Here is a 115,343-nt window from a genome sequence, read left to right as displayed (position 1 = left end):
CCGGCACACGCTGGTAATTGAGTGTCGCTCTTTGCGGGGCGGCAGGATGGTAATCTCTGGGTTGTAGGAAATTCTTTTGTTTATTCGTAACCTTTGTAAAATTGCTCTGTCTATGGCCGTGCTTGCTCTGGCTGGTTGTAAAGGCGGGATTCTTGATCCGAAAGGGCAAGTTGGCGTTGATGAAAAGTATCTGATAATCGTCTCAACGGCGCTGATGCTGGTGGTTGTACTTCCGGTCATCGGAATGACGTTGTACTTTGCCTGGAAATATCGCGCTAGCCGCGACCACGAAATCTATTCGCCTAAGTGGGCGCACTCCGTCAAAATTGAAGCTGCGGTCTGGTCCATACCCATTATTATTATCATTGTATTGGCTGTCATTACCTGGCAATCCACTCAAGCTTTAGATCCTTACAAGCCACTCGAAGGAAAAGGTGAGCATATGACAATTGAGGTTGTCTCGCTTAACTGGAAATGGCTGTTTATCTATCCGGAACAAGGAATCGCCACGGTCAACGAGCTGGTGTTTCCAGCAAATGTACCCGTGGAGTACAAAATTACCTCTGCAAGTACAATGAACTCTTTTTTCATACCGCAATTGGGCAGCCAGATTTACTCAATGGCAGGCATGGAAACCAAGCTTCATCTCATTGCCGATGAACCGGGGACTTTCCACGGTTTTTCTGCTAATTACAGTGGCAGCGGTTTCACCGGCATGCAGTTTAAAGCTACTGCAACAAAAACTGAGGAAGATTTCGAGGCTTGGGTCGAGAAAGTTAAACGCGAAGGCCGTAGCTTGACTCAAGCGCACTATGAAGACCTGGCCCATCCGAGTGAAGATCACCCTGTCGAGTACTTTAGCACCGTTTCAGAAGGTCTGTTTCATTCTATCGTGATGAAGTACATGCAGTCTCACGGAAAGATGAATTCTCACGCGCAGTCCGGACATTCAGCGCAATCCCATCATATGCAGGCTGAGGAGTAACCATGTCATTTTTTGGAAAATTAACCATTGATGCAGTACCGTACCATGAGCCAATTATCATGGTTACGTTATCGATTGTTGCAATTGCTGGCCTCCTGATCGCGGCTTTAGTGATAAGACATAAAAAGTGGAGCACTATCTGGAACGACTGGATAACCTCAGTTGATCATAAACGACTGGGTGTAATGTATATTATTCTGGCGTTAATCATGCTCGTTCGCGGCTTTGCTGACGCTATCATGATGCGTTTGCAATTAGCCCTTGCCACCAGTGGCGATCTTGGCTATTTGCCCCCTGAACATTACGATCAGATCTTCACTGCTCACGGCGTTATCATGATTATTTTCATGGCAATGCCGTTTATGATTGGCTTGATGAATATTGTATTGCCTTTGCAAATTGGTGCCCGTGATGTCGCCTTTCCCTTTTTAAATAATCTTAGCTTTTGGCTTACGGCAGGTGGCGCAATTCTAATTAACCTGTCACTGGCGCTGGGCGAATTTGCTAAAACCGGCTGGGTGGCTTATCCGCCGCTATCGGAGTTAACATTTAGTCCGGGTGTGGGGGTCGATTATTATATCTGGGCCTTGCAGATATCCGGCCTGGGAACGCTGCTGACGGCCGTTAACTTTTTAGTGACGGTATTTAAGATGCGTGCGCCAGGAATGAAATTAATGCAGATGCCAATATTTACCTGGACCTGTACCTGGGCAAACATCCTCATTGCTGCATCTTTCCCTATTCTTACCGCTGTGTTGGCAATGCTGACGCTGGACCGGTATTTAGGCTTCCACTTCTTTACCAATGAAGCTGGCGGCAACGCCATGATGTATATCAACCTGTTTTGGGCGTGGGGACATCCTGAAGTATATATTTTGATCTTACCGGCTTTCGGAATTTTCTCTGAAGTCATTTCTACTTTTACCGCCAAACGTTTGTTCGGATATAAGTCAATGGTCTATGCCAGCGGCGCTATCTCTATACTGGGATTCGTGGTGTGGCTACACCATTTCTTCACCATGGGGTCTAGTGCTAACGTTAACGCTTTCTTTGGTGTGATGACTATGATCATCGCAGTGCCTACCGGGGTGAAGCTGTTTAACTGGCTGTTTACTATCTATCGCGGCCGCTTGCAGATTACGGTGCCGGTATTATGGACACTTGGCTTTATGGTGACGTTCACCATTGGCGGAATGACCGGCGTTTTGCTTGCCATTCCAGGGGCTGATTATGTACTTCACAATAGCTTGTTCCTCATCGCGCACTTCCACAACACCATTATTGGCGGCGCCGTCTTCGGCTATTTAGCCGGTTTCGCCTACTGGTTTCCCAAAGCCATGGGCTTTAAGCTTAACGAGCGTTTGGGGAAAGCTTCGTTCTGGTGTTGGCTGATAGGGTTCTTTGTTGCTTTTATGCCGCTGTATGTCCTTGGCTTTATGGGTATGACCCGTCGTCTGAATCACACCGACAATCCGGACTGGAACCTTTGGCTATATATCGCTTGTGGCGGTGCAGTGATTATTATGTGCGGCGTTGTGTTACAGGTTGTACAACTGGTCGTCAGCTTTAAGCAGCGCGATCAGCTTAATGACACCACGGGCGATCCCTGGAATGGCCATACATTGGAATGGTCTACCGCCTCGCCGCCTCAATACTACAACTTTGCGGAAATACCTACAGTCTCTGACATTGATACCTGGACTGACATAAAAGAAAAAGGCGAAGCCTATCAGCAATTTGAAAGCTACGAGCCGATTCATATGCCTAAAAATACTCCGGCAGGTGTGTTCATGAGTCTGGGAATTACCGCCTTCTGCTTTGCCATGATTTGGCATATCTGGTGGCTGGCAGTAGTGGGGTTAGTGGGAGCAATCGCTATGTTCATTACACGTTGCTACACCAGCGATGTCGATTATTACGTGCAGCCTGAAGAAATAAAAGAGATTGAAGATGCGCATGTGAAAAGCGTAAATATGGAGGTAATGGCATGAGTACCGTACCCGCAAGTTTAGCACCGACTACGTATACCCACGGGGACGGTAGCGGTGATGGCCATGGTCATGAACACCATGATACAGGCGGCAATAATTTATTCGGTTTTTGGCTTTATCTTATGACCGATTGTTTGCTGTTCGCCTCCTTCTTTGCCACCTACGCGGTGCTGTACATGAACAGCGCTGGCGGCGTTACCGGTAAAGATATATTTGAATTAAATTTTGTTGCCGTAGAAACCGGCGCATTGTTGCTAAGCAGCATAACCTTCGGGTTTGCCATGATTGCTGCCCACGGACAGAAGAAAAACCTTACATTGGTCTGGCTGTTGATCACCTTCGCTTTTGGCGCGGTGTTCATTGGCATGGAAGTGTATGAGTTTCATCATCTGATAGCTGAAGGCAACGGGCCGCAACGCAGTGCTTTCTTAACGTCGTTCTTTTCCTTGGTAGGGCTTCACGGCATGCATGTAACCGCAGGTCTTATCTGGATGATAACCATGATGATTGAGGTACTACGCCGCGGTCTGGGCACACAAACTGTTACCCGGTTAAGCTGCCTGAGCCTGTTCTGGCACTTTCTGGATATTGTGTGGATCTGCGTATTTACTGTTGTCTACTTAATGGGAGCCATGTAATGAGCCATAGCGAAAGCCATGCTGTTAATTATGAAAAAACGACAGCCCACGAGGCGTCTCACGGCAATGTAAAATCCTATCTTATCGGGTTTCTGCTGTCTGTTTTGCTAACGGTGGTTCCCTTTTGGGCTGTGATGGAAGGCAGTTTATCCAAAAGTCATACGCTGATGACGATTGTGGTAATGGCGATATTGCAGATATGGGTACATCTGAAGTATTTCCTGCACCTGAGTTTTCTTACCGAAGAGGGCAGAGCCAATACTTTCTCGTTCTTGTTCAGCGCCGTTATCATCATTATGGTTGTGGGGCTGTCGGTTTGGATTATTTATGAATCTAACGCGATGATGATGTACTAGCTGATGCAGTACAGTGGGCAATCTCAATTTCTTGCTAGAGGGCTAACTTGATGTTTCGTCGATATTTACAAGTCACCAAACCTGGCATCATTATGGGCAATCTGATTTCCGTTGCCGGAGGCTTCCTTTTAGCCTCCCGCGGCGATATTGACTGGTGGCTGATGATGGTCACGCTGATTGGCTTGTCTCTCGTAGTGGCATCGGGATGCGCCATTAATAACTGCATCGACAGGGATATCGACGCTAAGATGCAGCGTACGCAATCCCGCGTCACTGTTACTGGCGAAATGTCACTAAAGGCAGCGTTTGCTCACGGAGTGGTGCTGGGCGTGACCGGCTTTACGTTGTTAAGCTATTACACTACCCCGGTTGCAACCTTCTTTGCCGCAATTGGCTACGTGGTTTATGTTGGGCTCTACAGCTTGTACATGAAGCGTCGTTCTGTTTACGGCACGTTGGTAGGGAGTTTATCCGGCGCGGTTCCACCTGTAGTTGGCTATTGTGCGGTGACGGGTCAGTTTGATGGCGGTGCAGCGATATTGCTGGCGATGTTTAGTTTATGGCAAATGCCGCATTCTTATGCCATTGCCATCTTCCGCTTTCGTGATTATGAGGCGGCTAATATTCCGGTACTTCCCGTTGCCGAGGGCATTGCAAAAGCCAAGCTGCATATTGTGCTTTACATTGCTGTTTTTGCTCTTGTTACCTTGCTACTACCCATTAGTGGCTATACGGGCGTTGCCTTTATGGCGGTGGCCTGCACCACCAGCTTTTGGTGGCTAATAATGGCGCTGCGCGGCTACCGACGGGATGTGGATCTCAATGGATGGGCCCGCCAGGTATTTGCGTTTTCCATCGTGAATATTACGGTGCTAAGCATTGCCATGGCAGTGGATTATCATGCAGTGCCACCGCAGCTGTTGGTATTTAATTTTTAAAAAAGCATAAAAAAGGAAGCGTTTGCGCTTCCTTTTTTTGTTAACGAATCAGGCAGTGACGCTGCGGATAAAATCTGTCAGTTCTTTATCCTCACTGTTTTCAAACAAACACTTCTGAAAATGCTTACCTGATACTGCCGTAACTAATAACTCTTTGTCCAAAGACTTCAATGACTCCATAAAGCCCTTAGAAATATCTGCTTTCACCTTATTTAAAATGCCAGCGTTTTCCACCTGCGATGCTTTTCGCTCAGGCGGATAGCCCTGCCCTTTCTCGCCGGTAAACGCTTTCTCAAAGATGTACTTGATGTTGAGCTCTGCTCCCCAGCCAAATCCTTTTGCGAACGGCAGAGAAAGTGCGTTACCCGCGTTTATCTGCGCAAATAAATAGGCATCTGAGGGATCAATACAGTAACCGCACACCACCCCCGGATGGGCGTTAAGCGACATAAGCGAGCCTTGTCCTGTCCCACATCCTGTTACTACAAAATCGACAGCTTTGGAGTTCAGGAGAATACTTGCCATAATCCCCAGATGAATATACGTAAGACGATGATCATGGTCGTCTTTCATGCCCACGTTGTAGACGGTATGCTTATAATTTTTAGCCACCGATTCAAGCTGTTCTGCAATAACGGCATTTTTACCTGCCTGACTGAATTCATTCATTAAAGCGATTTTCATTCGGCTCTCCTTTACATTACCAATCAGCTAGTAGATCGCCCTATCAGCATCAACTATGATTGTGGTTTATCAAACAGTGGTAAGCTGCATCTTTTAAAGTATGCCACCGGTAGCAAGGCATTTAAAGGTGAAGCTGGTATTTAGTTATCATTCTAAGTTCTACAGAAAGCTATGGCAGCACATGCAGCCATAGCTGGTATATAAGATGCAAAGACTTGCTTTTTAATTTGAACAAAGGAGAACAGCATGTCATCTACAGATTCACAAACCCGCCCTACACCTCCGTTTCCGGAACAAGCCACCGGTTCTCTGCCGGGCCAGGAAAATAAGATGGATCCCGCCCCAGAGTTCGAGGGAGAGAATTATCTGCCCGCTGGAAAGCTAAAAGATAAGGTGGCAATCATTACTGGCGGCGATTCAGGTATCGGCCGTTCGGTTGCAGTATTGTTTGCGCGCGAAGGCGCAAAAGTTACATTTTCCTATCTGCCCGAAGAAAAGCAGGATGCTGAAGAAACGCGGCAGGCTATTGAGTCCGTGGGAGGAGAATCTCTAGCGGTGGCGTTGGATGTAACAGATTGTGCCTCCTGCGAGAACCTGGTCAGTGCGTGCATCGAGAAGTTTGGTCAGGTCGATATTCTTATTAACAACGCCGCCTTTCAAAACCATGTTTCAGAGACCGAATCCTTAAGCTTTGAGCAATGGGACAAAACATTTCAAACCAACATCTACGGCTATTTTAGAATGGTGAAAGCCACGTTACCAAAACTGAAAGCCGGCTCCACCATTATCAACACGGGATCAATTACAGGATTGGAAGGCTCATCAGGGTTGCTGGACTATTCCTCAACAAAAGGAGCTATTCATGCGTTTACTAAAACGCTGGCGCAGGAACTGGTGAAGAAGAAAATTCGAGTCAATTGTGTGGCGCCCGGTCCTGTATGGACGCCGCTAAATCCTGCTGAGCGTACTGAAGACGAAGTAAAACATTTTGGCGAAGGCACACCTTATGGTCGTCCAGCACAACCTGATGAAATAGCACCCACCTATGTTTATTTAGCCTCCAATGCCGATTCGGGCTATTTAACCGGCCAGGTTATTGCGCTATTAGGCGGCGCTACGCGTGCAGGGTAAGAGGCTTTAACAATGAAAGTAATGCGTACGAAAGAAACGGCGTCGTACGCGTTGTTCGTTTGCAATACAAGATGATCAGCTTTGCCGGGTAATCAGATGAACAGGTACATCCCAGCTTGCAGTCAACACTTCACCACCCCATTGTTCTATAGTAAGCCAAACCTTATGAGAAGCTTCTATACGCGGCGCTGACAATGCATGAACATGCTGTCCGTGGCGAGTCCCGTGCAATATTCCTAAATCGCCAGTTTGCAATTCTGCTAACGGTAGCGGTTGATCGCCGATATTCAAATAAGCTTGCTTAATCGCTTTAACCTCGCCCTTATTGAACATCAATAAAAAATCTTTCACATACATACCGTCGTGCTGGTAAGGCGGATTTATGTCAAATGGCATAGGCACAATATCGAAATTTCCTACTGTCTTTCCCGGTAACGCATCGGGAAACTCAGGGTTTTGGGACTGATAATAGAACCATGGCGGAAGCATCAGCACCAGCGCACTGAGCAAATATTTACACCGTTGCCATCGTGTGTTTTTAATACGAGCCATGTTATTTTGCCTCCGAATAAGATGTGGCTGCCAGGGTTTCTCTGCGCTTCTTTGTGGCCTGAACCAGACGCATTCGCCACATGATAAAACCGGTTATGGACATTGCGGTTAGCAGCACACCAAAGATAAACCAGATTACTTTCGTCCAGATACCGCCGATGGTGCCGTAATGCAGTGGATCAACGAGGTGAGAAATAGTTTGTAATGGGGTCATGGTAGCGGGACTGAATTTACTCTGCACGACACCATTCCATGGATTCACGGCTACGCGATAACTCAAATCGTCAAAAAAGAGGAAATCCCCATGTCCGGAAATTTTATAGGTATCTCGATTATGTTCAGGCAGTGCAATATAGCTGGGAATAAAATCCGGAAATTGCTGCTGCGTAATAGCCAGCGCATCATCCAAAGACGCAGCCTGATTATTTTGCTCACCTTGCGGAAGAAGATCTGCAGAAAAAGCTGAGGGATAAGGTTCCACTTCCACACCGCCATGCCAGAGCGCCCCTTGAATAAAGTACCAGGCCCCGGTAAGACTCATAATAAGTAAAAACCAGATTGACCACGCTCCCGCAAGACGATGTGAATCGGTCAGTAAGGTTTTAGTGCCTTGTTGTGTGCGTAGCGTTGGTTGGGTAAAAGCCCGCCAAAACTTTTTATAAACCATTAACCCGGTAATCAGTGCACCAAGCATGAAAAAGCCCATCAACCCTACCAGATAATAGCCAATACTGTAGCTATGCTGCCAGGGAAACAACAGCCATCCGTGCAGCGATCGCATAAAATTAATAAACGTATTGCCGTCGTTTACTTCCTGTATGTCGCCGTTATATTGATTTACATAAGCAAGGGCAAATGGCTTCCCGGTATCGGTGAACATTACGGTATAGGTTAGATAGGATTCTCTGACTGCAACACCAGTAACATCAGCGGTAGGATACGCCTGTTCGACAATAGCAACCGCTTTAGCTGGAGATATGGCCGGCTCGCCATTTTCGCTTTGCGCGCGCGAATCAGTATTAGTTAACCAGGTAATTTCGTGGCTAACAACTGCCACTGTCCCAGACAGACAGATAAAACAAATCAGCACCCATACAGGAAGTGAGCACCACCCATGAAGCTGAAACCACAATTTATTATTTACCTTGCTCATCATTAACTACGTTTTTACCAGGAGAACCTCTATAGTATCTCAGGTTCTCTGGCTGTATTGAAGCTCGAATGCAATTGATTTTGCGAATTGTTCGCAATTCGAGGTTTTTCTGCCCTGTATAACTTGCTCCGGACTATGGCAGATAGTCTCTTCGACGCCACTAATGTAATTCATGCAATGCCAATGAAAGATGTGCACTGCGTCGTCAATAGGTAACCTAAAAAAGTTTCACGCTTGGCGAATTGCTCACCAGTTTTTCGGTAAATAATACAGAATTGTTTAATCCCCGGGCAGCTAGTGGTTGGCACGTCCTTTGAAAGAAAAGCTATACGTTTCGGGTTGTCGCTCAAACCCGGATGGTTTTCAAAAAGAGGACATACGATATGAAAAATACCCTTAAAGTTATTGCGAGCCTTACTGCACTCACTTCTTCTGCGGCCTTTGCGCAATCTCTCGACACCCCTATGCAAGACGATCCTGGTTTCTACGTTGGCGGTAACTACGGTTACCTGAAGGTCGACGGTCAGGATGATTTTGATGATGACAATGATGTGCTCCAGGGCCTCGTCGGCTACCGCTTTAATCGTTACTTGGCAATTGAAGGGAGCGTTGTAGATTTCGGCGACTACGGTAACGAATTTGCTAATGCAGACACCGACGGTTACACCGCGGCAGTTAAAGGTACTTTACCCTTATCTGACAGATTTGCTGTCTATGTAAAAGGTGGCCAGCTTTGGTGGGAAACCGATTACAGTGTAGAAGAATTTTCCAGCAGTTACGATGATGAAAGCTTATTTATCGGCGCTGGCTTAAGCTACAACATCAGCAAAAGTTTTGTAATTAACGCAGAATACACGGTTTACGATGCAGACCTTGACGCCAATGAATTTGCTGATGACATTGACGATACCAACTTTGATACCGATCTTAAACAAGCCAGCATTGGTGTGGAATACCGCTTTTAAGTTCGGATATCCCGCTTAGCTGGTAGAACGCCCGGAATTTCCGGGCGTTTTTTTGTTCGTGTCATTCTCTTCTACGTTTGAACCGCCCAGGGTAAAACTCCGAGCGCAATGATGCCGCTCTGGCAGAGCGGCATCATTTTACATGTGCAAGATTATATCCGGTAAGATTTCCTACGGGTAAACTTACCTAATTGGTAGGTTCAAGACCCTTAGCGCGGCCTTCTTCGGCTTCTTGTAGAGTAAAGCCAGCCGTAATCCAATCGTGGGCTTGATCAGGTGTAAATTGACGCGCTTTCCACTCTTGCGCATCTTCGAGCGGTATACTTAGCTGTTGCCATCTCGTTGCCTCTACAGCAGCAAACCCTTCATCCCGCCATTGTGTTGCTTCTTGAGTAGAAAAGCTGCCAGAAGACCAGGCTTCGGCCTCCAGCACTGTAAAGTTTTCTTCCTTCCACTGCTGTGCATCCCTTGCTTCAAAACCCGCCAACTGCCATGCACTAATTTCATTTTCCGACATTCCGTTCCAATCAGACGTTGAACTACATCCGGCGAAGAGTAAAACGCCCATTGCGATAAGCATATATTTGAACATATTAATGACCTTAAGAAAGTGATGAAGGTAGAGTAGTTTACTTTTTGCTCAGCCCATTCGGATCATAGAAATATTACAAAGTAGCCTGGTTAAAGTTTCCCGCACCGTAAAGTTCATTGGCCGGTAGATTTTGTCCACCTATTGATTTCATTAAGGCTAACAATAACTTAATAATAAATATAGGTTTTCTTACTCATGGAATAAATTGTGCAACGGCATTTCAGATTAGATTAAGCGAGCGTGTTGTGCACAGGAGAAATTATGTCGGCAAATAGTTCGATTTTTAAACAAGGAGAGAACTGCTGGGTGACGAGTACGGCGAGTTACGCGACGCCGCTTATTGACTGCGCCAATTACTACAAAGCGCTTCATGCTTCCATCGTAAAAGCCAAACACAGTATTTTTATCGTCGGCTGGGATATCGACAGTCGCATTCGTTTACTGCGCGGTGATGAAGAGGAGCAGTCAGAGGCACCCTCTGTTATCAGCGATTTGCTGGCGTGGAAAGCAGAACAAAATCCTGAATTAAAAATTTATCTTCTGCGGTGGGATTCTTCTCTGGCCTTTTTCGCTCAGCGAGAATTATGGGCAAAGGAGGTGTGGGATGAAAAAACACCTGATAATGTAGAAACCGTACTTGATGATACCATTCCGATGGGAGGTAGCCAGCACCAAAAAATTGTCGTAATCGATGATGAGGTGGTGTTTTCCGGCGGAATGGATGTTTCAACCAATCGTTGGGATACCCGCGACCACCCCGTTGAAAGCGAAGAACGAAATGGACCGGAGGGTGAATATGCTCCCCTACATGATGTGCAAATGGTTGCCGCGGGTCCAGTAGTTAAGGATTTTGCCGAGCTGGTAAGGTGGCGCTGGTTAAGAGTTGCTGAAACGCAGCCTATTGCTATTCGCGAAGATGCTAAAAATGCGCTGGACTCTCCTCTACCTGAAGCTTGGCCGCAGATGTTTGACCCTTGGTTTGAGAAGATTGATTGTGCTCTGGCGCGCACCATTCCGTTCATGGACGAAGTTGAGCCGGTACAGGAAGTTCGTCATATATTACTGGATCTTATCAACGAAGCAGAAAATGTAATCTTCATCGAAAACCAATTTACAAGCCGACAAGAGATTGCTGAGGCGTTAAATCGCCGAATGAAAGCGTGCCCTTCCTTGCACATTATCGTAGTAAGTTCGTATGAACCTAAGGGCAAGTTCGAATGCGAAGCGTTTTGGGCAAGTCGCATCGACTTTAAAAAAATTCTGGAAAAAGATGTCGATCCAAGTCGTATCATCATGACTTATTCTTCTATTGAAGATCAGAAAGGGCGCAAGGCTTACAAGCGCATCCATTCTAAAGTAATGAGTATCGACGACAAGTATTTGGTAATTGGTTCATCTAATCTTAGTAATCGATCAATGACACTGGATACAGAAATCGACACGGTATTCTTCGGCAATACGCCCGAGAACAGCCGCCAGATAGCGCGGGTAAGAGACGATCTACTGGCAGAACACACGGGGCGTGAATTGGACGCAGTGAGTGAGCTGATGAAATCGGAAAATCCTGCCAAAGCGCTTATGGAAGGACAAATTGCCCACGGTTATGTTCTCACTGAGATTCATGATGAAGTGTTCACCGATCAATCGGGGATCAATTTCTTTCGCTCGTTATCTGACCCGGAAGAACCATTAATGCCCGCCATTTCCGCATTTGGGAATGCCACTCCACTTCGTAATCCTCGTCGCCGAACCATCATGATTGGTATTGGCGTCATTGCATTAGCTATTTTTGCCGGACTGCTTATTCTGGCCACTAATTCCATTTCCTGGCTCAGTACAGAAAACATTAACGCCTTTCTCGAAAAAAGCCGCGGAACATATTTTGCGTTACCTACGGTATTACTGGTTTATCTGGTCGGCGGGTTTGTGTTCTTTCCAGTCACCGTCATGTCATTAGCGGTGGCGGCTATATTTGGTCCAGTGTGGGGCCCGATTTACGGAATAATGGGCGCACTATTAAGTTCAGCGTGTATGTTCGGTCTGGGTATATTGGCTGGAAACGCGGGACTTAAAAAGCTCGGCGGGCCAAAAATTGAAGCGGTAGATGAGAAATTCCGTAATAGCGGCATTGTCGGAGTAGCGGCAATACGAATGTTACCTATTGCGCCATTCAGTTTAGTGAATCTGGTGGCTGGCGTGTCCTCAATCGGCTTGCTGCCTTTTTTGGTTGGTACTTTTTTGGGGATGTTTCCACCGATGATCGCGAAAGGATTAGTCGGAGATTCAATTACGCAGATTTTCCGTAATCCATCGCCTGAAACAATTGGCTATCTGGTCGGCGGCATCGTATTGTGGGGACTAATGATTTGGGGTTCGCAGAAGTTTGCAAAATATTATCAGAAACGAAAAGAAAAGCAGAAAGCTGAGGGTGAAGAATGTGCCGTATCGTAACCTATAACATTCACAGTGGTGTAGGTACAGATCACAAACATGATTATCATCGAATAGGACAATATCTCGCTGGTAGAGAAGCAGATGTGGTGTTACTTCAGGAGATGGACACTCGCCCGGGAGACCGTTCCGAAGAATTGGACCGGCAACATATATGTGCTGGTGATGTATTTACGCTTGTTCCCTCCCCCGCTATCACAGAAGACACCGGCTGGTATGGCAACGCGGTACTCAGTCGTTTTCCGGTAATTAGCAACGAAACTGTGGATGTAAGCCAAACCGGTTTTCAGCCACGGAATATTCAGGCGGTGGTATTACAAACACCCGCGGGGCCTCTTACTGTGATAAATACACACAAAGGGTTGAAAAAGAAGGAACGTCGGTCTCAGTTCGCTTTACTCCACCAGTACATTGCAAGAAGAATGGAAGAGCAGCCAACGCCAATTATAGTGGCGGGAGACTTTAATGAATGGCAGTTTTTTACCTCGGCCTTTAAAGGGTTGAATCGCCTATTAAGGCAACACAAGGTGGGCGCTACTTTTCCCAGTCGCTTTCCCATATTTTCCTTAGACAGAGTTTGGACCTCGCCGGACATCACCCTACGGGCAGCCAAAAAGTTAAAAGATGATAAAACGAAGATACTGTCAGATCATCTACCCGTACAGATTGATGTAACCTTGCCGGCGTAGCGTGGCCACAGGCTGCGGCTAACGAGAAATCATGCGCCCCTCTTGAGCGGGAGTCATTAAAGGAGCGGTTGCGGCTGCCCCCTCAGTCATCTCACCGCGCCAATGGTCAAGCGCCTGCTCCTGAGCCGTCACTTTTCTGATAATACGTTTCATGCGAATGGTGGCATCGGATAGGGAATCGCTGTTGTTGGTGGCAATAAGCACATGGCGTTTCATTTCAGGCGCCACAATTTTTATGGCATTGACCAAGCCGCTTTCTTCCAGATGAAAAATAGCTGATGAAGGTAATATCATTAAACCTTCTCCCTGCATCACCTGGCGTAAACCTGTCATCAGCTGTCCAGAATAAGCCTTATTGTGCCGCAACGCCACGCCAGTGCTCTTTTCATATTTCTCAATCAACATTCCTAGCGCTTCCTTGTTCGTCGGACTCAGTAATTCGAATTGGCTCAGTTCCCAAAACTCAATACATTCGCGGTGTTTTAATGCTTGATAAATCTCTGAATGATCGTTGGCTCCCACCACCAAATGCATATATTCTTCAATAAGCGGCTCGCATTTCATGCTACCCATTACGATGTCTTGTTCATAAGTAATAGCGATATCAATTTGACGGGTTTCCAGCCAGCCGCGCACCGAGTAGGAAGGGCCAGTGCTTATTTCTAATTTTAGCTTTGGATGCCATTGGTTAACTTCAGCAATTAGCGGCATTGACAACACGTTTCCGATTGACGGCAGCATTCCTACTCTCACCGTTCCAGCCTGATTCTCTACCAAACGCTGTAAATCCGCTTTGGCCGTATTGATGTCTTCCACCAGCCTTCTTGCGTGGTTGGCAAACACTTCTCCTGCCGTTGTCAGCGCGACGCCTTTAAAGCTGCGAGCGAACAAAGGCGCGCCCATTTCTCTTTCTAAATTTGCTAATTGCTGGCTGATAGCAGGTTGCGCAATATCCAGTTCCCGCGCGGCTGCCGCGATACTGCCTTTTTGAACGGTTATTAAAAAATATTGCAGCTGTTTTGAGTTCATGGCTGATTTTCCTGCTGTGCATAGATAAAAATCGCTACGGGAAATTTTCCTGTCTTGGCTTAGTAATATTTTTATAATGAAAACTGTTAGGTATATTCTTGATTATAATTTTATTTAATTCAGCAAGTTACATGCCACCATCTAAACGGTAAACAGTGGAAGTTTGTTAGCTTTATGTTATGACTCACCACAAATAGCGATTAATTATTCACCGATATTTGTTGTTAAAGCCTTGACGGATATGGGCTCTATGACTTCCTCCATATTTTTCCTATAACCCTCAATATTCTTTTTTCTTCCGCAGCATGCGAGATGTTTTCTAGTCTGTAGTTCACAGCAGCAGCCCCAGGTGCAAAACAAAATTTACTATCGCTGCATTGGGCTGGTGCTGCTGTGAGCCAACTTTGGGCGTCGCAGGAGCCTCTCCAGCTTCTTCGCCTGACAATAACAATGAGCAAAGCGGGCAACTAAGGGAACACAGGATGAAAAGAAAAAAATTAAGTGCTGCGATTTACGCCAGTTTTGCTGGCATTTCACTGTCTATGGCTGCTGTCTCTGATGTTTATTCACAAGAAACTGTTGTGCCAGATGCTGAATCTGATGCGGTGGAACGTATTGCAGTTGTGGGCGCTCGCGGTGCACCACGCTCGGTAACCAGTTCACCCGTACCAGTAGATGTGCTGACAGCTGATGATGTATCTGCAGTCGCATTTTCCGACATGAATGACGTAATGAAAACGTTAGTCCCGTCTTATACGTTAGGCAGGCAGCCGATTGCTGACGGTGCTGCTTTTATCCGCCCTGCAAGTTTACGCGGCTTACCCACAGATAAAACATTGGTACTGGTTAATTCTAAGCGCCGCCATCGTTCGGCGCTGGTAGAAGTCGGTGGCTCGGGTACTCAAGGGCCGGATTTGGCCATGATTCCTACTGCGGCAATTGGTTCGGTAGAAGTACTACGCGACGGTGCCGCAGCCCAATATGGTTCAGATGCCATTGCTGGAGTGATTAATTTCCAGCTAAAGAACAACACCGAGGGCGGAATGTTTACCGCAGAATGGGGGCAATATTATGAAGGTGATGGTGACGGCCTGACTATCAGCGGGAACAAAGGGTTTAGCCTGGGGGAAGACGGCTTTGTTAGTATTTCTGCTGAATACAGCGATAACGACGCAACCAACCGAGCCGTTCAGTATTGCACAGCGGCATTCTGTCTCGATTCTTCACTTCCAAATTATGATGCTGATGCTGCATACAACGACTATTTAACACCGGAATTTTTAGCCGCAGCTGATGAAATGGCAAACTCGACACAAGGCGCTGACGTTGTGCAGCCTTGGGGGGCACCGAATTCAGAAGCCACCCGCGTATTTATTAATGCAGGCTATATGTTTTCCGACGCGGTTGAATTGTATGCCTTCGGAAATTACAGCGAAAAAGACGCAGACAGTACATTTTACTATCGCTACCCCGGCAACGGCACGATTGAAGATATACGGCTAGAGGATGGCTCTGTATGGAACCCTCTTTCTTTCTTCCCAGGGGGCTTTACGCCGCGCTTCTTCGGCTCGATAACTGACTATTCAATGGTGGGTGGCGTTAAAGGCATGATTGATGCCTTCGGGTATGACATCAGCGGCCGGTATGGTTACGATGAAATAGATTACACCATCAGTAACACCATTAACCCGTCCTTAGGCGATGCAAGTCCTACCGCATTTCGACCAGGGTTATTGTCAAACGAAGAAACACATTTTCAAGCCGACTTTACCTATGATTTCGCCAGTTATGTGTTTGCCTTCGGCTTAAGCTATCTGGATGAAGGTTATGATATCGAAGGTGGCGAGGAGTCTTCCTTTGTCGCAGGTAATTATTCAGTCGCCGATCCCTGGGGTTTTTGTAATGCTGACGGCACAAGCTCGGCAGAGGGTTTAAACGTTATCGCTAACGGCTCATCGTTAGACTGCGCGAATCCCGATGATCCGGTTTATCAAATAATGGGCGTAGGCGCGAACGGCTTTCCGGGCTATTCACCGGAATTTGCTGGCACCTATGAACGCGATTCTTACGCGGCTTATATTGATCTAAGTGGAGACATTACCGATGATCTTTTCGGGCAAGCGGCGCTGCGCTATGAAGACTACTCTGACTTTGGTTCAGAACTGGTATACAAAATAGCCGGATTTTACCAGTTAAATGACGAAGTGGGCTTACGCGCTTCCTACGGCACCGGTTTCCGGGCACCCACTCCGGGACAACAAGGCACGACCAACGTCTCAACTCGCTTGCCCAATGGTTTTCCTGTGGCCACCGGCCTCTTCCCCGCCGGAGGTGAGATTGCACAGGCGCTAGGTGCCAGCAATCTTGATCCCGAAAAATCCAGCAATATCACCTTTGGCGTTACCGCTGACTATGGCGCACTAAACATTACGCTTGACTACTATCGCATTGCGTTAGAAGACCGTTTGTACGCCATTTCTACTCTTGACGTGTCAGCTGATGAATCCGCTGGCGATGCTTACCAGAATTATCTGGCCTTAGTAGACGCAGGCGTCGTGGGCGCAGAATCTATCGGCGGTGTGCTCTATTTCCAAAACGCTTTTGATACTGTTACTGAAGGCGTGGATCTAGTCGCCAATTACCTTATGGAAAGCGAGTATGGTAGCACCACTCTCACCGCGTCGGTCAACTACAACAAAAGCGAATTCGATTCAGATCCCAGCGAATACCTAAATGCTGAAGATATGTATGACTTTGAGAACGGCACTCCCGAGACCCGGGGCATCTTCTCAATTAAACATGCTTACGAGGCGTTTCAAGTGCTTGCCCGTCTTAGCTACTACGGTGAATACGAAAACGTTGATGCTGTTACCACACTGGCACAAGGCAACCAAATCGATTGGAACAATACCGATTTACAGAAATTCGGCAGCGAATGGATGTTTGATTTGGAAGGTACTTATCACATCAGTGAAAACCTGTCTTTAAGCGCCGGTGTGCGAAACCTGTTTGATAACTACCCTGACAAAACCAACTTAGCCGACTCCTGCTGTGGCCAGATTTATCGCGCAGACTCTATCGTCGACTGGCAGGGAGGCTATTACTACACCAAGTTAGTTGCCAATTTTTAAATGAACGGTGAGTAGAGAGGTCTGGCAAGCCTGACTTGCCAGACTTCCCAGATTCGAATCATTAACTTCAGGTGAATTTTGTTTATGTATTCATATTTGTTTTATTCAGGAGCACTGCGGTGATGGAATTAGAGCTTGTCTGGTTTGTTCTAATGTTATGTGCTGCAGGGGCAATTGCCGGTATTACTGCAGGATTATTCGGGAATGGCGGCGGCTTTGTGGTGGTGCCGGCGTTACTTATTGTCTTTCCCTTTTTCACTCCGGATTCAGACGAACTGGCTAAAGTCGCTATCGGCACCTCTTTGGCGTCAATCGTTGTTTCCAGCATGCGTTCGGTAAAAGCACACATGCTGCGTGGCGCGGTAGATTTTGATGTGTTGAAGTCATGGTCCGGATGGATAGTACTGGGCGTGGTGGGCGGTTTATTTATCGCTCACTACACCAGCAGTGATGGACTGAAAATTGTTTTTGCGGCTGGCGTGTTGCTGTATTCCATCTATTTTCTGTTTCCTGATCTGGTTGTCCGTCCCGGCGTCCACTTCTCCATGCCGACAGGAATCGGGCGTGCAACGCTGGCATTTGTTCTTGGCGGCTTTTCTGCGCTGCTGGGTATCGGCGGCGGCACACCGACTGTCATTACCATGGTGATGTGCCGTCGCACTATTCAGCAAGCAGTTGCTACCGCTGCAGGAGTGGGATTTCTCATCGGTCTGCCCGGCGCTCTGGGATTTCTCATCATGAAACACTCTGAATCTGCAGCCTTTCCGGCGGGAACCATCGGATACGTCAATATTCCGGCTCTTATTGCTATCAGCATTGGTTCAATTATGACCGCTCCCATCGGCGCCACAATGGCGCATAAATTTAGTGAAAAAACGCTCAAGCGCCTGTTCGGCGTCTATCTGGTGATTGTCTCTGCCAGCATGTTTTATAAAACCCTGTTGTAGGCACATTACCCATAAAAAAAGAGGAAACATACATGACTTACAATCCTTCCCGTCGTTTATTTCTAGGCGGCAGTCTGGCGACTACAGCACTCGGTGCTTCCGGTATTATTGCTCCCATGAGTTTAGCATCGGCGGCTCCTGCATCAGCTAACAAAATTTATTATGGTCCTAAGCCCGGCATAGCCAAGCTAAATGCTAACGAAAACCCCTATGGTCCGAGCCCTGAAGCAATTAAAGCTATTACTGAGGCGGCCTCTTCTGGCGGCGCATATTATGCCTACACAGCGGGTATGTATCTTACCGATATGATTGCTGAGCAAAATAATCTGCAGCGCGAAAATGTTTCGATTACTGCAGGGTCAAGCCTGATTCTGGCGTTTGCTGCCTACGCTGCAACCAGCAAAGGAGTGATTTTGGGGCCGGATTTATTTTGGGATACCACGTCAATGGCGCCCATCAGTCAGGGCGGGCCGAGTATACGCCGTATCCCGAACACCGCAGATCTGGATATCGATTTAGAAGCGTTGTACAACGCCATAGACAGCGATGTGGCAATGGTACACATATGTAATCCAAACAATCCTACTGGTAAAATTCTGGACCCAAAAAAGCTGCGCGAATTCTGTATTAAGGCATCGAAGAAAACCCTGGTGCTGGTAGATGAAGCCTATAATGAATTGATGGAAGATGGCCCCAAACACTCCATGATACCGCTGATAAACGAAGGGCATAACGTTATTGTCGCGCGCACTTTTTCAAAGATTTATGGCCTTGCCGGTATGCGGATCGGCTATATGCTGGGTTCGGAAGACAACATGACCTGGATTAACAAGTATGGTTTAGGCGGGTATTCCATTAATCAGGCCGGTTTGGCGGCGGCTATCACCAGTTATAACGACGAAAGTTTCAAATCTTTTTCTAGGGAGAAAGTAGTAGAAGCAAAAGACATGATTATGACTGCGGTTAAAGAAAATGGCTTAGCCGCTCTGCCTTCCAGCACCAACTTCGTATTCGTTGATTTGGGCGACAGAGGCGATGCCAACGCTTTTCAAAAAGCCATGGCAAATTATGATGTCCATATTCGCGGGCAATATCGCACTTATCAGCTATGGTCCCGCGTCAGTACCGGACGAATTGAGCACGTTCAAATGTATGTCGATGCCATGCCTAAAGCGCTGGATGATATGCATAAAGCTATTAAAGCGTAAATGGCTGAAAAGGAGCCAGATCGGCTCCTTTCTCTATTAAATTCTGTTTCTCTTTCCCGTCACGTTGTTACACCCGTTGTCTTTGACTCAAGCTTTTTCCTTACAATTACAGATAGTTGTTATGCTAATCTGCAGTGATGTGTGCTTGTATTGTTGTAGCAGTGCAAGGCGCGCGTTCTTCCGATTTTATTAGTAGGGGCTCGGCTGCAGCAACAACATCAGTTGACGAAGCAGAACCAGGCTTCAGATAGTTTTACAGCAACGTTCCGACTATGGCTCAGCTAAATTTGATTGCCATGGTCTACTTCAACCTGGGCAATTATGAAAAGGCGCTGGAACAGGTAAGTCGCTCATTAGGCAAACCCAGTATGTCGTCTCGTTTACCTGCATGCTGGACGCACAGTTTCAACAACAATCCACTAAAAATCTGTACAATTAGCTGAATCAGCTTGCTTCGTTACGCCTGTCCAAAGATCTCAGAGCGAATCAGTGGGTACAGGAAACGCTTGTTAATATGGCCTTGAAGAATGGAAAACCACAAGTTGGGCCTGCGCATCTGGAGAAGATAGCGTTGGATACTGTTCCTGCGAGCCTTGTTGCGCTTTGGGCAAGTTGCTATCTGAATGATGCTGTTCTGTCACGATTAGCTATGGCCGAACAACAACAAAATAAATCAAATAAGTGGCAGCACATGATGGCTCAGCGGGTGGCAATGCGAGAATGGCGAAATGATGTAGCGCCAAAGAGAAGGCTATGCCTCTTGCCAAATTAAATTGTCAGCAGGCAAAAACCTTTGCCGATCAGAAGCTATTAGCGCTAGCCAGCATTTCTTTGTAGTAACCAGTGTCTTTAAGGGGAGAGTCGTCTGACATGTACGTCTACCGAAAATTATTGCGATATGTTTTTACAATACTGTGGCTGTTTACAGGTTCAACCGAGTTGCACGCTCATGAGTTGAGCAATGGTTATCTCACGCTGGGCGGGGAAAATACTCGCCAGCTAGACGGAAAACTCTCTCTTACTCCCTACGATCTTGAAATCGAAGTAAAGCTTGATGCTAACTTTGACGGCGATCTTACCTGGCAAGAAGTCACTGACAGTGAGCCTGCTTTGCAGGCATATTACAGTAACATTTTACATTTCACCCAGAATGATGAAAACTGTGCATTAACGTTCAAACCCGTTGCCTTGGACGCTGTTTCCACCCAAACTCTGATTACACTGCCATTCCAGGTTACCTGCAAAAATACCGATCCGGTAGATATTCATTATGAAGGGGTGTTTGAACAGGATGATACTCATAAAACGCTGGTCACAATAATTGTCGGTGATGTGGCAAGTTCGGATGTATTTAGTACCACTCATCGAAATATCACCATTTCGGGCCAAGCGCCGTCTACCCTCGACACCATCAAGACTTTTGTCTATGAAGGCATTATCCATATCTGGATTGGCATTGACCATATTCTTTTTCTCATCGCAACTTTGCTTACGATTAACTTGTGTCGCCGAGACAAAAAGTGGGTAGCGGAAAGCCAGATATCACCTGTGTTAAAAGAAGCGTTGCTGTTGATTACTGCCTTTACGTTGGCACACTCACTTACGCTTACCACTACCGCATTAGGCTGGTACCAGCCATCCAGTCGTTGGGTTGAAATTGGCATTGCCGTTTCAGTGCTTCTAACAGCGCTGAATAATATTTGGCCGGTAGTTCACCGTTTGGGTTGGATAACTTTTGCTTTCGGTCTTCTGCACGGAATGGGCTTTGCCAGCGTATTTGGCGAACTGCAAGCCTCTGCTAATAAACCTTTGCTAACCGTTGCTTCATTTAATATTGGTGTAGAAATTGGTCAGCTTGCCATTGTTATACTGCTGGTGCCGCTGTTACTTAGCCTACGGCATTACCAATGGTACGCACGCCGAGTCATGCCGTTAACTTCTGCTGTTATCGCGCTAGTCGCTCTAAACTGGGCAGTTCAGCGCTGGTGACACCGATGCGAATTATGAGTCACAACGAGGACGCCACTTAGAATACCCTGTAAACCCTTCTCTGGGCGCTCAGCCGCAGCATCCATGCCGTTACACAGCGCCTGTTGCACAGCGCCTGTTGCACAGCGCCTGCAGACGGTTCTGAATGATATCCTCGTTTTGCCTTTTCGTGTGTAGCACACTTTCGCACAGCTAATTATACTAATCAGAACGATTTTATCGTCGCACTCTTCGCCAATGAAGTACCTCTTGAAGTTACAAAATGTAGCGTCAGGCGACTAGTCTTTTCGCTGTCTTAAAGGTATCGTATCAGGCGAAGAAAAAGTGATGTTTTGGTTGTGATACTACGGTGTTAAGCAGTCTGTAAAGACATTTAGGATACAAGATGCGCAGTCTGTTGACTTCAATAAAAGCAAGTAAATCCAGTTTCAGGTGGCACTGTCTGTTCCTTTTTATTATGTCATTTCCTTCCTTTGCTGCTTTTTCAGAGCCTACGCGGACATGGTCTGAAGCAGTTCATCCACTTTTGAACGACTTTCGTGACGACCCGCAGCGGGTAGTAGATAAAGTCTCATCGCTTATTTCCGAATCTCCTTCGACATCAGAATTGGTAGGGCTGCGTTTTGTGCTGAGCCGCGCCTATTCAGCGCTTGTCCTCCACGATCTCGCATTGCAACAAGCTGATGCCGCTCTTAACACTATCGACCCTGAGGCTGAGCCGTGGCTGTATCACCACCTGGCACTTGCCAAAGCGGAAGCACTGGATGGTCTCGGCCGTGCCCAGCGAGCTGAAAAGCTTGCCAGAGATGCACTTGTGTGGGCGCGCCAGAATCAGGAAACTGAAATGCAAGCGCATGCGTTAAGTACGATGGGATACCTAAAACTGACCCTTAGCGCTACTGATGAAGCTCTTTCTTTCTTTCAAAAAGGTTATTCACTGAGCCAAAGAGAAAATTTGCGTCTGAAACCTGAGGACTTTGCCGCCATGATTGGCTTAGTCCACGAATATCGTGAAGAATATGAACTTGCGGTTCCTTACTTTGAGCAGGCTGAAACTTACTATCGCCAAAACAATATTCGCTTAGAGTTAGCTAACACATTGTTTGGCCTTGGTCAGGCTTACGCCAACACAGACGATGTTGAAGAGGGTCTGCGGCTTCTGCTGGAATCGGCTCATCTGGCTATTGATATTAACGATGTGCAAGGCGCAGCTTATAGTTATCAGGCAATTGCCTCCGCTCTTGTGCGGCAGGGAGAGCGTGACGCCGCTAGTTCATATCTTGAAGACGCGCTAACTTTATTCGCGCAGGCAAAAAACCCGTTCATGCAAATAGGCGTGTTATTGGAACAAGCGAATATTGCGTTGATAGAAGGCAATCCAGCCACTGCTATGACATTTATCGATAAGACGGAAGCACTTGCTAAAGGCGATTCATTCCTACCCCACCGCATAAAGATAAATGAAATGCGATCGAGGGTCTTTGCTGCTAAAGGAGAGTTTGAAAAAGCGTATGTACTTATGCTTGAGAATCAGAAAGCAAATCAACGATTGCAAAAAGAGCAAAATGGTCAGCGGTTGCTGGAACTGAAAACCCGTTTTGAAGTTGAACAGCAGCAGGCACAAAATGACCTGCTGAAAGAGCAAAACCTAAGACAGCAGACGCAATTACAAAACGAACAAAAGATGCAGCGATACTCAATTGCGTTGGTCTTTATGCTGATAGTTATCTGTGCTTTGATGTTCTGGCTCTATAACAACGGTAGGCAACATCAACGCCGTCTTGAAAATCTGGCTAATGAAGATGGTCTTACCAGACTGAAGACCCGCCGCAAAACGCTTGAGGACGTAGAACAGCAACTCGGCCTGGCTTACCGCCATAATGATTATTTTTCACTGGCCATACTGGATCTTGATCATTTTAAAGATATCAATGATAAGTATGGACATCAGGTGGGAGATGACGTGCTGCGTGCATTCGGCGAACTTGCAGTAAATGCTTTCAGAAGTACAGATATTATCGGCCGCATTGGCGGTGAAGAATTTCTTTTTGCTTTCCCCCACACCAGTGGTGATGATGCCGAAGATATGCTTAAACAGTTTGCAGAATCCGTAAAGCATATTCCCGAAAACATCAACACACCTCAACTTGCTTTGAGCGTTTCCATAGGATTGGTTTCCGCAGCATCTGCTTCTACTTCAACTCAACTTATCGCTAACGCTGACGCAGCGCTTTACAAAGCAAAAAGCAGTGGCCGGGATAAGCTGGTAGTATTTTCGTAATTAACGTGGCGGTTATTGAAATGCTGCCAGTCTGCTCTAGAATGAAGCAGTTTTGGTAAAGCTGAGCGATTTCAGGCAATTTATACTGGCACCGGATTTATTCTTACCCGCCGTTTGATCAGGCAGGGCAACAACGAATGTATTGAATTGTGGTTAGCGACCAAAGACGGCCCCCGCTGTGTGGTTTCTGAGCCTCAGACCAATGTGTGTTTTGTGCGTCAGGAACAGCTTAACGCAGCACAAACCGCAATTAACTCGCAATCACTCTCGTTTAGTATAGAAAACACCCATCTTAAAACACTGGAGCAACAGCCTGTGACCTTGTTGCGCCCCAAAAACGAACATCAATTATACCAACTCCGGCGGTACCTGAACGGTAGTGAAGTCACTTTATACGAAGCGGACATTAAGCTGGTGGATCGTTTTTTGATGGAACGTTTCGCTTATGGTGCCATTAGTTACTCCGCGCGGGAACAGGATGAACAAGGCGTTTTGCGACATGCAAAGGTAAAAGGCGCTACCTTTCGCCCCCAGCTTTCTTCCCTTAGTGTGGATATTGAGTGTGATGAAAACGAAACGCTGTTTTCCATTGGTATAGCTGGCAACAGCTGTAACCGGGTTATTCTCATCGCTAATGCCATGTCGCTACCTGAGGCGCACTCGAATCATTATCAACTTCAGCTGGTGCGCGATGAACAAGCATTACTTGATGCTTTCGAACAGGCTATTCGTGAAGCAGATCCTGATGTTATTACTGGCTGGAATGTCAAACAATTCGACATGGCCGTGCTGGCCCGTTGCGCAGGAAAATATAATCGCCAGCTGAAAATAGGACGACACGAACAAGCCTTAAGCGTGCGGGAATGGGAGCCCGGTCAAGTTATCGTTGAAGTTCCAGGTCGCAGCATAATTGATGGTATTGAAGCACTCAAAACTATGACGTACCAGTTTGATAGCTTTGCATTAGATAATGTCGCTCAGACATTGACCGGCAGAGGCAAGCTTATTGAGAGCGAAAACAAGCTTGAAGCCATTAAGAGCTTGTATCGGGATAATCCGGCACAACTTGCGGCATACAACTTTCAGGATTGTGAGCTGGTAAATGATATTGCCACTAAAACTGCATTTCTGGATTTTATGATATTGAGAAGCACGCTGACCGGGTTAGATATGAGCCGCGCTGGCGGCTCAGTTGCCGCATTTATAAATGTATACCTGCCCAAGCTCCATCGTGCAGGTTTTATCTGTGGTGTGCGACCTTCGCACGGAGGGCTCACCAGCCCCGGAGGCTATGTGATGAGCTCACGTCCCGGCTTATATGAAAACGTGTTGGTGCTTGATTTTAAAAGCCTCTACCCGTCTATTATCCGCACATTTAAAGTAGACCCGCTTGGACTCGCCGAAGGTCTGGCTAATCCAGCCGATGCAATTGCAGGATTTAATGGGGCGTTGTTCTCTCGTGACAAGCACTTCCTGCCGGACATTATTGCAAACCTTTGGTCACAGCGGGATGAAGCAAAACGCAATAAAGATGCACCTCGATCGCAAGCCATAAAAATTTTAATGAATTCATTCTACGGCGTGTTGGGCAGTGGCGGTTGTCCGTTTTACGATCCACGACTAGCCAGCTCAATTACTTTGCGGGGGCATGAAATTATGCAAACCACCGCCGGGTGGATTAATGCAAAGGGGTACGAAGTGATTTATGGCGATACCGATTCACTCTTCGTACATCTCCCCCATGTGCGCCATGCACAAGAGGCGGCGGATATAGGCAAAAATCTGGAAAAGATGATAAACCAAAGCTGGCGCGCCAATCTAAAAGACAATTCTTCGCTAGACTGCTTTTTAGAAATTGAGTTCGAGACTCATTTTCATCAATTTTTTATGCCTACCATTCGCGGAGCTGAAACCGGCAGTAAGAAACGTTACGCCGGTATGACTATGAAAAACGGCAACGCGCAACTGCTGTTCAAAGGGCTGGAGAACGTTCGCTCTGACTGGACTCCCTTGGCAAAACAATTTCAGGAAGCTCTGTATACCCGCATTTTTACAAAGCAACCGGTGGAACATTATGTTCAAGACGTACTGGAGCAGATTCGAAGCGGCCAAAAAGATAAACAATTGATTTACGCCAGGCGATTGCGAAAGCCGCTTTCCCACTATACTAAGACGATGCCGCCTCATGTGCGAGCGGCACGCGCTGCAGATGAACATAATCGACAAGCGGGAAATGTGCTCAAATACCAGAATAAAACAACGGTTTTTTATGTGGTGACAACTCATGGTCCTCAAACTGTCGAACAACAAAACCAGCCTTTGGATTATGAGCACTATATAGAAAAGCAAATTCGGCCTATTGCCGAAAGTATTTTGCCTTCAATAGGTCTTTCGTTTGATGACTTATTTAATCAGCAGATGGGTTTATTCGGATAAAGCCTCTTTAAAATCTTTGCTCGTGAAAAGATAAGCGCGAGAATTTTTCAACATCTGTCATGCCAATCCCGTAAAGGTATGGCGGTATAAGCAGTCTGCTGAGGTTAGGCAGGTTATCACCAGGTTAATATAACGACTAATTATAGTACGACAATTGGATGTTTCTTAGCCGAAATACGGGTACAGGAATGCTCTAGCAGAGCGGTCATGGATGGTTCTACGGCGTTTAGGAGTAGTTTTCGTTTTTTGTTCGCTGTATTTAAAAATACGCCCAAAATTTTTCTTCTTATATTATTAAATATACACAATAACAAGCTGGTTACTCGTATTCCCCCAGCCCAAGATTGAGAATAGCCATAGAAATATTTTTCAGCCTAACTTCTGGAGCAGAAATAATCCAGGAAAGCCATCAGGAATGATTATAGCTTACAATCAAATTGGTTAATGAACATCACTATCCCCTAATAAATATCTATAAGATTGTAAAATGTTTACACGATGATAAAAAAATTCACTTTAATCTTTTAATTTATTAATTCTGCAGCAGCTGTGGGAACGATACCCACGTGATAACGCTAAATCCGGCATCAAACCCTAACTATCAAATGATTCAGCTATTTAGCTAATCTTATTAAACCAAACTTCCGCCAATTCTGGCATCTATAAATATTTTTTTCCCCTTATGGTCTGCCATTTGCTGCAATCATTGTGTAAGAAAATCTTCGTCAGCATTTTAAGCGAGGTAATTGTAAATTAGAGAAAGGAGCCAAGTAATGAAGATTAATACACAACATAACACTCTTCCGATCCTCAAGCGTCGTTTTACCGCATGTGCCATCGCTATAGCTATGGGAAGTGGAGTGGCATCTGTATCCGCCCAGCAATCTTCTGAAAAGCCCGAAAAAGCAGAGGTTGAAGTTATACGCGGCCAAACTGATGTTCAGGTAAAACAGCCGGCACCATCCGTTGATATTAATCAGAAAGATGCAAAAGTCGACGTAGCTGTAGGCAAAGCAAAGGTGGATGTCGAGTACAAAGAACCAGAAATAAGCATTAAGCAACAAGAACCGGATGTTGAAATAGCTCAGGCAGAACCTGAAGTCATTATCAATTCAGCTGAGCCGAACGTTAAAGTTAATAAAGCCGAACCAGAAGTTAGCATTGAAAAAAGCGAACCTGAAATTAATATAGTTAGAGAAGATCAAAAAGGGAATTTACGTAAAGACAGTGATATTGCCTATGTAAACCAGTTAAAGATTGCAGAATTGGAAGGAAAAGATTTAATTAATTCACAGGGCGAAGACGTTGGTGAAATTTCAGAAGTTGTGCAAAATAATCAAGATAAGCAACTCTCTCTTGTTATCGAATCTGGTGGAATTATGGGTGTAGGTGAGTCTAAATCGGTTCTGCCGCTGGATGAGGTGACACTGGAAAATAATAAAATTGTATGGGACAAAAATAAGGATCCTGAGCAGCTACCCGAATTTAACGAATCTCAATATGTTGCTTTGAATCAAAAAGAAAAAACCGTAGAAGATTATATTGGTGAACACCGATAAACCTGCAATATCCAAATTTAAATGAATTTTTATAGGACCCAGTAACAGGAGACCAATAATGAAACATCTTCGATTAGCTACGTTAATAGTTTCTGCACTTGCAACGAGTATGGCAGGGGCGAATCAGACACTGAAAACAAGTGGAAAGGACGGGAATTCGAACGATCTGCAAAAGGTTTTTGAACAATATGATGTAAACCATAGTGGCGAATTGGACAAAGACGAACTGAACCAATACATCGCAGCAACTCAGTCTAAAGGAAATGCGACCAGCGAGGATTCGCGGCAGGGCGATAAGGTGACGGTAACCCAAAAGCCCGCCCAGATCACCATTGATCAAAAGCCAGCTCAAGTTACGGTTAGACAGCCAAAGCCAGAGGTGACAATTACTACCCGGGACCCTGACATACAGATCGACCAACCTGAGCCGGAGGTAAATGTTGCCCAATCTAAACCTCGAGTTAATGTAAAGGCCGGCAAACCTGCTATTGATGTGGAACAGGAAAACCCAGATGTTAAAATTCAACAGCCTGATCCTGAGGTCCAAGTCGATCAGAAAGAAGTGGAAGTGGCGCTTAAAAACAAAGATAGATAGGCCGGCTTCTCGATACGTAAAATCTTTCGGAACATTTAGGGATTTTACGGCCAAGTGGAATAAATCGGGTACGTCTGAACGTATCCGACTCTTTGCCTAATGTTCACGCCTCAGATAGAATTTACCTTTCGCGAAGCCGATTTCGGGAAGGTTTAGTGGGATAAACCCATCGCGATTGGCGCATCGCGTCTTCCCGAGCAACAGCTACATTATCTGACCAGAGAGAAAGTTTGTAGCCGCTATTGAGCTGCTAAAGGAAATTCGAAAACGCTGTGTTCTCTTTATGGGCAGAACGGTTAAGTTTTATAAAAAACGTCGTTCCCGATTCCAAGCTACTTTCTACCCAAGCGTCTCCTTTGTGAGCCGCTGCCACGACCTTGACCAGAAATAAACCGAGACCCCATCCCTCTTTCTGCTGAGATTGGGCATTGTCTTCACGAGACAAAAAGTTAAAGATTGAGGCCTGCTCTTCCTGCTTGATATAGGAGCCAGTATTATGCACACTTATCGTAACGAAGTTATCGTTACCATCAATGGCTATGTTAACGGCCGTATCTACACCTCCGTACTTGATAGCATTAGAGATAAGATTCTCAAGAACTCGATGAACGGAAGATTTATCGTAAATACCTACCGCTGAATCTATTTTTGATTTGAAATGAACCTGGTTTGCGTAAACTTCTTTGGCTTCATTACAGGCGTAAGTCACTTCCTCTACCATATCACAACGCTCGAACCGGAATGTCATACCGTTTCCGGCTTTTACCTGATTAGCATCAAGTAAGTCACCGATAAGCTTAAGCGCCTTTGCCAAACTTCGTTTTATGGCTGGAAAGACTTTTTCTGCCGTCATTAATCCTTCTTCACCAACTTCAATATAGGAAGAGGCGACGGAAATTGGATTACGAAGATCATGAGCAATTACACTGATTAATTTATCTTGCACTTCTTTAATAGAGTCGACAAAAAGCTGCCCGGCTTCAAGGCTGCTCGACTCGATAAAGCGGTCGATAATTTCTAATGAAGTAAAACAAAGCAAATCGTTCTTTTTTAATTCTTCTCGAATGACTTGCCGCAGTATCGCGTACTCCCGCATGACTTGCCGAAGATCGTAATACTGTACCGCAGCACGCGCTCTTCCATGCACATGGCTATATTGCGGGTCGAAATTAATGTCAGCAAATTGTGTTTCATCGGAGGTAGTCTCATATTTATCAAGAGCCTCCGTTAAACTTTCCATAAAATGAGGAAGATAATCTCGCACTACCAAGTCTGGCGTTTTTGAAGCAGCTAATACTTCATTATTAGCCCGATCTTCCCATAAGTTGAAAATGTGTTCGTGATTATCAAATAAATATTTGGCGCAAGCCTTTGTTTTCATTGTTATATACTAGCCTCATATTTATTCAAAAACGCGTAAGATTATAACGACAAAAAATGTGGAATAAGTTTAATTGCTTTCCGAACGTCTAATACATAAGCCTGGCGGACATTGAGAGTGAAATGTCATTTTCGGCAGGAATGGCAAAGGAACTCACTCACTCGGTTATTGTAACGTTCCTGATAACTTATCTCAAAAGTTAATCTTATACGACCTAAATAAAGGTACGCCGCAACATTTCCCTTTAATGTCTGATTTTTAGCATTGAGTTTCCTATACCTGCCAAAAATTAGTCGGCGATGTTCCCAAAAAGTAAGTCTTATACTAATGCACCTTGATGGGCGCTCACTCAGCGACTCATCGCTTCTTTGTGAAAAATATCGCTGGCATTCATGTCTGCTCCATAGCATGGGATGATCTTATCTGCAATAGCGTTCGCGTGTTTCCGGCGGTACGTGAAAATGACTGGCGTGATCAAGCTAAAATAGTTATCAGAAAGGGAAAAGAACCCGAACAAGCGAGTTCGCTTCTTAGCAGTCTCCTTGTTTATTGAGAGCCAAAATCGTACTCAAGTTGCCAGACAGCTTAAGGGCGCGCGACGCAGCTTAAATTCCTGGGTCACGAGTATCTTTCTAATGAACTATCAGGCCTTGACGACAAACCGCTCAGGTCACCCTCCTTCATTGTTGGTAACAATTGTCTTTCAACCAAAAACAGCGACTCGCACGCTCTATAGATAAAGAAGCTGAATCTGGTAATGGAGGAAGAACAACCGGTCCTCACATCAAGCAATATATTATAAGTTAATTTGGTGTGAACTAACATCTGAACCACGAATATAAGGTCTTGGGGCGGTTGGGATACAGCTGGATAATGTGCCGCTCACGAAACCCTAAGTAAGGCGTGCGGGAGGCCTAAAAAAGCTTCCTATGGGAGTGATCCTTCATCGCCGGGGGGTGTTAGCCTAAATCGGGTCGACGTCTGGTGTCAGAATGAAGCTCGTATAGGCCAGCATAATGCCGCGACGTATTTATGGGCAAGAAGAGGCATACGACCGCGGGGCTTGCGGCAACAGCAATTTGAATACTCCCACTTATTTGGTGCAGGTTGTCCCGCAACTGGTGAAACGAAGCTTTTATCGCTCCCTACATAAGCAAAGATATTATGCGCCAACATCTGGAGCTGATATCAAAAAAATAAAACCAAGCCTACATGCAATCGTTAGGAAGGTTGCGCTATGGCAAACCAATGATATTGCTAACGAATTCAGCATTTGATGGTAATGAAAATTCCTCCCTATTCACCAGAACTCAGCAACTATAGAGCAAGTATGGCGTTGGCTTCGTCAGCATCATTCAACGAACCTTTAAAGAATTCGATGACATTGTTGATGCATGCAGCAAGGCCTGGAATGACTTTATCAGCGACAGCGCTCATGTGATAAAGATGTGTACGAGAAGCTGGGCTCACGTAAGCAGTTGTTGGTTTGGTTGATATAATGAAAATGTGCTCAAGAAGCCGAGAGGTAGTGGGCAAAAATTTAACGCGGATTGGTATTAGTGTGGCTGTTGCGCAAGCAGGACACACAGTACGTCCGGTCATTGGCGATGGCGCGCCTGCCGAGAACTTATCAACATAAAAAAAGGGCTACCCTTGCGGATAGCCCTTTCTTCGAATGGGAGCCTGGCGATGTGCTACTCTCACATGGGGAGACCCCACACTACCATCGCCGCTAACGTGTTTCACTTCTGAGTTCGAAATGGATTCAGGTGGTGCCACGTCGCTATTGTCGCCAGGCAAAAACTCGTTGCAATAAGGCGTTGTCTTATTGCGTAAGGAAGATTTCACTACTCTTTCAAGTATGAGCATCACCCTTACATAAATTCTTAATTGGTCTTAACAATGCTGGAAAGCATAATATTAGTGTCTAAGTCAGAGTCTTCGCTACTCTTTTGACTTGATTAGGTTTGTCATTCACACACAACACCGGTCTTCTCTCGAAGCCATTTAGGCGTTGTATGGTTAAGCCTCTCGGGCAATTAGTACAGGTTAGCTTAATGCCTTACAACACTTCCACATCCTGCCTATCAACGTCATAGTCTATAACAACCCTTCCAGACCTTAAAGGTCAGGGATGACTCATCTTGGGGCTCGCTTCCCGCTTAGATGCTTTCAGCGGTTATCGATTCCGAACGTAGCTACCGGGCAATGCCATTGGCATGACAACCCGAACACCAGCGGTTCGTCCACTCCGGTCCTCTCGTACTAGGAGCAGCTCCCCTCAATCATCCAACGCCCACACCAGATAGGGACCGAACTGTCTCACGACGTTCTAAACCCAGCTCGCGTACCACTTTAAATGGCGAACAGCCATACCCTTGGGACCGACTTCAGCCCCAGGATGTGATGAGCCGACATCGAGGTGCCAAACACCGCCGTCGATATGAACTCTTGGGCGGTATCAGCCTGTTATCCCCGGAGTACCTTTTATCCGTTGAGCGATGGCCCTTCCATACAGAACCACCGGATCACTATGACCTACTTTCGTACCTGCTCGACGTGTCTGTCTCGCAGTTAAGCTAGCTTATGCCATTGCACTAACCTCACGATGTCCGACCGTGATTAGCTAACCTTCGTGCTCCTCCGTTACGATTTGGGAGGAGACCGCCCCAGTCAAACTACCCACCAGACACTGTCCATAATCCCGATTAGGGACCTATGTTAGAACATCAAACATACAAGGGTGGTATTTCAAGGATGGCTCCACATCATCTGGCGACAATGCTTCAAAGCCTCCCACCTATCCTACACATGTAGGTTCAATGTTCAGTGCCAAGCTATAGTAAAGGTTCACGGGGTCTTTCCGTCTAGGTGCGGGTACACAGCATCTTCACTGCGATTTCAATTTCACTGAGTCTCGGGTGGAGACAGCGTGGCCATGGTTACACCATTCGTGCAGGTCGGAACTTACCCGACAAGGAATTTCGCTACCTTAGGACCGTTATAGTTACGGCCGCCGTTTACCGGGGCTTCGATCAAGAGCTTCTCTAAAAGATAACCCCATCAATTAACCTTCCGGCACCGGGCAGGTGTCACACCGTATACGTCATCTTTCGATTTTGCACAGTGCTGTGTTTTTAATAAACAGTCCCAGCCACCTGGTCACTGCGGCCTCCATGCGCTTAAGGAGCAAGTCCTGTCACGCACAGAGGCGTACCTTCTCCCGAAGTTACGGTACAATTTTGCCGAGTTCCTTCACCCGAGTTCTCTCAAGCGCCTTAGTATTCTCTACCTGACCACCTGTGTCGGTTTGGGGTACGGTTCACATAATCATAAGCTTAGAGACTTTTCCTGGAAGCAGGGCATCAACAACTTCACCACCGTAGTGGCTCGTCTCGTGTCTCGGCCTTAAGCGTCCGGATTTACCTAAACACTCAGCCTACGCACTTTCACCTGGACTACCAACGCCAGGCTTGCCTAGCCTTCTCCGTCCTCCCATCACTGATTATACAAGTACGGAAATATTAATCCGTTTCCCATCGACTACGCATTTCTGCCTCGCCTTAGGGGCCGACTTACCCTGCCCTGATTAGCATGGGACAGGAAACCTTGGTCTTCCGGCGTGGGGGTTTTTCACCCCCATTATCGTTACTCATGTCAGCATTCGCACTTGTGATATGTCCACCCAACTTCTCAATTGAGCTTCAACCACTTACACAACGCTCCCCTACCACTTGAACCTAAGTTCAAATCCGCAGCTTCGGTATATTGCTTAGCCCCGTTACATCTTCCGCGCAGGCCGACTCGACTAGTGAGCTATTACGCTTTCTTTAAAGGGTGGCTGCTTCTAAGCCAACCTCCTAGCTGTCTTAGCCTTCCCACATCGTTTCCCACTTAGCAATATTTTGGGACCTTAGCTGGCGGTCTGGGTTGTTTCCCTCTTCACGACGGACGTTAGCACCCGCCGTGTGTCTCCCGGATAGCACTCATCGGTATTCGGAGTTTGCAAAGGGTTGGTAAGTCGGGATGACCCCCTAGCCTTAACAGTGCTCTACCCCCAATGGTGTTCGTCCGAGGCTCTACCTAAATAGATTTCGGGGAGAACCAGCTATCTCCCGGTTTGATTGGCCTTTCACCCCCAGCCACAAGTCATCCCCTAACTTTTCAACGTTAGTGGGTTCGGTCCTCCAGTTGATGTTACTCAACCTTCAACCTGCCCATGGCTAGATCACCGGGTTTCGGGTCTATACCTAGCAACTCAACGCGCAGTTAACACTCGCTTTCGCTACGGCTCCGTTATTCACTTAACCTTGCTACTAAATATAAGTCGCTGACCCATTATACAAAAGGTACGCAGTCACAAGGACAAGTCCTTGCTCCCACTGCTTGTACGTATACGGTTTCAGGTTCTGTTTCACTCCCCTCACAGGGGTTCTTTTCGCCTTTCCCTCACGGTACTGGTTCACTATCGGTCAGTTAGGAGTATTTAGCCTTGGAGGATGGTCCCCCCATATTCAGTCAGGATAACACGTGTCCCGACCTACTCGTTTTCACTATAATGGCATTGTCATGTACGGGACTATCACCCAGTATCGTGGCACTTTCCAGAGCCTTCCACTAACACCAATATAACTTAAGGGCTACTCCCCGTTCGCTCGCCGCTACTAAGGGAATCTCGGTTGATTTCTTTTCCTATAGGTACTTAGATGTTTCAGTTCCCTACGTTCGCCTCATTAACCTATGTATTCAGTTAATGATACACATAAATGTGTGGGTTTCCCCATTCGGACATCTGTGGCTCAAATGCTTTTTGTCAGCTCACCACAGCTTTTCGCAGACTTACACGTCCTTCATCGCCTCTAACTGCCAAGGCATCCACCGTATACGCTTTGTCACTTAACCATACAACCCTAAATGGCCTGCTGCTTTGCTTCCTAACCTGCGCGCCTTTTCCTCACTCAGTTAGTCACATACGTGATGTATGCTCCTGCCTTCGTTCGTCAAGCTCGCTTGTCTGGAAACCAAATCATTGCCCATTTCCTCTTATCAACCAGGTTGATACCAGAAAATGTTCTTTTACTGTTACCACTTTTGAACAGCGAATGTTCGTGAAAGGGTGGCAACAGCGGCCTTGACCCGCCTTTTTATCCGGGCTCAGGTGAGAATTGAATCTCTGTTGTATGCATGACAAGTCTAATCAATTTCGTGCCAAATAAGGATGCAAAGCATCGTTACTTTTGCGCAAGGAGGACCATCATTACACTCAGTTGTGTAAAATGACCCACTTGCTGCACGTTTTCAGTCAGATAGAGTAGCTTGAGTGCAAAATCATCCAGAGGATGACTTTTGCGCAAGGAGGACTCACAGTACGCTCAGTTGCATACTATTTATCTCTCTTAGTTACTCTTTCTTAGATTGATTACTAATATCAGCTTTCCAAATTGTTAAAGAACGTTTCTTGCAATCGAACTTGCCGATTGCAACACAAGGTAGATATTTGCAAAGCAAACACCTTCTTGCCTTAGAGTAAAAAACCCTAATCAATACTCGCTTTACCCGCGGTTATTCATTAGGATTCTGCTTTGCCGACCATATTAGCGTATTTCTTTCGTAGATAAGGAAGAGGAAATCGTGGTGTGCGCGTAGCACATGAGATTTTCTCTGACGCCGTATACGGAAGAAATGGTAGGCTTGGGCAGACTTGAACTGCCGACCTCACCCTTATCAGGGGTGCGCTCTAACCAGCTGAGCTACAAGCCTGTTCTTGCTTCTGTCTGGGCTCGTATTGCTGCTCTTTATTTCCTCGCTCCTCAGTCACATACTATATGTATGCTCCTTCGTCGCTCGTCAAGTCGAACACCACTACAAACCAAGCCATCGCAATAACTTTCTACCCGACCTGCTTTCTTTAGTAAGCAGACATTAGGTCAGCAGGGTTTCCCTGCGATTAAACCGCGTGTCGCGCTCACTTGCGAAGCAAGTGCCTGTAGGCAGATGGTGGAGCTAAGCAGGATCGAACTGCTGACCTCCTGCGTGCAAGGCAGGCGCTCTCCCAGCTGAGCTATAGCCCCATAGGTCTATCTCGTTCTTTATCTTCTATAACAAAACAATCTGTGTAGGCACTGCATCAAAAATGTCGCGTCGACTTTTGGTAAGGAGGTGATCCAACCCCAGGTTCCCCTAGGGTTACCTTGTTACGACTTCACCCCAGTCATGAAACACAAAGTGGTAATCGTCCTCCCTCATCGTGAAACGACGAAGGTTAGACTAACTACTTCTTTTGCATCCCACTCCCATGGTGTGACGGGCGGTGTGTACAAGGCCCGGGAACGTATTCACCGCAACATTCTGATTTGCGATTACTAGCGATTCCGACTTCATGGAGTCGAGTTGCAGACTCCAATCCGGACTACGACAAGCTTTAAGGGGTCCGCTCCACATCACTGTCTCGCTTCCCTCTGTACTTGCCATTGTAGCACGTGTGTAGCCCTACACGTAAGGGCCATGATGACTTGACGTCGTCCCCACCTTCCTCCGGTTTGTCACCGGCAGTCTCCTTAGAGTGCCCAACCAAATGCTGGCAACTAAGGACAAGGGTTGCGCTCGTTGCGGGACTTAACCCAACATCTCACGACACGAGCTGACGACAGCCATGCAGCACCTGTGTCTGAGTTCCCGAAGGCACCAATCCATCTCTGGAAAGTTCTCAGCATGTCAAGTGTAGGTAAGGTTCTTCGCGTTGCATCGAATTAAACCACATGCTCCACCGCTTGTGCGGGCCCCCGTCAATTCATTTGAGTTTTAACCTTGCGGCCGTACTCCCCAGGCGGTCTACTTATCGCGTTAGCTTCGCTACTTACAAATTAAATTCACAAACAGCTAGTAGACAGCGTTTACGGTGTGGACTACCAGGGTATCTAATCCTGTTCGCTACCCACACTTTCGCACATGAGCGTCAGTCTTTGGCCAGGGAGTCGCCTTCGCCACTGATGTTCCTCCAGATATCTACGCATTTCACCGCTACACCTGGAATTCCACTCCCCTCTCCAAGACTCTAGTCTGCCAGTTCTAAATGACCGTCCCAGGTTGAGCCCGGGGCTTTCACATCTAGCTTAACAAACCGCCTGCGTGCGCTTTACGCCCAGTAATTCCGATTAACGCTCGCACCCTCCGTATTACCGCGGCTGCTGGCACGGAGTTAGCCGGTGCTTCTTCTGTTGCTAACGTCAATGCTGATGGGTATTAACCATCAACCCTTCCTCACAACTGAAAGTGCTTTACAACCCGAAGGCCTTCTTCACACACGCGGCATGGCTGCATCAGGGTTGCCCCCATTGTGCAATATTCCCCACTGCTGCCTCCCGTAGGAGTCTGGGCCGTGTCTCAGTCCCAGTGTGGCTGATCTTCCTCTCAGAACAGCTAGAGATCGTCGCCTAGGTGAGCTCTTACCTCACCTACTAGCTAATCTCACTTGGGCCTCTCTTTTGGTAAGAGCGCAAGCGCCCCCTTTGGTCCGTAGACATTATGCGGTATTAGCAGTCGTTTCCAACTGTTATCCCCCTCCAAAAGGCAAGTTCCCAAGCATTACTCACCCGTCCGCCACTCGTCAGCGATGTGCAAGCACATCCTGCTACCGTTCGACTTGCATGTGTTAGGCCTGCCGCCAGCGTTCAATCTGAGCCATGATCAAACTCTTCAATTAAATATATCGAAATATGAATTGTCGTTGTGACACTCTTAACGAGTGCCCACACAGATTGTCTTGTTATAAATTGTTAAAGAACATTTCTACTGCGCCTTTGCTTCGTATTGATGTGCTTGGTTTCTTCGCTTCTCAGTAACATGCGTTAGCATGCTCCTTCGTCGCTTATCAAGTCGCACAACACTACGAATCAAATGCTGTGTAGAAAGCAGTTAATGACTAATCATTTCAACCGCTTGCTTCAGCTTATTCCCTGAAGCGGGAGGCGCATTTTACGCCTTTCGTTTTTTGTGTCAACACTTTTTGAAATTTTTTATTTCCAGGAGCGTGTCACTCAAAACGGCTTCAGTGGTGTGTCTTACAACCCCCTGAAGCGAGGCGCGCATTCTACGCGACTGGTTCCTGCCGTCAACCTTTTTTTTGAAATTTCTTTCATCAGCGGTTGCAGCTGAAACCCGCATCAGCACTGGCTTTACCAGCCATCAGGGCCGTCGTTGTTTTGACTTTCCTGCCGAAGCGGATGCGCATTCTAGAGATTTCTAAATAAAGGTCAACACCTTTTTCATCTTTTTCAGAGTTTTCTCAAAAAGCTCTCGAAAATGGCTATTTTTCCGACAAAAGGATATGATGTGATAGTCTTTAGTCTACATCTGTGACAGATCATTGTTCAATTTGTTACAAATGAGTAAACTATAGCCAGCCTCCAACGATCACATACAATAATATAAGGTAGGTTTATGAAAGTAGGCTTTATTCAATGCGCAGTTATTAGCGCAGTATTTGCATTAGCGGGTTATCTCGTTTTTTCGTCAGCTAGTTTGGACATGAGTTTACCGCTCACGGTTTCGTTGTCGCTACTTATTAGCGGTATCGTGACGCCATGGCTAGCATCTTTGTTTAACCAATCGTCTTCAACTTCGGTTGCCAGAGAAGGGACATCGTCATCTTCTGCTGAAACCACTACTTTATATGTTGGAAATCTTCCATATAAAGCTAACGAAGACGCTGTGAAAGATTACTTTAAAGACTATGTCGATGTGCAATCTGTTCGTTTGATGAAGGATCGTAGAACAGGTAAGCGTAAAGGATATGGTTTTATTGAAGTAATCACCTCTGATATTGATGGGGCTATTAGTAAGCTCAACGATAAGGTCTTTCTGGAGCGAACTTTGAAAGTTCGCCCGGCAAAAGATAAAGGGGAAAGCGACGAATAATAAAAAACCTGGGATTTCCCAGGTTTTTTTTCATCTCTATTCATCGGTTGCTGATGAAGTTTCCTCTGCAGGCTGTGAACTCGGTAATGCATCCAGCAATCGCTGATTAAACGTGTGAAAACGATTTATCGCCGTTAGCAGATCCGGCACCTTTACGTCTTCCATGCGGTTAATAAGGCTATTCAAAAGCTCGCTATAGTCCTCTCCTGATTCTAGTTGCTCACCTGACTGATTCATGACATCCATCATTTTGTCCAGATATTGAGCGATAGGGCTAGCTGCATCACCGTGCTTGTTAGCATCAGGTCTGTCCTCACGATAGTGGCGAATACTTTCATAAGCCTGCACGAATTCAGCTTTTTGAGTACGGTTTAGCTGTAACGCATATCCCGTCAGCTCTTGATCATCAAAACCCAGGGACAGTGCTTGTTCAAAAGCTTTATCCATTTCGCCGGCAAAAAAGGTATCGGCGAGATCATTTGCCGATTCCACTAAATCTGCAATTGCGGTAAGTTCGCCCTCATCTAATTCACCTTTGAGAGAAAAGCTAATGCCGTTGCGCTCAAAATATTGCGCAGTCAATGACTCAGACGCAGATGCTACTTGTTGGCTTGCTGCAGCACCTTCGTTCTGAATTATCTCGGGCGCTAAACCGATAGTTGACTGCTGAGACAACTGAAATTCACGCAAATTTTCGAAGCTGAGCTTCACTTCGTCGCCATCTTTTGTTCGTATCGTTAAGTTACCATCTTTAGCATCGCTGGCATTCACCGAAAGGCCACTGGTTACTTTATCAATCTGTTCTGCGTCACCAGTTCCGAGCAAACGCTTTTCCAAACCGTTAAGACGCTCTTCAATTAATGTGCGACTGCTGTTTATACCTTTGCTGATGTCTTCATTCATAAAGCCGCCGATGTCTTTCTCAGCCATAGCAATGCCTTTGGCTACACCTTCCCTCGCCTGCGCAAATAAATCGATTAGCTTGTTTTGATCAGCGCCACCTTTTGTGGCTCCCTGAATAACGCCACCAACAAACTGCATTACATTACGCGCAACTTTTTCGAAATCGAAAAGTGAAGTTTCTTTACCTTCCTTTTCATCTTTTTTATCTACTTTAGGTTTTTGACCGTCCACAGATACGTTTTGCTCAAGCGCTCCACTGAAAACTTTTAGCCCAATGGTGGTCTGTGAGCTGCTAACACTAACTGTCGCCGCCTGCTGCTGCCGAAATTCAGCAGCCTGACGTAGCCCCTCTTCCTGAAGTTGTTTTTTGATGGCAGTATCAGGGCTTACAGCTTGCTGCTTCTGATCCCCAAGAAATGCCTTAATCTGGCTTACATTCATACACTGATCCTCACTATCCTCGTAGTAGTTATCGGCCGCAACTCAAGATTGTTTAATTTTAATGCAATAGAATTGTTTTGAGTTTGCAGTTAACGCATAAGCCTCTACAATGCGCAGCCTGTTTTAAAGGGCTCGGAAGATAACAATGACAGCATGCACTACTAGTGAAAACTATCAAAAGCAGCTAAATGAAAAAGTAAATCGGTTGCAGGAGCTTTTGGCTCCCTTTGCTGCGCCCGCATTAGAAGTTTTCCCTTCTGCCGAAACGCATTATCGTATGCGGGCGGAATTTCGCGTGTGGCATGATGGTGATGACCTTTACCACATTATGTTCGACCCGCAGACCAAGGAAAAGTACCGCGTCGATACTTTCCCACCCGCAAGTCATACTATTAATGCCATGATGGCTAAGCTACTTCCACTTTTGAAAACCTCAGAGGTAATGAGGAAAAAGCTTTTTCAGATAGATTATCTCACTGGACTGTCTGGTGAAATTGTAGTGAGCTTGCTTTACCACAAACCATTAAATGAAAAGTGGTTAAAAGCAGCTGAAGAATTGGTAGAAGCGCTGCGTGAATCTTTTAACGTTAGTGTAATAGGACGCGCACGCAAGCAAAAATGCGTTATCGGCAATGACTTTATCATTGAGCGTTTGCCGGTAAACGGGAAGGAATATTTATTTAAGCACATCGAAAACAGCTTCACCCAGCCCAACGCCGAGGTTAACTGTAAAATGATTGAATGGGCGCTCTCAGTCTGTCCGCCGAGTAAAAAAGATTTACTTGAGCTCTACTGCGGCGCGGGAAATTTCTCTTTACCTTTAGCCTCTCGCTTTCGCCAAGCTATAGGAACTGAAATTGCCAAACCTTCAGTTAGCGCCGCCCAGTTTAATATTGAAATCAACAAAACTGAAAACTTAAAGATAGTGCGTTTATCTGCGGAGGAATTTACTGAAGCAATGGTAACTGGCCGTAGCTTTACACGTTTACACGACATCGTGCTGGCAGATTACGACTTTTCTACCGTTTTGGTTGATCCCCCACGGGCAGGATTAGACGCTGAATCGCTATCAATGATCCAGGCTTATGAGGAGATTATTTATATTTCCTGCAACCCGGAAACCTTGCGAGATAATTTGAACGTATTGTGTAAAACTCATGATATCCAGGCTACCGCTCTATTCGACCAGTTCCCCTTTACTCACCACATTGAAGCAGGTGTAAAACTGGTGCGGAAAAAAGGCTAACACTGCCAAGCCAATTGGCTGGCCCGGTTTTTTCCCGCCGGGCGTGAATGCTATCTCGGCGGATCGGTACGACGCTTCAGCTTATAAGCCTCTGTTCCCAGTTGCACAAATCGTAGCTGGGTTTTTACCCTATCGCCAATTTCACCGCGCAATTTAACATCGGCTTCCAGTGCTTCAGCTCCGGCACTGAAGACTAGTCGCACCATCGCTTCTGCCTGCAGATTCGCTAAGTAATGCTCTAACGATTGCTGTTCCACTATGTAGTCAGTTAACTCTTCAATGAAATGTTGGATTTCGCGCAGTACCGCCATTCGATAAGCCGCAGATGTTCCCGTATGTTCACGCAAAAGCAGACGGAAAACATTGGTGTTAGCGGTAATAAATTCGATAAATGTATCTACCGACGTATCGATAACACCACCACCAGATGCGATTCGCCGACGTGCTTGTCGCATTAACTGACGTAATGCCAGCCCCGCCTCATCAACCAACGTCAAGCCCAGATCATCCATATCTTTAAAATGGCGATAAAACGACGTAGGCGCAATACCCGCCGCTCTGGATACTTCTCTTAAACTAATGGCCGATAAGCTACGGTTTTCATCAAGCAACGTAAAGGTGGCGTTGATAATATTTTGTCTGGTTTTAAGTTTTTGTTCCTGACGACTCAAGATACTCTCTCCGTTACCTTCAACATTGTAACTCAACTGCTTAAAAATGTTGGATTATATTGCCAATCAGCAGCAATTTCTCAGTCTCGAAGAGCGCGAATGGTGCCTGGAAATAAATACGTTTTAGTGAACGTTACAACAAATTTAATGTTAAATCTGCCGCTTTTCCCTTGCCTATGGGTAGGGAAAAAGATAAATTGGCGTACAGTTGTAAGCTGAGTATTTAATATGAAGAAACCACCCCTCATTCTGACAAATTTTTTAATATTTGTTATTACTGGTGCCATTGCCTTCATTGGTGTGCCGGTTTGGGCGATGACCATTGGATTTGACGCCACTGAAATAGTAACGGCAATTCTTCTGTTCTTTTTTACAGGAATGTCTATTACTGCGGGTTATCATCGTCTCTGGTCTCATAAAACCTATGATGCCAATATTGTCGTGCGTGTAATCCTGGCTATTGGCGGTGCAATGGCGGTACAGAACAGTATTTTGCACTGGGCCTCGGATCATCGGGTGCATCATCGCCATGTTGATGATAATGATCAGGACCCTTACTCTGCTAAGCGCGGAATATGGTTTGCGCATATAGGCTGGATGTTACGGGAGTACCAGGCCAATCGATATTCCGACTATGGTAACTGCCGTGACTTACAAAAAGATAAGGTGGTTATGTGGCAACACAATTATTACCTACCAATTGTACTGATTGCGAATTTCGGAATTACGGCCTTTTTAGGCTGGTTAAACGGCGATGTCTTAGGAATGATTCTGATTGCAGGCGTCTTCCGTCTGGTAATGGTTCACCACGTCACATTTTTTATAAATTCTCTGGCCCATTTCTGGGGCAAACAGCCATACACAGACAGCAATTCCGCCCGTGATAATGGCGTTATCGCGTTGTTCACTTTTGGCGAAGGCTATCATAATTTTCATCATATCTTTGAATATGATTACCGTAACGGCATTCACTGGTGGCAGTATGATCCAACCAAGTGGCTCATCCGTGGTCTGTCTTTTTTAGGTATGACAAACAATCTTCGTCGAGTGCCGGAAGAACGTATTGAAAAAGCACGGGCTGCCATGCAGTTTCAACAGGCGAATGCTAAGCTGTCGCAGCTACCTCATGCTGAGGAAGTGCTGGCAAAAATTCACCATGAGTACGATTTACTACTTCAGAAAATGTCAGCGTACTATGCAGCTAAAAAACGTTTGGTAAATGTACGAAAAAAATGTTTGAAACGAAGCATAGAACGTTTGGAGCTTGATCTTCATTATAAAGAGTTAAAGCAAGCTCTCGCGTTACAGAAGGAAAAGTGGGTAAGGCTACAAGAGCTTTCCTTACAGACCGCCTAATTTAATAAGAAGCTTTATCGACGCCACGAATATTCGTGGCGCTTTTTTTTGACTGCTGTAAGCTCCCCTGCAATCATATCTTTCGTCTACGTGCTATCACGGTTGATTCTTCGCCATAACATTTTTTTCTGATCATAAACTTGCTAGACTTTAATCTCGAAAGGCGTTTATGGCTTGTTGTAAAGTTCTCATCATGTCGTAAACCCGACCATTCATTTAATGTATCCCACGTTAACAGCAGCGAGCAAATTACACGATGACTAAAAAAGCGACAAAAGCTAAACCTCAATACCAGTTCGATGCTATTGTTATCGGGACAGGGCCCGGCGGAGAAGGGGTTGCTATGCAGCTTGCGAAGGCGGGTAAGAATGTTGCCGTTGTCGAACGATATGATTCAGTGGGTGGAGGCTGCACCCACTGGGGTACCATTCCGTCCAAGGCGCTGCGTCATTCTGTAAGCCGTTTGATTGAATACAACAACACGCCGCTATTTTCTGAAAATCATATTAATCGTCGCGTTACCTTCGCGGAAATTATGCGCCATGCCAGCGGCGTAGTGCGAAGCCAGTCGAAACTCCGCTCTTCGTTTTATGACCGCAACCGTGTTACGTTGTTGCACGGCGAGGCAAGCTTTGTTGATCAGCATACATTGCAGGTTGTTCGCGCTGATGGTTCAAGAGAAACGTTAACAGCCAATCAGATCGCTATCGCCACCGGCTCCCGACCCTACTGCCCTGAAGATATCGATTTCAGCCATCCCAGAATTTATAACTCCGATACGATTTTATCTTTAAACAGCGAGCCGCAGACTATCATCATCTACGGTGCAGGTGTCATCGGTTCCGAGTACGCCAGCATATTTCGCGGCATGGGTGTAAAGGTAGATCTGGTGAATATGCGGGATCGATTGCTGTCGTTTCTGGACGCTGAAATTTCTGACGCACTCAGTTATCATTTGTGGAACAACGGTGTAGTTATCCGCCACACCGAAACCTATAAATCTGTAGAGGGTCGCGAAGACGGCGTGGTTTTAAACCTTGAATCCGGCAAGCGTATGCGCGCTGATTGCTTGTTGTTCGCCAACGGTCGAACTGGCAATACCGACATGCTGAAACTGGAAAATGTCGGCCTAAAAGCAGATTCCCGGGGCCAGTTGTCTGTGAACGATAATTATCAAACTGAAGTAGAAAATATCTATGCTGTTGGTGATGTCATTGGCTACCCTAGTTTAGCATCGGCAGCCTACAATCAGGGTCGCTTCGCTGCTGAAGCCATGTTAGCAGGAAAAGCTAATGCGCGTTTGGTGGAAGATATTCCTACAGGCATTTATACCATTCCAGAAATTAGTTCTGTAGGTAAAACTGAGCAGGAACTTACCGTCCAAAAAGTACCCTATGAAGTAGGACGCGCACAATTTAAGCATCTTGCGCGAGCCCAAATTGCTTCTACTCAGGTAGGAAGTCTCAAAATACTTTTCCACCGAGAGACCAAAGAAATCCTCGGCATCCATTGTTTTGGTGAACGTGCCTCTGAAATTGTACACATTGGTCAGGCAATTATGCAGCAAAAAAATGGCGGTAACACCTTAGATTACTTTGTCAACACCACCTTTAATTATCCCACCATGGCCGAAGCCTATCGTGTAGCGGCACTTAATGGTCTTAATCGTATTTTTAAAGATTAGCGCGGCGGAATCCGCAAGTCTTAAATGCAAAAACCGGCCATTAGGCCGGTTTCACTAAATAACATTTGTTGTTAGTTGCTAACTGCTGCCAACGTATTGTTCACCTGCAATGCATCGCGATGAGCCACAATATCAATCTGCATTTTTTCCTGATCGAAAGTCATAGTGGCGATTGCGTAATCCCCCGCATTTGCGCTGGTTGTTTTTACCAATTTATTTTGGGTATCCCGGAAACGCACATTATTGCTTATCTGCGTAGCCATGCAATCATTATTCATTTCAAACGTCTTAGTGTCCATACATTTGAAAAGCTGGTTTTGCTCAGATTCCGCATGCGCAATACCCATTGTGGTTAACAGCGCAAGGCCAATTGTTAATTTACGCACGTCTTTTCTCCTATGGTACACTATTACTTGTATAAATCAGCATACTGTCTAAAGGAAGCGTCGTCAATTAAGATCACATGTATGTGTCAGTTATGTGACAAAATCATTTTACGTTGAGATATGACTGAAAAAAACTTTAGTGAAATAATGCAAGAGGTGCGGCAGTGTACCTTGTGCAAAGAACATCTTCCTCATTCGCCCAACCCTGTACTAGCGGCATCTGAAAGCAGTCCATTGGTTATTATTGGTCAAGCGCCCGGTATAGTTGCCCATGATAGCAGTACGCCGTGGAATGATCGTAGTGGAGACAGATTACGTGACTGGCTAGGTATGAGTAGAGATACGTTTTATGACACCCAATGCGTGTCACTTGTACCAATGGGTTTCTGCTTTCCCGGATATCTTAAAGGCGCTGATGCGCCCCCGCGCAAAGAATGCGCGCCCGCCTGGCATGATTTACTATTTTCGCGGATAAAGCCAGAAATGACATTGCTGGTCGGGCGTTATGCGCAGAAATATTATCTGCCTCAGTACAAAACCTTAACTGAAGCCGTTGCGCAGCAGGCACAAACTCACTCGGGAATGCTGGTACTGCCGCACCCTTCAGGAAGAAATAATCGGTGGTTAACGCGGCATCCTTGGTTCGAGGATCAGGTAGTGCCCTTACTTAAAAAACGAGTAAGAACATTGATTACCGACAGGATCGCTTAAAACAATTTGCCTATTCATTAACCGTTTTTCCTTTCTCTTCCAGAAGCACCATCAATTCATCAAACGGCATAGGTTTCGCGAATAGATAGCCCTGGGCTTCGTCGCAGCCTAACTTAATCATATAGCTGGCTTGCTCGCGCTTTTCCACACCTTCTGCAATTGTGGAAAGCCCCAGCTTATTGCCCAACGTCACAATTGTTTCTACTATCACCGCGCTTTTTCCCGGTTTGATGTCACTGACAAATGAACGGTCTACCTTAAGCCGATCCAGTGGCAGTTTTTGCAGGTAGCTCATCGATGAGAAACCGGTACCGAAATCATCAATAGCAATGGCAACCCCGTGATCTTTTAGTGTGCGCAACGCATCAATAACAATTTGCGGCTCATCCATGACTACACTTTCGGTAATTTCCAGTTCCAGGCGGCTTGGCTGACAATCGAAATTCCTTAATGCATCTTTCACTTTCTGCACGAAACAACGGTCCCGGAATTGGGGAATAGAAATATTCACCGCAACGCGCAGTTCTTCATACCCGTTTTGCTTGATTTGCTGAATGCGGCGGCAGGATTCTTCCAGCACCCATTGTCCTATATCTACGATTAAGCCTGAATATTCTGCTAAGGGAATGAAAACTGCCGGTGAAATATAACCGCCATCGCCATCAGGCCAACGCAATAAACCTTCTACGCCAACCACTTGTTCGGTCACTAAATCTACCTGTGGCTGGAACCAAAGCTGTAATTTACGGTCAGCAAAGTCGTTACGCAAACGGCGTATCATATTTAACTGCCAGGTAGTTTTTTCTTCGATTTCTGGAGCAAAATACTCGAAATTGTCTGAAATATTCTTTTTCGCCCGATTAAGCGCAATGTTAGTGCGCTTAAGTATTTCTAAACCTATTTTTCTTTCTTTGCCCAAGCGGCACAGGCCTATGGTGACATTTACTGGCAGCGTATGATCACCTGCTCGAAAAGAAGACTGAAATACCTGATTAATGCTCTCTGGATTAACTACTGATGCAGGACCAATCAACCCGAACATATCACCACTAATGCGGCTTTTCTTCACACTTTCGCCAAAGCTGGCTTCTAAGCGCTTGGCCACCGCTTTTAGTAATTCATTACCCGCGTCCTGCCCAAGCCCATCGTTAATATCCGAAAAGTGGTTAATATCAACAACGGCTACACAGGCGTCATCTGCACCGTAAAGAAATGGCCTGTCGAGCATGTTGATAAATTCGTTGCGATTGGGTAAGCGAGTGAGCCAATCGCGGAAGGCCGCATTTCGCAGCTCATGAAAAAGATTAACGTTTTCATACCCTACGGAAATGCTGGACAAAAACACTTCGAGTAATTGACGGTCAATAGTACATAATTCGCGACTCATGTTAACGAAAACTGCCGCTTCAAAGCCTGAACTGTTGAGATATAAAATGGAGCAATCGGTTTCAAAGATGTGGCGCTTTAGTCGTAAGCAGCGATTTATATTTTCGACAATTGTATCGTTATGAATATTTTCGATACGTTCATTAATATAACTGGCGAAGTCACCAGCTGCGCCCAATACGTATACGCCGTCATCTTCGCGATCAAGCACCGTCCCTGCTCTGGCGCAAACTAATCCCTCAGCATCTAAACCAATTAGCGAGCTAATTTGCGTCACCACACCTTCGCAAAACCCTTTTACAGAATGCTCTTCTAATAGGTTAGCCGCGGAAGCAATAATTTTTTGTAAGCCTAAGCGGCTTTGATTAATTGTAATGATTTGTTGATAGGAGCGTATAGAGGAAATAACGGTGGTGAGTAACTTACTGCGCGTAAGCTCCGTCTTCGTTTTATAGTCGTTGATGTCGTAGGTTTTGATGATATCTTCTTCGGGAGCATAACCCGGTTGCCCGGTGCGAAGAACAATTCGCGGTTCTGTCAGGTCCAGAACCTCTCGTAAATACTTTACGACCGTAAGACCCGCGTCGTCAGTTTCCATCACAACGTCTAACAGAATCATGGCGATGTCGCGACCATATTCCTGTAACACGGTTTTAGCCTGAGCACCGGAATAAGCATGCAGAAAATTCAGCTTGCGATCATTTACAATGAGATCGGCTAACGCTAGACGCGTGACGGTGTGAATTTCTTCATCGTCATCGACAATAAGAATATTCCAGATTTTGTAAATCTGCGGCTCTAGTTCCGGATGGGAATCCTCATCCAGAAAGACTAACTCGTCGTTTTCATAATCAGCTGGTGACATTGTCGGAAAAACCCTCACTACAGCAGTCTACCAATACTACGGCTTGCAGAGGCAATTGCAAAGTGACACGGCCAATGCAATAGTACTCATACGTCCTTGACATTTAACTGTTGTACCAGCGATAGGCAACGAAGTCTAGATGAAGATCTCTACCGATACCCAAAGTTCTCCGATCCAGCAGATAAAACCTGCCAAAGCTAACAAAAAAGAAGATGCGCAACCGCCTAAAGAACAGCTAGCCGTTATTTCGACCACGGCTAACCACCAGCGGATGAAGTCGCTTTTTGCGCGGGTGGGGATTCGTCAGAATATGCCACTGCACGACGCCAAAAGCCGTCGCAACGCGTTAGACAGGCGCAAAGAAATGTTGGCGTTACAAAAGGTCAACAATTTGCAAGCCGTGTTAGAAGTGGCGCTTAATGTCACGTTGCCGGAAGGAAATCAGGAACAAGTCGATCCAGACTGGTTTTTTGCCTTTAGCCAACTTGCAGAGAACATTCACTCCCCTGCCATGCAAGAGCTTTGGGGAAAGATTTTTGCTGTTGAAGTTAATAAGCCGGGAAGTTTTTCTTTACGAAGCTTAGAAACATTGAAAGTGCTAACCCAACGAGACGCCAAAATATTTAGTCGGGCAGCCGCTCTCGCGAGCCGGCGCAGCGGCGATACCACACCGAGAATAATTGTGGGTTATCATCAACGTAAGGGTCTGATGTCACTGTTTCGGCCTGGTCCGCCAGAACATCTCAATCTTTCTGCTTACGGATTGTCTTATCCCGATCTGCTGGCGCTTACTGATATGAAGCTGATATTTGCCAGCGAAATTGAAAGTGGTGAATTGGCACCGGGGACAAAAGTACAATGGCGTTGCACCAATGAAACGTTTTCTCTTACTGCCAATAAGCCAGGGGTGGCGCTGGTTTATTACAAATTTACCGCTGTAGGAGCCGAACTCTTTAAACTGATTAATCGTCATGATAATCAGCACTATCTTGCCGCCATTAAACATCTGCTAACAGCGGCGTTTACGGTAGATTAAATACCATCTCCAAACTCATGCAAGCCGCACTCACGTTTAAGACCAAAGAAGCGGGTGTCTTGCTCGTTCATACCTTCCTGTAACGATTGCGTAGTATGCCAATCGCCAATAGACACATAACCTTCTTCCCACAGTGGGTGGTATGGCAGGCCATTATCTTTCAGATAATAATGTAAATCCTTATTACTCATGTCGATAATGGGGTAAAACTTAAACTGCTTCTTTACCTTTTGCAGTACGGGCAACTTCTCGCGCGAATCAGACTGGCTACGTCGTAATCCTGCAAACCATGTTCCGGTTTCCAACTCATTGAGAGCACGCTGCATAGGCTCAACCTTGTTCATTCGGTTGTACTTTTCCAGGCCATCCAGCCCTTGTTCCCATAAGCGGCCAAACCTCGCTTCCTGCCATGCGGCCGTCATAGGCGCCTGGTAAACATGTAAATTTAAATTAAGCTTTTCCGTCAATTCATCCACGAACCGATACGTTTCAGGAAAAAGATAGCCGGTGTCTGTCAGCACCACCGGAATATCTGCTTTAACCTGAGTGAGCAAATGCAACATTACCGCCGACTGCGCTCCAAAACTGGAAGAGACTATGTGATTGCCGGGGAGATTTTCCATCGCCCAAGCCACTCGTGCCTGAGCATCAAGCTTCTCAAGCTGGGCATTGATTGCGCCCAAGTCGGCCGAGTTAATGTCTAGCGACAAAGGTGCATTAAGGTCTAACGCTGTGTTAGTCATAGAAATCTCTTGCTGAATTGACGACTGGCTTAATAATTCCAGCACGGATAACGAAATCTCCAAATGCTTCATTGAGTTCTCGTTCTGTCGCCCAGCGCCCAATCAATGCATCCAGTTCGTTCAAAATTTCTTGTTCACCGATATTTTCACGATACATACGAGGAATACGTGTACCTTCCCGATCGCCCCCCAGATGCAGGTTATATTTACCTGGGCCTTTACCCACCAAACCTACCTCGGCGAGCATGGCGCGGCCGCATCCGTTCGGACAGCCGGTAACGCGAAAAATGATACTGTCTGACGCTACATCATGCTTGGCTAAAATATCTTCTATTTGAGTTACAGCGCCAGGTAAATAACGTTCTGCTTCTGCCATTGCGAGTGGGCAGGTGGGCAACGACACACATGCCATTGAGTCCAGTCGCTGCTGGGATACCTCTGGCTGAATTAAGCCGTGTTTACGCGCCAGATTTTCAATTATCTCTTTCTGGTCCGCCGGCACACCAGCCACGATTAAATTCTGGTTTGCCGTTATACGGAAATCGCCTTGATGAACTTTAGCAATTTCAAGACAGCCTGTTTTTAACGTCTTCTGTGGATAATCTAAAATTCGGCCATTTTCGATAAACAGGGTAAGATGGAATTTACCGTCAATCCCTTCGGCCCATCCAAAACGGTCCCCACGTCCGGTAAACGTATAAGGGCGACTTTTTCCAAACGTAATACCCGCCCGTTTTTCTACTTCAGCTTTAAAATTATCTACGCCCACACGTTCCAGGGTATATTTGGTTTTCGCATTTTTACGATTGACCCGATTCCCCCAATCGCGCTGTGTAGTAACTACCGCTTCAGCCACTGCCAGGGTATGTTCAATTGAGATAAAACCAAAATCGTCTGCCTTGCGCGGGTAAGTTGAATGATCGCCGTGAGTCATAGCCAGCCCGCCGCCGACCAGAACATTAAATCCGACTAACTTGCCTTGTTCAGCAATGGCCACAAAATTTAGATCGTTGGCGTGGACATCCACATCATTTTGCGGCGGAATAACTACCGTCGTCTTAAACTTACGCGGTAGATAATGATCGCCAAGAATGGGCTCCACGTTATCAGTGGTTTCAACTTTTTCACCGTCTAACCAAATTTCAGCATAAGCGCGAGTTTTTGGCAGCAAGTGTTCACTAATTTTCTTCGCCCACTTGTAAGCTTCAACATGCAACTGGGACTCCACAGGATTAGACGTACACAGCACATTTCGATTTACATCACCCGCCGTCGCAATGGAATCCAGCCCCGCCTTATTCAGCGTCTGATGCATAAGTTTAATATTCGGCTTCAGGACTCCATGAAACTGAAAAGTTTGCCGCGTAGTCAGGCGAATACTGCCGTAAATGCTGTAGTCATCAGCAAATTTATCAATAATCTGCCATTGAGCCGGAGTGATGATGCCACCCGGTAGCCGCGCACGTAACATGACGTTATGCAGCGGTTCAAGCTTTTGCTTGGCTCTTTCGGCGCGAATATCGCGATCATCTTGCTGATACATGCCGTGAAAGCGAATCAACTGAAAATTATCAGCGGTAAAACCACCGGTGAGCTCGTCTTTTAGATCAAGATCAATGGAACCGCGCAAATGGCGGCTGTCGCCTTTAAGACGCTCGTTGTCAGACAGTTTGCCCTCAACGATAAATGGAGATTTTTCGTTACTCATTAGTAGACATCCTTCTGATAACGTTTGGCTTTGCGTAAGGCCACCACATAAGCTTTGGCTTCAGCTTCAGATTTAGCACCATGCTTCTGGATAATTGCTATTAAGGCTGCTTCAACATCTTTCGCCATATGCATTGCATCGCCACATACGTAAAAGTGGGCCCCCTCTTCCAGCCAATCGTACACCGCCTTACCATGTTCAATAAGCTTATGCTGAACATATACTTTTTCTGCCTGATCACGAGAAAATGCCAAGGTAATATCAGTTAATAACCGTGTTTTATAATACGCCTGCCATTCCACCTGATAGAGAAAGTCTTGTGTAAAATGAGGATTGCCAAAGAACAACCAGTTTTTTCCTGAGGCGCCCTGCGCGTCCCGTTCCTGCATAAAGGCGCGAAATGGCGCAACACCCGTGCCTGGCCCTACCATAATAATGGGAACATCAGGGTTTTCTGGTAACCGGAAGTTATCATTGGATTCTACAAAGACTTCGACCTCACCGCCCTCTTCCAGATGATCACAGAGATAACCTGAAGCGCCGCCTTGGTGACGGTGACCAAACGCTTCGTAATCCACGTGGGCGATGGTTAAATGGACTTCGTCTTCGACTTCAGCCTGACTGGACGCAATGGAATATAGCCGGGGCGTCAGCGGCCGTAATGCGTCAACCAATGTTTGCGCGGCAATCTTGCTTGGGTGATCTCGTACGATATCGATGATCTGACGCTCCGCCATATAGGTACGTAAGGTCGCCTTATCTTCCATTAGTTCTGCTAACGAAGAAGACGCAGTGGCTTCCTGATACGCTTTAATAAAATTGGGATAGCTCAGCGTAAGTTCAAGCTTAGTGGCCAGCGCATCAGCGACAGCCATTGTCTCACCGGCAACAGTAACGCTTTCATCGCCATTCACCTCAACCAGCGACAGCAGCTCAGCCACTAATGCTGTATTATTTTTAAACCACACGCCCAGTGCATCACCGGGTTGATAAGTAATGCCAGCATCTTCAAGGCTGATTTCAATATGTCGAATATCTTTTACCGAATCCCGGCCGGTGATTTTCTGAGATTCAATCAACGTGGCTGCAAACGGTGCTTTTTTGCTGTAAGTATGCGAGGCAACAGCTTGCGCCGCCGAGCCTGTTTGTACAGCTACCGTTTGCGAGGCGGGAGCAACATTGAAATCACCTTTCAATGCATCAATAACTTTTGCTCCCCAGCTTTTTGCTTGCTCTTCATAATCCACATCGCAATCTTCGCGCGGGAGCAAAGCAGAAGCCCCTAGCGCGCTGAGGCGGCTGTCGAAGTCTTTGCCGGTCTGACAGAAGAATTCATAACTGCTATCCCCCAGCCCCAATACTGCATATTTAAGCGTACCTAGTTTAGGCGCCTTTTTACCGCTGACAAATTCATGCAATTCAATTGCATCGTCAGGGGCATCGCCTTCACCGTGAGTACTGACAAAAATAACTATATGAGACTCACTTTTTAATTGCCGGGGTTTGTAATCGGCCATATTAACAAGTTTACTGGTATAGCCCGCAGCTTCTACCTGTGCCTGGAACTGCTGAGCAACTCCCTTTGCGTTACCTGTCTGAGAGCCGTAAAGAATCGTCAGCGTTGGCGTACTGGCGGTATCGTTACCGCCCTGACTGCTCGCAGCCACTGGCATACCGCCTGCTTGTCCTGCAGCAACACCTGCAAGATAGCCGCTAACCCACGTAAGCTGATCACGATTAAGACCGTGGATTGCCTGTGTAATGGCGTTCCATTGCTGATCGTTGAGCACGGCGCCTGGCGCTGCATTTGATTTTGGTTGTTGTGACATAACTCGATAGCCTTAATTAGATAACGTAAGGCTAACGAGTTTTTTGCAGAAGAGAAAAGATTAATTCTAACTTTTTTATTACCTAAAGTGCTTAGGCCATATCATTTTATGCTAGAAGTGCACTTCTACGCCGATAAAACCGCCGTCATAAGACATATCAGCGTAGACATCATCAAGATCATCAATATCGATATCGACGTTGCGATAACCCAGTTGTACCGTCATATCCACCGCCAGACTTTCAATAAAAGAATAAGTCAGAGCAATTTGATAATCACTGATTTTATGGTCATCAAAAGAAAGGTAGCTACCTTCTGCATAAGCACCCAGGCCGGTAAATGGTAAACCAAACTGCACGCGGCTATAAGCCATAGGTACAATACCCGAAAAATCAGCTGTTCCGCGGGTATCGCTGGCTTCATCGGCAACAGACAGCGAACCATCGATATACTTGCCGTTTATGCCTAAATCAAGGCTAACTAAGTCATTATCGAATATTTCGTAGTAGAGGATGATATCGGTGGCATCCAAATTCACCTGGGTTGCCACTGTGCTGGCGGCAGTATACAAATCTCCCTCGAAAGTAAAACTGCTATCAAGCGTCGTTGCGCCAGATGTATCCAATCCTGTCCGGCCCAACTTCAGGTTAGGGACAAACGGAATCGGATGCTCCAAAGCAATGTAGTAAGCGCCCTGAGTTTTATCGTCGAAATTAAAATCAGCAACAGTATTATCATCGGCAAACCCACCGGAAGTACTGGTTCGCCAACCTTGTGCACCCACATAGACACCAGCAATAGTGTCTGCCATAGCTGGCATTGCAGAGAAAGCGCTGAGAAGAGCTGCGGCTATGACGCATTTTTTCATAGTTTATCCTTGATTAAGAAGTTCAGACAATTCAATTAGAGCAGCATTAGCGCGGGAAATATAATTTGCCATCACCAATGAATGGTTCGCTAAAGTACCGAAGCCGCTACCGTTTAAAATCATCGGACTCCAGACGGGTTGTTGAGTAGCTTCAAGCTCACGAATAATTTGCTGTAGACTTACCGACGCGTTTTTCTTCTCAAGAACATCAGCAAATTCCACTTCTGCTGCGCGCAAAAGGTGCAACAGTGCCCAGGTCGCACCGCGGGCTTCATAGAAATTGTTGTCTAACTCCATCCAACTGGTTTTAACGTCTTTTTGTCCAGAAGTGGGAGTAGAACGTCGGGCCGCAGCATCACCTGCCAAATCGGTATCCGTTCGGTCAGAAGTGACGCTGGCGCTTAAACGCTGGGACAAACTTCCCATTCGCTTCTCAACCTGCTTTAACCATTCGCGTAGGTTATCTGCCCGCGTATAAAACTGACTGTCGCCCACTGTTGGATCGGCTAATTCCCGACGATAGGATTTAAGCAAGGCAATGCCTTCTTTATATTGAGACTCTGCGGAAGGAAACAGCCAGCTGCGGCTATCAATGTTAAACTTAGGCTGAGCCTTTACTAAATAGGGATTTTCGAGAGATTGAGACTGAGAGCGGCTAAAATCTTTTCGCATAGACAATGCCAGGTCCCGTACCGTTTCCAGTACCCCAAACTCCCAGCTTGGCATGTCGTCAAGAAAAATGCTGGGGGGCATCACGTCGTTTGACAAATAACCTCCTGGCTTATTCATCAGGGTTTCGGCTACGGTTATCATTGTCGTTGTCATTGTATAACCGGGAACGGACGTTTGGGTTGGGTTTGCCGCCACTTGTCTGGCGTTCTGCTTAATATCAAAGGTATCTGGCTCAATACTCCAGAAAAAACCGATTATCCAAAAAATTATAAAGAGAATAGCGATTGCAGCGCCAACCCATTTCGCATTTAAATACTGTCTCATGCTTAGCTCTTTTTCCTTAAAGGTATAGGTTCACCAACGCGATGGTAAATGTCATCATACTATACGCTTTCGATATGGTTAATGTTTAGCGAGAACCACAAATGAGACCTTAGGTCGCGTACGAAGGACTTTTGCGGCGTATAAGATACACCAACGCCACCAATAACAATAGAGGCCATAGCGCGATTATGCCAGTAATGAAGAGGGCAAAACCACCGGCAACCACCCCTATTACCACTTCGCCCGCAATACTCATCGCCACTATAAACCCTACAAATACAAAGACAACTGCAACAATTGAAAAAGCGACAAAGGCTTCCCACGGATTTAGCACTTCATCTGCGATTACCCAATGGAGCCCCCACCAATCTTCGGCGACAGCGCCAACGCTTGAAGCAATAAGAACTGCAATGATCACCGCAATCAGGAAATTTTTCATAGTGACCACCGGGGCAACATAAAAACAGCTGCAATATACGCCACCACAGAAATGCCTGGCATTAAAAACAACGCCGCAACTGCAGCTGCCCGCACCCATACTGCATCTACCGAAAGATAGCGCGCCACTCCCGCGCACACTCCACTAATCATAGCTTCACCAACATCACGATAAATACGTTTATCACTTTCTGGTAATTTCATAGCTTCACCCTTTAGATTCGCCCGCCACGGCAGGCGTAATATTATTAACTGCTAAGCTGCGCGATTCTTTTTAAGTGCAGCCAGTTCCTGCTCAATGGCATCGTTCGCTTGTAGATCGGAGAACTGCGCTTTTAACGATGATGCTTCATGATTGCGATCGGATACCAAATCATAAGCATCAACCTGCGCTTCCAAATGATCAATACGCTGTTCATAATGCTGAAATCTGGTCATCGCATCTTCAACTTTGCCACTATACTCAATGTTCTTGACTTTGAGACGCACGCCTATTGATTGATGTCGGCTAACCAAGGCTTTTTGCTTCGCCCGAGCTTCGCTCAGCTTCGCGTTTAACCGGCCCGTATCTTCCTGAATTTTTTCGATAATTTCGGCAATAGATCCCTTCTGTTCGTTAAGCTCTTCAGCCTTTTTCAGGTATTTCTGCTTTTCGACTAAGGCAGCTCGCGCAAGGGATTCTTTGCCTTTACCCATTGCCAATTCTGCATTCTCTTGCCATTGCGTCGCTTGTTTGGTGTACCCGGACAGTTGCCTATCTATATACTTCTGTTCAGCGATATTTTTCGCCGCTACGGAACGCAGCTCAATTAAGGTTTCTTCCATTTCCTGAACAATCAAACGAATGACTTTTTCGGGATCTTCTGCTTTATCTAACAAAGCGTTAATATTGGCTTGAACAATATCGGTTATTCTTGAAAACATGCTCATGTGTCTTCCTCGCTAACAATGATGGGCGTTAAAATGTGGTTACATAGAAAGTAATTACAATTGATGTGCCACAAATTTAACCTTTTGATTCAATTGAATAAATCCCATAACCCCCCTATCACTTCAAACCAATTTTCCTACCTCGCTCCAATATTTTAGTTAAATTAACCAAACAAATTAGTGTTTTTAACCACCACAAACCTGGGTACAGAGCAACTGGTCCAGGAGGCATTCTGCGGTGAATGGCAGCCCCTCACGTAAATGGCAGTTCTCTTTTAAGCGGGTTATGCGAAACTTCAACTCTCGCTGCTGATGTGCAGGTACAATACTTTTCCGCCTTGAGGAGTGCTCACCCAGCGCTTAAAGCAGAACTCGCTGCAATCTAATTAACCCCGACTGGGGATAAGAAGTGTCGGATATACTTTAAGCATCCTTTAAAATCAGGATCTTAGATATAGCAGCCGATAGTTCTTAAGCTAATATTGGCTTATCTTATCCTGGGTTGGGGTTAACTATCTTGAAATGCTTGAATGTTTAAGCAAATATTGGGAGGAAATAACAGAGCAGCAGTAGTGAAAGGTAGTCCAGTACAAGGGAGCACGTGCGCGTACATAATCTGGTAGGGTGATGCAATCTTCAACTTTAATTGTCTGGCAGTAGGCGTCTGAAAAAGCCGCCCTATATGAATACAGCACAAGAGAATGAATAAAAATTTCGCAGCCTTGAGAAGCAAGCACAAATTTCTTATGCGAAACGCCGTAACATTGCCCCTGATGGATCTGCTGGAGCACCCGTGCTTCAAACGTTCGGCAAATAGATCTTCACTTATTGTTTAAAAAAGCATTCGCGACACCTGTATGGCTAAAAACAGCGTCGCGCCCACTTCAAAAGCTGCAAATGGTATCAATATCATCATGAGCAAACTCAGTTGTTGATATCATTGCGGGATGACCAACTTACCCCTGTTTATTCTTTATCGTCTCTGGTTTTAGAGTGTCAGTTTTAGCAATATCAGTAACACTAACTTTACCCACTACGCTTTCACCCGTTAAGCTAAAACGATACGCCGTATTGGCCACAACCTGTTTCACATCTATCTGCAATTCGTTTGTTGTCGTAACTACTGCATGCTTGACAAAGCTACTTAGAACCCGCTCCAAAGAAGATTCCTGAGCTTGCGCCTGTACGGTAAATAGACCTGAAGTTATAAAACTGACTGCGATAAAAGATGTGATTTTCATGGGATGTCCCTACGGTGATTTTGTGCGGCAACCTGTTTGCTGCACTGTAGCAAGGGAATAGCGAAAGACATGCCAAACCAACAACGAACGCTATCTTTTTGATTTTTAAGAAAAGAAATACGTTCCTTAAAAAGCAGCAGAAACAATTTTCGGATCAACAATAAAAATTAGCCAAATTAACTATTGCTTATGGCTAATTTGACTAACTTCCTGAGCTTGCTTTGCTGCGTGATATTCTTCAATTTCAGACTGCGCGGCTTCAACTTGCTCCAGCGCGTTCATCAGCAAATTGGGATCAGGATTTTTACCCGTCCCTTGTTGACTCAAATAACGCCGCCAAATCCGTCCACCAGCTTGTCCTTGAAACAAGCCCAGCATATGGCGGGCGACGTGCCAGGGCTTGAACCACTCATCTGTTTGCTGTTCAATATACGCCTGCATTTGCACCACAAGTTCTCGGCGTGTAGGCACACACCGATGGTCGCCAAAGAGCTCACTATCAATGTTGGACAACAGATAAGGATTAGCGTAAACCTCTCGTCCCATCATTACCCCATCAACAACGGCGAGCTGTTCTTTCGCCTGCTCCAGAGTTTTAACACCGCCATTAATGCTAATGGATAGCTCTGGGTGTTCGCCTTTTAATTGATGCACCCGCGGATAATTTAAAGGCGGCACTTCGCGATTTTCTTTAGGACTCAAACCTTGCAGCCACGCCTTTCTCGCATGCACAATGAAGGTATCACAACCGGCGTTGGCAACGGTGTCGATAAACCGCGCAAAATCAGAGTACTCGTCCATATCATCAATACCAATGCGACATTTAACGGTAACAGGAATATCGACAACAGCTTGCATGGCCCTAATACAATCTGCCACTACGTTCGGTTGCGCCATAAGACAGGCACCAAAACTACCATTTTTTACCCGATCCGAAGGGCAGCCCACATTAATATTGACTTCATCATACCCTCGCGCCTGCGCCATTTCAGCGCATCTTGCCATATCCACAGAGTTACTTCCGCCTAATTGGAGCGCCAGCGGATGTTCTTCCTGACTAAAGGCCATGTAATCACCTTTGCCATAAATAATCGCGCCAGTGGTAACCATTTCTGTATACAACAACGCATGACGTGAAATAAGACGCAAAAAGTAGCGGCAATGCCTGTCCGTCCAATCCAGCATTGGCGCCACAGAGAAACGTCTGTCGATGGCAGGATTGGCAATAGTTCTGTTTAAATTATTTACATCAGACACCTAGGTTATCTCTCTGTCGAATATAGCGTTTTAAGGTTGGCGCTTTTCTCGTTTTGTTCCAGCTTAATAAAAACTCGGGCAAATAGGGGCAAGAAATGCCCTTCTGTCACCACCAATTGGATAAGCGAACGCTAATTTTACCATAATGGAGAATGTACGACGACACAGGTACGGTAGATAAAATCGGGGAGAAGTACGCTATAGGAAATAAAATTCAGGAAAGCCGCTGGGTATCGCTTGGTTCAAGATGACAAGTATTCAAAAAGAAGAGGCTTCGACAACTCCTTGTGTCGAAGCCTGCATTAGGATCTATTTACATTTATATCAGGTTGCTGGCCAGCGCACCTGCCACAGTGGCGGCAACACCGCTACACAATGCGCTAACGAATAACCACCACGCTGCTGTTGATGCAGTACGACGAGCGGCTTCCGACTGACGATAAGCGTTGTGTTTGATGGCATCAATACGCTTTTGCGCTTCAGTTTGATAATGCTCTAATTTAGCTAGTAAGTCTGCTTTAGCTTCATTAAATTTCGCCATATATTCGTCTATGTCCGACTCGTCTACCATACTGTTGTTAGTCAGCAAAGCGCGCACTGTTTGTTCATCCATCCGCGAAACACGTTTGGAAAGAATAGAGGGTGCAGTCTTTGGATTATCCAGCATTTCCATAAAGTCAGACTTCAAGTCGCGATATTTCAGCTCGGGACGATGCATTCTATCGCACCACTGCTGGACTCGGTTTTCAGCATTACTACGTTTAACCGGAAGATTAGGCGTTTGACTGACGTTAGCATTCGCGCTGGAGTCGGTGGTGGTAGAGGAAATTTTATCCATCACCTTATTTACAATACCTAGTACTTTTTCCGCTTTGTTATCATCCATGTCTGGATGCGCGGCTATCGCAGCTTTTATCGAAGACCGGTCAAGCTTTTGGATACGTTGAGAAATTACATCTTTCGACTGCGAGGGATGACTCAGTATTTTCTCAATGTCTTGCTCTATTTGCTCTGAAGACAGTTCATCTCTGCCCGTGCTATCCAAATATTCGGTAATTTTTTTACGATACGTTGCGCCGTCTTCTTCACTACCAGGCGAAAGTTTATCAAACGCGGCTGTCGCTTTTTCCTTGTTAGAGCCGTCTTTTTTCATTGCCGATTTTACATCACCTAAGGTATCAGAAATTTTCTTCTTGTCTTTGTCGCTAATGGAAGAATGTTTACTGGTGACTTCCAAAATTAGCTTACGTGCTGCATCGGGGTCGTCTGTTGTGTACTGCTCCTCAATCTCAATATCATCGATAAGTTTTTCGATTTCTTTTCTCAAATCATGTGCCGTTAAATCCGATGATCCTTTGTTAATATACTCCTTAATTTTCTTATCAATGTCGGATAAGTCAAACTCCTGACGTATTTCATCATGAATGGATTTAACGGTTTCTTTGGCAAATTTCTGAGGATCTGCCTTGTCTGAAGAACTGAAAACTCCTGATAATGCCGCACCAGATTTCGTGATGCTTGACTGAATAAACGAGACAAGGCTGCCACATATACTGGTCATTAATTTGATATCGAAATACAACGAAATGATAAAAAACAGTGCCCAGATAGCCATTCCTGTCACCGCGCCATTCAGTGGACTGGGTCCATCAGCCAAATCCAGTGCCAGCCAGGTTGCCGCGAAAAGAGATATAGTCATTGTGAGAGTCGTAAAAATACCTAACCCTGACAAGATTTTTGAGCTTGTGCTACCCGGAGTGGAATGTTTGGAGCTGTCCGAACTATGATGATGATCGTTGCCTTCACGATCCCTAACGTCACCGATAGCCGTTATGCCCATTGCAATGGCTAGGTTGCTAAGCAAGAATTGGATTCCGATAGCAATAACCACCCCGGCTAGTACACTTGTGAAAAAGTGACCAGATAAAGATATATCGCTTTCTGCTCCTACCTGCGCAAACACGGCAGGACTGAATAATGCCACTCCCGCTAATATGCTGACAACACTCTTTTTTCGCATGATCTATCTCCCATATCGTTAGTTCGGTTATTTGTACTCTCGATTTTTGGTAAAAGATTTTTTTAAGTGTTTATTTATTGCGCGTTAAGGTGATCCCACCTCTGTATTGCTATGGCGGCGAAGAAGCAAATATTTAAGGCGCAATGATTTTTAAGATGGAAATTAGAAAAAATGAGTAGCAAAAAACCTTTGATAATTCGGGAACTGATTGATAATTTGACGGATTAAACGCATTCAGGCTGCCTTCACCATTGTTGGTACAGCGGCTGATAACCATTAGAAAGCTTATGAAAATTCTCCACGCTTATGCTACTCGACTCGCTTTACCTGCTAAAAAATATGGCGGAACTGAGCGAGTAATCTGGTCGTTGGCACAAGCACAAATGCGTGCTGGTCACACGGTAAAGTTTTTAGCGCGTAATGCTGGGGAGTTAGCTAACTCGACTCTAAAATATGACCGCAACAAGCCGGTTCAGGAACAAATTACTGACTGGCCCGACATTGTACACTTTCACTGGCCTTTTGACGAAGAGTTAGCAGTTCCCTATCTCTGCACCGAACATGGCAACGCTGGAATAGCGAGAGACTACAATATCAATACCGTATTTGTATCTCAAAAGCATGCGCAAAATCACAACGCCACATGCTTTGTTTATAACGGTTTAGAATGGAGCGAATATGGTTCACCCAATCTAAACATGAACAACTCGCACTTCCATTTCCTGGGAAAAGCAAGGGCGCTCACGAAGAATCTTCCTGGTGCGATAAACATTGCAAAAAACACGGGTAATAAGCTTAGGGTTTTAGGCGGAAGCAGGTTCAATTTTGGCCGCAACTCCTATTTTAGTTTTGACAAACACGTACGCTTTCACGGGATGGTGGGAGGCGAAAACAAGAATCACCTGATAAAAAATTCCAGAGGGTTAATTTTTCCCGTCAGGTGGGAGGAGCCTTTCGGCTTGGCTATTACAGAAAGCTTGTTTTTAGGGTGCCCCGTATTTGCTTCCCCGTACGGCTCACTACCCGAACTAGTTAAAAGTGAAAAAGTAGGATTTCTCTCCGCAAGTTACGGTGAATTAGAAGATGCAGTCAGGCGCTATGAGAGCTTTGACCGCAAAGCCTGTCATGAGCTCGCCAGGGAAGAGTTTAATGCTGATGTAATGTGCAGGAAGTATTCGCAACTTTATGAACGGGTCGCCAGTGGCCAAGCCCTTAATGCGCAGCGCCCCTATTCTACAAAAGACGTCACTGAAATTCTTCCTCTGAAAGAGTAACAGCGTCTGTAAATAAATCAGCTTGCGCCTCTTTTAAACCAGAAAAGTGTAACCTCTTAACAACTGTCCGAGGTGTGAATCATAACGAGGACACCACTCAGAACGCGCTGTAAAACCTTCCTTGGGCGCTCAGCCGCAGCATTCATGCTGCTTGCACAGCGCCTGCTGCACAGCGCTGCAGACAGTTCTCAATAGTATCCTCGTTTTGCCTTTTCATGTGAGCACACTTACGAACAGCTACTTAGTACCACACAATCTGTTACTAAGACTTTTCGGATGTTCCAGGTAAGCCTATCTGCTCTTGTCTCGTATCAGAATATTATCGTTTGTTCAGCAACAGGTAAGTAAGGGGGTATAAAAAGTCATGACCGCGATGGAAAAAGCAATTGCGCAACGGGATAGATTAAACGAGCGCCTGAGATATACGCTCCTCGCCAGCGCAATCGTATTAGGCATGATGGCTTTTTATACATGGCTACATTTTGACGATCTTTACGCGATGAAGTTAAGCGTTTATCCGACATTGAGTGCAATAGGATCGTTACCAAACATTTTTGGATTACTCGCGTTAGGCCTTATCAATGGCGTCATATCCCATCGTCTTGGCATTGCTCGTCAGAACGTAGCCTTGCAGGCTTTTCTTATTATAACAACGCCCCAGGTTCAAACCGTGATAGATGAAAAGCCGGAAATGGTAGAAGCGTTTATGGAAGCTGCAGATTTACCTGAAAGCTATTCTATTGCCTCTTTAACAAAGATGAATATGCGCCACTTTATGACGTTCGCAAGACCAATTAATAAGGTAATAAATTTGTGGCAAGAAGAGTGGGTAAGTCTGAGTTATGTCGTCTTATCGCTTCAAACTTCGAAAGATTAAAAGCAATTTGCTTAGCCTGCAGATGGAGTCAAATTGATTAGTTCAGAGTACAGTGCAGTTGGAATCCATTCGTTTATAACCTGAATTCCAACTGCAGTTACGGCTACATCAGACCGAGATGACCCGCGTGGAACTGCAAATGCTCATCAATGAAAGAAGCGATAAAGAAGTAACTGTGATCGTATCCTTCATGCATATTAAGCGTAAGTTGCGTTTCACTTTTCTGCGCTGCGTTAATGAGTGACTCCGGTTTGAGCTGCTCTGTCAGAAATTGATCCGCCCGGCCCTGCTCTACCAGCAACGGGATATAATGTTGGCGCTGCGCCAATAATAGCGACGCATCATATTCTTCCCATGCGGTGCGGTTATCACCTAAATAGGCTCCTAACGCCTTATGGCCCCACGGGCAATCTAAAGGATGCGAAATCGGACTAAAAGCTGACACCGATACATACTGTTGTGGATTACGCAAACCTATCACTAACGCACCATGCCCGCCCATTGAATGACCGCTGATGGCTCGCTCCCGCGTTACCGGCAGATTAGCCTCCACCAACTCGGGAAGTTCTTCGGTAATATAGCTGTACATTTGATAATGCTGCTTCCAGGGTGATTCGGTAGCATTGACGTAAAAGCCAGCACCTTTACCCAAATCGTATTCTCCTTGCGAATCGGCAACATCATCACCTCTGGGGCTGGTATCAGGCGCAACAATGGCCATTCCCAGTTCAGCAGCCATTTTCATTGCCCCCGCTTTTTGCATGAAGTTTTCGTCAGTGCAGGTTAAACCCGAAAGCCAGTAAAGCACCGGCACCGGATTATCTTTTGAAGCAAAAGGCGGCAAAAAAACGGCAAAGGTCATGTCACAGTTATTAACCGCTGAAGCGTGGGTATAGCGACAATGCCTACCGCCAAAAGCGCGGTTTTCACTTATTAATTCCATTATTTCGCTGCCCCATCGAAGTGAATAACACTACGAATGCTCTTTCCTTCATGCATTAAATCGAAAGCCTCATTGATATCTTCCAGGCCCATGGTGTGAGTAATAAAGGTCTTTAATGGAATTTCGCCATTGAGATACTGTTCAACAATGCCCGGAAGCTCTGAACGCCCTTTCACACCGCCAAAAGCCGAGCCGCGCCAGACGCGTCCTGTTACTAATTGAAAAGGTCTGGTGGAAATCTCTTTACCCGCGCCTGCCACGCCAATAATAACGGATTCCCCCCAGCCCTTGTGGCAGCATTCCAGTGCAGAGCGCATTACATCCACATTGCCGATGCACTCAAACGAATAATCCACACCGCCATCAGTTAACTCTACTATCACTTCCTGAATCGGCTTATCATACTTTTTCGGATTAATGACATCTGTCGCGCCAAGCTGCTTGGCCAACTCAAATTTGTCTTCGTTTATATCAATGCCGATAATCCTGCTGGCCTTTGCCATTGCTGCGCCAATAATGGCTGACAGGCCGATGCCCCCCAAACCAAATATTGCCACCGTAGCGCCTTCTTCCACTTTTGCAGTATTCAGCACCGCGCCAATCCCGGTGGTGACGCCACATCCGAGCAGGCAAACTTCTTCAAGCGACGCCTTTGGATTCACTTTTGCCAGCGAGATTTCAGGTAGCACGGTATACTCAGAAAACGTCGATGTGCCCATATAGTGATAAATCGTCTCGCCATTTTTGCTGAAACGGCTGGTGCCGTCGGGCATTAATCCTTTCCCCTGAGTAGCACGAATTTTGCCACACAGATTGGTTTTGCCGGATTTACAAAATTTGCACTCTCCGCATTCTGGCGTATACAACGGAATTACGTGGTCTCCGGGTTTCACCGTGGTCACGCCTTCACCTACGGATTCAACGATTCCGCCGCCTTCATGACCAAGGATACTGGGGAATACGCCTTCCGGGTCGTCTCCCGACAACGTAAAAGCATCGGTGTGGCAGACGCCAGAAGCAATTACTTTAACTCTGACTTCGCCTGCTTTGGGCGCGGCCACTTCAATTTCTTCAATAGAAAGCGGTTTACCTGGTCCCCATGCGACTGCCGCTTTACATGTAATTGGTTGTCCGTTCATCTTTTATTTTTCTCCAGGTTTTTGGGTTTTGTTTACTGCTTACAGTAAACGTTCTATCGGATTTTATTTCAAGTTCGTTTACACTAACGGCCAAATTTCAGAGGTAAATACCATGCTAAAGAACGTGGGATATCATTTACGAGGCACATTGGCGTTCCTCCTATACTTTTTGAACACGGTGTTCTGGGCCACGCCCATTATTTTGCTGTCACTGTTTAAGCTTATTCCAATTATGCACTGGCGCCGCTTTATTTCCCACTTGCTGGACAACTGCGCCACTGCCTGGATTACCCTGAACAACGTAACCCAGCGACTGACCAGCAATACGCGCTGGCAAGTCTCAGGAGTAGAGTCACTCAGCCCTAAGGATTGGTATCTGGTTATCGCCAACCACCAGTCGTGGGTAGATATCTTGGTGCTGCAACGGGTTTTCAACCGCAAAATTCCGTTCTTGAAGTTTTTTCTTAAACAAGAACTAATTTGGGTTCCGGTTCTTGGGCTTGCGTGGTGGGCACTGGATTTTCCGTTCATGCGCCGGTACAGCAAAGCGTTTCTCGCGAAGAACCCGCATTTGCTGGGCAAAGATATGGAAACAACCCGTCAGGCCTGTGAAAAGTTCAAGTACAAGCCTGTAAGTATTATGAATTTTATTGAAGGTACCCGCTTCACCTATAAGAAACACGAGAAGCAAGGTTCTCCCTTTACCCATCTACTTAAACCGCGCGCGGGGGGAATGGCTTTTGTACTCAGTGCTATGGGAAATCAGTTACATAAACTTGTAGATGTCACAATTGACTATCCCGGTGGTGTGCCTTCTTTCTGGGACTTTGTTTGTGGCAAAGTCAGTGACATTCGTGTACACGTGGCAGTCACGCCCATTAAAGATATTATGCAGGCAGGTTGTTTTCACGAGGGCGAACTTTTAGACCCGGAACAACGCGAGAAATTCCAGCAGTGGCTCAACCAGCGCTGGGCGCAAAAAGACAACCAGCTATCCAGTATGAATTCAACACAAGCGCCATTATGAGACAGTTTTTCTTCCCGCTGATATTTCTCATCCATACCCCCTTGCAAATAGCGAATCTGGCGGTGTGGGCGAGCCTGGTTATTATCTTCGGCGTAGCGAAACTGCTGCTACCATTCCCCATTCTGCAGCAGCGGTTAGCTAGTGCCATGCATTTTTTCATGTTTTGTTTCGGCAAGACGAGCGTATTGCTCATTCGCTGTTTTAATTCTGTGCAGTTTGAATTTCGAGTACAGGGAGCTCTATCAAAAAAAAGCTGGTATTTGATACTCGCTAATCACATGAGTTATCTGGATATTATTTTGCTTATCGATTTTGCAGCCGAGCGCATTCCGGTGCCAAAGTTTTTTCTGAAACAGGAACTCATCTGGTTACCGTTTGTAGGATTAGGTGCGTGGGCGCTGGACATGCCGTTTATGCGCCGCTACTCCCGCGAATATTTGGAAAAATTCCCTCACAAAAAGGGTATGGATATACAAACCACCAAACGCTTTTGCCAAAAATTTAAACTTACCCCGACAACGGTTATAAATTTTGTGGAAGGCACGCGTTATACGGCAGTTAAACATAAAGTGAGAGGTAGTCAGTACAAGCATCTGCTGCCACCGAAGGCTGGCGGTATTGCCTTCACCTTAGCAACGATGGGCGAGCTTTTTACCAATATTTTGGATATATCGTTGCTCTACCCCGATAACCAGCGGCATCCCATGTTATCCATGCTAAGTGGGCAGCTCTCGCGGGTTGTGATGGACGTTAATGTATTAGATGTGCCGGCGGAGTCTCGTGGCGACTATTATATTGATGAGCAGTTTCGCGGACAGTTTCATACTTGGCTAAATGGCTTGTGGGCGGCAAAAGATGCACGGATCGCCCAATGGATGGAGCAAAAAACGTGAAAGTAGTTTCTTCGTTACGTGAAACTTTTGTGCAGACTATTAAAGAAGTATTTCCGTCTATTACCACAGAAGATCCTCTTTATAATCTCATTGCAGTGGGAGCCATTTTTGTCGCGGCTCTTACGCTGTTGTTTATCAGCCGTTTGATACTTCAGTTTCAGATTACCCGGTGGGTGAAAAAAACGCGCAATGTATGGGATGATGCCTTGCTCGCCCACGGTTTCTTTAAACGACTTATCCATCTGATACCGGCGTTGTTCATTTTTCTGGTTACCTCGATATTAATTAACGCAGACAGCACCCTGCACGGTTTTTTGCTAAAAACGTCCATGCTATACATGCTGTTCACAGCGCTGCTAGCGGTTTTTGCGCTGCTGAACACAGTGCAGGACATTTACAACGCATCTTATTTTGCCAAGCGCGCTTCCATCACCGGTTTTATACAAGTCGCTAAACTGGGTGTTGCCATTCTGGTTATGCTGCTGAGCATTTCCTTAATTATCGGTAAAAGCCCCTTGCTGATAGTCTCCGGATTAACAGCATTAGCTGCGGTGTTACTGCTGATATTTCGCGATACTATTTTGGGTTTTGTCGCGGGAATTCAGATTGCTGCCAACCGCATGTTCAATACCGGTGACTGGATTCAAATTACCAAATTTGAAGTGGATGGTGAGATTATGGAAATAGGTTTGACCAACGTGAAGGTGCAGAACTGGGACAAAACCATTTCCACTATCCCCAGCTATTCCCTGACCAATGAAGCGGTGAAGAACTGGCGTGGAATGCAAGAATCCGGTGGGCGCAGAATAAAGCGTGCGATTTATCTTGATATCCATTCCATCAAGTTATGTAGCCCGCCCATGTTGGAACGATTTTCACGTATCCGATTTATTTCGGATTACATTGATAAGAAAGTGAATGAATTGCGGGCTTATCATAAAGACTATTCTATTGATGAAACTGATTTGTTAAATAGCCGCAATCTTACCAATATCGGTACATTTCGGGCGTATTTACAAGCGTACCTGCAAAAGCACGCTCACATAAACCAGTCACTTACCTTAATGGTACGGCAACTGCCTCCAACTGAATTGGGACTGCCTCTGGAAGTGTATTGTTTTTGTGCCGAAAAAGAATGGACTAAGTACGAAGCTGTTCAGGCCGACATTTTTGATCATATTCTGGCGATGTTACCGAAGTTTGATCTCCGCGCTTACCAACGCGACAGCCATCTGTTCTTCTCAGATGCCGTAAAGCTGCCGCCAGAGCAACCGGCTTCCACACCGTCAGACGAACAGCCTCGCTCTCCAGAGAAGCAATAAAAAAGGCGCTCAGCGCCTTTTTTATTATTCGATAAGTTCGTTTACGACAGGGCGTATCCCATTACCATACAGATAACGATACCAGCCACACCGAAAAAGCTGTACTCAACTTTTTCTGACATTCCCTTTTCACTCGTCATAAAGCTCATAATGATACTGGTTACTCCAAGGACAAACGCCAGAAGCCCTATTCCAAAACCAATAGCACTGATCCACTCATTCATAATCACAACCCTTATACCAATTCATTAAGCATCAGAATGCGTAACTTATATTATGCATTGTGCTTAGCTTTCTTGCACGTCCCGGCCTGATAAGGCCATTCACAAGCCTGATGAAAGGAGCACATAAATAGGCCGTTATTATGCAACAAAGTGTGGAAAAAGCATACGCCGAATCTTAAATTAAATTACCGTTGTTGATCTTCGTCATTTAAACGAAATTTTTGTCTTTTACGCCAAGCTCATGTTACTCATTTTCGGAAACTCAACTGAAAAACTCACACAAGGCTTTGATAATAAAAAGGTTAAAACTAATGGCCTGCCCTTTGCTCAGAGTGTTATATCGCCACAAAAAAATATGAAAACAATACTTACTGCAAGGAATAACAATGAAAAAGTTAACTCTGATCACTGCCGCTATAGGAAGCGCACTGTTTGTCTCCTCTGCTTACGCCGATGTCAACATTGACTCAGACTGTGAGATTGATCTTCACGGCGACATGCAATATTACAAAGGGCTTCTTACGGTAAAGTTAGAAAACGGCAGCACCATGACCATTAAGCCAAATCACGAGTTGGCGATAAACGGTTCGGCAGTGTCTCTGGATGATGAGCAACAACAGTGGGTAGAGGACTATTATCGGCACATAGATACCTCAATTCCTATGACGTTAAATATAGCCAAAGAAGGATTGGAATTAGCTAGTGTTGCGGTGGGGGAAGTCTTTGGGGAATTGCTGGGTCATGATGATGAAATGGTTATGGAATTTCAACAGACTTTCGACTCAATGTCCGCCGAAATGCAGTCTCATTTTTATGATGAAAACGGCAATATCAGGGTTGATTCCTCACAGTTTAGCGATGACGGCTGGTTTGACAGCGCCTGGGAAGATCGCTTCGAAAGCCAGATGGAAAAAATGATGAGCCAGTCAATGGGTAAGTTACTGATTGCCATTGGAACCGAAATGATCTGGGATGGCGGGGATATGTCAGCCTTTGAGGAAAGAATGGAAAAGTTTGGTGAAAGTATCGAAGAGCGTGTTGAAGGCCAGGCAGAAGCTTTGGAAGTCAAAGCCGATGCGCTATGCGAAGCGTTATCGAAAGCAGATCATGCTGAAAACCGGATGCGCCAAAATATTTCTGGTCTTGAGGGCCTGAACCTGCTGGAAATTAACCGCGATAACATGCAAATGTAGGCAGAGGGTAATTAAAGCCGTGTTAGCATAAAAGCTTGTTTACGCTGTATCGGTGATTAATCTATGACTGCTGGACTTACAATTTGTGGATGCGGATGGCTCGGTAAATATCTTGCCACCCGCGCTCACGCTACCATGGACGTTATCGGCACCACCCGCTCAGAAGAAAATTTTCCGGCTTTACAAGCGCTTGGAGTCACTCCTTTTCTGTTTTCGTTAGGTGACAACGTCGAAGCGCTCGTCTCTGCCGGTACATCCTCCACCGTGGTACTTAATATTCCGCCTGGCCGCAAAGAACCGGTCGGAGCAGTGTTTATCAGCCAGATGACCAAACTCATTGACAAATTTGTTTCCTCAGGCGCTAAACATATTATCTTTATCAGCACTACTTCGGTATACGGTGAAGATGATGGAATGTTTAAGGAAGATACGCCTGTTTCGCCACAAACAGCTTCCGCCAAAGCGCATGTGGCTATTGAGCAACACCTTAGTAGCAACAGTGATGGTCGCTTTACTATTTTGCGCTTAGCGGGTCTGGTGGGGCCCGATCGCCACCCGGTTCATTCTCTTGCCGGACGTTTGCTGGAAAAGGGCGAAAAGGCTGTCAATCTGGTACATGTTGATGATGCGGTTGCCGCTATTCTTGCACTTAAAAAACAAGGAGGACGCGGGCAAACGTTGCATTTGTGTAGTAATCAACATCCGAAGCGGGGCGACTATTATTCATTTTGCGCACACACAAAGGGACTTGCAGTACCGCAATTCAATGCGTATCAGGAGATACCGGTGTCTGGTAAGATTATTGATGCGTCCAGAAGCTGGCAACAACTAGGGCTGACGCTACGATACGCCAGCCCTTACGACATGATATAAGTCTGATGTTAGCCGAAAAGGCTGATACCAAAATATTTCAATGCCACAGTGTTTACAAATATCACCAGAAGAATTAATGGAATAAATGTACCCACTGACAAATTGACGTACCGCTCAAACAAGCTGCCTTTGTAATTAGGCGCACCTTCATCCAGTGCCCTGTTAAAGTTGGCTCGTCTCCAGCGATATATAACAAAAATACAAATCAAAAAACCGTTCAGCGGCAAAATAGTGTCATAGAACACGTCATATACTACATCAAAGAACGATTTAGAAGAGCCTGCATAACTGGTAAATGAGGTAAAAAAGTCACTGAATCCAAATGAAATAGCACAAATAGACGCAAGTACGACCATCAACAATCCCAGAAGTAAAAGTGCCTTTTTCCGGCTTACGCCTTTTTCGTCCATTAATGCTGCAACTGGTACTTCAAAAATGGAGACTAGAGACGTAATTGCAGCAAAAAATACTAATAGAAAGAAAATGCCAGCCACAGCTGACGCGCCCACAAAACCGATACTTGATTGTAAGGCCAGAAATATTTTGGGAAGAAAAGTAAAAATCATTCCTATAGATGATTCACTTAAATCTGCTGGATTTGTATTCGGGTTAAATGAAAAAATAGCAGGAAGTATCATTAATCCGGCAACGAACGCCACTGCAGTATCCGTTATGGCCACAAGCTTTGCTGAGTTAGGCACGTCAGCTTGATTATCGATATAACTGCCATAAGTGATCATTATCCCCATTCCCAGAGACAACGAGAAAAACGCCTGGGACAAAGCTCCGTTCACCACAGAGGCGTTAATTTTTGAGAAATCAGGGATCAGATAGAACCTCACCCCAGCCATGGCGTTATCTTGGGTAAGCACAAAAATTACCAACAATAACAGCATCACAAACAGTGAAGGCATCAGCAGTTTCGCCGCTTTTTCGATACCGTCTTTCACTCCGCCCTGCAATATCAGATAAACAATCCCGACCACTAACGCCATGTAGATAAAAATATTAGGGCTGTTAATGAAAGTACTAAAGGTATCCGGATCCGCCAGCGCTTCCAGATTGCCGGTCACCACTTCAAACAAATAGCCGAATATCCATACTGTAATTACCAGGTAGAACACCGCAATCATAAAAGGGGTAATGATAGAGAGCCAGCCAGCGAGCTTCCAGTGCGGCGAGTTACCGCCTAACATCCGATACGCGCCGAGCGGATCTTTTTTAGTGTGGCGCCCGACGGACATTTCTGCCAGCATAACCGGTAAGCAAATGGCAAAAACAAACACAGCGTACATCAGCAGAAATGCTCCACCACCGTTTTTTGCAGCTCCGACAGGAAAACCCACCAGATTGCCAATTCCTACAGCCGAACCCGCCGCGGCTAGAATAAAACCAATGCGCGATCCGAACTGTTCTCTGGTCTCGCTCATATTCAGCTTCCTCTTATAAACTTATTGTTATTTACTGAAAAATCACGCCAGTTATCATTGTTTTACTAACCTTTGGCGTTCACCTGTCTTTGTTCAGCATGGTAACAGCAGTGTTAAGAAATGTCTTGAAATTGAACGCATGCCTGTGTATTTCCGGCGTGTCACCGATTCACCGACTTGCCCATCCGGTCACAAAAGAAATTACGGTTTAAGCTCTGCCAGTAACTGAATAAGCTTTGCAGCCGTATAACTAGGGGTAAAATACGATTTCCGATTGAACATTTGGTTGATACAGTGCGCAAACATCGCTATCGCCAGTTCTCAGATGGTAGCAAAACGGCGTTGGGCTTTTCTTACACAGAATAGCTGCAACAAACGAAATATTGTCAGTGAGAGCCTTGAAGTTAGCGCAGTCGATACCCACTCTCTTTGCATTACAACAAACAAGGTGAAATTATGGCAAACGTACAATCTGCAACGCTGGGTGGTGGCTGCTTCTGGTGCATTGAATCAGCTTTCAACAGCGTGGAAGGCGTAGAAAAGGCTATATCCGGCTACGCTGGTGGTACTGTTGATTCGCCGAGCTATGAGCAGGTATGTGGCGGTAACACCGGTCACGCAGAAATCGTGAGAGTAGAATTTGATGCGGATATCATCAGCTTCCGCGAAATTCTGGAAATATTTTTCGCCTTACATAACCCTACTCAGTTAAACCGGCAGGGTAACGATGTAGGGACGCAGTATCGAAGCGTGGTGTTTTATCACAACGACGAGCAAAAACGGGAAGCGGAAGCCATAATTAAAGAGATTACTGATGAAGCCATCTGGCCGGATCCAGTGGTTACAGAAGTTACCGAACTGAATCACTATTTTCCAGCCGAGGATTATCATCAGGATTACTTTAAAAATAATCCACAGAACCAGTATTGCGCAATGGTGGTTGCCCCAAAACTGGCCAAATTTAAAAAGACGTTTGCTTCGCGATTACGCTCTTAGCGCTACGACGGCACCTTATGGTGCCGTAAACCATGCTTGATCAATGGGGGTGGAGAATAACAGCGGCGCCATTGCCTGATATTTTGCTGAATGAGTGTGGCACTGAATATTTTTTAAATAATTCTGTTTCCACGGGTCATTAATCAGCCAGAGTGTTTCCCCAATTACCGCTAAACCTTCAATAGAAGCATTGTCCATCCGCTCCATTTCAGGACAACTTCCATCGGTAGAATCCGTCGCCAGGGTAAAATCCATCAGCACTCGGCGGGTAGGTGTTTCAGCTGCGGTATCAATTACCCATAGTTCATTGTCGTTACGTGCTGCCGCCAGCAGATAACCTTTTCCGTCAGTGGGGTTAACGTAATATTCCAAGCCGTTAATCGGATGATTACCGCCACTGAACGTTGGCAGTAACAATTCGGGATCAGCGACTTTAGCAAAGTCACCTGACTTGAAAAAATCTTCATTCATATTAAGAGTAAAAATACGCGGCTGACCCGCTGTATCTTTTTCCAAGCCAAGATATAACGTCCGTTCCGGGGTTAACGCCATGCCTTCGATACCGTCGTTGGGGAAGTCTCCCACTTTGTATTCCAAAGGAAATTGCAAAGGGCGTACACCGGTAATGGTGATATCTCCGGCATTACTGCGTTCAAGGCGCACCAGTAAGGTCGGATAAGCCGTAGAGCCGGACGCTTCAAACTGCTGCTGGCAACGCACCGACAATGCGCCGGTGCGCGTCGCATCTTCGGTTACAGAATAAAACACTGCAGCGTCGGCAGGGTCTGCCACTAACGCTTCAAAATCAGGCTCATTGGCAAGATAGTCGGAAAAACAGCTTCGGCGAACACTGGTGGACAGACTCATTGTGTTTGCTGACTTAGTAACCTGAGCGTTTTGCGGGTCAATAAAATGCAGCCGACGCTGTTGCTCGCTTACTGCGCTACCGTCTGAAATACTTATCAGTTGTCCTTGCCAGTGGGTTAAACCCGAGGTTTGTGGATCTGACATTACTTCGCCAGCACTGTCCACTAGCCAATGCCCTACAACCTCCAGTGCGTTCTTCTCTACCGTAACTTCAGTTTCCTTCGGCTGTTCGTTGCAGCCGACCAGACACGCTCCCGTAATCAGAACCAATCCGATTATTTGTTTCATTTAAAACCTTTATATGATTTTCTAACTCGTGAATAATGAAAATAATCTCGCAATCGAAGATTATGAGCAAGTGAAGGTTTGGCTTTTCATTGCCAAAAATTGGCGGCGTTCCCTACTTCCACGTATAGTTTCCCATTATTTGATGAGGTATTAGCCATTTGTAGTTCATCGTTACCCGTGATTTTAGCTGGGCCCATACTGCGTTTTGTCGATGAAAACCAACTAACGGTTTGGCTCGTGAGTTCATCTCGTCAACAGCTTAGCCTGCAGATAGGTGCAACAGACGGTAACGCCCCTGAAATTGAGAAAACTGAAAGTGAGTGCCTTCCTGTGGGGAAGGCGGCATACGTTTACCTGCTTCAAACCACGTTCGTTGCTCCGTTACGAGCCGGCGAAAAATATCATTACGATATCCATATCGAAGACAGCGCCACCGCTTCTCACTGGCAACAGGAAAAACGCGAGTTACTCTACACTAACGAAAACCATTTGAGCTTTCGATGGCAACCCAAGCTTAGCAATGTGCTACATGGTTCCTGTCGCAAGCCACATCATCCGGCAGATGATGCATTGGTGAGAGTTGATGAGCTAATCGCCGATGAATGTCTCGGAAAAAGCAAAAGACCGGACTTACTGTTATTAACGGGCGACCAGGTTTACGCTGACGATGTGGCGGGGCCAATGGTTCAAGCCATACAACAGGTTATTAACCTTCTTGGGCTCTTTCAGGAACCGTTAAAGGGGGCCATCGTCAATCACAGTGATGCCTTACCTGACAGCCCCTATAACTTATATCGTCGCGAGCAAATCTTGCCGCAGATAAGCACCAACACTGTGCTGTCGAAAATCTTTTTTGGCGCTAAGAAAAAACCCGTTTTCACTTCTGTCAACGCCCAGAACCACTTAATTGCGTTTGCCGAAATTATGGCAATGTATTTACTTGTGTGGTCTCCGGTCCTCTGGCGCGGGATCACCTTCAACAAATCGGCGGTAAATCACACTTTCCACGCTAGATTTGAGGAAGAAGAAGCGGCTATAAACGGCTTTTGTGCTTCCTTACCTAAGGTAAGACGCGCTATGGCGCATATTCCGGTATATATGATATTTGACGATCATGATGTTACCGATGACTGGAATCTTAATCGAGGGTGGGAAGAGGAGGTTTACGGCCATCCCCTGTCCCGGCGAATGGTAGGTAATGCTCTGATGGGCTATTGGTTGTGTCAGGGCTGGGGAAACAAGCCAGATAAATTTGCAGCTATCCTCACCCAGGCGAAGCAGGTTTTCACCGATACGGGCCTTAAACAGCACGATAAATTTATTGATACATTATTTGATTTTGAAGACTGGCATTATAACTTGCAAACTCAACCGCCCTTGCACGTCTTAGATACCCGCACCCGTCGCTGGCGTTCCGAGTCCAGTTTACACAAACCCTCTGGTCTTATGGACTGGGAGGCGCTGTGCGAGTTTCAACAAGATCTTATTGGCCAACAATCCGTTATTGTGGTTTCTGCCGCTCCAATTTATGGGGTGAAAATGATTGAAACTATTCAAAAAGTTTTCACTTTTTTTGGCAAGGCGCTCACCGTCGATGCCGAAAACTGGATGGCTCATCGCGGCACAGCTCATGTCATGTTAAACATTTTTCGCCATTACAACACTCCACCTCAATTCATTATATTGTCAGGGGATGTGCATTATTCTTTTGTCTACGACGTTAGACTACGTTTTAGACGCAATAGTCCGCGGATCACGCAGTTTACCTGCAGTGGGCTAAAAAATACCTTTCCCCGCAGATTGCTGAACTGCCTGGACACCTGTAACCGCTGGTTCTACGGACCGACTTCACCACTTAACATATTTACCCGTCGCCGAAATATGTCGGTGACCGCGCGCCCTCCTTCCGGTGCTGATGGCTCTGCATTACTGAACCATTCCGCAATCGGGCAACTTGTGATACATGAAAATGGCACCACTGTAACCTGCAATGCTTTGTGTAGCGGAGGAGAAACGGTAGAATTTCCCACTCATGATGAGCAATAATTTCAGCATATAAAAAAGTACGGAAGGTAAAGTATGAGTGAAGCTGACCTGTCGATCGGTCTTTTTTACGGGTCTACCACCTGTTACACCGAAATGGCGGCAGAAAAAATCCAGGCCCAGCTCAACAGTCTGTTTGATGCTCCCGTTGTAAGCTTGCACAATATTAAAGACGTCGCGTTAAAGCAGGCGCAGCAGCACGACATTATTATCTTTGGCATTTCAACCTGGGATTTTGGTGAATTGCAGGAAGATTGGGAATCGAACTGGGAAGATGTTTATCAACTGGATCTGAACGGCAAAATTGTTGCCCTGTTTGGTTTGGGCGATCAGCTTGGGTATGCCGACTGGTTTCAAGACGCATTGGGAATGCTTTATGATGCCATTGAACCCACAGGTTGCAAGATTATTGGCAAGTGGCCCAACAAAGGCTATGAATTTGCTGCATCAAAAGCATTAACTGATGACGGACGTTTTTTTGTTGGGTTATCACTGGATGATGAAAATCAATATGATGTTACCGATGAACGCATTCACGCATGGAGCCACCAGTTACTAGACGAACTTAGTGGCTAACGGAAGATTACATGGCGAATTTTTTCGCAACGGCCCTTCCCATCGCGATGGTGCAGATGTCAGTTTTCAGGATATTCGCAAGTTATTTAACTTTTCTACCATTTCTGTAGGTCGGTGGGTAACGCCCGCAGAACAGCAACTGGCCGCCAATCTTTTTTTCGACGCCCTTTGTGATCTTGTGGATATTTTGCAAATCAACGAACTGGTGATCTCGCTGAACGGTTCTCTATCTTTAGCGTTTGGTACAGGTGGGCAAAAACATGTAAGCGCTCATTACAACAGTACAAAACGTCAACTGGCGCTAGCGAAAAATGCCGGCGGAGGTGCTCTGGCGCACGAATGGTTTCACGCTTTTGATCATTATATTGCAGCTAAAGTCTTTCCTTCATCTGCAATCGGTAGTTTTGCTTCACAAGCCTGGCTGGATGATGCACAAGCTCTTGATCATCCGCTGAATTCCCAGCTTTGCGATTGTTTTAAGCTGTTGTTTCTCAACGATCAGAGTGCGCCAAGCAACTATTTATTGCGATCAATTGAGGCTGATCGCGCATTAAAAATGTATTATTATGCAATGCCTCAGGAAATGGCAGCGCGAGCATTTGAAGCCTGTGTCCAGGATCAGCCTATGAAAAACGCTTTTCTGGTACAGGGAACAAAAATGTCGACAGAGGCTAGACTTGGCATTTATCCTCATGGTACTTTGCGTAAACAACTTAATCATGCATTAATGTTGTATTTTTACCAGCTCGGGATCGCTCTGGCGAATAAGGTAACGTAGAGTAAAACCAAGTTAGATGTTAAGATCTACGCTGCTGATCGTGCAGAATACAACCAGCAAGTGTTAAGAAGCGCGACTGTTTTGTACAAAATACTATTCATTTATGTTACAAACAGTATACTAATGTGCTCGAACTTAAGAGAAGAAAGAATACGAGATGAAAAGAAAAAAGCATACATCGGTCGATGACGAAGCGCAGATTGACATGACGCCTATGTTGGACATTGTGTTCATCATGTTGATCTTCTTCATTGTTACCACTTCCTTCGTAAAAGAGAAAGCGCTGGACGTGAATCGCCCAGAAGATAGCAATGCTAATCCGAATGAGCCTTCTAAAGCATTGTCTATTCGTATTGATGAGAATGGCACAATTACTATGGCGGGTCGTGAAGTAGATATTCGTCGGGTTGTGGCAAACGCACAAACTTTCCTGGCGAACAACAATACTGACACTGCAGCAATTCAAGCTGACGAAGATACCGAACATGGTATTGTCGTAGAAGTTATGAACCAGGTTAAGATTGCTGGCATTGATAAAGTATCGGTTCTGGTAAAATCTTAAAAAGTTTACCGCACTTTCTTTTCTAAAAACGCAGCTTCGGCTGCGTTTTTTTCGCTTACATGTTTCCCCTCTCCCTACAGATAACACTAATTTACCTTGCGTTTTATCAGCTCAGAGCACACGTCCAAGTGGATGAGTATTACACTCAGGGCAACAGCATGAATGAAAAACAATTCAGCAGTCTCAAAGGATAAACAAAATTTCTCATCCGAAACGCCGGAACATCATCCCTGATGGCTCTGCAGGAGCATCCCCCTCCAGAAGTTCGGCTAAGAAATCTTAACTTATCGCTTAAAGATCATCCGCGATCGGTATTACACTACTCAAGCTCCTTTGCCTGTTTCTGCTGGCAAAGCTTCACCACAATGCTGGTTAAGTTGCTGATATTGAATATCGCGCCAAATACGCTTCCCACGCATAGGCTGTATGTCAGCCCCAACGATTCTGCAAGAATAAACCATTTGCGTATCTTGGTAGTATCTTCAAGAGAAATAGACCCTACGGTAAATATTAAAGATGAGGCGTAAGCGACAAATATCAGCGGCCCGTGATCAAGATAAAACCATTCATACGCCAAAAACAGGAGGTTAAGCAGAATGAATACGCTGAGGAGAGCTCGACTGCGGTAACGCAGAGTAAAAATATTGCGAATGCTCGCCAACATACACCCTACACCGGCAGCCATGGCTCCTAACATAAAAAAGTGGATACTGACAGATAACAGCGCACAAGCTGACACTATAAGATAGCGGTTCACATGGTTTTGCCGATAGCCGATAAAATTCAGGAGAACGGCAAGGGCTCCAAACCCTTCTGCGAGATATTGCATGACATTCAATACAGCAATTTAATAAAAACGGATGTATCACGTTGAAATCTGAAGCTAAAGCAGGCATTTTTTACCCTGGCAGAAGCTCACCAGCAATCCTGACAGTTAATCTCGCTATGCTTAAAAGTTGAGATAATAAGACTGGCACATCATGCGAAATTCTTTTGAATACTGTCCGTTCGGTTGTCGGATTACCAACGTACTTCTTTGGGGTGCTGTCACTGGGTCAAAGCCCCACTCAAAGGCACATACATGACTGGGAGCTCCTTCATTGTTTTTGATCTCTAATGTCCTGCGCAGATAAAGACCATGTTCTTGCGCTGTTTTTTCTACCTCCCTTTTACGGCTTGACGGATATAAGCAATAAAAACGTCCGACGGACGAAAGTCGCTTACCTACCTCTGCAAACAGTTCCTGAGGCGATAGCGAGGTATCCTGTCGGGCAAATACTCGCTGTTGCGTTTGCTGATGGTAAGCATTGGTGCGCGCAGCTGGCTGCATAAAATAAGGCGGATTAGTGATAATCACATCATAAGACGTGTCGTCATTCAGGTTCTGTATCGGCTGATTAACAATAACAATATGTGAAGCCCATGGAGAATCCGCTACGTTTTGGACCGCCTGTTGCGCGGCGCGATTATCAATTTCTACCCCATACACCACCGCTTCCTGATGCGCTCGCTGCTTTAGCATTAAACTCAGCAACCCACTGCCCGTCCCGATATCCAGTATTTTTTTGGCATCCTGTGGTTCGGCCCAGCTTCCCAGGATCAAACTGTCAGTGCTGACTTTCATAGCGCAGGCATCGTGAGCCACAAAAAACTGCTTACACTTAAAACCTTTACTCATAAAATATTCGGCTATCCTTTAGAAATGTTGAAGAGAAATCATTTTATGAGCGACTTCTACTGCGCTGACCGGACGGTATTTAGCGAAAGGCCCTACCATAAACATACCCACGATAGGCGCCATGTACTGCGCAACTTGTTCCATGGGCCGGCTCTCATGTCGTTTTCCCAACAGCAACGAGGGGCGCACGGCTGCTGCATGCTTCAGTTGCGTCATGCGTAAAATGGCATTTTCCAATTCCCCTTTCACCCGCAGGTAAAAGTTTGAACTGGCTGCATCTGCACCAACACAGGATATCCAAACGAAGCCCTCGCATTGGGAGTTTCGGCACAACTGCGCTGCTATATGCACGTATTCAAAATCTACTTTTCTGAACGCCTCTTTCGAACCAGCGGTTTTAAGGGTGGTACCTAAGCAACAGTAAACATGTCTTACATTAAAGTAACCATGATATTCCTGAAGCTTCTCAAAATCGATGACAATGGGATTCAACTTGTGTAGCGGATCGTTGAACAATTTCGCTGGCAGAGGACGCCGCACTACACAGGTGATAGCATCATAACGAGGATCCACCAGCAATTGTTTGACCAACGCCTTCCCCACCAATCCAGTCGCTCCTAGTACCAAAGCAGTTTTATTGATTGTCACCTTGTGTCATCCTGTGTGTCCCTAAATTGATCATCCACAGTAAAAACGTAGATAATAATGAAAAATATCTTTTTATTTGGAGCTTTTATGCTCAGCACTGCTATTCAGGCACAAACGCTGACCATCGAGCGGATCTTTGAATCCCCTTCGCTGGATGGTAATGCCCCAACCGACCTTCAAATTTCTCCTGATGGTCAACGCGTTACCTTTTTAAAGGGTAAACAAAATGACCACGAACGTCTGGACCTGTGGGAATACCATATATCTTCTGGCGAAACCCGAATGCTGTTTGACTCTGCAAAACTGCAAAGCGGCGAAGAAACGCTTTCCGATGAAGAAAAGGCGCGCCGTGAGCGTCTGCGTTTATCCGGCTCAGGCATTGTCAGTTACCAATGGTCTGACGATGGTAACGCACTACTGTTTCCGTTAGGTGGTGACGTTTATTACTATCGCCTGGGACAGAAGGATGCAAAACGCCTGCTGGAAACAGAAGCCTTTGAAACCGACATTAAACTTTCACCTAAAGGTAACTTCATTTCTTTTATTCGTGATCAGAATCTTTACATCAAGAATATCGCAACTGGTGAAGAAAAAGCTATAACCACAGAAGGTGGCGGCGATATTAAATATGGTATGGCTGAGTTTGTGGCTCAGGAAGAAATGAAGAGAATGACAGGTTATTGGTGGTCACCCGATGAACGTCATCTCGCTTTTACCCGCGTCGATGAAGCGCCTGTGGAGGAAATCACACGCTCTGAGATCTACGCCGAGGAAATAAAGGTTGTCAAGCAGAAATATCCTAAGGCAGGTACTCCCAACGCCAATATAACGTTGGCTATTCAAGATGTTCAAACGCAAGCGCGCGAATGGGTAGACCTGGGAGAAAATAAAGATATATATTTAGCCAGAGGTAAGTGGATGCCGGACGGCGAAACCTTTACCTATCAATGGCAATCCCGTGATCAGCAAAAGCTTGAGCTACGGGCGTATCATTTGGCATCAAAAACCCAGGATGTACTGATTAAAGAAGAATCGGATACCTGGGTAAACCTGAACCGTGACCTTACCTTTCTCAAAGATAAAAAACGTTTTATCTGGGCATCTGAGCGAGATGGCTTTAAGCACCTTTACTTATACAATAATGACGGCAGCATGCTCCGCCAGCTTACGCAGGGTGAGTGGGTCGTTGATCAAATAGAAGCCATAGATAACGCTAAAAATCTGGTTTATTTTAGCGGTCGCAAAGATACGCCGCTGGAAAGCCACCTCTACCGCGTACCTCTTGATGGAGGCGATATCGACCGGGTATCGCAACAAGAGGGTTATCACCATATTTCATTCAGCGATGACGCTTCTATCTATGTTGATAAATTTTCAACAGCCAATCGACCGCCACAGGTAAGTCTTCACTCTGCTGATGGTGAGCATATTACCTGGCTGGAAGAAAACAAGCTTGATGATGATCACCCACTTACGCCCTACTTATCGGATTGGGAGAAGCCCGACTTCGGTACGCTGAAAACGGACGATGGTGCGCAGCTGTATTACCGTCTGTATAAGCCCGACAATTTGAAGAAAAAGCATCCGGCCATTGTCTTTTTATACGGCGGCCCGCACGCACAGATGGTCACCAATAGCTGGGGTGGCAACCGGGGTCTGCTGATGCAATACTGGGTTAAACAGGGTTATGTTGTCTTTACCGTAGATAATCGCGGCTCTAATTATCGAGGCAAAGCGTTTGAAGATCCAATCTACAAACAAATGGGAACTGTGGAAGTTACCGATCAGGTAGCCGGCGTTGAGTTTCTGCGCACTCTGCCCTTTGTAGATGCCAAACGGATTGGTGTGCATGGTCATAGTTACGGCGGCTATATGACTTTAATGGCCATGTTTAAAGCCGGAGAATACTTTAAAGCCGGGGTTGCCGGGGCTCCCGTAACCGACTGGCGCTTGTACGATACCCATTATACTGAGCGCTACATGGGGAATCCGCAGACTGATAATCAAGCATACACGGCTTCATCTGTTTTTCCCTACGCGAAGAACCTACAGGGACCGCTTCTTATTTATCATGGCATGGCCGATGACAACGTACTGTTTACTCACAGTACGCGCTTGTATAAACACCTGCAGGATCTTGCCCTGCCCTTTGAAGTCATGGATTATCCTGGTAAAAAGCATAGCATTCGCGGAAACCAAACGGGCATTCATTTATACAAAACGATTACCCGCTTCTTTAACAGAAACCTTCATCCAGAAAAGTAACCGTTGTTTTTTCTGCCTAAAGGACCTGCATTGCTGGTCCTTTTTTCTTTTCATAAAACCATTTTCAGTTTTAAACGTAAAGGTAGTACCTGTACCGTTGCATTTCCAGCAGGCTATTCATGTTGTTATACAGATTTCAAAACAAAATTCTCTACATGGATTAGTTTGTTATTTCGATAAATGCTACACTTTTGCGACACTTTTATGACACTATAAATAAACAATTTTTCACATAACTATGGTTATGTCGAATGTTCGAGGAACCCCCATTGTCTTTTAATGCCTCTATCGTCGTCTCATCGCTCATATTTTGTTCCTTAATGTCAACGGCAGCTTTGGTAAATGCTCAAGACTCTATCCCGGTGACGTCATCCTATGGCGATAAAGGTTTCGAATTCCGTACTACTGATAATCGCTTTTTGCTACAGATTCAGAGCCGTTTCCAGTTTCGTTATGCCACTCCCTCTGACGAGGCTCCCACCGCTTTGGAGGATTACTACACCGAAGATGCTGACACACTGAATATCAATCGGGCCAGATTAAAAGTTGGCGGCCACGCCTATCAGCCATGGTTAAAATATTTTTGGGAATATGACCTCAGAAGGGGCTACCTGCTGGACTATCGCATAATGATAGAGAAATACGACTGGCTTAAATTCAAGGCGGGCCAGTGGAAACTGGAATATTCCAGAGAGCGAAGCATTAGTAGCGGCGGCCAACAGATGCTGGACCGCTCAATCCTCAATCGTGTATTTACTCTGGACAGACAACAGGGCGGCGCGGTCTACGGTCACCTTGGCGGAGATGGTCTGCTGGACTTCAACTACTGGACAGGCATAACAACCGGTACAGGTCGCGGAGCCAGTTCTAATGACGATGACAAATTTCTCTACTACGGCCGCTTCCAGTGGAATGTGTTGGGTGGAGGATTGGAATTCGACGCCAGCGATATTAAACGCCACGATGTTCCCGCAGCAATTATTGCTGTCGCCGGCTCTACCAATCGTAGTCGCTACACCCGTTTTTCCTCTTCTGGCGGCGGAGCGCTGGAAGGTTTTGAGGTTGGCGAAGATGGCCGCTTTAAAATTAAGCAGTACGTTATTGAAACCGCGTTGATGTATAAAGGATTGAGCTGGCAATCTGAATATCACCGCAAAACAGTGACAGATACACTAAATAGTAATTTGGAAACTACAATGTCTGGTTATTACGTGCAGGCAGGTTACTTTTTGCATGAATCTTTTAATTGGTGGCCGAAGCCTTTAGAAGCAGCGTTTCGTTACGCGAGCTTCGATCCCAACATCGACAACGGTGATGAAAAGCATCTGGAAAAGTCTATTGCCTTTAACTGGTTTTTTGATGGCCATAGCAATAAGCTGACGGCAGATATTACCCGTTTTGATATTGAACAACTGGCCAGCTACGTTGAAGATCAATGGCGTTACCGTCTGCAATGGGATGTGTCCTTTTAACGCTTTAAAGTTTCCAATATTTTCCACGATCTGGGAAGATACCAGCGTCTATAGATATGCGATTTGGATCAAGCTTGCAGCACTTCCCGTTTCTCATTCAAGACATTGTCCTACTGTTCAGTGAAACTGTACCCGTATCACTTGCTTTTGAGTCGCTTAAGCGGCATGTGACTTACTTACCAGCTAGCAAGAAGACTAAGTTAGTAAGAACTCACTTACGCTTTCGATAAACAATGCCTCGCGGAGAAGGAAAAACTGTGATCAGAATTCGTTTTAAAATGTTTGCCTCACTTTTGGCTATCGTTTGTACTTTATCCGCATTTGCATCACAAGAGCGTATAGATAGTTTGGGATCAGGGCTGGTGATATCGCTCTGGCAGGATGAAATCCCCAACCACAAGATGTCTTCCGAAACGGAAAAATACGTCATCAGCGATGGTATTCTCAAAGTTGAGCAGGTGCAAAATCCTGAAATGGAAGTATTTTTGCCCTCGCAACGTAGTGCGACAGGTCAGGCCGTAATTATTTGCCCAGGTGGCGGCTACGGCATCCTTGCCTACGACTGGGAAGGGCGGGATGTGGCAAAAGCCCTGAATGCTAAAGGCATCGCAGGCATTGTGTTAAAATACAGATTACCCTCCGCCGCCAGCAGTATTGAATTACACAAATCTCCTCTACTTGATGCCCAGCGCGCCATCACATTAACCCGGGAACACGCTAAAAGCTGGAACATTGATAAACACCGGATAGGAATAATGGGCTTTTCTGCCGGCGGACACCTTGCATCTACGGCAGGAACACACTTTAATAACGATACCCGTCCTGATTTTATGGTACTTATTTATCCGGTTATCTCAATGCAGGATAACATGACGAGCTCGCAGAGCCGAAGTCGCGACGCATTACTGGGAAAGCATCCTGATAACGCTTTAAAAGATTTTTACTCCAACGAAAAGCATGTTAACACGAATACTCCTCCTACCTTTATAGTGCACGCATCCGATGACGATGCAATATCTGTCGACCACAGCTTAGTGATGTATAGCGCTTTGCAGAAAAAGCAGGTGCCAGTTGAAATGCACATTTATCCTAAAGGTGGCCACGGCTTCGGATTGGGCATAGGGCAAGGGTATCTAAGCAGTTGGCCAGATAGGTTATTTGACTGGATGGAAAACTTACCTGAATAACACAAACGCGTTATCGGCGCGATGCCACAACTGCGCTAGGGATAAATTGTAGGAGCCGGTTAATATTCGTCACAGAAAATACAAGAGGTGGCCCGCCTGTATTCTCTGTGCTTTCAACTCAGAAAGGAGCCAGCCTTCACGCTGGGTGCTTCTACTTAAAAATCTGGTTTGCCAGTGTCTTTTGCACACCTTGCGCCGCGTTCTTACTTAGCTCGATTTCAATGGGGGCATCCTGACCTGAGACCCAGATTTTTAACTCGGAATCCATATCGAAGCGTCCTGCAGTTTCTACTGTAAACTGCGTGATAGCGCGATAAGGAACCGAATGATAATTTACTTTTCTGCCCGTCATGCCTTGTTTATCAATAAGCATTATTCTGCCGGTGGTAAACACAATTAAATCGCGAACCAGCTTGTAGGCCGCGATTACATTTTCCTGCTCGCCGAGAATAGGCGACAACTCTGCAGATATTTCTTCCGCATTCGCTTCGCTGGCATGACCCATTAACGCATTAAGTAAACCCATCACACCCTCTCTTTTTATATTAATTCCCGATGATGTGTGATCAGCTGAGTGAGCACACATCATTGCGGGTTAGGATTATTCACAAAATTAGTTGTTAATACTCTATTACTGCTCGTCTGGTTTCAACACCCGATGCAATTTAAGTCTGTCGACGAGTTTGAAGTGAACGTTAGCACTATTCTTTACTCCCATTTTTAGAAGACTCACTTCCTAACACAGAAACTCGCTGATCCTGCCAATGAGTGGTACTGTAAGTTTGAGAAAAATAAACTTATTAAGGAATATTTGTGAGCACAGCCACCTCAGTTACTTATGATAATGTTCACGCTGCTTCACTGCGATTAATTGGTAAAGTACAGCGAACACCACTGCTGGAATCTGCGTTATTAAACGCATGGCTGGGGCAGCGAATTCTCTTTAAAGCCGAATGCATGCAGACTACCGGTGCGTTTAAAATTCGCGGCGCCACAAACTATTTGTGTCACCTGGAAGAAAATGATGCCCTGCCCAAAAAAATTGTAGCAAACAGTTCGGGCAACCACGCTCAAGCCGTCGCCTACGCAGCCAGCCTTTACAATATTCCCACTACTATTTATTCCACCGAAAACATTTCTGCAGTTAAAGCAGCCGCCACCCGCGGCTACGGGGCTGAGCTCTCTTTATTCCCCACACGGACCGAAGCGGATGAAGCTGTTAAGACCGCTGCACAGGCGGCAGAGACAGTTTGGATACCGCCATTTAATCATCCTGATATCATTGCTGGTCAAGGCACTGCAGCATTGGAAGGGTTACAGGATGCAGGTCAGGTAGATGCAGTATTTGCGCCCTGCGGCGGAGGCGGCTTACTTAGCGGAACACTACTGGCGACCCGTGAACTGCAGCCCAACGCAAAGGTTATTGGTGCAGAGCCGTTAAATGCCAACGATGCCGCTCGCTCACTGCAAAGCGGCTCAATTGAGCGCTTGCACGGCATCCCGGATACGCTGGCAGACGGCGCAGCAACACCGGCAGTGGGAGAACTGACGTTCCCGCTGCTCCAGCAACTGGATGACTTTTATGAAGTAGACGAAACGCAAATTGCTTACTGGACGCAGTGGCTGCAACATTTGCTAAAATTGCACGTTGAGCCTACCAGCGCTATGTCCATGGCTGCCGTTGCAGCATGGGCGCTGGATTCAACACCGGGTCAAACGGCTATGGTCATTTTGTCTGGTGGTAATATTAGTCAGGCCAGTATGTCTAAAATCTGGCAAACCGACTACCTGCTTCAGCCGCCAAAACTTGCGCGATAGGAGTGCCATTATGAGATGTTTTATAAAGTGCCTGCTTGTGTTGTTCTCGCTGTCAGTTATGGCTGATACGCGAATATTGGTTGTTAATGCTAACGGCTATACTCTTGATGAAAACGGCAAGCTATTACAGTTTTCTCGTCTGCTGGTAGAAGATGGTAAGGTTAGTGCGTTGGATCCGGCACAATTACCTCATGACAATTTAACTCGTATTGATATGGAAGGAAAAACGCTCCTTCCAGGCCTGATTGATGCTCACGGTCATTTGTTGGGTTTAGGTGCCAATCTACTGGAAGTTGATGTGCGCGAAAGTCCGTCCTCACAAGCAGCAGCAAAGGCCGTGGCTGAGTATGCATTTGCGAACCCAAATCAGAGCTGGATCACTGGAGGTGGCTGGAATCAGGAGCTCTGGCCTGATCGTGCTTTTCCGCTGGCATCAACCCTTGATGCCGAAGTCTCTAACCGTCCGGTCTGGCTATCGAGGGTGGATGGGCACGCAGGATGGGCAAATTCCAAAGCTCTTGCTATTGCCGGCATTACTAAAAAGACAAAAGATCCGGTGGACGGTAAAATCATTCGAGACGGGCAAGGTAACCCGACCGGGGTATTAATAGACGGCGCAATGGCATTGGTGGAAAGAGAAATGCCGCCCCCAAGCGCCAGCCTTTATGCCGCACAACTTGAAGCCGCTGGCGCGCAACTGTTGTCTCTCGGTATTACCGCCATGCATGACGCCGGTATCAGCCACAATGTTTATGATTTCTATATGGCCCGCGCTCTTGAGCACACATTGCCTGTTCGCATCTATGCCATGTTAAGTGCTACTGACCCCACGCTTCCCCAGATGCTGGATAACGGTAAAATCCGAAGTGCGGATGACTTCTTAAATATCCGCAGTGTTAAAGCGTACGGAGATGGTGCGCTTGGTAGTCGAGGCGCTGCACTGCTTGCGCCCTATGCAGATGCTCCTGATCAACATGGCCTTATGCTTACCCAACCTGAAGATTTTGAAGGCTTATTTAATGGGGTTTTGAGTGCCGGATTCCAGTTAAATTTTCATGCTATTGGCGATCGCGCCAACCAGCTTGCTCTAAATCAGTTTGAAAAATCCTTTAAACAGGTTGGCGGACAGGATTTGCGCAACCGTATTGAACACGCACAGGTTATTGCCCCACAAGATTTATCTCGTTTTGCAGCATTGAAAGTTTTGCCTTCTATGCAGCCAACCCACGCTACTAGCGATAAAAATATGGCAGAAGACCGGTTGGGTAAATCCAGAATGAAAGGCGCCTACGCGTGGAATACGTTTATTAAATCGGGAGTGGCATTACCACTGGGATCAGATTTTCCTGTGGAACTGGCGAACCCCTTTTACGGTTTGCACGCTGCCGTCACTCGACAAGACAGAAATAATCAACCTGTAGAAGGCTGGCATCCGGAAGAAGCGCTTACCATAGAGCAAGCCTTTCGAGGTTTTACTCTGGATGCAGCTTTTGCCGCGCACATGGAAGATACGTTAGGTGGACTTACGCCGGGTAAATGGGCAGATTTTGTTGTTGTAGATCAGAATATTTTCGACATTGCCCCGCAAGACCTTTGGAAAACCCGCGTAGAACAAACCTGGCTCGCAGGGAAGCAGGTGTATCCAACCAAATAAAAAGAGGGCTGGCTTACGAGAAATGATGATTATACTAATCCACCTTGATGTGTGCTCACTCAGCGCGAGAATTTTTCAACTTTTGACAAGCCAATTTCGTGAAGGTGTAGTGGGGCTAAATTAAACGCAATTGGCGCACCTCAAAAGCTGAAAAAGCCGCGCACGAAGGGAGATAGAGGAAAAGTGGATAAGGCAGTGTTTACTACAAAGCTTACTCTTACTTCTGATCGCTACCCGCTGTTGATGACATCACGTCTCGCCACCAGCGTTTAACATTAGCGGGATAATCAGGACCGGTGACTTCACCGAACATTGGGGTCGACAATACCACTTCATTGGCGTCTGCGGCGTTCAGAACTCGCTCCAGCGGCTCATACCAAGGATGAAAGGCCAGATTAAAAGTGCCGTTGTGGATTGGGATCATCGTCCGGCCCTGCAAGTCCAGGTGCGCTTGCACGCTCTGTTCCGGCGTCATATGAATTTCCGGCCAGTCCTTATCGTAAGCGCCGGCTTCTATCATCGTCAAATCAAAAGGGCCGAAGCGCTCGCCGATTTGCTTAAACCCGGAAAAATAGCCCGAATCGCCACTAAAAAAGAGACTTTCGTACGCCGTTTTTAGCACCCAGCTTCCCCACAGACTGGTGTTACCATCGGTAAGGGCCCGCCCTGAAAAATGGCGTGACGGTGTAAACGCCACCATTCCCGCCGGCAACGTCTTTTCTTGCCACCAATCAAATTCATGAATAGATTCCGGATCAATCCCCCATTTGACCAGGTCGCTCTTAACGCCTAAGGGCACAAAATAAGCACCTGCTTTTTTTGCTAGTGCTTTCATGGTGGGTTTATCTAAATGGTCGTAATGATTGTGAGAAATCAGTACCCGGTCTATGTGGGGTAAATCAGAAAGCGAGATTGGAGGAGCATGAAACCGTTTGGGGCCGGTAAAAGAAAACGGCGAAGCACGTTCTGAAAAAACCGGATCCAGTAACCATAGCTCGCCGTTAACTTTCAAAAGAATAGAGGAATGTCCCAGCTTGACAGTAAATACACCCTCATCAGGCAAATTCTCCAGTTGGCTTGATGTCACAGATTTTACCGGTATCGCGGTTTTAGGAATCGGGTCAATTTTTTCATCCATGATAGAACGCTTCATAATGCTCAAAATCTTCCAGACACTATTTTCTGCTACCGGTTCATCATTGGAAAACTTTCCGTCTTTAAAATGTGCTGAAGATGTCATATCGCCTACTCCCGAACTGGCCAAATGGTTATTTATTGCGTAACCCGCGGCAAACAGCAACATGCCGAATCCGACGAACAACAAAGCAATTGGGTGTCGCATTATCATATCTGGTATGTGGCTTTTTCGCTCGCTACCATCGTGAGGAACCAGCAACGACACAAGCCAATACAAACAGTGCACCTTTTCATTTTAACGCCTACTACGTCGGAAGAATTGGAATTAGTTGTCAACATCAGCATTCCCTATGTATCGAAAGCGCTCCACCGATCTGCCATTCACTTCGACATTTTCCGTAAACATGGCAAGAGGACGCACCCACAATGCCTTTTCGCCATAACACGGCCGATACACCACCAACTGGCCTTCGTCTTCGGAATGTGTAGCAACACCGATAACATCATATTCGCTGCCTTTGTAATGCATATATCGCCCTGGTTTAATCATAATTTTTCCTGTCAGGTTCTTCAAAAGGGAAAGTCAGTTGTTCTACAGGTACGTCTTCCGCCAAACCCACATGCAAGCCAAGAAGGCGGATTCCCCGCCCCTTACTGCGCTCATAGGCTTGTTCAAGCAACGTATAAAAATATTCTGGAGCAAGCTGATGTTGCTTATGCTCAACCGTTGTCTGTTGGAAATCGTTGAATTTTAGCTTAACTCCCTGGCTGCGAATACTGCACTTTCGGCGGTTGCCACCTTTTTCCTTGTGTTGCGCCAATCGCTCTTCGAGTTTATCCAGAAGGTGCGGTAAAAACTGGCGGCATTCATCAAGGCTAAGAATATCTTCACTCAATGTTCGCTCCACTCCGATAGATTTACGCTCTCTGGTAGCATTAACTTCGCGATCATCAACGCCATGAGCTCGATTCCACAGTACAGCACCAAATTTACCAAACTCTTGCTGAAGGCGCTCATAGGGATAGCTGCGAACGTCGTTACAAATCTTGAGGCCCAGACGTTGCAGTTTTTGTAACGTCACCCGCCCCACACCAGGAATTTTTTCCAACGGCATTACCCGAACAAAGGCATCAAGCTTATCGGGAGTAATGACGCAGATCCCATTTGGCTTATTTTCATCACTGGCGACTTTGGCGACAAACTTACAGGAAGCCACGCCTGCAGAAGCGGTCAAGTTAAGCTCTTCGCGTATCCGCTTGCGGATATCTTCAGCAATAAGGGTTGCGCTGCCGCCGAACAACGGTGAGTCAGTCACATCCAGATAGGCTTCATCTAACGACAACGGTTCAATAAGAGGGGTATAATCTGAAAATATTTGGCGGATTTTTTGGGATTCACGCACATAAACATCCATCCGCCCACGCAACAGCACAAGGTCCGGGCATAATCGCATTGCGTACGCCGTAGCCATAGCCGAACGAACGCCAAATTTTCGAGCGGGATAGTTACAAGTAGAAATTACCCCACGGTGCTGAGAACTTCCACCTATAGCAATAGGGAGATGCGTGAGCGCAGGGTTGTCCCGCATTTCCACTGCGGCATAAAAGCAGTCCATATCAATATGGATAATTTTACGCACTCAACGCACCAAAAACTGTACACATAAACAGTATTCTACAAGAATAACTTGTGATTTACAGAGAAAAAATGCGGCGCTATATTTTGCCTAATATAATCCCAGGTTGATGGGTGATCAGCTCAGGGCACAACGATAGTGCGAGATTAAGAGGACGGTTGATCAGCAGTAATAGGCTCTCTATCAGAGACAGGAAAGGCAGCGTAAGCTGCCTTTCCTAATCGACTAGTAAGGGCGAAACTAGAGAATTTGGTTCTCCTTCCACTCTTTTAACCTGCTCTGACGCGCTTGCTCCTTTTCCATTCGCGCCTGTTTACGATCGCAAGGTTCAGGGCAGTCACAGGCTTTAGATATGCCTAAAGCACCTAATCCGCCGCAACTTCCAGAGATTGTTTTGCGTTGCAACATATAACCGACGGCCATCGCTCCAACCATAGCCAGAAAAAAAACAAAAGCTAATACAAATGTAGCCACTATTTACCTCCTACAAATTACCGCTTAATTATGGACTTCAACCAAATCTTCGAACTCAGAAGATGACCATTCTTCAAAGCCATCCTCTACGCGTCGAATAAGAAACACTGCCAAGTGTTCTTTTTCGGCTAATTTTCGTGCCTCTTTCCACCCCATGACATTGAATGCTGTGGCTAAACCATCAGCAGTCATAGAAGACGGATGTACTACCGTTACCGCTACCAGATTGTGTTGTATAGGGCTGCCGGTGCGCGGGTCGATTAAGTGAGAATAGCGTTTACCGTCTTGCTCGTAATAATTCCGATAGTCTCCCGAGGTAGCAATGGCGTTTGTTCCTATTGAGACAATTTTTTGCACTGCGCGTTCCGTGGTCACCGGCTTCTCAATGGCAATAAGCCAGGATTCACCATTTCCTCGCTGCCCTTTGACCCGCATTTCTCCGCCTATTTCGACCAAGTAGTCGGTGATTCCCTGACTTTCAATAATTTCAGCAACCTGATCCACCCCGTAGCCTTTGGCGATAGTAGATAAATCGACGTACAGCATAGGATGCCGCTTCATCAATCCTTCTTTGGTGACTTTCAGCTTATCTAAACCCACATAATCCCTTACATTGGCGATATCTTCTTGCGTCGGAATTTTCTCGGGCCGCTTATTCGGGCCGAACCCCCATAGGTTTACCAAAGGACCAACCGTAATATCTAACACACCATGGCTAAGATGTCCGAGCCGAATTGCCTCCTGAACTACTATTCTGGTTTCATCAGAAACAGCAAAAGGTTCGGTAAACCGATTTTGATTGAATCTTGAAAGTTCAGAGGTAGGATCATAGGTTGACATCAGCTTATTAATCTCTACCAAGCGTTGATCAATCATTTCTTGCAGACCTTCAACCTCGCCTGCCTCACCTACGATATATTTAATATTATAAGTCGTGCCCATGGTATCGCCATGCAGATGCGCAACCGGCAATGTATCGCGGCTACATGCAGCAATCAGAAAAAGTGATAAAAATAAAAACCCGGTACGAATCATATGTTTGGTCACTACAGCCCCTCATAACATACAAAAAAGGGAGCGAGAGCCCCCTTCCGTCATTTAATCAGACTTATTTACCCGCCAAAGTCATCGAGTAAGATATTTTCGTCTTCTACGCCTAGTTCCTTAAGCATGTTAATGACTGCGGCGTTCATCATCGGAGGACCACACATGTAGAACTCACAGTCTTCTGGCGCAGGATGATCTTTCAGATAATTTTCCAATAACACCTGATGAATAAAGCCTGTGTAGCCTTCCCAGTTGTCCTCTGGTTGAGGATCGGATAAGGCTACATGCCATTCAAAATTATCATTCTCTTTAGCCAACATGTCGAAATCTTCAACGTAGAACATCTCTCGAAGAGAACGAGCACCATACCAAAAAGAAATTTTACGCTTGGTTTTCAGTCGACGAAGCTGATCGAAGATGTGTGAGCGCATTGGCGCCATACCAGCACCACCACCAATAAATACCATTTCAGCTTCCGTTTCTTTAGCAAAGAATTCACCAAATGGCCCAGAAATTGTGGCTTTGTCACCTTCTTTCAGACTCCAAATGTACGACGACATTTTTCCAGCAGGCAAGCTTAAGTTATTAGGCGGCGGCGAAGCAATTCGCACGTTCAGCATAATAATGCCTTCCTCTTCTGGATAATTTGCCATTGAGTAAGCACGAATGGTTTCTTCGTCTACTTTAGATTCAATATCAAAGAAGCCGAAACGTTCCCAATCCCCGCGAAATTTTTCCGGAACATCAAAGTCTTTGTATTTGACATGGTGAGGCGGCGCTTCAATTTGAATATAACCACCAGCTCGGAACGGTACGCTCTCGCCGTTAGGTATCTTCAGTTTAAGCTCTTTAATAAAGGTGGCTTTGTTATCATTAGAAATGACTTCACAATCCCACTTTTTAATACCAAAGACTTCTTCCGGTAATTCGATATCCATGTCTTGCTTTACTGCTACCTGGCAAGACAAACGGCAACCTTCACGCGCTTCACGTTTAGTGATGTGATCGAGTTCGGTAGGTAAAATTTCGCCGCCACCAGATTTAATATCCACACGGCACTGTCCACAGCTACCGCCGCCACCACATGCTGAAGATACAAAGATACCTGATTCCGCCAACGCGCCCAGCAATTTCCCACCCGGTGAGGTCTTAATTGCTTTTTCAGGATCATTATTAATTGTAATCGTCACATCACCACTTGGCACCAGTTTAGATTTGGCGAACATGATGATGAAGACCAGCGCTAACACGATCACAATGAACATGCCTACGCCAAGAAAAATTTCTACATTCATTTAACTGCTCCCAAGCGTTATTACAGTGCGATACCAGTGAATGACTGAAAGCCGAGCGCCATCAGACCAGCGATCATAAATACTGAGCCTAGGCCACGTACGCCGTTTGGCATATCGGCATACTTCAGCTTTTCCCGAACAGCTGCCAGCAGAACAATAGCCAAGGCCCAACCCATACCACTGCCGACACCGTATACAATACTTTCGGCGAAGCTGTATTCCCGTTGAACCGCAAAAGCCACGCCACCAAATATGGCGCAGTTAACAGTAATCAGAGGTAAGAATATACCCAGTGCGTTGTATAGAGCGGGAAAGAACTTGTCCAAACTCATTTCCAAAATTTGCACCAGTGCAGCGATAACACCGATAAATGTCAGGAAGTTTAGGAAGCTCAAGTCAGTGTCTGGAAAACCTGCCCATGCCAGCGCACCAGGAGCCAGAATATTGACATAAATGATCTGATTCACTGGTACAGAAATACCCAGTACAACTACAACCGCAGCACCTAAGCCCATAGCGGTTTTAATTTTTTTCGATACCGCAAGGAACGTACACATTCCCAGGAACAAAGACAAAGCCATGTTCTCAATAAAAATTGAACGGACAAATAATGACAAATAATGTTCCACGACTTACTCCTTAGGCTCAACTTGCTCTGGGCGGAAGGTACGAAGTAGCCAAACCATGCCACCAATCAGGAAGAAAGAGCTAAACGGCAGGATTAACAAGCCATTACCTTGATACCAGCCACCGTTTTGTACTAGCGGCAGAATTTCGAAATTTAAGATTGTGCCAAAACCGAAAAGCTCTTTCACAGTACCGATACAAACCAAAATGAAAGAATAGCCCAGGCCATTACCAATCCCATCAAGGAAGCTTAATAGTGGCGGGCTCTTCATCGCATATGCTTCAGCGCGCCCCATTACAATGCAGTTGGTGATAATCAAGCCTACAAACACCGATAGCTGTTTGGATATCTCGTAGGTATAAGCTTTTAATATCTGGTCAACCACAATAACCAGCGATGCAATAATCGTCATCTGAATAATAATCCGTACACTGGACGGAATCTGGTTACGGATCATCGAGATGAATAAGTTTGAAAATGCAACAACGGTAGTCAGCGCGATTGACATAACCAAAGCGGTTTCAAGCTTGGTTGTAATCGCTAACGCTGAACAAATACCCAAAACCTGTAAGGCAATCGGGTTGTTATCAAGAATTGGTCCAAACAGGACCTTTTTCATTTCTTTAGTGTCTGCCACGATAATACCCCTTTACGAACGCCATTTCTGATTCTTAAGGAAAGGACCGAAGCCCTGCTCACCCGTCCAGTACTGGATCGTATTTTGAACGCCTTTACTGGTCAAAGTAGCACCGGAGATTGCATCAACAGCATGCGGATCATCAGGATTAGCATTTTTCTTAACAACGATAGCGACTTCGCCATCTTCGTAAAGCTTTTTACCTTCCCATTTAGCCTGCCATGAAGGATTCTGCACTTCACCACCAAGTCCTGGCGTTTCTGCCTGCTGATAATAAATCAGCTCTTTTACGGTTTTCCCATCTGCATCTACAGCTAAGAAGCCGTACATGAGATCCCACAGTCCACTCCCATGAACTGGGAGTATAACCCGAGAAACTGCACCGTTTTCATCATGCACCAACCATACGCTGGCCACGTTAGCGCGACGCTGAAAGCCGACGTTGCTGTCAGTAATTCTTTTGCTGAATTCCGATTGCTTAGCCGCTTTATACATATCGTAATCGGGTGCCGGAGCTTCAGTAAAATCACCACTGTCTAAATCAACATAACGTCTTTCGATATATTTATCATAAGTCGCGTTAATTTGATCTTCCGACATTCCGGCTTCGTATAAACCTGCTGCTGTCAAAATGTTCGATTGCTTATCCAAGGCTTCATTAGTCTGTTGAATCTTGCGCAAACCCACAGCCGCTCCAGATACTACAATAGAGCACACCAAACACACAGCCAACACAACACCGAGAGTTTTACCTAAAGATTCTTTTTTAGCCGACACGAGCTATCCTCCGCTTAATGTTTCTTTGTGCGACGAAATAGTCGAACAGTGGCGCCCATAGGTTAGCAAACAGAATTGCCAACATCACCCCTTCTGGGAAAGCAGGGTTAAGGACACGAATCAGAACCGTCATAAAACCAATAAAAATCCCAAACGCCCATTTACCAGTGTTGGTAAATGAAGCTGATACCGGGTCCGTCGCCATAAAGAACATGGCAAACGCTAGTCCGCCCACGACAAAGTGCCAGTGTGCAGGCATAGCAAACATCGGATTGGTTTCGCTGCCAATGACATTTAACAGCGTAGCAAATGCAGCAACGCCCAGCGCAACTCCAGCAACAATACGCCAGCTTGCAATACGCATATATATGATAAACAAGCCACCGATAAGAATAGCTAAAGTAGAAGTTTCACCTGCCGACCCTTGGATAAAGCCATAGAAATGATCCCACCACAAGCTCATATTGCTGTAATCAACACCACCGACGCTAATGGCCTGGCTTAATGTGGTTGCTCCAGAAAATCCATCTGCGGCTACCCACACCTGATCGCCTGAAATTTGTGCAGGATATGCAAAATAAAGAAATGCCCGTCCTGCCAACGCAGGGTTCAGGAAATTGCGGCCGGTTCCACCAAACACTTCTTTGGCAATAACCACACCGAAGGTAATGCCCAACGCAACCTGCCACAATGGAATAGTAGCCGGTAGTGTTAAAGCAAATAATACCGACGTTACGAAGAATCCTTCGTTGACTTCATGCTTACGAATTGAAGCAAAAAGCACTTCCCAGAAGCCACCGACAACGAAGGTTACTGCATAAACAGGTAGCCAATAACATGCGCCGTAGCCAAATAATCCTAACCAACCGGCGTTGGCAATATCGCCACCTAATGCAGAGAACAGGCCAGCCTGCCAAGAATCAGGCAGCGTTCCCGCGCCTGCAGCAATCGCTTCCTGCGCCTGAAAGCCAATATTGTACATACCAAAAAACATCGCCGGAAAAGTCGCTACCCATACAAAAATCATGATGCGCTTTAGGTCGATGCTGTCACGTACGTGCGTACTGGCCTTGTTTACTTTACCTGGGGTATAAAAAATAGTCGCAGCAGCTTCATATAGTGCATACCATTTTTCATATTTTCCACCTGGCTCGAAATTTGGTTCTACTTTTTCCAAATATGCTTTCAAACCCATGACTTACCCCTCTTTCTCAATGGTATTCAAGCAGCTACGCAGAATTGGGCCATAATTATATTTGCCTGGACACACATAGGTACACAGCGCTAAATCTTCTTCGTCCAATTCCAGACACCCCATCGCCTGCGCGCTGTCTGTGTCGCCGGAAATTAAATCTCTCAGCAACAGCGTAGGAATAATATCCAGTGGCATAACGCGTTCGTAATTGCCGATTGGCACCATGGAACGTTCTGAACCATTGGTGGTAGTGGTCATGTCGAACTCTTTGGTCCCCGTCAGATGACCTAAATAGGCGCGAGTCACAGAATGTTTATCAGAACCTGGAGTGATCCATCCGAGGAATTTTTTCTCGCGGCCTTCTTTTATTAAAGAAACCTGTAAATGGAAGCGCCCCAAGAAACCGTGCACACCTTGCGCTGTGGTACCGTTTAATACAGAACCTGATACGGTACGCACATCACCCGCTTCAGCTTCATTGGCGGTTAACTCAGTGACATCAGCACCTAGTAGCGTTTTCACCAGCCGAGGATTCTTAGCAGCTGGGCCACCAATTGCAATGACTCGCTGATTATCTAATTCCCCAGACGTCAGCAGGGCACCAACTGCCATCACGTCCTGATAGTTGATGTGCCAAACTTTCTTACGCGGCCCTACCGGATCTAAATGATGAATGTGGGTACCTGGAAGACCCGCAGGATGTGGCCCCGCAAATTCTTCCACATCGACTTTGGCATCACCTGTTGGTATTGATGCTCCTGGCGCTTTAGATACAAACACTTTACCGGCACTTAACTGCCCCATGGCTTTTAGGCCATTGACAAAATCCTGCTCACGTTCAGCGATAATAAGGGCAGGATCTGCAGCCAGTGGATTCGTATCCATAGCGTTAACAAAAATAGAATGAGGTTCAGAATCAAGCGCGGGTGCCTTACTGAAAGGACGCGTACGCAACGCTGTCCACATGCCTGAATCTACCAAAACCTGCTGAAGTTGTTCACGGGTTGCGCTATTGATCTGATTAGCGGCAATTTTTTCAAAAGTAACAGCATCGTCACCTTCAATTTTGATAACCACAGACTGCAGAACTCGTTTCGCGCCACGGTTAACCTCTACCACTTCGCCTGCAGCTGGGGCGGTGAATTTAACGCCTGGATTCTTTTTGTCTTCAAAAAGAATCTGGCCTTTTTTCACCTTGTCACCAACTTGAACGTGCATGGTAGGACGCATACCCACATATTCTTCTCCCAGAACGGCAACGCGCGTAACAGCAGCTCCATCGGAAATCTGCTGTAGCGGCGCCCCCTTTATCGGGAGGTCGAGACCTTTCTTGATTTTTATCATATGTAATCGCACTACTCTAATAGAAGAACCTTTTTGCATGACCGCAGAACATACTGCCAGCATGCAAAAATGCACTGAACTCAGGTGTGTTTCACCTACCATCTATTTGAATTACCTACAGTAAGTTCAGACAATCGGGATAACCCGAAACAGACCTGAATACTGTTATTGATGCTCATTTTGCAATGATCAACGCACAGTCCATCTCAGCATTTGTTTAATTATAATGCACTTAAATGGCCGCAGTCGAAGAAGTAAGGTTGAAAAAGCCCCCTACTTAATCCGGGGATTTTAACATCAACCCACCGGCTTACGCCATGCAAATAATGGCGAAAGGTTTATTTTTGTTTATTTTGAGTGTAAAAAACAGTCCATTCCGCCGTGCTTTTTTGCGGGTAAATCGCAAATAAGCCGTTTCAAGGGCCTGTTGTTCTGTACCGCTCAGTTTTGCAACGATGGCAGGTTCTTTATGCAAGGCAGCGGCTGTGACATGTAATGGCCTGCATGAACAGTAGTTAACGCAGTAGAAAATGCCTGCAAGCGCTGTCCGACGTATTCTCAACAAATTCGGACAGCCAAGGCTAACGGGCCGAAGGAAGGCCTTTTACAACCGAATTGTTACCAACTGACCATCGGATCGGTTTCGTCATCATAGTTTACGCTATTGATGTCAAACCCGAACAACTTAAGAAACTCATGATGATATCCGGCATAATCACTAAGTTCATGGAAATTTTCCTGATTCACTTTATCCCACAACGCTTTAATTTTTGCCTGCGTAGCGTCATTGGTTTCCTTGCCATCCATTCGATAGCGGTTTGCTTCATCAAGTGTCGGTGAATCGCCATACAGGCAATCAGAAAATAAGCCGAATATCTGTTCGATACATCCTTCGTGAGTGCCCTCTTCTTTCATCACCTTGTAGATTAACGATATATACAAGGGCATTACTGGAATCGCAGAACTCGCCTGGGTAACCAGTGCTTTTAATGAAGACACGTGGGCATCAGCTAAAAGAGAACTGTGTTTTCCATTAATTGCTGCTGCAGCGCGGTCAAGATCTTCTTTTGCTTTACCGATAGTTGCCTGTCCATAGATAGGCCAGGTTAGTTCTTTGCCGATATAAGTATAAGCTGTAGTTTTACAGCCTTCAGCCAACACATCTGCCGCAGCCATGGCATCTAACCAACGCTCCCAGTCTTCGCCGCCCATTACTTTGATGGTGTTGTGAATTTCATCATCGTTTGCAGGCTCAAGCTTTATTTCGTGAACCTGATCCTTATCGGTATCATAGGTTTTGGTAGTGTAAGCCTGTCCTACCGGCTTTAGCGTCGATTTATAAGTAACGCCACTGACCGGATCGGTGCGGCGAGGCGACGCCAGACTATAAATCACTAAATCAATCTTACCGAGATCGGCTTTAATTTTAGCAATTACTTCTTCTTTTACTTCATCAGAAAATGCATCGCCGTTTATCGTTTCGGCATACAAATTGTTCTGCTTCGCCTGAGCATGGAAAGCGGCAGTATTATACCAACCCGCGGTGGCAGTTTTACGCTCAGAAGGCGGTTTTTCAAAACAAACGCCCAAAGTTTTAGCGCCATAGCCGAATGCCGCAGTAATGCGAGACGCTAGCCCGTAGCCGGTTGAGCTTCCAATTACCAGCACGTTAGCGGGGCCCTTGCCCAAGTCACTTTGTTGACGAACATAATCAATTTGTTCAGCCACAGAGGCTGCGCAACCTACTGGATGGGCATTGGTGCAGATAAAGCCTCTGACTTTAGGCTTGATGATCATAATAAATGTCCTTTGCTATTTGTGCGGGTATTGTAATGATGCCCAACGCGATAACAACTCGGAGCAGATAACGGTTGAGCAAATAACTTAGTAATATTTGCTATGTACTATGGACGCAGTTTACGCTTTTACTGTAAAAGTTTACAGAGCGATTCTTAAACCCCTGCCAACCAATAGATAGAAGCGGAATTTGAGTTATCTGGATGGAAAGTGCTGATAAGTGGCGGCTTTAGCGCCACCACTGTCTTAGCTTGCTGTTACTGGCTGAAATCTACCCAAGGATATCGAGCAGTTCAATATCAAAAATCAGCGTGCTATAAGGGGCAATAGCGCCGCCTGCACCTTGTTCACCGTAAGCAAGATCATGAGGAACGTACAAGCGCCATTTTGATCCCACTGGCATAATTTGCAGCGCCTCGGTCCAACCTTTTATTACGCCACCTACGGGGAATTCTGCCGGCTGCCCACGCTCATAAGAACTGTCAAACACTTTACCATCGATGAGAGTGCCGTGGTAATGGGTACGTACAGTGCTGTCAGCGGTTGGTTTCTCACCCTCTCCCTGCTCCAGGATTTCATATTGCAAACCCGATTCAGTAACAGTTACTTCTTCACGCTTGGCATTGTCTGCTAAAAATGCATTACCGGCTTCGACTATTGCTTTACTCTGTTCGGCCTTCGCTGCTTGCATACGCTGATGAATTTCACCAAAGGCATTACGCAAGGTGTTGTTATCAACCTGCTGCGACGCCCCCTTAAATGCATCTTGAATTCCTTCCACTACCGCTTCCAGCGCCATTCCTTCAAAAGGATTCGATTTTAGTTGCTCGCCCATTTGGTAACCAACACCATAGCTTGCCTGGGTTTCCACTGTTGTGTACTTATCAGTCACAATTACTCCTGAAATTTAATTACATTTTTCGTTCGTTATTTGCGCTTCAAATAACGGATTAATACGTTTTTTCTATAACCTTCGAAATTGTATCACACCGTAAAATGTCTTGCCTGACCCAAAACGGAGCAAGCACCTACCGCGGCAGTATGGCTTAAATTATAACTAAAGACGTTAGACAAGTTTCTTTCGAAGCAGTAAGGTTAAGGCCATGAAATCAGGAGGACGCCATGCAAACACACTATGACGCGGAACTGAAAGATACAGTTCGTTATCTTGGAAAAGTTCTAGGCCAGACTATTAAGGCAGAGTTAGGCGAGGAATGGTTAGAGCGTATAGAAAAAATACGCAAAGACGGAAGAGCTTCTTATCAGGGCGACACTACCTGTAGTGAGAACCTGAAAGAAATTTTCAAAAGTTTACCCGATAGCAGCTTACTTACAGTCGGTCGCGCTTTCGCTCAGTTTTTGAATCTGGGGAATATAGCCGAACAAGAATACAACAGCGCTATGAATGTCGATGCTTCTATCGACGCGCTTTTTAAACATCTCGACAAAGCCGAATTAACAGCAGAGAACGTACAAAAAGCCGTGGAAAAACTGAATATTGATTTGGTTTTAACCGCGCACCCTACCGAAGTCACTCGACGCACCCTTATTCACAAACATAAAGAACTTGCGCGGTGTTTGCAGTCTATCCATCAGGAATCACTGGATGATATAGAGCGAGCGCGGGTAGAGACGCGTATTGCCGATCTCATCAGTCAGGCTTGGCATACCGAAGAAATTCGCTCTGAGCGTCCCACTCCTGTAGATGAGGCGCGTTGGGGATTTTCGGTAATTGAGAATTCTCTATGGGAAGCGGTACCGGAATTTCTGCGTGAGATGGATGAACGTCTGCAAGCAGATTATAACGTGGCGCTGCCATTAGATGCCGCCCCTATTCAATTCAGCTCGTGGATGGGCGGTGATCGTGACGGCAACCCATTTGTGACGGCAAAAGTGACTGAGCAAGTGCTTTTGCTTGCCCGTAAACGGGCGGCAAAGCTGTTTACTATCGATCTTGACCGTCTGCAGGTAGAGCTGTCGATGTTTGATTGTAATGATGCAGTGCGTGAGAAAGTGGGCGACTGTAACGAACCGTACCGCGCGTTGCTGCGGCCATTGGTTCGACGCTGCGCTTCTACACGCGATGGCATTGCCGATTATCTCGCGGGCAAGCAGGTTGATCAAAGTAACTGGATAGCCTCGAACGATGAGCTTCTGGAGCCGCTTCTGCTTTGTTATGCATCGCTGTGCGAAGGTGGCATGAAAGTCACAGCGGATGGATTGTTGCTTGATACCATTCGCCGTGTGCGCTGTTTTGGCGTTCACTTACTACGGCTGGATATTCGCCAGGATTCAGAACGTCACGCCGATGTCTTTAGCGAGCTCACGCGGTACCTGGGGTTAGGTGACTATAGTCAGTGGAGCGAAGCTGACAAGCAGGCGTTTTTGTTACGTGAACTGAGTTCGAAGCGTCCACTTTTTCCGAATCAGTGGGATGCCTCGCCAGACGTTAAAGAAGTGCTGGATACCTGCAAGGTAATCGCCAAACATAGCGAGAACGGCTTTGGGATCTATATCATTTCCATGGCCAGCGAGCCTTCAGATGTTATGGCGGTGCAGTTACTGCTGCAGGAAAGCGGTGTTAGCTGGCCTATGCCAGTAGCGCCATTATTCGAAACGCTGGACGATTTAAACAATTCGCCAGATGTCATGCGTAAGCTGCTTTCAATCGATTGGTACCGTGGATACATTAAAGGCCGCCAGTTCGTCATGATTGGGTATTCTGATTCCGCCAAAGATGCTGGAGCCTTGGCTGCTGGCTGGGCTCAGTATGAATCCCAGGAAGCGCTGGTAAAAGTGGCAGATGAATTTGATACCACGTTAACCCTATTCCACGGACGGGGCGGTACAATAGGCCGTGGCGGGCTACCAGCCCATGCTGCCATTTACTCGCAGCCTCCGGGTTCTCTGGAAGGCGGATTCCGTGTCACCGAACAAGGGGAAACCATTCGCTACAAATTTGGCATGCCGCTTCTGGCTAAGCGCAGCTTGGGCATTTATGCCAGCGCCATTATAGAAGCAATGCTGTTTCCGCCTCCGGAGCCCAAAGCACAATGGCGCGAAATTATTACTAAAATGGCAGCTCAAGGCCGTGATAATTATCGTAAAACAGTACGCGAAGATAAAGAATTTGTGCCTTATTTCCGCGTAGCAACGCCTGAACAAGAGCTTGGAAAGTTGCCGCTTGGCAGCCGTCCTTCCAAACGTAAGCCAGAGGGCGGCATTGAAAGCTTGCGTGCAATCCCTTGGATATTCGCCTGGGCGCAAACGCGGTTGGTGTTACCTTCCTGGCTGGGCGTTATGCGAGCCATTGATAAAGTGAAAAAAGAAGAAGATGAAGCCGTTGTTAGCGATATGTTTGCCAGCTGGCCATTTTATCGCTCACGCCTATCAATGTTAGACATGGTGTTTCATAAAGCCGACCCGCGTATCAGCGAAGCCTATGATGCGCGACTGGTGCCTGATGAACTTAAGCATTTCGGTAAAGCGCTACGAGAAGAGTTAGCAGAAAGCGTCAATTCACTGCTGAAGTTGACTGGTCAGAAAAGTATTATGGATAAAGATCCGCAAGGTAGAGAATCCATGGAAATTCGCGCTGCTTACCTGCAGCCTCTGCACTATCTGCAAATTGAGTTACTGGAAAGAATTCGTGAAGCGGGTGATGATGCTCATAATTCGACCCTTGAGCGTGCCATGATGGTTACCATTGCAGGCATCGCAATCGGGATGCGTAATACAGGTTAAGTAGAGTGACATTAAGTTATACCGTTTGGTATAACCAATAAAAGCGCCGGCATCAGCCGGCGTTTTTTTATCTTGCTAACATTAGCCTTTTACGAAATCAACACCAAGTTTGATGTCGCCACGTAAACCTTCCAGCATGTCATCCTTCGCTTTCTGTTCGAAGTCGCTTAAATCGCCGTAAGGTAAAATTTCTTCAACCCCGTTAGGACCTAAACGCACCGGGTGAGAGAAAAACGCCGCATCATCGCTGTCGTCAGTCTGAACGTACGTATACTCAACTACATTCTCGCCCTGCATTGCTGCCACCAAAGACAGGCAGAAACGCGCTGCCGCCTGACCCATGGATAAGGTTGCAGAACCGCCGCCCGCTTTTGCTTCTACCACTTCGGTACCTGCGTTTTGAATACGCGTAGTCAAGCTGGAGACTTCGTCGTCGGAAAAGCTTACGCCTTCAACCTGCGACAACAGAGGCAAAATGGTAGTACCTGAGTGTCCGCCAATTACCGGAACATGAATAGCGCTCGGGTCGAGATCTTTCAGTTCAGCAATGAACGTTTCAGCGCGAATGACATCAAGAGTGGTCACACCAAATAGTTTGTTTTTATCGTATACACCTTTAGCTTTCAGAGTTTCTGCAGCAATGGCAACAGTGGTGTTTACTGGGTTTGTAATTACACCTATACAAGCTTTCGGACAGTTATCAGCAACGCTTTCAATCAGACCTTTAACAATCCCCGCGTTTATGTTGAACAAGTCTGAGCGATCCATACCTGGCTTACGCGGAACGCCTGCGGGAATAAGAACAACGTCACAGCCTTTTAATGCGTCTGCTAAATTGTCTTTACCGTGACCGGTTACTTTCACCGCTGTGGGGATATGGCTAAGATCAACAGCTACACCAGGAACTACTGGCGCAACATCATACAACGCTAATTCAGAACCTGCTGGCAACTGAGTTTTCAACAACAAAGACAACGCCTGACCAATACCACCGGCAGCACCTAACACGGCTACTTTCATACCATTTCTCCTATGGAATTTTCACGTCTAAAAACGGAACGTCACAGTAATGCAACATGAGGAAAAACTCAATCACCAGGGAATCTATGCAAAGATTTAGATAATTAAGCTTTCAATATTCACAATCATGAATGATTATGCATTTAAATTGCGTAAAGCACACCTCTACGGCACAATAATAGCTCTTTCCACGAACAACACCAATCACGACAGGATTTTATGGCCAATCCAAAACAAGAACAGCTAGTTAAAGCCTTCAAAGACATTCTTAAAGCTGAGAGCTACGGATCTCAGGGAGAGATTGTCGACGCCCTGAAATCTGAAGGTTTTGATAATATAAGCCAGTCAAAAATCTCCCGCATGCTCAGTAAGTTTGGCGCAGTAAGAACCCGTAACGCCCGTGGCGATATGGTGTACTGCTTGCCCCCGGAACTTGGCATGCCCACGGCGAAAAGTCCATTAAAACAACTCGTTTTAGACATTGTACATAACAACGTGATGGTAATCATCAGAACCAGCCCGGGAGCAGCGCAACTCATCGCGCGACTGCTGGATTCGCTGAGCCAGAAAGATGGCGTATTAGGCACAATCGCTGGCGACGACACTATTTTCATTGCCCCCGCCGATGTCACTAAAATTGAGGAAATTCGCCAGCGCGTGGAAAATCTTTTTGAAAATGTCTAGGGCCTGTTGCTCTTCGCTACCTGAATTAAATAAACCTGTTTTGATCGCAGCGCGGTATGAAGTCTTTCTAGACAAAAAGCCAGCTAAACAAATCTGTGCAACAACGAACAAGACAGGTTTATGACGATGCCTTCGGGCTGCACTTGCAGCCTCTACTATCGATTTACGCGCAGATACTCTCTCGCGCTTATTTTCTTTAAGCGCTCCAGCTTAATGCCCTAATTTGGCAATAAGCGCATCGGCAGCGGGTTTGGATGAAGCAGGATTTTGCCCGGTGATCAACAAACCGCTTTCACAAACTTTAGGTTCGAAATCTTTTGTAGACATAAATTTCGCTCCTTTTTCCTTTAGCGCATCTTCTACCAGATAGGGCACTACATCATTAAGCGACATCGCCTTTTCTTCACTATTAGAAAATCCTGTGACTTCTTTATCTTTAATATACGGTTTGCCATCTTTGCCCTTTACTTCTTTGAGCACAATGGGAGCATGGCAAACAGCAGCAACCGGCTTATTAGCCGACAGCATCTTTTCGATCAGTTCGATAGATTTCTGATTATCGGACAGATCCCACAGTGGGCCATGCCCGCCGGGATAAAATACAGCATCAAATTCATCCGCCTGAACATCTTCCAACGCCATGGTTGAGGCCAGAGCCGAACGCGCCAGATCATCCTCCACATAGCGCTTTGTCGCATCAGTCATGGCGTCATCCGCAATGCTGTTTGGATCGATTGGCACCTGACCGCCCATTGGTGATGCCAGCGTAAGCGCGTAACCAGCATCCAAAAACGCATAATATGGCGAAGCGAATTCTTCTAACCACATTCCTGTTTGCTTGCCTGTTTCACCTAATACGTCGTGTGAAGTCATTACCATTAACACTCGCTTGCTCATTGTCATCTCCCATGAGGTTAAAGTGTTTAATACTCTTGTAAGGCGGGTTAAGTTTACCGGAGCGGTATGAGATGGGTGTCGAGAGGTAGTTTTTCAGACATAAACAAACCGCCGAGCAAAGTCGGCGGTTTTGAGAGCGTAAATTAGAACTTATAGTTCACACCAATGCGTATTTCCCAAAGTGAGGGACCACGTTGAACGCTTTGCTCAGGATTAGAAAAACTGCTATAAACATACTGGCCCGCATCGTTCTGATCAACCCGAACCACTTGGTTACCTACAAACGAACCTTGGCGGAAATCTCCCCAATCGTCATTCAGCAAGTTTGTGAGGTTTTCGATAACGAAAAAGGCGCTTGCGCTGTGGCCTTCCATGAAACCAGGTAACTCTTGAGATATTCTTACATCAGTTTTGAACCACCAATCTGCAGTTTCTGCGTTACGCTGAGTAATCTCACCACGAGTTATCCCTTCAGAGTTAACCCAATCATTGAACGCGGCTTCTGTTGCTTCATCTGCAAATACAACATTAGGATCGTTTTCAAGCGGTACATACAGTAACTGGCGTCCATATTGATCATCCCAAGGGAAAGCCTCGGACTCTGTATCATACACAAACGAATAAGGTTTACCTTCGTTGGCAGTAGCAAACAGACTAAAGCGAGTGGCATAGCCATTAATGAACTCGTGCGCGTAGTTGAGAGTCAGGTTAAACCGATGCCCGATAGAGTAATCTGACGTTGCTACCGCTGGATTAACTGGGTCAATTAAAGCCGTGTTACCATAGTTAGAACCTGCTGTTGAGCTTGTCATTGGGCTCACATCTTCAGCATCTACGTAAGCATAGCCAAAGGTGCTATCAAACCCATTATTCCAATCCTTAGTAACACCGAATGAGAATATAGTGGAATCGCCACTATCGCCATCGACGTTATCTAAAATGAGATCATAATTAGTAAAACGTCCAGGAATGGTGTCGTATATTGGGCGCCCATCGAACAGTGTATCGCCAGTGGGAGACAGAGTAGCATCTCGAACGATAGCAGCATCTTTACGTTTTGTATAAATGATATCCGCAGTCAACACAAAATCATTAGGTGTAATATAAGTTGCACCAACCGAATATTTCCATTCAGATGGAATTTCAAAATCTGGAGCGGTTGCATTAGTACCCCCATCACCATCGGTTATACTAGTATTACCCACTTCGTCATACAAGGCTTGAGGAATGTCGTAGATCGGACGCCCTTCACCTGTTAACGGTACGTCGAACAATGACGTTGTGCCACTTGACCAACCTGGTATCAGACCTTCGCGTACGCCGATATTGGTTACGCCGTCGTTAGAGTACGCGTTAGAGATCCATACGTTAGGGTTACCACCCGAATACAAACCGAAGCCACCGCGAACTTCCAAGTCTTCTTGAACAGACCAGGTAAAGCCCACACGCGGTTGTAGCAAGTCGATACCGTCTACTGTGGCAGTATTGGCAAATCCATAGCGGTCAGTAAAGTTCTGATTTAAACGAGGAGAATCATCAGTACTGTATCTTTCATAACGTAAACCGGCCATTAACTTAATGTCATCGGTTATATAAAACTCATCCTGTGCATAAAGCGACATTACACTGTAAGAGAAAGACGCAGCCGCATCGTTAGGATTATTCGTACCAGCAGAGTTATTATAGTAAATGGCAGATGGAGTGCCGGCTTCAAAAGCTTCAATGCTGGCAAAACGATACTCACCTACAGTGTGCTGCATAAACAGGTTGAAAACTTCCAAGTCCATGTTTTCTATGCCAGCGGTAATTTTATGATCGCCCGCATAATATGTGCCTGCTAACTTAAGCGTTAATGCGTCATAGTTCATAATATTGGACTGACGTGAATCATCCGGTCCAATATAGATTGTGCCGGACGAAGGCGTCTTTATTTGCGCTTCAGCAAAACCGGAAGCCGCATCCAACGATTGCTGACGATTTTCTAAGTCAATATAACCAATACGGAATTCCGTAGAGAAATTTTCTGTCCAATCCGAAAATATGGACGAAGCAATAGAGGTTAATTCCGCGCCACGCTCGTAGTAATGATTCGACAAAGGCAATTCGTCAGACCCAGTATCAGATTGGCTGATAGAGAACCCGTCGTTCCAGTTATAGACGAAAGAAGCGCGATGGTTAGCATTAATGTTCCAGTCCAATTTTACGAGAATTTTTTCATCTTCAACAGGGGCAGAACCTGGCATACCGCCAACATCGTAGTTGTAAACGTCGGCTGCAATTTGAGTAATTTGCGCAATTTCATCCTGAGTAATATTGCCAGCATCCAACGCGTTATAGTTGAATAGCTGTACACCTTCAACTTTTTCATAAGCACCAAAAAAGAAAAGCTTATCTTCGATTAGCGGCAAGCCTACATTTACGCCATAACGCTTTTCAGTGTAGTTACCGTTGTCTTGCTTAACGCCGTTAACTTCATCTCCACGGAAAGAGTCACTGGTATAGTCAAAGAACGCACCACCATGAACTTCGTTCGTCCCGGATTTTGTAACCGCATTAATGTTACAGGCCGTAAAACCACCATATTGAACATCAAAAGGTGCCAGTTCCACGGCAACTTCCTGAATAGCATCATAGGAAAATGGCATCCGCTCTGTTGGGTAACCATTGCTATTCAAGCCAAACAAATCGTTCATTGCCACACCGTCCAGGGTAAGGCTGTTATAACGGGGGCTACTTCCGCCGCAATTAATAGAATCGTTAAAGCTTTCGTCTACGAATACGCGAGGGTCAGCACGCACAACATCTGTGATGCTGCGGTTAATAGCTGGCATGTTAGCCAAATCTTCGGCATTAAAAATAGTGGTAGGGCCGGTGCTACCAAAGTTGCTCGCTGCCAGAGAACTTCCGCTCACCGAGATTACTTCAATGTCTGCATTATCATCTTCTAACTGAAGATTTAATCCATATGCATCACCTAACGTTAAATATATATCGTTAAGCGTCGTATCTTGAAACTCGTTAGAATCTACAACAATCTTATAAGGTCCGCCCACGCGTAAACCACGCAACGCAAAGGAGCCGTTTTCGCCGACAACCACCTCCCGGGCAGTTCCTGTCGGTACGTGAATTACAGTAATTGTTGTGCCTGCAGCTGGAGTACCTGTAGGAGATAGAATGCGTCCTTCCATGGCGGAAGCGGTTTCCTGGGCAAAAGCTGGAGCTGAAAGGCCAACTGACATTGCCACTGCCAACGCAATACGTGTGCGTTTCATCATTGTGTTCATTTGTGTTTCCCTTGTGTTATGCGCGCGAGTACAAATTGTCTTATGCTATTTCGGCTCGCTGTTTTCACGCCGAGATTGAAGTAAAAGTATGACACTTTTATGACAATCCGCCTCACCAATATTATTGTTTTTGAACTGGCGAAAAGATTACTGCTTCATTATGAATTTGTTATTACATTGACGCATTCGCAGCGTAATTTAAAACCAAACTTTAGTTGTACAGTTACTGTACAACATCATCTTACTGAGTATTTTTCCTGCAATCCAGTATTGACTGCCTGGAAGAAGTGAAAATTGACCATTTGCTCTACTTTTCATTTCCCACGCACAAAAAAAGCCAACTATTGCTAGTTGGCTTTAGTAATTCTACTGTTACACCGTTACATTAAAACTCGTAACGGACACCGATCTTCAGATACCAAACAGAATCTTCAGTTTCAAAGTTATTATCAGTTTCAAAACCAGAATATGGGCGATATACAAGTGTGCCATCTTCTTGATAGTTACCATTAATTAACGTTTTGTAGCTGTTGCTGGCGCTTTCCTGCTGTCCCCAATCATCGTTCAACAGATTAAGGAAGTTTCTGATCGTGAAGTAAACAGTCCCCTTATGATCTTCAACGAAACCAGGAATTTCTTGCTGAATAGCAACATCCATGGTGGTTACCCAAGGAACATTATCAGACATTTTCGGCACATAGCCGCCTGCGTATCCTGTTAAACCTGCAGGGCCAACGTAGTCACTCATAAACTGCTCGTAAGTCAGGCCGTCGGCGTAAGCAACCGCAGCATCATCCGGACCACTAGGAATATAAGGGGCATAGTTTCCGTAGATGCCGTTTTCGTCGCCAATCGCATAAGCATTTTGAACCGCTGAAGGTAAGTTACCATTTGCGTCTCGATACGCTCCTCCCATCAACCAGCTAAATGGAAGACCTGAACGGCGTTCAAAGAAAACATTGAAGTTTGTCGCGTAACCGTCAATGAATTCTTGTTTATAGTTAAACGACAGTTTCAAGCTATGTTCAATTTCATAGTAGCCTGTACCCAATTGAGTAACGTTACGACTCACTATGTGGTCATACTTCCAGTTAGAAGCGCTCTGAGAGCTAGTGCCTGGCGTTCCTTCCTCAATATCTTGATAGGTGTAAGATACATTCATGCTCAAGCCATTATCCCAGGCTTTTGCTAAGCTGGTAGAAAAGATCTTGCTGTTTCCGTCTTCTTCAGCGTTGGTTAGCAGAATGTCATAAGTGTGATCTTCGTCGACTTGCTCCCAAATGACACGGCCATCGGAAGTTCTTTCTCCGGTATCCACGCGATTGAGATCACGCCACGCCAAATCATCCTGCTTATCCACATAAATGAATTCGCTCGTCCAAAGGAATCCATCACCTAAGGATGGGATATCGAAGGTGTAATCAAAACCGAGACTGGTTCTCCAATCCGACGGCATTTCAAAATCGGGATCTACCGCGTTGGTTTCACCATCTCCCGCGGTAAGCGCATCCTGGTACTCTTGCGGAACGCCGTTAAAAGAATCGAACGTAGCGCCTTGTACAGTATTTATACCCGCAACGGTAATACCGTCTTTACTGAAAGAGTTGGACATCCACACGTTTGGACGACCGCCAGCAAATCGGCCAATACCGCCTCGGACCACTAAATCATCCGTTGCATACCATTTAAAGCCTAAACGAGGCAGAATGATATCTAGCCCATCCATGTTTTCCTGATTGCTGAACCCGTAACGATTATAAAAGTTTTCATTATAATTAGGCGTATCGTCAGCAAAGGTTCTTTCATAGCGTAAACCTAAAGACAGCTCAACTGCATCGTTTACAAACCATTCATCCTGAATGTAAGCCGCATACGTTCCCATAGTGAAGTCCGCCGCACCATCATTGGCGTCATTTGTTACCGCATTTGTGTAATCAAACTCGTATGCTTCACCATTTACGAAATCTTCGAACGTACTGAAGTTCCAGGCTCCCAAAGAAGGGTTGACAAAAAGATTAAAGATATCCAGTTTGTCATATTTCACGCCGAAACTCAGGTTGTGATCGCCCAGAAGATAATCTGCATCAACACCCAATGTAGTTGTTTCGGTCTGCAACTCGTTCGCATGACGGTACTCATCTGGACCAAAAGAAATGCCGGTATTATCGTTATATGCATCCCAGCCGCTAATTGATATTGCACCAAAGTCTCTAGTTTCTACCCCACTCAGGGCTTCAACATCTTTATACGATGCATAGACTTCTGTAGAAAATGCCGAAGTCCAGTCTGAATAAAGTTGGAACGAATACGATTCCATATTTTGCTGATAATCATACCAACCAGTAGACGTCACTAATGTACCTTCACCAGAAGTCAGACTACGTAGCGAATTGCCTTCGACTTTTTGATAGGTCAGTGATGCACGGTGATCGTCATTAATATTCCAGTCGATTTTCCCTAACCATTTTTCATCTTGTTCTTCAGGAGACGCATCCCAGCCACCTATATCAATTCCGTATTTGCTCTGGGCAACATCACGTACTTGTTCGTATTGCTCTATCGTCAGGTTAGTTTCATTAGGGCGTCCACTACCAGCAGGCCCCCAATCGGCAACAATGGGGCTTTTATATTTTTCGTAGTTAGCAAAAAAGAATAACTTGTCTTTTATCAACGGACCACCGACGTTAAAACCGAAGGTATCGCTGTCAATTCCTTCAAGATCCGATTCGGTACCTGTAATAGGATTTTTTGCTTTACCTGTCCATGCGTCGTCGGTTCTTTCGTAAAACACGCCGCCATGGAACTCATTGGTACCTGACTTAGTTACCGCATTGACGCGCGCTCCACTAAAGCCACCGTATTCTGCATTATAGGGATTGGTTTCGATAGAGACCTGCTCAAGAGCATCTACAGATATTGGTGCGCGCTGAGTTGGGTAGCCATTAGAATTCAAGCCAAAGTCATCATTCATTCCAATACCATCAACGTTGATACTATTGTAACGCGGATTCTGGCCTGCGACTGACAGTGCATTATCATCGCCACCCAGTGTCGTTGCCAACGGGTTCTGTCGGATAACTTCTTTAATGTCACGATTGAACGTAGGAGAATTCACAATGTTTTCGGAATCAAAATAACTTTCACTTCCGGAATTTGATGTAAGCGCAGCAGTGCCCGTTACCGTAATTTTTTCAACATCGCCCTCGCCCAACTGTTCGTTCAATCTGAAGGTTTGCCCAAGCTGAAGAAAAATATTGCCTTTTTCCTCATCCTTAAACTTATCAGAGTCAATAGTCACCTGATAAGGGCCCCCCACGCGCAGACCTGAGGCATTAAAGGAACCAGTTTCGTTTGTAGTTACCTGCGTAACAGTACCTGAAGGCTGGTGAATAAGAGTAATTACTGTATTTGTAGCTGGTTGACCGTTTGGTCCAGTGATTACTCCTCGAATACCAGAAGTGGTATCTGCAGCGTACGCGGGTAATGATGACGCAAGTGCAACAGCCATTGCTATGCGGCTAAACTTAGTTTTAGTGAACATCTTATGTGTTTCCCTATTTTTTAAAAACTGGGTTATTGAATAAAGGAGCTCTCCCGAGGGCTCATTTAAACGCTACTTTCAGGCGCAGCAATTGTTAAGGAGATATGTTTCAACTTTATGACAGGAGTTGTTATTAATTTGACTTCAATACTATGATTGCAAAGAAGTTTCTTTTATTTTCCTGAACAATTAGTCTGAATTATTCCTCACCACTACTTCTGACTGACCTGACGTGGAGGCAGGGCGTATTCTTCGCAAAATCGCTTTCAATAAACAGCGTTTAATGCAATTCAAAATTCTTAATTAAAAAAACGTTTTAAGTCATAGAGTTAACACAGATGAGTAAAGTTACCTATTGCTTTAGGTAAGGTTAACTGGTGAAATTGGCTGTATAAGTAAGCTAATATCTTAATTTATCTGTTGTCTACGTTTCGAATTTATAGCCAATCAAAAAAGATTTTGCTGGCGCTCACTATTTTTGGTTGCGCGGTGGCAGGCTTTTATCAGAATTTTCTTTCTGTCCCTGTAATACCGCCTCAAACCGGTCAGATATTGAGCTGTCCGGAAGCTATTTCGACTAACCGTGAAACCTTTGATGTCTATGTCACTGAGTCTTCTATTGCGGAAATGGCTCTTCCGTTACTTTGTAAAGATCCCGTGGTCACGCGGCAGTTTGGGAATGTCAGGGTTACGATTGGACATAACGATTACGACACCTTCCGTTATATCAATCATGGCGTCAGCCATCTGGCGCTGGTGAAAAGTAATGTGGTCGATGCCTTCGATGCTGATCGAATTTATGGTTATGAGAATATCGCGTCACACGCAGACTATAGCGCCTATTTTATAGCCTTAAGAGAAAAGCCT

At 45.8% G+C, this 115,343-nt stretch carries 94 protein-coding genes, 2 tRNA genes and 3 rRNA genes (1 of these 99 only partly in view); 46 read left to right on the top strand and 53 right to left on the bottom strand.

Translation table 11 applies throughout. From position 1 onward, the window contains the following. Positions 1 to 76: 76 nt before the first annotated feature. Genes cyoA through cyoE form a run of 5 tightly spaced genes read left to right on the top strand, consistent with a single transcriptional unit; the run spans position 77 to position 4,908 of the window. Positions 77 to 985, top strand: coding sequence for a ubiquinol oxidase subunit II (gene cyoA / locus CA267_RS13175; protein ID WP_075610784.1), 909 nt, complete (start codon positions 77 to 79; stop codon positions 983 to 985). A 2-nt stretch (positions 986 to 987) separates the two neighbouring features. Next, on the top strand, positions 988 to 2,976 hold the full coding sequence (cyoB, locus tag CA267_RS13170) for a cytochrome o ubiquinol oxidase subunit I (RefSeq protein WP_075610785.1): 1,989 nt from the start codon (positions 988 to 990) through the stop codon (positions 2,974 to 2,976). Next, a complete protein-coding gene (cyoC, locus tag CA267_RS13165; protein ID WP_075610786.1) occupies positions 2,973 to 3,614 on the top strand; it encodes a cytochrome o ubiquinol oxidase subunit III in 642 nt (213 codons plus the stop codon). Before cyoB ends, cyoC begins: the two co-directional genes overlap by 4 nt. Continuing rightward, positions 3,614 to 3,970, top strand: a complete 357-nt coding sequence (gene cyoD, locus CA267_RS13160; protein WP_075610787.1) for a cytochrome o ubiquinol oxidase subunit IV — start codon at positions 3,614 to 3,616, stop codon at positions 3,968 to 3,970. The genes cyoC and cyoD overlap by 1 nt, the downstream gene beginning before the upstream one ends. A gap of 50 nt (positions 3,971 to 4,020) precedes the next feature. Further along, a complete protein-coding gene (gene cyoE, locus CA267_RS13155) occupies positions 4,021 to 4,908 on the top strand; it encodes a heme o synthase (RefSeq protein WP_075610788.1) in 888 nt (295 codons plus the stop codon). Positions 4,909 to 4,956: 48 nt separating this feature from the next. On the opposite strand, the gene CA267_RS13150 is transcribed toward cyoE, so the two are convergent. After that, positions 4,957 to 5,592, bottom strand: a complete 636-nt coding sequence (locus tag CA267_RS13150) for an RpiB/LacA/LacB family sugar-phosphate isomerase (RefSeq protein ID WP_075610789.1) — start codon at positions 5,590 to 5,592, stop codon at positions 4,957 to 4,959. Positions 5,593 to 5,838: 246 nt separating this feature from the next. On the opposite strand from CA267_RS13150, the gene CA267_RS13145 reads away from it, so the two are divergent. Beyond that, positions 5,839 to 6,723, top strand: coding sequence for an SDR family oxidoreductase (locus tag CA267_RS13145; protein ID WP_075610790.1), 885 nt, complete (start codon positions 5,839 to 5,841; stop codon positions 6,721 to 6,723). Positions 6,724 to 6,798: 75 nt separating this feature from the next. Here CA267_RS13145 and CA267_RS13140 read toward each other — a convergent pair whose 3' ends face one another. Next, entirely contained in the window at positions 6,799 to 7,275 is a 477-nt protein-coding gene (locus CA267_RS13140) for a hypothetical protein (protein WP_075610791.1), read from the bottom strand. A gap of 1 nt (position 7,276) precedes the next feature. Next, positions 7,277 to 8,428, bottom strand: coding sequence for a PepSY-associated TM helix domain-containing protein (locus CA267_RS13135; protein ID WP_075610792.1), 1,152 nt, complete (start codon positions 8,426 to 8,428; stop codon positions 7,277 to 7,279). 383 nt (positions 8,429 to 8,811) lie between these two features. Between CA267_RS13135 and CA267_RS13130 the strand changes: the two genes are divergently transcribed. Then, entirely contained in the window at positions 8,812 to 9,393 is a 582-nt protein-coding gene (locus tag CA267_RS13130) for a porin family protein (RefSeq protein ID WP_075610793.1), read from the top strand. Between the two features lie 187 nt (positions 9,394 to 9,580). Here CA267_RS13130 and CA267_RS13125 read toward each other — a convergent pair whose 3' ends face one another. After that, positions 9,581 to 9,985 (bottom strand): hypothetical protein, encoded by a 405-nt coding sequence (locus tag CA267_RS13125; RefSeq protein ID WP_075610794.1) that lies wholly within the window; start codon positions 9,983 to 9,985, stop codon positions 9,581 to 9,583. A gap of 261 nt (positions 9,986 to 10,246) precedes the next feature. Between CA267_RS13125 and CA267_RS13120 the strand changes: the two genes are divergently transcribed. After that, positions 10,247 to 12,436 carry a VTT domain-containing protein gene (locus tag CA267_RS13120; protein ID WP_075610795.1) on the top strand — a complete coding sequence of 730 codons (2,190 nt, stop codon included), beginning with the start codon at positions 10,247 to 10,249 and terminating at the stop codon, positions 12,434 to 12,436. After that, positions 12,421 to 13,125: an endonuclease/exonuclease/phosphatase family protein gene (locus CA267_RS13115; RefSeq protein ID WP_075610796.1), complete on the top strand. Its 705-nt coding sequence runs from the start codon at positions 12,421 to 12,423 to the stop codon at positions 13,123 to 13,125. The genes CA267_RS13120 and CA267_RS13115 overlap by 16 nt, the downstream gene beginning before the upstream one ends. Before the next feature lie 18 nt (positions 13,126 to 13,143). On the opposite strand, the gene CA267_RS13110 is transcribed toward CA267_RS13115, so the two are convergent. Beyond that, positions 13,144 to 14,154 carry a LysR family transcriptional regulator gene (locus CA267_RS13110; protein WP_075610797.1) on the bottom strand — a complete coding sequence of 337 codons (1,011 nt, stop codon included), beginning with the start codon at positions 14,152 to 14,154 and terminating at the stop codon, positions 13,144 to 13,146. A 482-nt stretch (positions 14,155 to 14,636) separates the two neighbouring features. Here CA267_RS13110 and CA267_RS13105 point away from each other — a divergent pair, with 482 nt between their 5' ends. The 10 genes from CA267_RS13105 to CA267_RS13060 all read left to right on the top strand — a co-directional run bounded on the left by CA267_RS13105 (position 14,637) and on the right by CA267_RS13060 (position 28,300). Then, positions 14,637 to 17,285, top strand: a complete 2,649-nt coding sequence (locus tag CA267_RS13105) for a TonB-dependent receptor plug domain-containing protein (protein WP_075610798.1) — start codon at positions 14,637 to 14,639, stop codon at positions 17,283 to 17,285. A 122-nt stretch (positions 17,286 to 17,407) separates the two neighbouring features. Continuing rightward, complete coding sequence (locus tag CA267_RS13100) at positions 17,408 to 18,232, top strand: sulfite exporter TauE/SafE family protein (protein ID WP_075610799.1); 825 nt, start codon at positions 17,408 to 17,410, stop codon at positions 18,230 to 18,232. 32 nt (positions 18,233 to 18,264) lie between these two features. Continuing rightward, positions 18,265 to 19,440, top strand: a complete 1,176-nt coding sequence (locus CA267_RS13095) for a pyridoxal phosphate-dependent aminotransferase (RefSeq protein ID WP_075610800.1) — start codon at positions 18,265 to 18,267, stop codon at positions 19,438 to 19,440. Between the two features lie 272 nt (positions 19,441 to 19,712). After that, entirely contained in the window at positions 19,713 to 19,883 is a 171-nt protein-coding gene (locus CA267_RS13090; RefSeq protein WP_139316276.1) for a tetratricopeptide repeat protein, read from the top strand. Positions 19,884 to 19,954: 71 nt separating this feature from the next. Beyond that, positions 19,955 to 20,212, top strand: a complete 258-nt coding sequence (locus CA267_RS13085; RefSeq protein ID WP_075610801.1) for a hypothetical protein — start codon at positions 19,955 to 19,957, stop codon at positions 20,210 to 20,212. Between the two features lie 98 nt (positions 20,213 to 20,310). Further along, positions 20,311 to 21,429 (top strand): HupE/UreJ family protein, encoded by a 1,119-nt coding sequence (locus CA267_RS13080; protein ID WP_075610802.1) that lies wholly within the window; start codon positions 20,311 to 20,313, stop codon positions 21,427 to 21,429. A gap of 526 nt (positions 21,430 to 21,955) precedes the next feature. Beyond that, positions 21,956 to 23,710 (top strand): GGDEF domain-containing protein, encoded by a 1,755-nt coding sequence (locus tag CA267_RS13075; RefSeq protein ID WP_170669061.1) that lies wholly within the window; start codon positions 21,956 to 21,958, stop codon positions 23,708 to 23,710. 78 nt (positions 23,711 to 23,788) lie between these two features. Beyond that, positions 23,789 to 26,146 carry a DNA polymerase II gene (locus CA267_RS13070; protein WP_083638612.1) on the top strand — a complete coding sequence of 786 codons (2,358 nt, stop codon included), beginning with the start codon at positions 23,789 to 23,791 and terminating at the stop codon, positions 26,144 to 26,146. Between the two features lie 773 nt (positions 26,147 to 26,919). Continuing rightward, positions 26,920 to 27,705: a PRC-barrel domain-containing protein gene (locus tag CA267_RS13065; protein WP_075610805.1), complete on the top strand. Its 786-nt coding sequence runs from the start codon at positions 26,920 to 26,922 to the stop codon at positions 27,703 to 27,705. 58 nt (positions 27,706 to 27,763) lie between these two features. Then, positions 27,764 to 28,300 (top strand): EF-hand domain-containing protein, encoded by a 537-nt coding sequence (locus CA267_RS13060; protein WP_075610806.1) that lies wholly within the window; start codon positions 27,764 to 27,766, stop codon positions 28,298 to 28,300. A 250-nt stretch (positions 28,301 to 28,550) separates the two neighbouring features. Here the strand turns inward: CA267_RS13060 and CA267_RS13055 are convergent, their stop codons facing one another. Then, a complete protein-coding gene (locus tag CA267_RS13055; protein WP_075610807.1) occupies positions 28,551 to 29,681 on the bottom strand; it encodes a sensor histidine kinase in 1,131 nt (376 codons plus the stop codon). Between the two features lie 1,498 nt (positions 29,682 to 31,179). On the opposite strand from CA267_RS13055, the gene CA267_RS13050 reads away from it, so the two are divergent. Continuing rightward, complete coding sequence (locus CA267_RS13050) at positions 31,180 to 31,320, top strand: hypothetical protein (protein WP_170669060.1); 141 nt, start codon at positions 31,180 to 31,182, stop codon at positions 31,318 to 31,320. A gap of 42 nt (positions 31,321 to 31,362) precedes the next feature. Here CA267_RS13050 and rrf read toward each other — a convergent pair. The 5 genes from rrf to CA267_RS13025 all read right to left on the bottom strand — a co-directional run bounded on the left by rrf (position 31,363) and on the right by CA267_RS13025 (position 37,383). Continuing rightward, a 5S ribosomal RNA gene (rrf, locus tag CA267_RS13045) occupies positions 31,363 to 31,478 on the bottom strand. A 221-nt stretch (positions 31,479 to 31,699) separates the two neighbouring features. Then, a 23S ribosomal RNA gene (locus tag CA267_RS13040) occupies positions 31,700 to 34,583 on the bottom strand. A gap of 781 nt (positions 34,584 to 35,364) precedes the next feature. Then, positions 35,365 to 35,441: transfer RNA gene (locus CA267_RS13035), tRNA-Ile, on the bottom strand. Between the two features lie 235 nt (positions 35,442 to 35,676). After that, positions 35,677 to 35,752: transfer RNA gene (locus CA267_RS13030), tRNA-Ala, on the bottom strand. 81 nt (positions 35,753 to 35,833) lie between these two features. After that, a 16S ribosomal RNA gene (locus CA267_RS13025) occupies positions 35,834 to 37,383 on the bottom strand. The 16S, 23S and 5S rRNA genes sit together here with 2 tRNA genes alongside, the layout of an rRNA operon. Before the next feature lie 737 nt (positions 37,384 to 38,120). Here CA267_RS13025 and CA267_RS13020 point away from each other — a divergent pair. Further along, positions 38,121 to 38,597 (top strand): RNA recognition motif domain-containing protein, encoded by a 477-nt coding sequence (locus CA267_RS13020; RefSeq protein WP_075610451.1) that lies wholly within the window; start codon positions 38,121 to 38,123, stop codon positions 38,595 to 38,597. A 36-nt stretch (positions 38,598 to 38,633) separates the two neighbouring features. Here CA267_RS13020 and CA267_RS13015 read toward each other — a convergent pair whose 3' ends face one another. Further along, positions 38,634 to 39,941, bottom strand: coding sequence for a DUF5610 domain-containing protein (locus CA267_RS13015; RefSeq protein ID WP_075610450.1), 1,308 nt, complete (start codon positions 39,939 to 39,941; stop codon positions 38,634 to 38,636). Positions 39,942 to 40,086: 145 nt separating this feature from the next. Between CA267_RS13015 and trmA the strand changes: the two genes are divergently transcribed. Beyond that, positions 40,087 to 41,187 (top strand): tRNA (uridine(54)-C5)-methyltransferase TrmA, encoded by a 1,101-nt coding sequence (gene trmA, locus CA267_RS13010; RefSeq protein WP_075610449.1) that lies wholly within the window; start codon positions 40,087 to 40,089, stop codon positions 41,185 to 41,187. A 50-nt stretch (positions 41,188 to 41,237) separates the two neighbouring features. Here the strand turns inward: trmA and fabR are convergent, their stop codons facing one another. Beyond that, positions 41,238 to 41,858, bottom strand: a complete 621-nt coding sequence (fabR, locus tag CA267_RS13005) for an HTH-type transcriptional repressor FabR (protein WP_075610448.1) — start codon at positions 41,856 to 41,858, stop codon at positions 41,238 to 41,240. 228 nt (positions 41,859 to 42,086) lie between these two features. Here fabR and CA267_RS13000 point away from each other — a divergent pair, with 228 nt between their 5' ends. Both CA267_RS13000 and sthA read left to right on the top strand, forming a co-directional pair. Further along, positions 42,087 to 43,214, top strand: a complete 1,128-nt coding sequence (locus CA267_RS13000) for an acyl-CoA desaturase (protein WP_075610447.1) — start codon at positions 42,087 to 42,089, stop codon at positions 43,212 to 43,214. 256 nt (positions 43,215 to 43,470) lie between these two features. After that, positions 43,471 to 44,898, top strand: a complete 1,428-nt coding sequence (gene sthA / locus CA267_RS12995) for a Si-specific NAD(P)(+) transhydrogenase (protein WP_075610446.1) — start codon at positions 43,471 to 43,473, stop codon at positions 44,896 to 44,898. Between the two features lie 71 nt (positions 44,899 to 44,969). Here the strand turns inward: sthA and CA267_RS12990 are convergent, their stop codons facing one another. Further along, positions 44,970 to 45,284: a pyridine nucleotide transhydrogenase gene (locus CA267_RS12990; protein ID WP_083638579.1), complete on the bottom strand. Its 315-nt coding sequence runs from the start codon at positions 45,282 to 45,284 to the stop codon at positions 44,970 to 44,972. A gap of 120 nt (positions 45,285 to 45,404) precedes the next feature. Between CA267_RS12990 and CA267_RS12985 the strand changes: the two genes are divergently transcribed. Continuing rightward, positions 45,405 to 45,995 (top strand): uracil-DNA glycosylase family protein, encoded by a 591-nt coding sequence (locus CA267_RS12985; RefSeq protein ID WP_075610445.1) that lies wholly within the window; start codon positions 45,405 to 45,407, stop codon positions 45,993 to 45,995. 10 nt (positions 45,996 to 46,005) lie between these two features. On the opposite strand, the gene CA267_RS12980 is transcribed toward CA267_RS12985, so the two are convergent. Continuing rightward, positions 46,006 to 48,246 carry a bifunctional diguanylate cyclase/phosphodiesterase gene (locus CA267_RS12980; RefSeq protein ID WP_075610444.1) on the bottom strand — a complete coding sequence of 747 codons (2,241 nt, stop codon included), beginning with the start codon at positions 48,244 to 48,246 and terminating at the stop codon, positions 46,006 to 46,008. A gap of 139 nt (positions 48,247 to 48,385) precedes the next feature. On the opposite strand from CA267_RS12980, the gene CA267_RS12975 reads away from it, so the two are divergent. Further along, positions 48,386 to 49,282 carry a TIGR03899 family protein gene (locus tag CA267_RS12975; RefSeq protein ID WP_083638578.1) on the top strand — a complete coding sequence of 299 codons (897 nt, stop codon included), beginning with the start codon at positions 48,386 to 48,388 and terminating at the stop codon, positions 49,280 to 49,282. On the opposite strand, the gene CA267_RS12970 is transcribed toward CA267_RS12975, so the two are convergent. From CA267_RS12970 to CA267_RS12920, 11 genes are all read right to left on the bottom strand, one after another. After that, positions 49,279 to 50,025 (bottom strand): phosphoadenylyl-sulfate reductase, encoded by a 747-nt coding sequence (locus CA267_RS12970; protein ID WP_075610443.1) that lies wholly within the window; start codon positions 50,023 to 50,025, stop codon positions 49,279 to 49,281. The two genes, CA267_RS12975 and CA267_RS12970, sit on opposite strands and share 4 nt — an antisense overlap. Further along, positions 50,018 to 51,733, bottom strand: a complete 1,716-nt coding sequence (gene cysI / locus CA267_RS12965) for an assimilatory sulfite reductase (NADPH) hemoprotein subunit (RefSeq protein WP_075610442.1) — start codon at positions 51,731 to 51,733, stop codon at positions 50,018 to 50,020. The genes CA267_RS12970 and cysI overlap by 8 nt, the downstream gene beginning before the upstream one ends. Beyond that, complete coding sequence (locus CA267_RS12960; RefSeq protein WP_075610441.1) at positions 51,733 to 53,562, bottom strand: assimilatory sulfite reductase (NADPH) flavoprotein subunit; 1,830 nt, start codon at positions 53,560 to 53,562, stop codon at positions 51,733 to 51,735. The genes cysI and CA267_RS12960 overlap by 1 nt, the downstream gene beginning before the upstream one ends. A 111-nt stretch (positions 53,563 to 53,673) precedes the next feature. Continuing rightward, on the bottom strand, positions 53,674 to 54,429 hold the full coding sequence (locus CA267_RS12955) for a TIGR04219 family outer membrane beta-barrel protein (protein ID WP_075610440.1): 756 nt from the start codon (positions 54,427 to 54,429) through the stop codon (positions 53,674 to 53,676). Between the two features lie 3 nt (positions 54,430 to 54,432). Then, complete coding sequence (locus CA267_RS12950) at positions 54,433 to 55,425, bottom strand: DUF2333 family protein (RefSeq protein ID WP_075610439.1); 993 nt, start codon at positions 55,423 to 55,425, stop codon at positions 54,433 to 54,435. Positions 55,426 to 55,534: 109 nt separating this feature from the next. Beyond that, positions 55,535 to 55,864 carry a hypothetical protein gene (locus CA267_RS12945; protein WP_075610438.1) on the bottom strand — a complete coding sequence of 110 codons (330 nt, stop codon included), beginning with the start codon at positions 55,862 to 55,864 and terminating at the stop codon, positions 55,535 to 55,537. Beyond that, on the bottom strand, positions 55,861 to 56,067 hold the full coding sequence (locus CA267_RS12940; protein WP_075610437.1) for a PspC domain-containing protein: 207 nt from the start codon (positions 56,065 to 56,067) through the stop codon (positions 55,861 to 55,863). Before CA267_RS12940 ends, CA267_RS12945 begins: the two co-directional genes overlap by 4 nt. Positions 56,068 to 56,118: 51 nt before the next feature. Then, positions 56,119 to 56,793, bottom strand: a complete 675-nt coding sequence (gene pspA, locus CA267_RS12935; RefSeq protein ID WP_075610436.1) for a phage shock protein PspA — start codon at positions 56,791 to 56,793, stop codon at positions 56,119 to 56,121. 956 nt (positions 56,794 to 57,749) lie between these two features. Further along, positions 57,750 to 58,034 carry a hypothetical protein gene (locus tag CA267_RS12930; RefSeq protein ID WP_075610435.1) on the bottom strand — a complete coding sequence of 95 codons (285 nt, stop codon included), beginning with the start codon at positions 58,032 to 58,034 and terminating at the stop codon, positions 57,750 to 57,752. 180 nt (positions 58,035 to 58,214) lie between these two features. Further along, the gene (dusA, locus tag CA267_RS12925) at positions 58,215 to 59,291 is read right to left on the bottom strand and encodes a tRNA dihydrouridine(20/20a) synthase DusA (RefSeq protein ID WP_408609394.1); all 1,077 of its coding nucleotides are present in this window, start codon (positions 59,289 to 59,291) and stop codon (positions 58,215 to 58,217) included. Between the two features lie 319 nt (positions 59,292 to 59,610). Continuing rightward, positions 59,611 to 61,311, bottom strand: a complete 1,701-nt coding sequence (locus CA267_RS12920) for a hypothetical protein (RefSeq protein ID WP_075610434.1) — start codon at positions 61,309 to 61,311, stop codon at positions 59,611 to 59,613. Between the two features lie 287 nt (positions 61,312 to 61,598). On the opposite strand from CA267_RS12920, the gene CA267_RS12915 reads away from it, so the two are divergent. Both CA267_RS12915 and CA267_RS12910 read left to right on the top strand, forming a co-directional pair. Continuing rightward, positions 61,599 to 62,585: a glycosyltransferase gene (locus CA267_RS12915; protein ID WP_075610433.1), complete on the top strand. Its 987-nt coding sequence runs from the start codon at positions 61,599 to 61,601 to the stop codon at positions 62,583 to 62,585. Positions 62,586 to 62,949: 364 nt separating this feature from the next. Next, a complete protein-coding gene (locus CA267_RS12910) occupies positions 62,950 to 63,462 on the top strand; it encodes a hypothetical protein (RefSeq protein ID WP_075610432.1) in 513 nt (170 codons plus the stop codon). Positions 63,463 to 63,565: 103 nt separating this feature from the next. Here the strand turns inward: CA267_RS12910 and fghA are convergent, their stop codons facing one another. Both fghA and CA267_RS12900 read right to left on the bottom strand, forming a co-directional pair. Continuing rightward, the gene (gene fghA / locus CA267_RS12905) at positions 63,566 to 64,405 is read right to left on the bottom strand and encodes an S-formylglutathione hydrolase (protein ID WP_075610431.1); all 840 of its coding nucleotides are present in this window, start codon (positions 64,403 to 64,405) and stop codon (positions 63,566 to 63,568) included. Beyond that, positions 64,405 to 65,544, bottom strand: a complete 1,140-nt coding sequence (locus CA267_RS12900; protein ID WP_075610430.1) for an S-(hydroxymethyl)glutathione dehydrogenase/class III alcohol dehydrogenase — start codon at positions 65,542 to 65,544, stop codon at positions 64,405 to 64,407. Before CA267_RS12900 ends, fghA begins: the two co-directional genes overlap by 1 nt. A gap of 112 nt (positions 65,545 to 65,656) precedes the next feature. Here CA267_RS12900 and CA267_RS12895 point away from each other — a divergent pair, with 112 nt between their 5' ends. The 3 genes from CA267_RS12895 to CA267_RS12885 are packed head-to-tail and all read left to right on the top strand — an operon-like array spanning position 65,657 to position 68,786. Next, complete coding sequence (locus CA267_RS12895; RefSeq protein ID WP_075610461.1) at positions 65,657 to 66,571, top strand: acyltransferase; 915 nt, start codon at positions 65,657 to 65,659, stop codon at positions 66,569 to 66,571. Beyond that, positions 66,565 to 67,464, top strand: a complete 900-nt coding sequence (locus CA267_RS12890) for an acyltransferase (protein WP_408609420.1) — start codon at positions 66,565 to 66,567, stop codon at positions 67,462 to 67,464. Before CA267_RS12895 ends, CA267_RS12890 begins: the two co-directional genes overlap by 7 nt. Next, positions 67,461 to 68,786 (top strand): mechanosensitive ion channel family protein, encoded by a 1,326-nt coding sequence (locus CA267_RS12885; RefSeq protein ID WP_083638582.1) that lies wholly within the window; start codon positions 67,461 to 67,463, stop codon positions 68,784 to 68,786. Before CA267_RS12890 ends, CA267_RS12885 begins: the two co-directional genes overlap by 4 nt. Before the next feature lie 41 nt (positions 68,787 to 68,827). On the opposite strand, the gene CA267_RS12880 is transcribed toward CA267_RS12885, so the two are convergent. Then, on the bottom strand, positions 68,828 to 69,010 hold the full coding sequence (locus CA267_RS12880; protein WP_075610428.1) for a hypothetical protein: 183 nt from the start codon (positions 69,008 to 69,010) through the stop codon (positions 68,828 to 68,830). 386 nt (positions 69,011 to 69,396) lie between these two features. On the opposite strand from CA267_RS12880, the gene CA267_RS12875 reads away from it, so the two are divergent. Next, a complete protein-coding gene (locus tag CA267_RS12875; RefSeq protein ID WP_075610427.1) occupies positions 69,397 to 70,203 on the top strand; it encodes a DUF2884 family protein in 807 nt (268 codons plus the stop codon). A gap of 63 nt (positions 70,204 to 70,266) precedes the next feature. Beyond that, positions 70,267 to 71,076: an NAD-dependent epimerase/dehydratase family protein gene (locus CA267_RS12870; RefSeq protein WP_075610426.1), complete on the top strand. Its 810-nt coding sequence runs from the start codon at positions 70,267 to 70,269 to the stop codon at positions 71,074 to 71,076. Between the two features lie 8 nt (positions 71,077 to 71,084). Here the strand turns inward: CA267_RS12870 and CA267_RS12865 are convergent, their stop codons facing one another. Further along, complete coding sequence (locus CA267_RS12865) at positions 71,085 to 72,506, bottom strand: sodium-dependent transporter (RefSeq protein ID WP_075610425.1); 1,422 nt, start codon at positions 72,504 to 72,506, stop codon at positions 71,085 to 71,087. A 456-nt stretch (positions 72,507 to 72,962) separates the two neighbouring features. Here CA267_RS12865 and msrA point away from each other — a divergent pair, with 456 nt between their 5' ends. Continuing rightward, a complete protein-coding gene (msrA, locus tag CA267_RS12860) occupies positions 72,963 to 73,502 on the top strand; it encodes a peptide-methionine (S)-S-oxide reductase MsrA (RefSeq protein ID WP_075610424.1) in 540 nt (179 codons plus the stop codon). Between the two features lie 15 nt (positions 73,503 to 73,517). On the opposite strand, the gene CA267_RS12855 is transcribed toward msrA, so the two are convergent. Beyond that, complete coding sequence (locus CA267_RS12855; protein ID WP_075610423.1) at positions 73,518 to 74,657, bottom strand: hypothetical protein; 1,140 nt, start codon at positions 74,655 to 74,657, stop codon at positions 73,518 to 73,520. 237 nt (positions 74,658 to 74,894) lie between these two features. Between CA267_RS12855 and CA267_RS12850 the strand changes: the two genes are divergently transcribed. From CA267_RS12850 to CA267_RS12835, 4 genes are all read left to right on the top strand, one after another. Continuing rightward, a complete protein-coding gene (locus CA267_RS12850; protein WP_232367547.1) occupies positions 74,895 to 76,703 on the top strand; it encodes a metallophosphoesterase family protein in 1,809 nt (602 codons plus the stop codon). 33 nt (positions 76,704 to 76,736) lie between these two features. Then, a complete protein-coding gene (gene fldB, locus CA267_RS12845; RefSeq protein WP_075610422.1) occupies positions 76,737 to 77,276 on the top strand; it encodes a flavodoxin FldB in 540 nt (179 codons plus the stop codon). Next, on the top strand, positions 77,269 to 78,054 hold the full coding sequence (locus CA267_RS12840) for a CLCA_X family protein (RefSeq protein WP_075610421.1): 786 nt from the start codon (positions 77,269 to 77,271) through the stop codon (positions 78,052 to 78,054). The genes fldB and CA267_RS12840 overlap by 8 nt, the downstream gene beginning before the upstream one ends. Before the next feature lie 157 nt (positions 78,055 to 78,211). Beyond that, positions 78,212 to 78,616 carry an ExbD/TolR family protein gene (locus tag CA267_RS12835; protein WP_075610420.1) on the top strand — a complete coding sequence of 135 codons (405 nt, stop codon included), beginning with the start codon at positions 78,212 to 78,214 and terminating at the stop codon, positions 78,614 to 78,616. A 319-nt stretch (positions 78,617 to 78,935) separates the two neighbouring features. Here CA267_RS12835 and CA267_RS12830 read toward each other — a convergent pair whose 3' ends face one another. From CA267_RS12830 to CA267_RS12820, 3 genes are all read right to left on the bottom strand, one after another. After that, positions 78,936 to 79,445: a YgjV family protein gene (locus CA267_RS12830; RefSeq protein ID WP_075610419.1), complete on the bottom strand. Its 510-nt coding sequence runs from the start codon at positions 79,443 to 79,445 to the stop codon at positions 78,936 to 78,938. A gap of 120 nt (positions 79,446 to 79,565) precedes the next feature. Next, positions 79,566 to 80,294: a tRNA1(Val) (adenine(37)-N6)-methyltransferase gene (locus CA267_RS12825; protein WP_075610418.1), complete on the bottom strand. Its 729-nt coding sequence runs from the start codon at positions 80,292 to 80,294 to the stop codon at positions 79,566 to 79,568. An 18-nt stretch (positions 80,295 to 80,312) separates the two neighbouring features. Beyond that, positions 80,313 to 80,942, bottom strand: coding sequence for an NAD-dependent epimerase/dehydratase family protein (locus tag CA267_RS12820; RefSeq protein WP_408609393.1), 630 nt, complete (start codon positions 80,940 to 80,942; stop codon positions 80,313 to 80,315). Between the two features lie 57 nt (positions 80,943 to 80,999). Between CA267_RS12820 and CA267_RS12815 the strand changes: the two genes are divergently transcribed. The 3 genes from CA267_RS12815 (at position 81,000) to CA267_RS12805 (ending at position 85,866) form a co-directional block, all read left to right on the top strand. Next, positions 81,000 to 83,207, top strand: coding sequence for a S9 family peptidase (locus tag CA267_RS12815; protein ID WP_075610417.1), 2,208 nt, complete (start codon positions 81,000 to 81,002; stop codon positions 83,205 to 83,207). Positions 83,208 to 83,458: 251 nt separating this feature from the next. Continuing rightward, entirely contained in the window at positions 83,459 to 84,679 is a 1,221-nt protein-coding gene (locus tag CA267_RS12810; RefSeq protein WP_075610416.1) for a porin, read from the top strand. A gap of 257 nt (positions 84,680 to 84,936) precedes the next feature. Next, entirely contained in the window at positions 84,937 to 85,866 is a 930-nt protein-coding gene (locus CA267_RS12805; protein WP_217358031.1) for an alpha/beta hydrolase, read from the top strand. Between the two features lie 151 nt (positions 85,867 to 86,017). On the opposite strand, the gene CA267_RS12800 is transcribed toward CA267_RS12805, so the two are convergent. Next, complete coding sequence (locus CA267_RS12800; protein WP_075610415.1) at positions 86,018 to 86,392, bottom strand: PH domain-containing protein; 375 nt, start codon at positions 86,390 to 86,392, stop codon at positions 86,018 to 86,020. Positions 86,393 to 86,679: 287 nt separating this feature from the next. On the opposite strand from CA267_RS12800, the gene CA267_RS12795 reads away from it, so the two are divergent. Together CA267_RS12795 and CA267_RS12790 are read left to right on the top strand one after the other, a co-directional pair. Further along, complete coding sequence (locus tag CA267_RS12795) at positions 86,680 to 87,684, top strand: serine/threonine dehydratase (RefSeq protein ID WP_075610414.1); 1,005 nt, start codon at positions 86,680 to 86,682, stop codon at positions 87,682 to 87,684. A gap of 10 nt (positions 87,685 to 87,694) precedes the next feature. Then, positions 87,695 to 89,338: an amidohydrolase gene (locus tag CA267_RS12790; RefSeq protein ID WP_075610413.1), complete on the top strand. Its 1,644-nt coding sequence runs from the start codon at positions 87,695 to 87,697 to the stop codon at positions 89,336 to 89,338. Between the two features lie 217 nt (positions 89,339 to 89,555). Here CA267_RS12790 and CA267_RS12785 read toward each other — a convergent pair whose 3' ends face one another. From CA267_RS12785 to CA267_RS12720, 14 genes are all read right to left on the bottom strand, one after another. Further along, positions 89,556 to 90,752, bottom strand: a complete 1,197-nt coding sequence (locus CA267_RS12785) for an MBL fold metallo-hydrolase (protein WP_232367546.1) — start codon at positions 90,750 to 90,752, stop codon at positions 89,556 to 89,558. 48 nt (positions 90,753 to 90,800) lie between these two features. Continuing rightward, a complete protein-coding gene (locus CA267_RS12780; protein WP_170669059.1) occupies positions 90,801 to 91,025 on the bottom strand; it encodes a DUF1653 domain-containing protein in 225 nt (74 codons plus the stop codon). Next, positions 91,018 to 92,115 (bottom strand): DNA polymerase IV, encoded by a 1,098-nt coding sequence (gene dinB / locus CA267_RS12775; protein WP_075610412.1) that lies wholly within the window; start codon positions 92,113 to 92,115, stop codon positions 91,018 to 91,020. Before dinB ends, CA267_RS12780 begins: the two co-directional genes overlap by 8 nt. Positions 92,116 to 92,352: 237 nt before the next feature. Beyond that, the gene (gene nqrM, locus CA267_RS12770; protein ID WP_075610411.1) at positions 92,353 to 92,586 is read right to left on the bottom strand and encodes a (Na+)-NQR maturation NqrM; all 234 of its coding nucleotides are present in this window, start codon (positions 92,584 to 92,586) and stop codon (positions 92,353 to 92,355) included. Between the two features lie 24 nt (positions 92,587 to 92,610). Further along, on the bottom strand, positions 92,611 to 93,621 hold the full coding sequence (locus CA267_RS12765; RefSeq protein ID WP_075610455.1) for an FAD:protein FMN transferase: 1,011 nt from the start codon (positions 93,619 to 93,621) through the stop codon (positions 92,611 to 92,613). A 77-nt stretch (positions 93,622 to 93,698) separates the two neighbouring features. Further along, on the bottom strand, positions 93,699 to 94,928 hold the full coding sequence (gene nqrF, locus CA267_RS12760) for an NADH:ubiquinone reductase (Na(+)-transporting) subunit F (RefSeq protein WP_075610410.1): 1,230 nt from the start codon (positions 94,926 to 94,928) through the stop codon (positions 93,699 to 93,701). 20 nt (positions 94,929 to 94,948) lie between these two features. Further along, positions 94,949 to 95,557, bottom strand: a complete 609-nt coding sequence (gene nqrE, locus CA267_RS12755) for an NADH:ubiquinone reductase (Na(+)-transporting) subunit E (protein WP_075610409.1) — start codon at positions 95,555 to 95,557, stop codon at positions 94,949 to 94,951. Positions 95,558 to 95,560: 3 nt separating this feature from the next. Then, entirely contained in the window at positions 95,561 to 96,193 is a 633-nt protein-coding gene (locus CA267_RS12750; RefSeq protein ID WP_075610408.1) for an NADH:ubiquinone reductase (Na(+)-transporting) subunit D, read from the bottom strand. 12 nt (positions 96,194 to 96,205) lie between these two features. Further along, entirely contained in the window at positions 96,206 to 96,970 is a 765-nt protein-coding gene (locus CA267_RS12745; protein WP_075610407.1) for a Na(+)-translocating NADH-quinone reductase subunit C, read from the bottom strand. After that, complete coding sequence (locus CA267_RS12740) at positions 96,960 to 98,165, bottom strand: NADH:ubiquinone reductase (Na(+)-transporting) subunit B (protein ID WP_075610406.1); 1,206 nt, start codon at positions 98,163 to 98,165, stop codon at positions 96,960 to 96,962. Before CA267_RS12740 ends, CA267_RS12745 begins: the two co-directional genes overlap by 11 nt. Positions 98,166 to 98,168: 3 nt before the next feature. Further along, a complete protein-coding gene (locus tag CA267_RS12735; RefSeq protein ID WP_075610454.1) occupies positions 98,169 to 99,509 on the bottom strand; it encodes a Na(+)-translocating NADH-quinone reductase subunit A in 1,341 nt (446 codons plus the stop codon). A gap of 310 nt (positions 99,510 to 99,819) precedes the next feature. After that, on the bottom strand, positions 99,820 to 99,984 hold the full coding sequence (locus CA267_RS12730; protein WP_170669058.1) for a hypothetical protein: 165 nt from the start codon (positions 99,982 to 99,984) through the stop codon (positions 99,820 to 99,822). 143 nt (positions 99,985 to 100,127) lie between these two features. Beyond that, complete coding sequence (gene fabV, locus CA267_RS12725) at positions 100,128 to 101,306, bottom strand: enoyl-ACP reductase FabV (RefSeq protein WP_075610405.1); 1,179 nt, start codon at positions 101,304 to 101,306, stop codon at positions 100,128 to 100,130. A 271-nt stretch (positions 101,307 to 101,577) separates the two neighbouring features. Beyond that, positions 101,578 to 102,198: an FKBP-type peptidyl-prolyl cis-trans isomerase gene (locus CA267_RS12720; protein ID WP_075610404.1), complete on the bottom strand. Its 621-nt coding sequence runs from the start codon at positions 102,196 to 102,198 to the stop codon at positions 101,578 to 101,580. A 230-nt stretch (positions 102,199 to 102,428) separates the two neighbouring features. Here CA267_RS12720 and ppc point away from each other — a divergent pair, with 230 nt between their 5' ends. Further along, positions 102,429 to 105,050 (top strand): phosphoenolpyruvate carboxylase, encoded by a 2,622-nt coding sequence (gene ppc / locus CA267_RS12715; RefSeq protein ID WP_075610403.1) that lies wholly within the window; start codon positions 102,429 to 102,431, stop codon positions 105,048 to 105,050. A gap of 81 nt (positions 105,051 to 105,131) precedes the next feature. Here the strand turns inward: ppc and mdh are convergent, their stop codons facing one another. Beyond that, on the bottom strand, positions 105,132 to 106,070 hold the full coding sequence (gene mdh / locus CA267_RS12710; RefSeq protein WP_075610402.1) for a malate dehydrogenase: 939 nt from the start codon (positions 106,068 to 106,070) through the stop codon (positions 105,132 to 105,134). A 219-nt stretch (positions 106,071 to 106,289) separates the two neighbouring features. Here mdh and argR point away from each other — a divergent pair, with 219 nt between their 5' ends. Continuing rightward, positions 106,290 to 106,754, top strand: a complete 465-nt coding sequence (argR, locus tag CA267_RS12705) for a transcriptional regulator ArgR (RefSeq protein ID WP_075610401.1) — start codon at positions 106,290 to 106,292, stop codon at positions 106,752 to 106,754. Positions 106,755 to 106,964: 210 nt separating this feature from the next. On the opposite strand, the gene CA267_RS12700 is transcribed toward argR, so the two are convergent. The 3 genes from CA267_RS12700 to CA267_RS12690 form a co-directional block, all read right to left on the bottom strand. Further along, positions 106,965 to 107,651 carry a type 1 glutamine amidotransferase domain-containing protein gene (locus tag CA267_RS12700; protein WP_075610400.1) on the bottom strand — a complete coding sequence of 229 codons (687 nt, stop codon included), beginning with the start codon at positions 107,649 to 107,651 and terminating at the stop codon, positions 106,965 to 106,967. 143 nt (positions 107,652 to 107,794) lie between these two features. Then, entirely contained in the window at positions 107,795 to 110,935 is a 3,141-nt protein-coding gene (locus CA267_RS12695) for a TonB-dependent receptor (RefSeq protein WP_075610399.1), read from the bottom strand. A 385-nt stretch (positions 110,936 to 111,320) separates the two neighbouring features. Then, positions 111,321 to 114,476, bottom strand: coding sequence for a TonB-dependent receptor domain-containing protein (locus CA267_RS12690; protein WP_075610398.1), 3,156 nt, complete (start codon positions 114,474 to 114,476; stop codon positions 111,321 to 111,323). Between the two features lie 420 nt (positions 114,477 to 114,896). Here CA267_RS12690 and CA267_RS12685 point away from each other — a divergent pair, with 420 nt between their 5' ends. After that, positions 114,897 to 115,343: the 5' portion of a type 2 periplasmic-binding domain-containing protein gene (locus tag CA267_RS12685; RefSeq protein WP_232367545.1), read on the top strand. The gene runs 420 nt beyond the window's last position; 447 of the gene's 867 nt are visible here — the first part of the coding sequence; its start codon is at positions 114,897 to 114,899; the stop codon falls past the right edge of the window.

The organism is Alteromonas pelagimontana (genome assembly GCF_002499975.2).
Lineage (GTDB): Bacteria > Pseudomonadota > Gammaproteobacteria > Enterobacterales > Alteromonadaceae > Alteromonas > Alteromonas pelagimontana.
This window is presented reverse-complemented; position numbering and strand designations above follow the sequence as displayed.

Bases quoted from the DNA above. Each gene is read 5' to 3' on its own strand.
- cyoB (WP_075610785.1), top strand. From the start codon at position 988: ATGTCATTTTTTGGAAAATTAACCATTGATGCAGTACCGTACCATGAG.
- cyoC (WP_075610786.1), top strand. From the start codon at position 2,973: ATGAGTACCGTACCCGCAAGTTTAGCACCGACTACGTATACCCACGGG.
- cyoD (WP_075610787.1), top strand. From the start codon at position 3,614: ATGAGCCATAGCGAAAGCCATGCTGTTAATTATGAAAAAACGACAGCC.
- cyoE (WP_075610788.1), top strand. From the start codon at position 4,021: ATGTTTCGTCGATATTTACAAGTCACCAAACCTGGCATCATTATGGGC.
- CA267_RS13150 (WP_075610789.1), bottom strand. From the start codon at position 5,592: ATGAAAATCGCTTTAATGAATGAATTCAGTCAGGCAGGTAAAAATGCC.
- CA267_RS13145 (WP_075610790.1), top strand. From the start codon at position 5,839: ATGTCATCTACAGATTCACAAACCCGCCCTACACCTCCGTTTCCGGAA.
- CA267_RS13140 (WP_075610791.1), bottom strand. From the start codon at position 7,275: ATGGCTCGTATTAAAAACACACGATGGCAACGGTGTAAATATTTGCTC.
- CA267_RS13135 (WP_075610792.1), bottom strand. From the start codon at position 8,428: ATGAGCAAGGTAAATAATAAATTGTGGTTTCAGCTTCATGGGTGGTGC.
- CA267_RS13130 (WP_075610793.1), top strand. From the start codon at position 8,812: ATGAAAAATACCCTTAAAGTTATTGCGAGCCTTACTGCACTCACTTCT.
- CA267_RS13125 (WP_075610794.1), bottom strand. From the start codon at position 9,985: ATGTTCAAATATATGCTTATCGCAATGGGCGTTTTACTCTTCGCCGGA.
- CA267_RS13120 (WP_075610795.1), top strand. From the start codon at position 10,247: ATGTCGGCAAATAGTTCGATTTTTAAACAAGGAGAGAACTGCTGGGTG.
- CA267_RS13115 (WP_075610796.1), top strand. From the start codon at position 12,421: ATGTGCCGTATCGTAACCTATAACATTCACAGTGGTGTAGGTACAGAT.
- CA267_RS13110 (WP_075610797.1), bottom strand. From the start codon at position 14,154: ATGAACTCAAAACAGCTGCAATATTTTTTAATAACCGTTCAAAAAGGC.
- CA267_RS13105 (WP_075610798.1), top strand. From the start codon at position 14,637: ATGAAAAGAAAAAAATTAAGTGCTGCGATTTACGCCAGTTTTGCTGGC.
- CA267_RS13100 (WP_075610799.1), top strand. From the start codon at position 17,408: ATGGAATTAGAGCTTGTCTGGTTTGTTCTAATGTTATGTGCTGCAGGG.
- CA267_RS13095 (WP_075610800.1), top strand. From the start codon at position 18,265: ATGACTTACAATCCTTCCCGTCGTTTATTTCTAGGCGGCAGTCTGGCG.
- CA267_RS13090 (WP_139316276.1), top strand. From the start codon at position 19,713: ATGGCTCAGCTAAATTTGATTGCCATGGTCTACTTCAACCTGGGCAAT.
- CA267_RS13085 (WP_075610801.1), top strand. From the start codon at position 19,955: ATGGCCTTGAAGAATGGAAAACCACAAGTTGGGCCTGCGCATCTGGAG.
- CA267_RS13080 (WP_075610802.1), top strand. From the start codon at position 20,311: ATGTACGTCTACCGAAAATTATTGCGATATGTTTTTACAATACTGTGG.
- CA267_RS13065 (WP_075610805.1), top strand. From the start codon at position 26,920: ATGAAGATTAATACACAACATAACACTCTTCCGATCCTCAAGCGTCGT.
- CA267_RS13060 (WP_075610806.1), top strand. From the start codon at position 27,764: ATGAAACATCTTCGATTAGCTACGTTAATAGTTTCTGCACTTGCAACG.
- CA267_RS13055 (WP_075610807.1), bottom strand. From the start codon at position 29,681: ATGAAAACAAAGGCTTGCGCCAAATATTTATTTGATAATCACGAACAC.
- CA267_RS13050 (WP_170669060.1), top strand. From the start codon at position 31,180: ATGAAAATGTGCTCAAGAAGCCGAGAGGTAGTGGGCAAAAATTTAACG.
- CA267_RS13020 (WP_075610451.1), top strand. From the start codon at position 38,121: ATGAAAGTAGGCTTTATTCAATGCGCAGTTATTAGCGCAGTATTTGCA.
- CA267_RS13015 (WP_075610450.1), bottom strand. From the start codon at position 39,941: ATGAATGTAAGCCAGATTAAGGCATTTCTTGGGGATCAGAAGCAGCAA.
- trmA (WP_075610449.1), top strand. From the start codon at position 40,087: ATGACAGCATGCACTACTAGTGAAAACTATCAAAAGCAGCTAAATGAA.
- CA267_RS13000 (WP_075610447.1), top strand. From the start codon at position 42,087: ATGAAGAAACCACCCCTCATTCTGACAAATTTTTTAATATTTGTTATT.
- sthA (WP_075610446.1), top strand. From the start codon at position 43,471: ATGACTAAAAAAGCGACAAAAGCTAAACCTCAATACCAGTTCGATGCT.
- CA267_RS12985 (WP_075610445.1), top strand. From the start codon at position 45,405: ATGACTGAAAAAAACTTTAGTGAAATAATGCAAGAGGTGCGGCAGTGT.
- CA267_RS12980 (WP_075610444.1), bottom strand. From the start codon at position 48,246: ATGTCACCAGCTGATTATGAAAACGACGAGTTAGTCTTTCTGGATGAG.
- CA267_RS12975 (WP_083638578.1), top strand. From the start codon at position 48,386: ATGAAGATCTCTACCGATACCCAAAGTTCTCCGATCCAGCAGATAAAA.
- CA267_RS12970 (WP_075610443.1), bottom strand. From the start codon at position 50,025: ATGACTAACACAGCGTTAGACCTTAATGCACCTTTGTCGCTAGACATT.
- cysI (WP_075610442.1), bottom strand. From the start codon at position 51,733: ATGAGTAACGAAAAATCTCCATTTATCGTTGAGGGCAAACTGTCTGAC.
- CA267_RS12960 (WP_075610441.1), bottom strand. From the start codon at position 53,562: ATGTCACAACAACCAAAATCAAATGCAGCGCCAGGCGCCGTGCTCAAC.
- CA267_RS12955 (WP_075610440.1), bottom strand. From the start codon at position 54,429: ATGAAAAAATGCGTCATAGCCGCAGCTCTTCTCAGCGCTTTCTCTGCA.
- CA267_RS12950 (WP_075610439.1), bottom strand. From the start codon at position 55,425: ATGAGACAGTATTTAAATGCGAAATGGGTTGGCGCTGCAATCGCTATT.
- CA267_RS12945 (WP_075610438.1), bottom strand. From the start codon at position 55,864: ATGAAAAATTTCCTGATTGCGGTGATCATTGCAGTTCTTATTGCTTCA.
- CA267_RS12940 (WP_075610437.1), bottom strand. From the start codon at position 56,067: ATGAAATTACCAGAAAGTGATAAACGTATTTATCGTGATGTTGGTGAA.
- pspA (WP_075610436.1), bottom strand. From the start codon at position 56,793: ATGAGCATGTTTTCAAGAATAACCGATATTGTTCAAGCCAATATTAAC.
- CA267_RS12930 (WP_075610435.1), bottom strand. From the start codon at position 58,034: ATGAAAATCACATCTTTTATCGCAGTCAGTTTTATAACTTCAGGTCTA.
- CA267_RS12920 (WP_075610434.1), bottom strand. From the start codon at position 61,311: ATGCGAAAAAAGAGTGTTGTCAGCATATTAGCGGGAGTGGCATTATTC.
- CA267_RS12915 (WP_075610433.1), top strand. From the start codon at position 61,599: ATGAAAATTCTCCACGCTTATGCTACTCGACTCGCTTTACCTGCTAAA.
- CA267_RS12910 (WP_075610432.1), top strand. From the start codon at position 62,950: ATGACCGCGATGGAAAAAGCAATTGCGCAACGGGATAGATTAAACGAG.
- fghA (WP_075610431.1), bottom strand. From the start codon at position 64,405: ATGGAATTAATAAGTGAAAACCGCGCTTTTGGCGGTAGGCATTGTCGC.
- CA267_RS12900 (WP_075610430.1), bottom strand. From the start codon at position 65,544: ATGAACGGACAACCAATTACATGTAAAGCGGCAGTCGCATGGGGACCA.
- CA267_RS12895 (WP_075610461.1), top strand. From the start codon at position 65,657: ATGCTAAAGAACGTGGGATATCATTTACGAGGCACATTGGCGTTCCTC.
- CA267_RS12880 (WP_075610428.1), bottom strand. From the start codon at position 69,010: ATGAATGAGTGGATCAGTGCTATTGGTTTTGGAATAGGGCTTCTGGCG.
- CA267_RS12875 (WP_075610427.1), top strand. From the start codon at position 69,397: ATGAAAAAGTTAACTCTGATCACTGCCGCTATAGGAAGCGCACTGTTT.
- CA267_RS12870 (WP_075610426.1), top strand. From the start codon at position 70,267: ATGACTGCTGGACTTACAATTTGTGGATGCGGATGGCTCGGTAAATAT.
- CA267_RS12865 (WP_075610425.1), bottom strand. From the start codon at position 72,506: ATGAGCGAGACCAGAGAACAGTTCGGATCGCGCATTGGTTTTATTCTA.
- msrA (WP_075610424.1), top strand. From the start codon at position 72,963: ATGGCAAACGTACAATCTGCAACGCTGGGTGGTGGCTGCTTCTGGTGC.
- CA267_RS12855 (WP_075610423.1), bottom strand. From the start codon at position 74,657: ATGAAACAAATAATCGGATTGGTTCTGATTACGGGAGCGTGTCTGGTC.
- fldB (WP_075610422.1), top strand. From the start codon at position 76,737: ATGAGTGAAGCTGACCTGTCGATCGGTCTTTTTTACGGGTCTACCACC.
- CA267_RS12835 (WP_075610420.1), top strand. From the start codon at position 78,212: ATGAAAAGAAAAAAGCATACATCGGTCGATGACGAAGCGCAGATTGAC.
- CA267_RS12830 (WP_075610419.1), bottom strand. From the start codon at position 79,445: ATGCAATATCTCGCAGAAGGGTTTGGAGCCCTTGCCGTTCTCCTGAAT.
- CA267_RS12825 (WP_075610418.1), bottom strand. From the start codon at position 80,294: ATGAGTAAAGGTTTTAAGTGTAAGCAGTTTTTTGTGGCTCACGATGCC.
- CA267_RS12815 (WP_075610417.1), top strand. From the start codon at position 81,000: ATGAAAAATATCTTTTTATTTGGAGCTTTTATGCTCAGCACTGCTATT.
- CA267_RS12810 (WP_075610416.1), top strand. From the start codon at position 83,459: ATGTTCGAGGAACCCCCATTGTCTTTTAATGCCTCTATCGTCGTCTCA.
- CA267_RS12800 (WP_075610415.1), bottom strand. From the start codon at position 86,392: ATGGGTTTACTTAATGCGTTAATGGGTCATGCCAGCGAAGCGAATGCG.
- CA267_RS12790 (WP_075610413.1), top strand. From the start codon at position 87,695: ATGAGATGTTTTATAAAGTGCCTGCTTGTGTTGTTCTCGCTGTCAGTT.
- CA267_RS12780 (WP_170669059.1), bottom strand. From the start codon at position 91,025: ATGATTAAACCAGGGCGATATATGCATTACAAAGGCAGCGAATATGAT.
- CA267_RS12765 (WP_075610455.1), bottom strand. From the start codon at position 93,621: ATGATTCGTACCGGGTTTTTATTTTTATCACTTTTTCTGATTGCTGCA.
- nqrF (WP_075610410.1), bottom strand. From the start codon at position 94,928: ATGAATGTAGAAATTTTTCTTGGCGTAGGCATGTTCATTGTGATCGTG.
- CA267_RS12740 (WP_075610406.1), bottom strand. From the start codon at position 98,165: ATGGGTTTGAAAGCATATTTGGAAAAAGTAGAACCAAATTTCGAGCCA.
- CA267_RS12735 (WP_075610454.1), bottom strand. From the start codon at position 99,509: ATGATAAAAATCAAGAAAGGTCTCGACCTCCCGATAAAGGGGGCGCCG.
- fabV (WP_075610405.1), bottom strand. From the start codon at position 101,306: ATGATCATCAAGCCTAAAGTCAGAGGCTTTATCTGCACCAATGCCCAT.
- ppc (WP_075610403.1), top strand. From the start codon at position 102,429: ATGCAAACACACTATGACGCGGAACTGAAAGATACAGTTCGTTATCTT.
- mdh (WP_075610402.1), bottom strand. From the start codon at position 106,070: ATGAAAGTAGCCGTGTTAGGTGCTGCCGGTGGTATTGGTCAGGCGTTG.
- argR (WP_075610401.1), top strand. From the start codon at position 106,290: ATGGCCAATCCAAAACAAGAACAGCTAGTTAAAGCCTTCAAAGACATT.
- CA267_RS12700 (WP_075610400.1), bottom strand. From the start codon at position 107,651: ATGAGCAAGCGAGTGTTAATGGTAATGACTTCACACGACGTATTAGGT.
- CA267_RS12695 (WP_075610399.1), bottom strand. From the start codon at position 110,935: ATGAACACAATGATGAAACGCACACGTATTGCGTTGGCAGTGGCAATG.
- CA267_RS12690 (WP_075610398.1), bottom strand. From the start codon at position 114,476: ATGTTCACTAAAACTAAGTTTAGCCGCATAGCAATGGCTGTTGCACTT.